At 63.8% G+C, this 115,343-nt stretch carries 91 protein-coding genes, 4 tRNA genes and 1 pseudogene (1 of these 96 running past the window's edge); 41 read left to right on the top strand and 55 right to left on the bottom strand.

Annotation, left to right across the window (positions count from 1 at the left end):
- From ACK59Z_RS08755 to ACK59Z_RS08745, 3 genes are all read left to right on the top strand, one after another.
- Nucleotides 1-283: the end of an HlyD family secretion protein gene (locus ACK59Z_RS08755; protein WP_108190886.1), read on the top strand. 863 nt of this gene lie to the left of the window's left edge; only the last 283 of its 1,146 coding nucleotides appear in the window; the start codon falls outside the window, past its left edge; the stop codon is at nt 281-283.
- Nucleotides 273-1,787, top strand: coding sequence for a DHA2 family efflux MFS transporter permease subunit (locus ACK59Z_RS08750; protein ID WP_108190887.1), 1,515 nt, complete (start codon nt 273-275; stop codon nt 1,785-1,787). Before ACK59Z_RS08755 ends, ACK59Z_RS08750 begins: the two co-directional genes overlap by 11 nt.
- 93 nt (nt 1,788-1,880) lie before the next feature.
- On the top strand, nt 1,881-2,618 hold the full coding sequence (locus ACK59Z_RS08745) for a GntR family transcriptional regulator (RefSeq protein WP_108190888.1): 738 nt from the start codon (nt 1,881-1,883) through the stop codon (nt 2,616-2,618).
- Nucleotides 2,619-2,678: 60 nt separating this feature from the next.
- Here the strand turns inward: ACK59Z_RS08745 and ACK59Z_RS08740 are convergent, their stop codons facing one another.
- Together ACK59Z_RS08740 and ACK59Z_RS08735 are read right to left on the bottom strand one after the other, a co-directional pair.
- The gene (locus tag ACK59Z_RS08740) at nt 2,679-5,762 is read right to left on the bottom strand and encodes a MexW/MexI family multidrug efflux RND transporter permease subunit (protein ID WP_108190889.1); all 3,084 of its coding nucleotides are present in this window, start codon (nt 5,760-5,762) and stop codon (nt 2,679-2,681) included.
- Entirely contained in the window at nt 5,759-6,856 is a 1,098-nt protein-coding gene (locus ACK59Z_RS08735) for an efflux RND transporter periplasmic adaptor subunit (RefSeq protein ID WP_003247277.1), read from the bottom strand. Before ACK59Z_RS08735 ends, ACK59Z_RS08740 begins: the two co-directional genes overlap by 4 nt.
- Nucleotides 6,857-6,940: 84 nt before the next feature.
- Here ACK59Z_RS08735 and soxR point away from each other — a divergent pair, with 84 nt between their 5' ends.
- Nucleotides 6,941-7,396, top strand: coding sequence for a redox-sensitive transcriptional activator SoxR (gene soxR, locus ACK59Z_RS08730; protein ID WP_004577443.1), 456 nt, complete (start codon nt 6,941-6,943; stop codon nt 7,394-7,396).
- A gap of 145 nt (nt 7,397-7,541) precedes the next feature.
- Nucleotides 7,542-7,790 carry a CsbD family protein gene (locus tag ACK59Z_RS08725; RefSeq protein ID WP_003247275.1) on the top strand — a complete coding sequence of 83 codons (249 nt, stop codon included), beginning with the start codon at nt 7,542-7,544 and terminating at the stop codon, nt 7,788-7,790.
- 52 nt (nt 7,791-7,842) lie between these two features.
- On the opposite strand, the gene ACK59Z_RS08720 is transcribed toward ACK59Z_RS08725, so the two are convergent.
- The 4 genes from ACK59Z_RS08720 to ACK59Z_RS08705 form a co-directional block, all read right to left on the bottom strand.
- A complete protein-coding gene (locus tag ACK59Z_RS08720) occupies nt 7,843-9,096 on the bottom strand; it encodes an OprD family porin (protein WP_108190891.1) in 1,254 nt (417 codons plus the stop codon).
- A 62-nt stretch (nt 9,097-9,158) separates the two neighbouring features.
- On the bottom strand, nt 9,159-10,463 hold the full coding sequence (locus tag ACK59Z_RS08715; protein ID WP_409292816.1) for a CitMHS family transporter: 1,305 nt from the start codon (nt 10,461-10,463) through the stop codon (nt 9,159-9,161).
- A gap of 114 nt (nt 10,464-10,577) precedes the next feature.
- The gene (locus tag ACK59Z_RS08710) at nt 10,578-11,885 is read right to left on the bottom strand and encodes a dicarboxylate/amino acid:cation symporter (protein WP_012053211.1); all 1,308 of its coding nucleotides are present in this window, start codon (nt 11,883-11,885) and stop codon (nt 10,578-10,580) included.
- Between the two features lie 71 nt (nt 11,886-11,956).
- A complete protein-coding gene (locus ACK59Z_RS08705; protein ID WP_108190893.1) occupies nt 11,957-13,036 on the bottom strand; it encodes a 4-oxalomesaconate tautomerase in 1,080 nt (359 codons plus the stop codon).
- Between the two features lie 147 nt (nt 13,037-13,183).
- On the opposite strand from ACK59Z_RS08705, the gene ACK59Z_RS08700 reads away from it, so the two are divergent.
- Both ACK59Z_RS08700 and ACK59Z_RS08695 read left to right on the top strand, forming a co-directional pair.
- On the top strand, nt 13,184-14,077 hold the full coding sequence (locus tag ACK59Z_RS08700) for a LysR family transcriptional regulator (protein ID WP_409292813.1): 894 nt from the start codon (nt 13,184-13,186) through the stop codon (nt 14,075-14,077).
- A gap of 153 nt (nt 14,078-14,230) precedes the next feature.
- Nucleotides 14,231-14,887, top strand: coding sequence for an RHS repeat-associated core domain-containing protein (locus tag ACK59Z_RS08695; protein ID WP_409292811.1), 657 nt, complete (start codon nt 14,231-14,233; stop codon nt 14,885-14,887).
- 139 nt (nt 14,888-15,026) lie between these two features.
- Here ACK59Z_RS08695 and ACK59Z_RS08690 read toward each other — a convergent pair whose 3' ends face one another.
- On the bottom strand, nt 15,027-15,323 hold the full coding sequence (locus ACK59Z_RS08690; protein ID WP_004577437.1) for a DUF3144 domain-containing protein: 297 nt from the start codon (nt 15,321-15,323) through the stop codon (nt 15,027-15,029).
- 396 nt (nt 15,324-15,719) lie between these two features.
- On the opposite strand from ACK59Z_RS08690, the gene mtlD reads away from it, so the two are divergent.
- Nucleotides 15,720-17,843 (top strand): bifunctional mannitol-1-phosphate dehydrogenase/phosphatase, encoded by a 2,124-nt coding sequence (gene mtlD, locus ACK59Z_RS08685; protein WP_409292809.1) that lies wholly within the window; start codon nt 15,720-15,722, stop codon nt 17,841-17,843.
- Between the two features lie 79 nt (nt 17,844-17,922).
- Here the strand turns inward: mtlD and ACK59Z_RS08680 are convergent, their stop codons facing one another.
- The 5 genes from ACK59Z_RS08680 to ACK59Z_RS08660 are packed head-to-tail and all read right to left on the bottom strand — an operon-like array spanning nt 17,923 to nt 23,763.
- Nucleotides 17,923-19,107, bottom strand: coding sequence for an acetyl-CoA C-acyltransferase (locus ACK59Z_RS08680; RefSeq protein WP_409292807.1), 1,185 nt, complete (start codon nt 19,105-19,107; stop codon nt 17,923-17,925).
- Nucleotides 19,104-19,556 carry a thioesterase family protein gene (locus tag ACK59Z_RS08675; protein ID WP_003247263.1) on the bottom strand — a complete coding sequence of 151 codons (453 nt, stop codon included), beginning with the start codon at nt 19,554-19,556 and terminating at the stop codon, nt 19,104-19,106. The genes ACK59Z_RS08680 and ACK59Z_RS08675 overlap by 4 nt, the downstream gene beginning before the upstream one ends.
- Complete coding sequence (locus tag ACK59Z_RS08670; protein ID WP_088513121.1) at nt 19,556-20,719, bottom strand: iron-containing alcohol dehydrogenase; 1,164 nt, start codon at nt 20,717-20,719, stop codon at nt 19,556-19,558. The genes ACK59Z_RS08675 and ACK59Z_RS08670 overlap by 1 nt, the downstream gene beginning before the upstream one ends.
- 33 nt (nt 20,720-20,752) lie before the next feature.
- Nucleotides 20,753-22,528 carry an acyl-CoA dehydrogenase C-terminal domain-containing protein gene (locus tag ACK59Z_RS08665; protein WP_108190898.1) on the bottom strand — a complete coding sequence of 592 codons (1,776 nt, stop codon included), beginning with the start codon at nt 22,526-22,528 and terminating at the stop codon, nt 20,753-20,755.
- Nucleotides 22,525-23,763, bottom strand: a complete 1,239-nt coding sequence (locus tag ACK59Z_RS08660) for a 3-hydroxyacyl-CoA dehydrogenase (protein WP_108190899.1) — start codon at nt 23,761-23,763, stop codon at nt 22,525-22,527. The genes ACK59Z_RS08665 and ACK59Z_RS08660 overlap by 4 nt, the downstream gene beginning before the upstream one ends.
- A gap of 85 nt (nt 23,764-23,848) precedes the next feature.
- Here ACK59Z_RS08660 and ACK59Z_RS08655 point away from each other — a divergent pair, with 85 nt between their 5' ends.
- Entirely contained in the window at nt 23,849-24,772 is a 924-nt protein-coding gene (locus ACK59Z_RS08655; protein ID WP_409292804.1) for a LysR family transcriptional regulator, read from the top strand.
- Nucleotides 24,773-24,873: 101 nt separating this feature from the next.
- The gene (locus ACK59Z_RS08650) at nt 24,874-26,835 is read left to right on the top strand and encodes an alkyl/aryl-sulfatase (protein WP_409292802.1); all 1,962 of its coding nucleotides are present in this window, start codon (nt 24,874-24,876) and stop codon (nt 26,833-26,835) included.
- A 28-nt stretch (nt 26,836-26,863) separates the two neighbouring features.
- Here ACK59Z_RS08650 and ACK59Z_RS08645 read toward each other — a convergent pair whose 3' ends face one another.
- The 4 genes from ACK59Z_RS08645 to ACK59Z_RS08630 are packed head-to-tail and all read right to left on the bottom strand — an operon-like array spanning nt 26,864 to nt 30,722.
- Entirely contained in the window at nt 26,864-27,157 is a 294-nt protein-coding gene (locus ACK59Z_RS08645; RefSeq protein ID WP_014754000.1) for a DUF202 domain-containing protein, read from the bottom strand.
- Complete coding sequence (locus ACK59Z_RS08640) at nt 27,150-27,536, bottom strand: YidH family protein (protein WP_409292799.1); 387 nt, start codon at nt 27,534-27,536, stop codon at nt 27,150-27,152. The genes ACK59Z_RS08645 and ACK59Z_RS08640 overlap by 8 nt, the downstream gene beginning before the upstream one ends.
- The gene (locus ACK59Z_RS08635; protein WP_108190902.1) at nt 27,536-28,846 is read right to left on the bottom strand and encodes a DUF1329 domain-containing protein; all 1,311 of its coding nucleotides are present in this window, start codon (nt 28,844-28,846) and stop codon (nt 27,536-27,538) included. The genes ACK59Z_RS08640 and ACK59Z_RS08635 overlap by 1 nt, the downstream gene beginning before the upstream one ends.
- Nucleotides 28,847-28,868: 22 nt before the next feature.
- On the bottom strand, nt 28,869-30,722 hold the full coding sequence (locus ACK59Z_RS08630; protein ID WP_409292797.1) for a DUF1302 domain-containing protein: 1,854 nt from the start codon (nt 30,720-30,722) through the stop codon (nt 28,869-28,871).
- A gap of 214 nt (nt 30,723-30,936) precedes the next feature.
- Between ACK59Z_RS08630 and ACK59Z_RS08625 the strand changes: the two genes are divergently transcribed.
- Nucleotides 30,937-31,881: a LysR family transcriptional regulator gene (locus ACK59Z_RS08625; protein WP_003247253.1), complete on the top strand. Its 945-nt coding sequence runs from the start codon at nt 30,937-30,939 to the stop codon at nt 31,879-31,881.
- Nucleotides 31,882-31,893: 12 nt separating this feature from the next.
- Here the strand turns inward: ACK59Z_RS08625 and ACK59Z_RS08620 are convergent, their stop codons facing one another.
- The 3 genes from ACK59Z_RS08620 to ACK59Z_RS08610 all read right to left on the bottom strand — a co-directional run bounded on the left by ACK59Z_RS08620 (nt 31,894) and on the right by ACK59Z_RS08610 (nt 35,980).
- Nucleotides 31,894-33,147: an MFS transporter gene (locus ACK59Z_RS08620; protein WP_014754005.1), complete on the bottom strand. Its 1,254-nt coding sequence runs from the start codon at nt 33,145-33,147 to the stop codon at nt 31,894-31,896.
- A gap of 104 nt (nt 33,148-33,251) precedes the next feature.
- Nucleotides 33,252-34,418 carry an acyl-CoA dehydrogenase family protein gene (locus tag ACK59Z_RS08615; RefSeq protein ID WP_020191767.1) on the bottom strand — a complete coding sequence of 389 codons (1,167 nt, stop codon included), beginning with the start codon at nt 34,416-34,418 and terminating at the stop codon, nt 33,252-33,254.
- Nucleotides 34,419-34,432: 14 nt separating this feature from the next.
- Nucleotides 34,433-35,980 (bottom strand): AMP-binding protein, encoded by a 1,548-nt coding sequence (locus ACK59Z_RS08610; protein WP_108190905.1) that lies wholly within the window; start codon nt 35,978-35,980, stop codon nt 34,433-34,435.
- 244 nt (nt 35,981-36,224) lie between these two features.
- Here ACK59Z_RS08610 and ACK59Z_RS08605 point away from each other — a divergent pair, with 244 nt between their 5' ends.
- From ACK59Z_RS08605 to ACK59Z_RS08590, 4 genes are all read left to right on the top strand, one after another.
- Nucleotides 36,225-37,007, top strand: coding sequence for an aldolase (locus tag ACK59Z_RS08605; protein WP_004577435.1), 783 nt, complete (start codon nt 36,225-36,227; stop codon nt 37,005-37,007).
- A 44-nt stretch (nt 37,008-37,051) separates the two neighbouring features.
- Nucleotides 37,052-37,939 carry a dihydrodipicolinate synthase family protein gene (locus ACK59Z_RS08600; RefSeq protein WP_409292795.1) on the top strand — a complete coding sequence of 296 codons (888 nt, stop codon included), beginning with the start codon at nt 37,052-37,054 and terminating at the stop codon, nt 37,937-37,939.
- 149 nt (nt 37,940-38,088) lie between these two features.
- Nucleotides 38,089-39,303: a benzoate/H(+) symporter BenE family transporter gene (locus tag ACK59Z_RS08595; RefSeq protein ID WP_019752170.1), complete on the top strand. Its 1,215-nt coding sequence runs from the start codon at nt 38,089-38,091 to the stop codon at nt 39,301-39,303.
- Between the two features lie 59 nt (nt 39,304-39,362).
- Complete coding sequence (locus ACK59Z_RS08590) at nt 39,363-40,580, top strand: MFS transporter (RefSeq protein ID WP_409292793.1); 1,218 nt, start codon at nt 39,363-39,365, stop codon at nt 40,578-40,580.
- Between the two features lie 35 nt (nt 40,581-40,615).
- Here ACK59Z_RS08590 and ACK59Z_RS08585 read toward each other — a convergent pair whose 3' ends face one another.
- Nucleotides 40,616-41,926, bottom strand: coding sequence for a DUF2235 domain-containing protein (locus tag ACK59Z_RS08585; RefSeq protein ID WP_108190908.1), 1,311 nt, complete (start codon nt 41,924-41,926; stop codon nt 40,616-40,618).
- A 227-nt stretch (nt 41,927-42,153) separates the two neighbouring features.
- Here ACK59Z_RS08585 and ACK59Z_RS08580 point away from each other — a divergent pair, with 227 nt between their 5' ends.
- From ACK59Z_RS08580 to ACK59Z_RS08540, 9 genes are all read left to right on the top strand, one after another.
- A complete protein-coding gene (locus tag ACK59Z_RS08580) occupies nt 42,154-43,113 on the top strand; it encodes a MoxR family ATPase (protein ID WP_003247242.1) in 960 nt (319 codons plus the stop codon).
- Between the two features lie 4 nt (nt 43,114-43,117).
- Nucleotides 43,118-44,062 (top strand): DUF58 domain-containing protein, encoded by a 945-nt coding sequence (locus ACK59Z_RS08575; protein WP_004577431.1) that lies wholly within the window; start codon nt 43,118-43,120, stop codon nt 44,060-44,062.
- Entirely contained in the window at nt 44,059-44,553 is a 495-nt protein-coding gene (locus ACK59Z_RS08570; RefSeq protein WP_012053231.1) for a DUF4381 domain-containing protein, read from the top strand. Before ACK59Z_RS08575 ends, ACK59Z_RS08570 begins: the two co-directional genes overlap by 4 nt.
- Complete coding sequence (locus tag ACK59Z_RS08565) at nt 44,546-45,622, top strand: VWA domain-containing protein (RefSeq protein ID WP_108190909.1); 1,077 nt, start codon at nt 44,546-44,548, stop codon at nt 45,620-45,622. Before ACK59Z_RS08570 ends, ACK59Z_RS08565 begins: the two co-directional genes overlap by 8 nt.
- Nucleotides 45,619-47,337 carry a tetratricopeptide repeat protein gene (locus tag ACK59Z_RS08560; protein ID WP_003247238.1) on the top strand — a complete coding sequence of 573 codons (1,719 nt, stop codon included), beginning with the start codon at nt 45,619-45,621 and terminating at the stop codon, nt 47,335-47,337. Before ACK59Z_RS08565 ends, ACK59Z_RS08560 begins: the two co-directional genes overlap by 4 nt.
- A complete protein-coding gene (locus ACK59Z_RS08555; RefSeq protein WP_409292790.1) occupies nt 47,334-48,965 on the top strand; it encodes a BatD family protein in 1,632 nt (543 codons plus the stop codon). The genes ACK59Z_RS08560 and ACK59Z_RS08555 overlap by 4 nt, the downstream gene beginning before the upstream one ends.
- Before the next feature lie 152 nt (nt 48,966-49,117).
- On the top strand, nt 49,118-50,356 hold the full coding sequence (locus ACK59Z_RS08550; RefSeq protein WP_108190911.1) for an exonuclease SbcCD subunit D C-terminal domain-containing protein: 1,239 nt from the start codon (nt 49,118-49,120) through the stop codon (nt 50,354-50,356).
- Complete coding sequence (locus ACK59Z_RS08545; RefSeq protein WP_108190912.1) at nt 50,353-53,997, top strand: AAA family ATPase; 3,645 nt, start codon at nt 50,353-50,355, stop codon at nt 53,995-53,997. The genes ACK59Z_RS08550 and ACK59Z_RS08545 overlap by 4 nt, the downstream gene beginning before the upstream one ends.
- Complete coding sequence (locus tag ACK59Z_RS08540) at nt 53,994-54,587, top strand: glutathione S-transferase (RefSeq protein ID WP_019752178.1); 594 nt, start codon at nt 53,994-53,996, stop codon at nt 54,585-54,587. Before ACK59Z_RS08545 ends, ACK59Z_RS08540 begins: the two co-directional genes overlap by 4 nt.
- Nucleotides 54,588-54,659: 72 nt before the next feature.
- On the opposite strand, the gene ACK59Z_RS08535 is transcribed toward ACK59Z_RS08540, so the two are convergent.
- From ACK59Z_RS08535 to ACK59Z_RS08485, 11 genes are all read right to left on the bottom strand, one after another.
- Nucleotides 54,660-54,836, bottom strand: coding sequence for a hypothetical protein (locus ACK59Z_RS08535; RefSeq protein WP_012053237.1), 177 nt, complete (start codon nt 54,834-54,836; stop codon nt 54,660-54,662).
- Between the two features lie 122 nt (nt 54,837-54,958).
- Nucleotides 54,959-56,089: a lactonase family protein gene (locus ACK59Z_RS08530; RefSeq protein ID WP_003247230.1), complete on the bottom strand. Its 1,131-nt coding sequence runs from the start codon at nt 56,087-56,089 to the stop codon at nt 54,959-54,961.
- Complete coding sequence (locus tag ACK59Z_RS08525) at nt 56,055-56,345, bottom strand: DUF5629 family protein (protein ID WP_004577427.1); 291 nt, start codon at nt 56,343-56,345, stop codon at nt 56,055-56,057. Before ACK59Z_RS08525 ends, ACK59Z_RS08530 begins: the two co-directional genes overlap by 35 nt.
- Before the next feature lie 151 nt (nt 56,346-56,496).
- Nucleotides 56,497-58,896 (bottom strand): RND family transporter, encoded by a 2,400-nt coding sequence (locus tag ACK59Z_RS08520; RefSeq protein WP_003247228.1) that lies wholly within the window; start codon nt 58,894-58,896, stop codon nt 56,497-56,499.
- A complete protein-coding gene (locus ACK59Z_RS08515; RefSeq protein WP_409292786.1) occupies nt 58,893-59,933 on the bottom strand; it encodes a WD40/YVTN/BNR-like repeat-containing protein in 1,041 nt (346 codons plus the stop codon). The genes ACK59Z_RS08520 and ACK59Z_RS08515 overlap by 4 nt, the downstream gene beginning before the upstream one ends.
- A gap of 271 nt (nt 59,934-60,204) precedes the next feature.
- On the bottom strand, nt 60,205-62,862 hold the full coding sequence (pepN, locus tag ACK59Z_RS08510) for an aminopeptidase N (RefSeq protein ID WP_409292784.1): 2,658 nt from the start codon (nt 62,860-62,862) through the stop codon (nt 60,205-60,207).
- A 13-nt stretch (nt 62,863-62,875) separates the two neighbouring features.
- A complete protein-coding gene (locus ACK59Z_RS08505) occupies nt 62,876-63,706 on the bottom strand; it encodes a DUF2797 domain-containing protein (protein ID WP_003247225.1) in 831 nt (276 codons plus the stop codon).
- On the bottom strand, nt 63,703-63,963 hold the full coding sequence (locus tag ACK59Z_RS08500; RefSeq protein WP_003247224.1) for a YeaC family protein: 261 nt from the start codon (nt 63,961-63,963) through the stop codon (nt 63,703-63,705). The genes ACK59Z_RS08505 and ACK59Z_RS08500 overlap by 4 nt, the downstream gene beginning before the upstream one ends.
- A 13-nt stretch (nt 63,964-63,976) precedes the next feature.
- The gene (locus ACK59Z_RS08495; RefSeq protein WP_003247223.1) at nt 63,977-64,864 is read right to left on the bottom strand and encodes a rhomboid family intramembrane serine protease; all 888 of its coding nucleotides are present in this window, start codon (nt 64,862-64,864) and stop codon (nt 63,977-63,979) included.
- On the bottom strand, nt 64,861-65,832 hold the full coding sequence (locus tag ACK59Z_RS08490) for a metallophosphoesterase (RefSeq protein WP_003247221.1): 972 nt from the start codon (nt 65,830-65,832) through the stop codon (nt 64,861-64,863). Before ACK59Z_RS08490 ends, ACK59Z_RS08495 begins: the two co-directional genes overlap by 4 nt.
- Nucleotides 65,832-66,722, bottom strand: coding sequence for an NAD(+) kinase (locus ACK59Z_RS08485; protein WP_003247220.1), 891 nt, complete (start codon nt 66,720-66,722; stop codon nt 65,832-65,834). The genes ACK59Z_RS08490 and ACK59Z_RS08485 overlap by 1 nt, the downstream gene beginning before the upstream one ends.
- 43 nt (nt 66,723-66,765) lie before the next feature.
- On the opposite strand from ACK59Z_RS08485, the gene ACK59Z_RS08480 reads away from it, so the two are divergent.
- Together ACK59Z_RS08480 and ACK59Z_RS08475 are read left to right on the top strand one after the other, a co-directional pair.
- A complete protein-coding gene (locus ACK59Z_RS08480; RefSeq protein ID WP_258229823.1) occupies nt 66,766-67,743 on the top strand; it encodes a DUF1853 family protein in 978 nt (325 codons plus the stop codon).
- A 223-nt stretch (nt 67,744-67,966) separates the two neighbouring features.
- Nucleotides 67,967-68,512: a cytochrome b gene (locus ACK59Z_RS08475; RefSeq protein WP_003247218.1), complete on the top strand. Its 546-nt coding sequence runs from the start codon at nt 67,967-67,969 to the stop codon at nt 68,510-68,512.
- On the opposite strand, the gene ACK59Z_RS08470 is transcribed toward ACK59Z_RS08475, so the two are convergent.
- A complete protein-coding gene (locus tag ACK59Z_RS08470) occupies nt 68,503-69,396 on the bottom strand; it encodes a 1-aminocyclopropane-1-carboxylate deaminase/D-cysteine desulfhydrase (protein ID WP_108190917.1) in 894 nt (297 codons plus the stop codon). The genes ACK59Z_RS08475 and ACK59Z_RS08470 overlap by 10 nt on opposite strands.
- A gap of 236 nt (nt 69,397-69,632) precedes the next feature.
- The gene (locus ACK59Z_RS08465) at nt 69,633-71,669 is read right to left on the bottom strand and encodes an NADPH-dependent 2,4-dienoyl-CoA reductase (RefSeq protein WP_108190918.1); all 2,037 of its coding nucleotides are present in this window, start codon (nt 71,667-71,669) and stop codon (nt 69,633-69,635) included.
- Nucleotides 71,670-72,133: 464 nt separating this feature from the next.
- Here ACK59Z_RS08465 and ACK59Z_RS08460 point away from each other — a divergent pair, with 464 nt between their 5' ends.
- The 12 genes from ACK59Z_RS08460 to ACK59Z_RS08405 all read left to right on the top strand — a co-directional run bounded on the left by ACK59Z_RS08460 (nt 72,134) and on the right by ACK59Z_RS08405 (nt 88,451).
- Entirely contained in the window at nt 72,134-72,838 is a 705-nt protein-coding gene (locus tag ACK59Z_RS08460) for a molecular chaperone (protein WP_108190919.1), read from the top strand.
- Between the two features lie 25 nt (nt 72,839-72,863).
- The gene (locus ACK59Z_RS08455; RefSeq protein WP_108190920.1) at nt 72,864-73,853 is read left to right on the top strand and encodes a fimbrial protein; all 990 of its coding nucleotides are present in this window, start codon (nt 72,864-72,866) and stop codon (nt 73,851-73,853) included.
- 70 nt (nt 73,854-73,923) lie between these two features.
- Nucleotides 73,924-76,731, top strand: coding sequence for an ATP-binding protein (locus tag ACK59Z_RS08450; RefSeq protein ID WP_108190933.1), 2,808 nt, complete (start codon nt 73,924-73,926; stop codon nt 76,729-76,731).
- Complete coding sequence (locus ACK59Z_RS08445) at nt 76,728-77,921, top strand: EAL domain-containing protein (RefSeq protein ID WP_019752197.1); 1,194 nt, start codon at nt 76,728-76,730, stop codon at nt 77,919-77,921. The genes ACK59Z_RS08450 and ACK59Z_RS08445 overlap by 4 nt, the downstream gene beginning before the upstream one ends.
- Before the next feature lie 84 nt (nt 77,922-78,005).
- Nucleotides 78,006-81,224, top strand: a complete 3,219-nt coding sequence (locus ACK59Z_RS08440; RefSeq protein WP_108190921.1) for a hybrid sensor histidine kinase/response regulator — start codon at nt 78,006-78,008, stop codon at nt 81,222-81,224.
- 69 nt (nt 81,225-81,293) lie between these two features.
- Nucleotides 81,294-81,941, top strand: a complete 648-nt coding sequence (locus ACK59Z_RS08435) for a response regulator (RefSeq protein ID WP_014859525.1) — start codon at nt 81,294-81,296, stop codon at nt 81,939-81,941.
- Between the two features lie 117 nt (nt 81,942-82,058).
- On the top strand, nt 82,059-82,658 hold the full coding sequence (locus ACK59Z_RS08430; protein ID WP_014859524.1) for a fimbrial protein: 600 nt from the start codon (nt 82,059-82,061) through the stop codon (nt 82,656-82,658).
- A gap of 71 nt (nt 82,659-82,729) precedes the next feature.
- Nucleotides 82,730-83,476 (top strand): molecular chaperone, encoded by a 747-nt coding sequence (locus ACK59Z_RS08425; RefSeq protein WP_108190922.1) that lies wholly within the window; start codon nt 82,730-82,732, stop codon nt 83,474-83,476.
- Between the two features lie 83 nt (nt 83,477-83,559).
- A complete protein-coding gene (locus ACK59Z_RS08420) occupies nt 83,560-86,115 on the top strand; it encodes a fimbria/pilus outer membrane usher protein (RefSeq protein ID WP_108190923.1) in 2,556 nt (851 codons plus the stop codon).
- 50 nt (nt 86,116-86,165) lie between these two features.
- Complete coding sequence (locus ACK59Z_RS08415) at nt 86,166-86,288, top strand: hypothetical protein (RefSeq protein WP_258229824.1); 123 nt, start codon at nt 86,166-86,168, stop codon at nt 86,286-86,288.
- Nucleotides 86,288-87,406, top strand: a complete 1,119-nt coding sequence (locus ACK59Z_RS08410; protein WP_108190924.1) for a nitrilase-related carbon-nitrogen hydrolase — start codon at nt 86,288-86,290, stop codon at nt 87,404-87,406. Before ACK59Z_RS08415 ends, ACK59Z_RS08410 begins: the two co-directional genes overlap by 1 nt.
- 4 nt (nt 87,407-87,410) lie before the next feature.
- A complete protein-coding gene (locus ACK59Z_RS08405; RefSeq protein WP_108190925.1) occupies nt 87,411-88,451 on the top strand; it encodes an AraC family transcriptional regulator in 1,041 nt (346 codons plus the stop codon).
- Nucleotides 88,452-88,741: 290 nt separating this feature from the next.
- Here ACK59Z_RS08405 and ACK59Z_RS08400 read toward each other — a convergent pair whose 3' ends face one another.
- The 16 genes from ACK59Z_RS08400 to ACK59Z_RS08325 form a co-directional block, all read right to left on the bottom strand.
- Nucleotides 88,742-89,566 carry a DUF2242 domain-containing protein gene (locus tag ACK59Z_RS08400; protein ID WP_108190926.1) on the bottom strand — a complete coding sequence of 275 codons (825 nt, stop codon included), beginning with the start codon at nt 89,564-89,566 and terminating at the stop codon, nt 88,742-88,744.
- Between the two features lie 200 nt (nt 89,567-89,766).
- A tRNA-Asp gene (locus ACK59Z_RS08395) sits at nt 89,767-89,843 on the bottom strand.
- A 141-nt stretch (nt 89,844-89,984) separates the two neighbouring features.
- Nucleotides 89,985-90,061 (bottom strand) — tRNA-Asp (locus ACK59Z_RS08390).
- Nucleotides 90,062-90,160: 99 nt separating this feature from the next.
- Nucleotides 90,161-90,237: transfer RNA gene (locus tag ACK59Z_RS08385), tRNA-Asp, on the bottom strand.
- Between the two features lie 65 nt (nt 90,238-90,302).
- Nucleotides 90,303-90,378: transfer RNA gene (locus tag ACK59Z_RS08380), tRNA-Val, on the bottom strand.
- A 219-nt stretch (nt 90,379-90,597) separates the two neighbouring features.
- Nucleotides 90,598-91,371, bottom strand: coding sequence for an SDR family oxidoreductase (locus ACK59Z_RS08375; RefSeq protein ID WP_108190927.1), 774 nt, complete (start codon nt 91,369-91,371; stop codon nt 90,598-90,600).
- Nucleotides 91,368-92,579: an O-succinylhomoserine sulfhydrylase gene (locus ACK59Z_RS08370; protein WP_004574899.1), complete on the bottom strand. Its 1,212-nt coding sequence runs from the start codon at nt 92,577-92,579 to the stop codon at nt 91,368-91,370. Before ACK59Z_RS08370 ends, ACK59Z_RS08375 begins: the two co-directional genes overlap by 4 nt.
- A gap of 16 nt (nt 92,580-92,595) precedes the next feature.
- On the bottom strand, nt 92,596-94,101 hold the full coding sequence (gene purF / locus ACK59Z_RS08365) for an amidophosphoribosyltransferase (RefSeq protein WP_003247207.1): 1,506 nt from the start codon (nt 94,099-94,101) through the stop codon (nt 92,596-92,598).
- A gap of 42 nt (nt 94,102-94,143) precedes the next feature.
- Nucleotides 94,144-94,701, bottom strand: a complete 558-nt coding sequence (locus ACK59Z_RS08360; RefSeq protein ID WP_003247206.1) for a CvpA family protein — start codon at nt 94,699-94,701, stop codon at nt 94,144-94,146.
- 197 nt (nt 94,702-94,898) lie between these two features.
- On the bottom strand, nt 94,899-95,543 hold the full coding sequence (locus ACK59Z_RS08355) for an SPOR domain-containing protein (protein WP_108190928.1): 645 nt from the start codon (nt 95,541-95,543) through the stop codon (nt 94,899-94,901).
- On the bottom strand, nt 95,527-96,834 hold the full coding sequence (folC, locus tag ACK59Z_RS08350; RefSeq protein WP_108190929.1) for a bifunctional tetrahydrofolate synthase/dihydrofolate synthase: 1,308 nt from the start codon (nt 96,832-96,834) through the stop codon (nt 95,527-95,529). Before folC ends, ACK59Z_RS08355 begins: the two co-directional genes overlap by 17 nt.
- The gene (gene accD / locus ACK59Z_RS08345; RefSeq protein WP_003247202.1) at nt 96,834-97,727 is read right to left on the bottom strand and encodes an acetyl-CoA carboxylase, carboxyltransferase subunit beta; all 894 of its coding nucleotides are present in this window, start codon (nt 97,725-97,727) and stop codon (nt 96,834-96,836) included. Before accD ends, folC begins: the two co-directional genes overlap by 1 nt.
- A gap of 222 nt (nt 97,728-97,949) precedes the next feature.
- Nucleotides 97,950-98,570: a phosphoribosylanthranilate isomerase gene (locus ACK59Z_RS08340; protein ID WP_108190930.1), complete on the bottom strand. Its 621-nt coding sequence runs from the start codon at nt 98,568-98,570 to the stop codon at nt 97,950-97,952.
- A gap of 61 nt (nt 98,571-98,631) precedes the next feature.
- The gene (gene truA, locus ACK59Z_RS08335) at nt 98,632-99,492 is read right to left on the bottom strand and encodes a tRNA pseudouridine(38-40) synthase TruA (protein ID WP_033726402.1); all 861 of its coding nucleotides are present in this window, start codon (nt 99,490-99,492) and stop codon (nt 98,632-98,634) included.
- A gap of 137 nt (nt 99,493-99,629) precedes the next feature.
- Nucleotides 99,630-102,365, bottom strand: coding sequence for a FimV/HubP family polar landmark protein (locus tag ACK59Z_RS08330; RefSeq protein ID WP_108190931.1), 2,736 nt, complete (start codon nt 102,363-102,365; stop codon nt 99,630-99,632).
- A 71-nt stretch (nt 102,366-102,436) separates the two neighbouring features.
- Nucleotides 102,437-103,441, bottom strand: a complete 1,005-nt coding sequence (locus ACK59Z_RS08325; protein WP_014754044.1) for an aspartate-semialdehyde dehydrogenase — start codon at nt 103,439-103,441, stop codon at nt 102,437-102,439.
- A gap of 456 nt (nt 103,442-103,897) precedes the next feature.
- Between ACK59Z_RS08325 and ACK59Z_RS08320 the strand changes: the two are divergent.
- Nucleotides 103,898-104,003: pseudogene (locus tag ACK59Z_RS08320) on the top strand (3-deoxy-7-phosphoheptulonate synthase); the annotation flags it as partial.
- Between the two features lie 857 nt (nt 104,004-104,860).
- Here the strand turns inward: ACK59Z_RS08320 and asd are convergent.
- From asd to leuC, 5 genes are all read right to left on the bottom strand, one after another.
- Entirely contained in the window at nt 104,861-105,973 is a 1,113-nt protein-coding gene (gene asd / locus ACK59Z_RS08315) for an aspartate-semialdehyde dehydrogenase (RefSeq protein WP_003247195.1), read from the bottom strand.
- A gap of 63 nt (nt 105,974-106,036) precedes the next feature.
- Nucleotides 106,037-107,119: a 3-isopropylmalate dehydrogenase gene (gene leuB / locus ACK59Z_RS08310; RefSeq protein WP_108190432.1), complete on the bottom strand. Its 1,083-nt coding sequence runs from the start codon at nt 107,117-107,119 to the stop codon at nt 106,037-106,039.
- Nucleotides 107,120-107,173: 54 nt separating this feature from the next.
- Entirely contained in the window at nt 107,174-107,938 is a 765-nt protein-coding gene (locus ACK59Z_RS08305; RefSeq protein ID WP_003247193.1) for a class I SAM-dependent methyltransferase, read from the bottom strand.
- Nucleotides 107,939-108,056: 118 nt separating this feature from the next.
- Complete coding sequence (gene leuD, locus ACK59Z_RS08300) at nt 108,057-108,701, bottom strand: 3-isopropylmalate dehydratase small subunit (protein WP_020192544.1); 645 nt, start codon at nt 108,699-108,701, stop codon at nt 108,057-108,059.
- A complete protein-coding gene (gene leuC / locus ACK59Z_RS08295; RefSeq protein WP_003247191.1) occupies nt 108,698-110,131 on the bottom strand; it encodes a 3-isopropylmalate dehydratase large subunit in 1,434 nt (477 codons plus the stop codon). Before leuC ends, leuD begins: the two co-directional genes overlap by 4 nt.
- 131 nt (nt 110,132-110,262) lie before the next feature.
- Between leuC and ACK59Z_RS08290 the strand changes: the two genes are divergently transcribed.
- Both ACK59Z_RS08290 and ACK59Z_RS08285 read left to right on the top strand, forming a co-directional pair.
- Entirely contained in the window at nt 110,263-111,141 is an 879-nt protein-coding gene (locus ACK59Z_RS08290; RefSeq protein ID WP_108190433.1) for a LysR family transcriptional regulator, read from the top strand.
- A gap of 57 nt (nt 111,142-111,198) precedes the next feature.
- Complete coding sequence (locus ACK59Z_RS08285; RefSeq protein WP_108190434.1) at nt 111,199-114,495, top strand: bifunctional diguanylate cyclase/phosphodiesterase; 3,297 nt, start codon at nt 111,199-111,201, stop codon at nt 114,493-114,495.
- Nucleotides 114,496-114,583: 88 nt separating this feature from the next.
- Here ACK59Z_RS08285 and ACK59Z_RS08280 read toward each other — a convergent pair whose 3' ends face one another.
- On the bottom strand, nt 114,584-115,027 hold the full coding sequence (locus tag ACK59Z_RS08280; RefSeq protein WP_003247188.1) for an Hsp20 family protein: 444 nt from the start codon (nt 115,025-115,027) through the stop codon (nt 114,584-114,586).
- Nucleotides 115,028-115,343: the final 316 nt, after the last annotated feature.

Raw genomic sequence — 115,343 nt, 5'->3', positions numbered from 1 at the left:
CCAACTGGCCCGCATGCGCCCTGGGCAACCGGTAGAAATACATGTAGACAGCTTCGCCAACCAGCCACTGCATGGCCATGTGGCCAGTTTTTCGCCAGCCTCGGGCAATGTCTTCGCCTTGCTGCCGTCGGACAATGCCACCGGCAACTTCACCAAGATCGTCCAGCGTTTCCCGGTGCGCATTTTGCTCGACAAACCGCTGGATGGCCCGCAGGTACTGCCCGGCATGTCGGTGGTCAGTACAGTCGACACACGCCCCGCAGAGGTTGCCGATGCGCACTGAGCAAACGGTCTCGCTGCGTGCCTGGGTAGCGGTGCTTGGCGGCCTGTTCGGCTGCTTCATGGCGGGTATGAACGTGCATGTCACCAGCGCCGCCCTGCCGGAAATCCGCGGCTCGCTGGGTGCAAGCTTCGAGGAAGGCTCATGGATTTCCACCGCCTACCTGGTGGCGGAAATCGTGATGATTCCACTGACGGCCTGGCTCGTGGAAGTGTTCTCGCTGCGACGGGTGATGTGGACCGGTTCGCTCATCTTTCTGATCGCCTCGGTGGCCTGCTCATGGGCGCCCAACCTGGAGGCGATGATCGTAATCCGGGTGATCCAGGGGGCTGCGGGCGCGGTGCTGATTCCCCTGTCGTTCCAGTTGATCATCACCGAACTGCCGGCCAGCAAGATGGCCATGGGCATGGCGCTGTTCAGCCTGGCCAACAGCGTGGCGCAGGCCGCCGGGCCGTCGATTGGCGGCTGGCTGACTGATGCCTATTCGTGGCGCTTGATCTTCTATCTGCAACTTTTCCCCGGCATTGCGCTGCTGCTGGCCATCGCCTGGTCGATCGAAGCCAAGCCGATGAAGCTCGAACTGTTACGCAAAGGTGATTGGCTGGGTATCGCGGCCATGGTGATCGGCCTGGGCGGCTTGCAGATCGTGCTGGAAGAAGGCGGTCGGCTGGACTGGTTCGGCTCGCCGCTCATTGTCGGCATGAGCGTGGTCGCTGCCATTGCGTTGGTGGTGTTCGTGGTGACCCAACTGTTCGGCCAGCGCGCGTTCATCAACCTGCGCTTGCTCGGGCACTACAACTTCGGCGTTGCCAGCGTGGCGATGTTCATCTTTGGCGCTGCCACGTTCGGCCTGGTGTTCCTGGTGCCCAACTACCTGTCGCAGTTGCAGGGGTTCAGCGCGCACGACGTGGGCGTGGCGCTGATCGCCTATGGCGTGGTGCAGCTGCTGCTGGCGCCGTTGATGCCCCGGCTGATGGGCTGGACCAGTGCCAAGTTCATGGTCGCCAGCGGCTTTTTGATCATGGCGCTGGGCTGCTGGCTGGGGGCTAGCCTGAGCGCCGACAGTGCCGACAACGTGATCATCCCGTCCACGGTGGTGCGCGGTATTGGCCAGCCTTTCATCATGGTTGCGTTATCGGTGCTGGCGGTGGCCGGGCTGGACAAGCGTGAAGCCGGCTCAGCCTCGGCGGTGTTCTCGATGTTGCGCAACCTGGGTGGCGCCATCGGTACGGCCGGGTTGACGCAACTGGTGGCGACCCGTGAACGCTTTCACAGTGAGCGCATTCACGAGCAGGTGACGCTGTTCGAGCCAAGCGTGCAGGCGCGTATCAACCAGACGGTGCAAAGCTGGCTGCCGCCTCAGCAGCAAATGCTGGAAGCGTTGGCGGCGACCATTCGACGAGAGGCTTACCTGATGGCCTACAGTGATGCGTTCTACCTGGCGTGCCTGGCATTGGTCGGGTGTGCCCTTGCAGCGTTGCTGCTGCGGGCCAGACAGCAGCATTGAAGACAGTATCGACCTCTGTGGGCGACCGAAGCGTTCGGTATTCGGCCGCTGTTACACTGTCAACCGATGAAATTGGCGAGCCCGAGCAAAGGTATGAACCCGACGCGCTACTCCACCGTGGCAAAAGACTTGATGCAAGCGATTGCCAGCGGCCGCTACCCAGTAGGCAGCCTGCTGCCGACCGAGTTCGAGCTGTGCGACCTTTACAATGTGAGCCGGCACACAGTGCGTGCCGCTATCGACCAGTTGCTCACCCAAGGGCTGGTGTCGCGCCGCAAGCGCGTGGGCACCCGGGTGGAGGCCAGCAGCCCGCGCGGCGGCTATTCGCAGTCGTTGGCCAGTGTGGCTGAGCTGGCGCACCTGGCAGACACCCAGCAGCGGGAAATCCAGGACGTGCGCCACTTTGTCGCCGACCTGAGCGAGGCGGCGAGGCTGGGGCTGGTGCCGGGGGAGCATTACTTCTGCGTGTCGAGCATCCGCGTCGACCGGCAGGACCCTGCCGCGCCGCTGTGCTGGACCGACGTTTATGCGCAGCGCGACTACACCGTGGTCATCGAACTGGCACGCGAGCACCCCGACCAACTCATTGTCGGGTTGATCGAACAGCATTATGGCCGAGCGATCGCAGCGATCGACCAGCAGGTGCGCGCGGTGTTGCTGACAGCGGAAATGGCCAGGGCGCTGAAGGCAGAGGCGGGCTCACCGGGGCTGAAGATCATCCGCCATTACCGCGAGGAAAATGGTGATTTGATGGCGGTTTCCGAGACCGTGCACCCGGATGACCGCTTTATCCTGGTGACCCAGATGCGCCGGGATCGCTCTCCCACCTGATCCATCCCGAAGGCGCGCGCGATCCCTGTAGGAGCGGCCTTTCGCGACACAAGGCCGCTCCTACAGCACCCCCAGTTGCCTTTCAGCTTCGACCAACTGCCTCGCCCGCGCCGTGCTCACCCGGTGATCGCGTGCCAGCCAGGCGTAGATCGTCGGTAGCACGAACAAGGTGAACAAGGTCCCTACCAGCATCCCGCACACAATCACCACCCCCAACCCGAAACGGCTGTTGGCGCCGGCACCGCTGGCGAACAGCAGTGGCAGCACGCCAAAAGTCATCGCCGCCGTGGTCATCAGCACTGGCCGCAAGCGTATTTGCGCCGCACGAACAATGGCGGCAGCACGATCGAGGTTGTCGCGCACCTGAATCTCGTTGGCGAACGCCACCATAAGGATTCCATGCTTGCTGATCAGGCCGATCAGCGTCACCAGGCCAATCTGCGTGTAGATGTTCAGCGTGGCCCAGCCCAGCGCCAGCGGCAGCAACGCACCGCAGATCGACAGCGGCACGGTCACCAGAATGATCAGGGGGTCGACCAGGCTTTCGTACTGCGCCGCCAGCACCAGGTAGATCACCACCAGGGCCGCGAGAAATGCCCACATCAAGGCAAAGCCCTCCTGCACATACTGGCGCGATTCCGATTGCCAGTCGTGGCTGAAGCCCGGTGGCAGCTCGGCGGTGAGCTGTTCCAGAAATGCCACGGCGTTGCCCATCGATACACCCGGGGCCGGGATTGCCTGCAGGGTACTGGCGTTCTGCTGATCGAACTGCAACAGGCGGTTGGGTGCCACTTCGATATCCAGGTGCACCATCGTGGCCAGCGGCACCAGGCTGCCATCTTCGGCGCGCACATACTGGCGGCTCAGCGCCGCAGGCGTCAGGCGTTGGTCCTGGATACTCTGCGGGATCACGTCATAAGAGCGCCCGAACAGGGCGAAGCGGTTGAGGTACTGCTCGCCCACCAGCACCCCCAGCGACTCACCAATGGCCTGCATGCTGATGCCCAGGCTCGCCGCCTTGGCCCGGTCCACGCGTACCTTGACCACCGGGTTATTGTAGTCGAGGTCGCTGTCCACCACGGCGAACAGGCCGCTGTCGCGGGCGCGTTGCTTGAGCACTTCCATGGTCTGGAACAGCTCGGGGTAATCCTGGGCGCTGCGCAGCACCATCTGCACCGGCAGGCCACCGCTGGAGCCCGGCAGCGACGCGACCTGGAAGGCGAAGATGCTGCTGCCCTCGATATCCGCAACGGCCTGCTGCAACTGCGCCTGCACCTGTGCCGCAGAACGCTCGCGCGCCTGCCAGGCGCTGAGGTTGATGCCACCGAAACTGGCGGCCGGGCCGTCGGTGCCGTTGATGATCCAGGTGTCGGTGGTTTCGGCAATGGACTTCATCACCTGGTCGAGCTTCAGCGCAAAGCGTTCTGCGTATTCGAGGCTGGCATGCTGCGGCGACTTGATGGCGGTCAGCACCGCCGCCTGGTCCTCGGGTGGCGCCAGCTCGCGCTGGGGCAGCAGGTACAGCCAGGGCAGGCTCAGGCACACCAGCAACGCCACGCCGCCACTGATCCAGCGGTGTGCCAGCGTGTAGGCCAGCACCCGTCCATAGGCCCCGCTCAGCGTGCCAAACAACCGATCGGCGAGAGTGGCCATGGCGCCATGCTGCTGACCGGGCTGCAGCAACAGCGAGCTCATCACCGGCGACAAGGTCAGCGCCACAATGCCGGACACGATCACCGCCCCCGCCAGGGTCAAGGCAAACTCACGGAACAGCGTGCCGGTCAGCCCGCCCATCAAGCCAATGGGCGCATACACCGCCGCCAGGGTCAGGGTCATGGCGATCACCGGCCCGGCGATTTCCCGCGCCCCGGCCAATGCTGCCGCGACCGGCGACTTGCCCTCCTCGATATGCCGATGCACGTTTTCCACCACCACAATGGCATCGTCCACCACCAGGCCGATGGCCAGCACCATCGCCAGCAAGGTCAGCAGGTTGAGGCTGAAACCGAACATCAACATCAGGCCCGCGGCCCCCAGCATCGACAGCGGAATAGCCACCACCGCGATCAGCACGCTGCGCAGCGAACCCAGGCACAGCCAGATCACCAACACCACGATCAGCATCGCCTCCACCAAGGTGCGCAGCACTTCATGGATCGACGCATCGATGAAGCGTGCGGTTTCATAGGCCAGCGCCACGTTCACGCCAGGCGGCAAGGTCTGCTGGATCTGTGGCAGCAGCTGGCGAATACCCTCGACGATCACCAGAGGGTTGCCGCTGGGCGTAGGGAACAGCCCCAGGTGCACGGCAGGTTTGCCGTCCATGGTGGCGCTGGTCTGCGTGGCCGCCGCACTCAGCTCGACGGTGCCGATATCGCGCAGGCGCACCAGGTCGGTGCCATCGTTACGGATGATCAGCTCACGGAAGTCTTCGACCCGGGTCAGGTCGGTGTCCACCTGGATATCGGCCAGCACGTACTGCCCGCGCACCTGGCCCGGCGTTGCCTGGTAGTTGTTGGCACGTACCGCCTGCGCCACGTCCGCCGCCGTCACCCCGCGCCCGGCCATCTGCTCACTGTCCAGCCACAGGCGCATGGCCAGGCGCTGCCCGCCGAACGACTGCACCTTGGCCACGCCGTCGATACCGGAGAACTGCGGTTCCACCACCCGCGACAGGTAATCGCTCAGTTCCGGTATCGACAGGCTGTCGCTGGCAAACCCCACATAGGCCACGGCAGTGGAGTCACCTGCCGACAGTTCCACCACTGGGTCGTAGGCTTTTTCCGGCAGGCGATAGCGCACCTGGTTGACCTTGGCCATGGTTTCGGCCAGCGCCTGGGTCGAATCGCGGTTGAGCACCATGCGCAAGGTGATCAGGCTGCGCCCCTGCTGCGACGACGAGGACAGGTAGTCGATGCCTTCGACCGACGACACTGCCTGGGTGATCGGCTGCGTCACGAAACCCTGCATCAACTCGGCGGAGGCACCGGGGTACTCGGTGCTGATGGTAATGGTCGAGCTTTCCAGCAACGGGTACTGGCGGATCGGCAACTTGCCCATGGCAAACAGCCCCATCAGGATGATCAGGCTGCTGACCACCAGCGCCAGCACCGGGCGGCGCACGAAGACGTCGGTAAACCTCACGACTGCCGCCCTCCCTGGCTGGCCTGCAGGCTGTCCTGCGCCACTGGCTCGACCGGCATGCCATCACTCAGTTTCAGCTGGCCGGAAACCACCACACGGTCACCGGGCGTCAGGCCGGAGGTGATTTCCACCCGCCCCTGCCAGCGCTCACCGGTGGTTACCTGCACCCGGCTCACCCGGGTGCCATGCTGCGGGTCCTGGGTCGCGACAAACACCGTCTGCCCATAGGCGGTGTAGGTGATCGCGGTTTCCGGCACGGCCAGCACGGTCGAAGGCTGCGCAGCATCCAGCCGCACGCCGGCATACATACCCGGCTGCAACTGCCCTTGCGGGTTCGACAAGGCCGCCTGTACCTGCACAAGGCGTGCTGTGCTGACCACCGGATCGACCGCCACCACCCGCGCCTGGAAGTCTTGCCCACGCACCGCGTCCACCGTCAGTGCCAGCACTTGCCCGGCGTGCACTTCGGGGGCGGCCTGCTCGCCCAAGGCGAAGTTCACATGCAACTGGCTGATGTCGGCCAGGCTGACGATGGTCTCGCCAGCGCCCAGGTACTGGCCCTGATGCACACGGCGGATGCCGAGCTTGCCGGCGAACGGAGCACGAATGGCCTTCTGCGCGATCAGCGCCTCGACATGCTGCAGCTCACCACGGGCCACGTCCACGGCAGTGGCAGCGTTGTCCAGCAGCTCTTGCGACACGGCATTCATCGCGCGCAGTTTGCGGCTGCGCTGCAGCACCACGTCAGCGTTACGCAACCTGGCCTGCAACTGCACGCGCAGGGCCTGCTCGGGCGCGTCGTTGAGCTGCACCAGCAACTGCCCGGCCGCGACTGTCTGCCCCGACTCGAAGGCGATGCGGGTAATACGCCCTGGCATCTCGGCCGCCACCTGCACCTGGTTGACCGCCTCCAACTCCCCCGAAGCAAAGCGCTGCCGCGCCAGTTGCACCTGCTCGGCCGTGGCCAGCGCCACCTTGGTCGCCGGCCACACCGCCGCAGCGGGTGGCGCCGAGCCGCTTCCCACCAGCGCATAGGCAGCGGCCAGCGCGCCGGCAACAGCGCCGGCCCAGGCCAGTAACGTCCGTTTATTCATGCACAGCTCCGATCACAGGGAAAGCGGTTGCAGGGAAGATCGGGCAGGACTATAAAAGCTCAACTTTACTTGAGGTCAACAGGCATGGCAGCGGACAACACACGGATGCTCACAGTGGGTGAAGTGGCCAAGCGCAGCGGCGTGGCGGTATCTGCGCTGCACTTCTACGAAACCAAGGGGCTGATCGCCAGCGTCCGTACGGCAGGCAACCAGCGCCGCTATCCCTCGCTGGTGCTGCGTACCCTGGCGATCATCAAAGTGGCCCAGCGCACGGGTATTGCGCTGGAGGAAATCAAACAGGCCTTCAGCCGTTATGCCCCCAACAGCAAGCTCACGGCCGCGCAATGGGGCGAGATGTCCACGGCCTGGCGCGAAGACCTGAATGCCCGCATTCGCACACTGGAAGCACTGCGCGACAGCCTCGACAACTGCATTGGTTGCGGTTGCCTGTCGCTGGAAGACTGCCCGCTGCGCAACCCCGAGGATGTGCTGGGCAAGGAAGGGACCGGGGCGCGAATCCTCGAAAAGAAGGCCCGCTAGCCTCGCACGCTCATGTCAGGTGCGCCGCTTTGCCGGCGCGCATGACCTGCAGGTGACAAACAGTCGCTTTGAACCATTGCGGCGATTCACCGCCCTAACCCTGTGCTGTTAACCCAAAGCCGCTCACAGGAAGGACTAAGCCATCATGAAACGCGAACAGATCGAAGGTGTAGCAGAGGACCTGGCTGGCAAGGCGCAAAGCGCCGTAGGTCGCCTGGTCGAAGACCCGGCACTGGAAGCCGAAGGCGATGCGCGTCAGGCCGCAGGCCAGGTGACCAAGACCTACGGCGACACCCTGGACACGGTGTCCTCGTTCGTCAAGGAAAAGCCCTTCGCCGCACTGGCCATCACCGCCGCCGTCACACTGGTGGTCTCTCGCCTGCTGCGCCGCTGAACCAGGGCGCCTCAGGCGGTTCAGGGCCGGATATCTTGTCCGGCCTGCGCCATCACCAGATGGCGATATCGTAGGTCAGGTAAAGGCGATTGCTGTCTCGGCCGCGGGCGAAATCTGATCGATACACATAGTTTCGCAGCTTTACGCCCAGCCCTTTCAGCGGCCCACCCTGCACCACGTAGGCAATCTCGGCGTCACGCTCCCATTCCTTGATGCCCTCGCCACCTGAGCGGCCATTGTCGCCACTCAGGTAGCGCGTCATGAAGGTCAGCCCCGGCACCCCGGCGGCAGCGAAGTTGTAGGCGTAGCTGGCCATCCAGGTCTTCTCTTCCTCTTCGATGAACTTGCCGATGCCGACGTTGCTGAACGAATAGACCGTTGCCCCACTGATATACGGCAGCCCCGCTTCACCATCGAGCACCTGGTAACCTGCGCCGACGGTATGCCCGGAGTGGGCGTACGACAGTTGGCCGCTGAACATGTCGTTGTCGATGCCACCGCCATACGCCGTACCGCTGTCGCGGCTTTTGAAGTAACGCAGGTCGGTGGTCAGCACGCCGCCGCCCAGCGGCAGGTCGTGCACCAGCCCGGCGAAGTCCTGGCGGTAGAAATGCTCGAGCTCGCCATGGAAATAACTCAGGCGCAGTTGCTTGCTGACGGCATAGTCAGCACCGGCGAAGCTGAAGTCGCCAGACGCTGGGCCGCCATACCCGTCCAGGTACAACCCGGTACTATTGGATGAGTCGCGTTGTTTGAAGCGGTCCAGGTGGCCAGCGGTAAGGGTGAGGTTGTCGATGTCGGTGCTGGTCAGCTGGGTTCCCTGGTAAGTCTGCGGCAGCAGGCGTGCATCGTTGTACACCAGTACCGGTGTCTTGGGCAGCAAGGTGCCATGCTTGACCACGGTGCTGCCCAGGCGGGCTTTGGCCGTGATACCGGCGCTGGCGAATTCGTCGGCCGCGCGGCCATCGTCATGCACCGGCAACAACCCTGTACCGCTGCGCCCACGGCCGGAATCAAGGCGTACGCCCAGCAGGCCCATGGCGTCGACGCCCAAGCCCAGGGTGCCTTGGGTAAAACCCGACTGGTAGTCGAGCAGAAAGCCTTGAGCCCACTCCACCCGTTCGCTTTTGGCAGTGGCGGCGGCGCGCGCGCTCATGCCCTGCTCGTCGCGGAAGTTCTCGTTGAAATACACGTTGCGTAGCTGCAGCTTGAGCTTGCTGTCTTCGATGAAACCGGCGGCACCGGCCACAGGCAGCCAGCCGCACAGCAGGCCACAAGTGGCCCCACGGAGAGGAAATCGGGACATAGTGGTTACTCTGTTGTTGTTCTTGGGTGAGTCAGGGGGCGCCGAGCGGCGCCCTGGGTGCTTCAAACCATGAAGGACAAGGCGCCCGTCAGCAGTGCCAGCGCCGTGATCACCAGCGAGGTGAGCACCGCCCATTTCACGGTGGCTTTCTGGAAGTCGCCGATGTCGCGGTCGACCATGCCCACCAGCAGCAGGGTCGAGGCTACCAATGGGCTCATCAGGTGCACCGGCTGCCCCAGCACCGAAGCGCGGGCGATCTCTACAGGGTCGATGCCGTACGCGGCCGCGGCATTGGCCAGGATCGGCACAACGCCGAAGTAGTACGCGTCGTTGGACAGCACGAAGGTCAGCGGCATGCTGGTCAGCGCCACCACCAGCGGGAACCAGTGGCTCCACGCATCCGGAATCCAGTCCACCAGCGTCTGGGCCAATGCATCGACCATCTTGGTACCCGAGAAAATACCGGCAAAGATGCCTGCGGCGAACACCAGCAGCACCACGGTCATGGCGTTGCCCGAATGGGCGAGGATGCGCTCTTTCTGCAGGTCCAGCTGCGGGTAGTTGATCATCAGTGCGGCGACGAAACCGATCATGAACAGGATGGCCGCGTGCATCAGCCCCAGCACCAGCGCGGTCATCACGGCGATCACCAGCACCAGGTTCACATAGGCAAGGCGCGGGCGCTTGTGCGGGTTGTCGCCAAGGATTTCCTTGATGTAGCAATTGCCGCCACCGGACTCCAGGGCAATATTGCCGATACGCCGGCGCTCGGCACGGCCCAGCAGGTAGGCGGTGAACACGACCCACGCCGCCCCACCGATGACGGTGGGCAACATCGGAATGAAGTACTCGGTCGCATCCAGACCGAGCGCTGCAATGGCACGGGTGGCGGGACCACCCCAAGGGCTCATGCCGCTCATGATGCTCAATGACAGCATCGATACGGTCGCCAGGATCATCGGGTTCATGCCGATGCGCTTGTACAGCGGCAGCATGGCCGCGCAGGTAATCATGTAAGTCGTGGTGCCATCACCGTCCAGCGCCACCAGCAGCGACAGCAGAGCGGTGCCGATAGCGATCTTGATCGGGTCGCCATTCACCCGCTTGAGAATCTTGCGGATCAGCGGGTCGAACAGGCCGGCGTCGATCATCAGGCCGAAGAACAGGATGGCGAACAGCAGCAGCGCGGCAGACGGTGCGACCATTTTCAGCCCATCGAGCATCATCTTGCCCAGGTCTGGCGCGAAACCGCCAACAAGGGCGAAAGCAATCGGCACGATGGTCAGCGCGACGATCGGGGACAGGCGTTTACTCATGATCAGGTAGGTGAAGGTCACCACCATGATCAGGCCCAGAAGTGCGAGCATGGTTTGTTCTCTTGTTTTTATTGTCTATGTGGCCCCCTGCAGAGCAGACGGCCCCCTGACCCCCACCCGGCAACGCCTGGTGGGGGCCTGTGAAAAGCTTGAGGGTGTCGAGGCTCAGCCGTGGCGGTGTGGTTCGGCGACCCAGTCGGCCGATTCAGCGACGGGGGTGACCACCGGCTCGCCATTCAGCCGGCTGTGCAGCGTCTGGCGGTCACAGGCGTTTTCCGACAACGAAACCACCACCGTCGCCACTGCGTTGCTGGCAAGACTCGTCAGCGCACGGGCTTCCGACATGAAGCGGTCGACCCCGATCAACAGGGCCAGGCCGGCCAGGGGTATGTCGTGGATCACGGTAAGGGTCGAGGCCAAGGCCACGAAACCGCTGCCGGTGACACCTGCCGCGCCCTTGGAGGACAGCAGCATGATCGCCAGCATGGTGACCACCTGGCCCAGGCTCAGGTCGATGTTGCAGGCCTGCGCGATGAACACGGCTGCCAACGACAGATAGATGGCAGTACCGTCCAGGTTGAACGAGTAGCCAGTGGGCAGCACCAGGCCAACCACGCCTTTCTTGCACCCAAGCTTCTCGAGTTTCTCGAGCATTCGCGGCAGCACAGGCTCGGTTGAAGAAGTACCCAGCACAACCAGGAACTCTTCGCGGAAATAGCGCAGCAGTTTCCACAGGCTGAAGCCATGGGCCCGGCAGATGCCACCGAGCACCACCAGCACGAAGAACGCGCAGGCGATGTACAACGTCCCCACCAGCTTGGCCAGCGCGCCAAGGGACGTAATGCCGTATTGGCCCACGGTGAATGCCAGTGCGCCGAAAGCGCCGACTGGGGCAAAGCGCATCAGGTAGCCGAAGATGCGGAACACCATGGTCGAGGCCGACTCCAGCACGTCCAGTACCGGCTTGCCCTTTTCGCCCATCGACGAGAGGGCGAAACCGCTGAGTACGGCGATGAACAGCACCGGCAAGACCTCACCCTTGTTGAAGGCACCGATGAAGGTGTCCGGGATGATGTGCATGAAGAAGTCCACCACGCTCAGCTTGGCGGCCGACGCGGTGTACTGGCTCAGGCCCGCTGTGCTCAAGGTGGCAGGATCGATGTTCATGCCGGCACCTGGCTTGAACAGATAGACCGCCGCCAGTCCGATCACCAGGCTGACCACCGTCAGCCCCAGGAACAGCAGCAGGGTCTTGCTCATCAAGCGTCCCAGAGAACGCTTGTCGGTCATGCCGGCGATGCCGGTGACGATGGTGCAGAACACCACCGGCGCGATCATCATCTTGATCAGCTTGATGAACGCATCACCCAGCGGCTTGAGGGCCACGGCCTGTTGCGCCCAGAAGTGTCCGACCACCACGCCCAGCAGGACGGCGCAGAGAATCTGGAAATACAGCGATTTGGCGAGTCTCATGGCATCACCCATTGTTGAAATTGTGCGGATGCGCTTGTTACGAATGTGCAGGTCTGGATTGGTGCCTGGAGCTACCCGGCCAACCTGCGGAATGTAGGGGCGTAGACGAACCCTGAGAAGAGCCGCCGGGCGGTTCGCACCACCGAAGCCTGGATCGTCTGGCCCTCAGTACCGCTGCGCGTCAGCGCAACATCGATGCCGCCACTTGGGTGCTCCAGGCGGACCTCGGCCAGTTGCTGCGCGCCTTCGCCCAACAGGTCGGCAATCACGGTGCCAGGGCTGACGCAGGCAGTCGCCAGCCCCACCGCTCCAGTGATCGCCAAGGCACGATGGCAGTTGTGCGGCATGAAATAGCGAACCTGCAGCGTGCCGTCGTAGCGCGGCTTGGACACCAGCACTGGCTTGGGGATGACCATGCCACTGACATCGCCCAGGCCCATGGCCTTTCCGGCCTTCAGCCGCAACGCTTCCAGGCGTTCGAGCAGCGCGCTGTCGGCGTCCAGCTGAGCCGGGGTTTCCGAGCCGCTGACACCCAACTGGCTGGCCTCCACCACCATCATCGGCATGGCCATGTCGATGCAGGTCACCGGCACGCCATCAATCACGTCCTGGGCCTTGCCCGTGGGGAACAGCTTGCCGGTCTTGCTGCCGACCGCGTCGAGGAAGGTCAGGTGCACCGGGGCGGCAGTGCCCGGTACCCCATCGATCGCCGTGCGGCCTTCGTAGCGCACGATACCGCCGGGCGTTTCGACCAACGAATTGACGAAGGTGCCAGTGTTGAGGTTACGGATGCGCACCAAGGTCTTGCCTTCCTGGCCTTTTACCAACCCCTGTTCGATGGCGAATGGCCCAACCGCACACAGCATGTTGCCGCAGTTGGGGGCCGTATCGACCCGGCGCTGTGCGACCATCACCTGCACGAACAGGTAGTCGACGTCGGCGTCGGCGTGCAATGACGGGCTGATGATCGCCACCTTGCTGGTCTGCGGGCTGCCGCCACCGATGCCGTCGATTTCCAGCTCATGGCCAGAGCCCATGAGGTTGATCAGCAACTCGTCGCGCTCGACCACATTGGCAGGCAGGTCCCAGGCGTGGAAGAACGGCCCTTTGGAGGTACCGCCGCGCATGAGTACGCAAGGAATTCGTTGCATGATTTCGCACTCTTGTTGATCAATGGACATCATTGATGCTGTGAGCAAAAGAGTGACAGGGATGGATAAATCAATCCAATGCAAATATCGTAGCTATTATTGCGATTCAAACATAAATAAAGCGCCAGGCCAGTCGAAGGTTTTCTTATGGAATATGAGCTGCAAGACATCAGATCTTTCGTGAAAATCGCCGAACTTGGCAGTTTTCATGAGGCCGCCGAAGCGCTTCACCTGTCCCAGCCGGCCCTCAGCCGGCGGATCAAGAAGCTGGAGGAAGGCCTGGGCACCTCCCTACTGGAACGCACCACTCGCCGGGTCAGCCTGACCAGCGTGGGCCGCGACTTCCTGCCCAAGGCCAGGCGCCTGCTGGATGATTTTGAAGACTCGATCCTCAGCATCCGCGAGCTGGCCGAGCGCCAGACCGGTCAGGTTACCCTCGCCTGCATTCCTACCGCGGCGTTTTACTTCCTGCCGTCGGTGATCCGCGATTACAACGAGCAATACCCGAAAATCCGCATTCGCCTGCTGGACCTTAGCGCCAACGACGGGCTCGAAGCCGTGCTGCGCGGCGAAGCCGACTTCGGCATCAACATGATGAGCGGCCAGCATCCGGACATCGAGTTTGTCTCGCTGGTGCAGGAGCACTTTGTACTGGCCTGCCGGCGTGACCACCCAGTGGCGAACCGCGCCTCCGTTACCTGGACAGAGCTGGCTGATTACCGCCTGATCGGCGTCGGCCGCCTGAGTGGCAACCGCATGCTGCTGGACCATGCGTTGTCCGGGCTCAACCTGCGGCCCAAGTGGTTCTACGAAGTGCAACACCTGTCCACGTCGCTGGGCATGGTCGAGGCCGGGCTGGGCGTGTCCGCCATGCCCAGCCTGGCCATGCCCAATGCCGACCACCCCACGCTGGTGAGCGTGCCGTTGATCGAGCCGCAAGTCACCCGCACGCTAGGGCTGGTGTACCGGCGCGGCGCATCGCTGTCGCCGGCTGCGGAGAAATTCGTTTCGATCCTGCTGCAGAAATGGCCAAATCGCTGAGGGAAGCGGCGCGCACAAAGCCTAGTAAAACTGCCAGTTGCTAATAAAGGCTGTCTGCAGCAGGTTTTGTGCAGGCGCACTGTTAGGAAGCATGCTGACGTGAAACACACAGGTGAACACTTTAATTACCGAATATTTGTCGACGAGAGGCGAATGAAGAAACAGCCGCTGTCCTATACAGCTTACGGGGAACTGTGGGCCAGGCCAGACGCGTGCTTAGGGTACAATGGCGAGTGGAAGGACGAGATTTTACAATCGTATAGTCTTGGCCAGGGTCATCGCTACTATAGCCCTGCCTTGATGCGATTTCTCAGTCCAGACGCGTTGAGCCCGTTTGGGCAGGGTGGGGTAAATACATACTGTTATTGCCTGGGCGATCCGGTAAACAGGCTTGACCCATCAGGCCGGATAAGCATCATTAAGCTAATGATGCCTTGGCGTAAAACAGGTCTTACTCAATTTCTGAAACAACATGGGATACCTAAGGAACCACTCAAACCATTTTTAAAAACCTGGGGAAAAAACTTGTCAGTGTACAAGAAGCAGGAAGATGGGACCTACAATCACTTCTTGATAAAGGAAAAAGGCAAAAACGGGACATATGACGCTCTTCCCCACCCTGTCCTGCGCGATGATCTTGCGGGCAAGACTGTTTTCAAGAAAGGTGATTTAAGAATCGACCTATGGCTGGATGACGGTCGCAACAGAAACCATGACCGTACTGATGCCCACTTTAAAAAGTATGGTTTTGAAAGGGTTACCTACCGTCGTAAATGGTTCATAAGCGCCGCCCCTGCGCAGCCACAATAGAGCGAATCCGCTGAATCATTGGTTCCCGCTCTACGTGGAGCTCCATAAGGCACAAAGCAAAGTAACACATCAAATTGCCATCATGCGGCGATAATTCACGCGTTTCATTGGATGAAACTTTCGAGATCTCGCACAGAAACTAGTCGTTCTTACCCAGCATGTACCGGTCAAAATGCTCGATATGCTCATCGAGGTTGTCCTCGAGCATCATCCGGTACTGATCGCAGAAGTACTTCAGAATCTCTTCCCGTGCCGCACCCAGCTCCGCGCCGCTTTTGAAGCTGCGGGCGCTCATCCAGGCGCTGAAGCGCGCGGCACCGAAGGTCAGCGAGGCGCTTACCTTGCCCAGGTCTTCGAACTTTTCGATCTGCTGGTTCGCCAGTTCGATGTGCGCATCGGCGCGATCGTAAAAGGCCTGGTCGGTAGCTTGGGTCATTGGGGTTCACCTTGTTGCGCAATGCGAGCGGGAGGCCAAGCCTTGCATGTCGCGGCGCATACGTGCAAGGCTGAAAAAGGATCACCCATGACGAAAAGGAAGCAAAGCACCTCATGCTTGGAATCACACGTATCCATCGCTATTTGCGCCCACTGCCTGCAAAACCGACTGCAGCCAGTGGGCGTGACCTCAAGGCCAAACGCGCTACCCACCTCGCCTCAACGGTTGCCAACCTCCTCTGCACGCCCCGCTCCGCCCCGCCTTACCTCTGCGTCACTCCTGAGCGTCCCCCCGTCGAACGTGTGCCCCCGACCTGACTGCCTCCACTGCAGCTCACACATCGTTCTCGCCTGTTGCAGGCGGGATGCCTGACGCAACGACAAGGGGCAACAGCCAATGCTTTTCTTTCACGGTAAACACATCTTCAGCGCCATCTTCGATATGGATGGCACCCTCTTCGACACCGAGCGCCTGCGCTTCAAGACACTCAAACAAGCGTCTCTGGAAATCTTCGGCAAAGCGCTGAGCGAGCACACCCTGATTGGCTCGCTGGGCCTGAGCGCAAAAAAGGCCGAAGCCCTTGCCAAGGCGCATAACGGCGACGACTTCCCGTACGCCGAAATCCGCCAACGCGCCGATGAACTTGAGCTGGCGTACGTGCGCAATCACGGCGTACCGATCAAGGCCGGCCTGCTGGAGGTGCTGGAGCGCCTGCGCAAGTCGGGCCTGACCATGGCAGTGGCCACCTCCAGCCGCCGTGCCATCGCCGAGGAATACCTGATCAACGCCAACGTGCTGAAGTACTTCGACATCACCGTTTGTGGCGATGAAGTCAGCCAAGGCAAACCCCACCCCGAGATTTTCCTGAAAGCCGCCCGCGCGCTCAATTGCGAGCCAGGCCAGTGCTTCATGGTCGAGGACTCGGAAAACGGCATGCTGTCGGCGATGCGCGCCGAAGGGCAGGCGATCCTGATCGAGGACATCAAGCCGCCTGCGCCGGAAATCAAGGCGGGCGCGCTCAAAGCCTACCGCAGCATGCATGAATTTCTCGCCGACCTGAGCGAGTGCGTACCCGACCTAGGCATGCCTGCATTGAGTGAACCGTTCCCGGCCTCGATGAACCAGTTCAGCGTGGGCATTCATGGTTTCGGCGCCATCGGCGGCGGTTACCTGACGCAGGTATTTTCCCATTGGGACGGCTACACCCGACCGCGTGAAATCATTGCCGCAACCCGCTCGCGCATGCTGCGCGAAAGCGTCAGCGCCTTCGGCCGCTACAGCGTGCGCTACGGTGCCACATCGTTCGACCAGACCATCGACAACGTGCGCATGATCGACATGGACGATGACGACGCGGTCATCAGCATGTACACCACTGCCGAAATCATCGGCCTGAGCCTGCCCGAGCAGGCCATCAGAAGCCAGGCCAGGGTGATCGCCCAAGGCCTGCTGCAACGCTTCGAGCGCCGAGGCCGGGAGCTGACCCTGCTGATCGTGCTGAACAAGGTTGGCGGTGCGGCGTTCGTGCGGCGTCATGTGCAAGCCGAGTTGTCGCTACTGTGCCCGCCTGCGATCAGCGAGCAGGTTTTGCAGAAGACCCATTTCGCCGAAACGGTGGTCAGCCGCATCGTGTCCAAACTGGGCAATGACGCGCTGGTACGGCAACTGCGCATCAAGTCACAGATGTTCCAGAACAGCCTGGAAGACGAGCCCGCAAGCACCCGCAAACCTTCAGCGCCGCTACCAGAGTACGAACGGCTGATCGGCCACTTCAGGCCCTTTGCACAGCCCAGCAGCGCCATGAGCCAGCTGCATCTGGTGCTGTTCAACAGCGAAGCCGACATGCCGCTTTACGCCGAGCGCGGCAGCGATCTGCTCGAACGCCTGCGCCAAGTGAAGACAGTGCCAGACATCGCCCAGATCCAGATCATCAAGAACCGCCTGTGGAACGGCCCGCACGCCATCGTGGCCTGGTACGCCAGCCTGCTGGGCCATGCCTGGGTCGGCCAGGGCATGGGCGATGCGCGGGTGAGTGAACTGGCCGAGCGCCTGATTCGCCAGGAGGTCGCGCCCGCACTGGTGGCCGAATACCCACAGATGGCCGAGGTGGTCAGCCGCTTTGCCGAGGCATTCCTCGAGCGTTGCAAAACCTCGTTCAAAGACCCCTGCGCCCGGGTAGGCCGCGACCCTTTGCGCAAGCTGCAACGCAACGAACGCATCCTCAGCAGCATCGACCTTGCCCGCAAGCACGGTATTGCAACCCCGGCCCTGGCGTTTGGCGCCGGTCTCGCCATTCACCACGCCCTGAACTGCAGCAACAGCAAGGACCTGGAAAGCGAGGCAATCAGGCAGGTTTACCTGGATAACCAGGAAAGCGTCGAAGCCGTGCTCACCCATGCCAACAAACCGTTCCCCGGGTTGTGCCCCGTCAAGGACGCGGAACTGATCGCTGCCATCCGTGAAGGCTTCCGCCAATTGCCAAAGCCAGCTTCGCGCCACGCGGTTGCTGTAGGCTCATAACCAGCCCTGGCCGGGACACCGTGGGCGCAGGTTGCGCCTGCGTCCCGGTCAGCGCCATGGGCCGGCCTTGGATACCGGCCTAAAGCACTTCGAACAGGCCTGCTGCGCCCATACCGCCGCCCACGCACATCGTCACGACCACGTACTTCACCTGACGTCGCTTGCCCTCCAGCAAGGCATGGCCGACCATCCGCGCGCCGCTCATGCCGTAGGGGTGGCCGATAGCAATGGCGCCGCCATTGACGTTCAGTTTCGCCGGGTCGATCTGCAATTGCTGGGCGCAATACAGCACCTGGCAGGCAAACGCCTCGTTCAGCTCCCATAGCCCGATATCGTCTACTGTCAGGCCCTGCTGGCGCAGTAGCTTGGGCACCGCCAATACCGGGCCGATGCCCATTTCCTCGGGGGCAAGGCCAGCCACGGCGATACCGCGGTAAAGCCCCAGGGCTGCGATGCCCGAGCGCGCCGCCAGCGCGCCCTCCATCAGCACGCAGGCACTGGCGCCATCGGACAACTGACTGGCATTGCCGGCCGTGATACAACCGCCTTCGACCACGGGCTTGAGCCCCTGCAGATCGGCCAGGGTCGTCGCCGGTCGGTTCCCTTCGTCCTGGGTCAGGCGCACCTCTTCATGGCTGACAACACCTGTCAGCTTGTCCACCACCTTCTTGCGTGCGGTGACCGGCACGATTTCAGCGGCGAACAACCCTGCCGCCTGCGCCGCCGCCGTGCGCTGCTGAGACTGCAGGGCGTAGACATCCTGTGCTTCGCGGCTTATGCCATAACGCCGGGCCACCCGTTCGGCCGTTTGCAGCATCGGCATGTAGGCGTGCTCGCTCATGCGCAACACTGCGGGGTCATAAGCCTCACTGGCCAGCTGGTGGTGCACCTGCTGCACCAGGCTGATCTGCTCCTGACCTGCGCCAATGGTCACCTGCATGCCATCAACCATGATCTGCTTCGCCGCCGTGGCAATGGCCATCAGGCCTGAAGCGCACTGGCGGTCGACGGTTTGTCCGCTGACCGTTTGGGGCAGGCCGGCGGCCAGCGCCGACAGCCGACCCGGGTTGATCGCGGCAGTGCCGCTCTGCATGGCAGTCCCCAGCACCAGGTCATCGACCTGCGCCGGTTCGATACCGGCACGTTCTACCGCGGCGCGGATGGCGACAGCCGTCATGCTGGGGGTTTTCAGGTCGTTGAAGGCGCCACGCATGGCTTTGCCGATAGGGGTGCGAGCAGTGGCGACGATCACGGCGTCTTTCATGATGGCTGTTCCTCAGGGGATAGGGGCTGCAGTTCGCTCAACACGCGCCGCAGGCAGTCAGGTACCGGCACCGGGCGCCGCCCTTCGCGGTCGACGAATACATGGACGAAGCGACCGGTGGCGCAGGCCAATGGCTGACCGGCAAGGAACACAGCCAACTGATAGTGCACCGAGGTGTTGCCCAACCGGCCCACCACTAGGCCCACTTCGATGTCATGCGGGAAGGCCACCGGCGCCTGGTAGTCGCAGGCGGAGCTGACCACCAGCGCGATCACCCTCCCCTGGTCGATATCCAACCCGCCCTCCCGCACCAGCAGGCGGTTTACGGCGCTGTCGAAAAAGCTGTAATAGACCACATTGTTCACGTGGCCATAGACATCGTTATCGTGCCACCGGGTGGTTATAGGCGTGAAGTGCCGATAGTGTTCACGTTGCCGGAGGTCGCTCATCAGTAGGCTGCCTCATAGATGGCCAGCGCATCGGCCTGGGTGACTTCACGCGGGTTATTGACCAAAAGGCGCTGCTGTTGCATCGCGTCTTCGGCCAGCTGGCCAAGCCGATGACGCGGTACATCGGCGTCGCGCAGGCGGTCCGGTAACCCGCAGCGGCTACCTAGCGCGGCCAGCTCGGCCACGAATTGTTCTGCCTGCTGGCGCTGATCACCGGGCTGTAAACGGGCCCCCAGCAGCGGCACGGCCAGTTCGGCGTAGTCCACTGCCGCCACCGGCAGGTTGAAGCGCAGCACATGCGGCAACACCAGCGCGTTGGCCAGGCCATGGGGAACATGAAAGTGCCCACCCAGCGGATAGGCCAGGGCATGCACCGCCGCCACCGGTGCATTGGCAAAGGCCTGGCCGGCCAGGCAAGCCCCCAGCAGCATGGCCTGGCGGGCCTGCAGGTTGCCGCCATTGTGCACAGCCTGGTCAAGGTTATCCGCCAGCAACCGCAGCGCCTCACGGGCCAGCAGGCTGGACAGCGGGTTACGTTTGAGGCGGCTGGTATAGGCTTCGATGGCATGCACCATGGCGTCGATACCGGTAGCAGCCGTCACCGCCGATGGCAGGCCGAGGGTACAGACAGCGTCGAGCACTGCCAGGTCTGGCAACAGCAGCGGCGAAACAATGCCCATCTTGGTGGTGGCACCGGTGGTGACGATGGCGATCGGCGTCACCTCCGAACCGGTACCTGCCGTGGTGGGCACCTGGATCAACGGCAGCCGGCGGCCTTTGGCCCTGTCGATGCCGTACAGCTCGGCGATGGGCTGCGAACAGTCGCGGTGGGCCAGCAGCGCAACCAGCTTTGCCACATCCATCGAGCTGCCGCCGCCGAACCCCACCACCAGGTCGGCGCCGATATGCCGGGCGCGCTGGGCGGCCGCCAGCACGCATGCCTCGCTAGGGTCGGCCGTAACCTCACTGAAGATCGCCACACCGACCTTGGCTGCCGTGAACCCTGGCAGCAGGTCATCGAGCATGCCAAGGCGGGCGATACCCGGGTCACTGACAATCAAAACACGCTTGGCACCGCGCTCACGGCACAGACCTGCAAGGCGCTGCACCGCGCCAGGTTCGCAGAGGATCTGCGCAGTGGTGGCAAAGCTGAAAGGCTGCATCGCACTCTCCTTGTTCGTGTGGTTTGCCGTGCGCTAGAACGCGAAATCGGTCGCCGGTAGCGCCATCAGGCAATCTGCGCCACCCAGCAGGGCCTCGCGGTGAGCAGTGGCGCGGGGCAGGAGCCGCCGCCAGTAGAACGTCGCGGCGTCAAGCTTGGCCCTGTAGAAGGCTGTTTCCGCGCTGCCGGCGGCAAGCGTCGCTTGAGCGCACACCGCCGCTTGCAACCACATCGCCGCCAACAGCACGTAGGCCGAGTAGGCAAGAAAATCAACCGACACTGCCCCTGACTCCTGGGGGTCGCGTTGACAGGCCTCGACCACATGGGCGGCCAAGACGCGCCATTCCTCCAAACGTTGCCCCACGGCCGTCGCCATGGCCTGCAGGCCGTCGCGCGCATTGGCAGCCCTGACGTGCAGCGCCATTTCGTCGATCAGCAGATTGAGCTCGGCCCCGCCGTCCCCCAGGACCTTGCGGCGTATCAGGTCGAGGGCCTGTATGCCGTTGGTGCCTTCATAAAGCTGGGTGATGCGGCTATCGCGCATCAACTGCTCCATCCCCCACTCGCGGATGTAGCCGTGACCGCCGTACACCTGCACCCCAAGACTGGCGACTTCCTGACCGACGTCGGTGAAGAACGCCTTGACGATAGGGATCAGCAACGCCGCCCGCCGAGTTGCGGCCTGGCGCGCCGGTGCACTTTTCGCAGCATGCTCCAGGTCCAGTTGCCGAGCGGTGTAGATGCCCAGCATGCGACAGCCCTCGGTAAGGGTCTTCTGGGTCAGCAGCATGCGCCGCACGTCTGGATGGACGATGATCGGATCGGCAGGCTTTTCCGCTGCCACCGGCCCGGCAAGCGAGCGCGACTGCAGACGCTCCCGGGCATAGGCCAGCCCTCCCTGAAAAGCGGCCTCGGCAATACCAAGCCCCTGCAGGCCGACCTGGAAGCGGGCATCGTTCATCATGGTGAACATGCAGGCCAGGCCCTGGTTGGCCTCCCCCACCAGCCAGCCCTGGGCACCGTCGAAGTTCATCACGCAGGTCGATGCCCCCTTGATGCCCATCTTGTGCTCCAGCGCCCCGCAGCCCAGCGCATTGCGCTCGCCACCGGGCAACAGCTTGGGCACCAGGAACAGGCTGATGCCCCTGACACCGGCCGGCGCATCAGGCAGGCGCGCGAGTACAAGATGAACGATGTTGTCGGTCAGGTCCTGCTCGCCCCCACTGATGAATATCTTGCTGCCGGTAATGCGATAGCTGCCGTCCGCTTCCGGCTGGGCGCGGGTACGCAGCAACGCCAGGTCGGTGCCGGCCTGCGGCTCGGTCAGGCACATGGTGCCGGCCCACTCGCCACTGACCATCCGGCTCAGGTAGGCCTGCTTGAGTGGCTCGCTGCCATGGCGATGCAACGCCAGGACCGCGCCCTCGGTCAGGCCGGAGTAGATGCGGAACGACAACGACGCTGCCATCAGCATTTCATGGAAGCTGGCCGATGCCATCTGCGGCAAACCCTGGCCACCGTAGGCCTGCGGCCCGGTCATACTGGCCCAGCCATGTTCGACGTATTGCCGATAGGCGTCCCGCATGCCGTCCGGGGTGGTGACCTCGCCGCCCACCCACTGGCAGCCCTGTTCGTCACTGTTGCGATTGAGTGGTGCGATGATTTGGCCAGTGAAGCGTGCGGCCTCCTCAAGGATGCCGTCGAGGGTGTCGCGATCCAGTTCGATACCGAGTTGCTGGCAATGTCCGCTCAGGTCGAACAGTTCATGCAGCACGAAGCGCATGTCGCGAAGGGGCGCCTGGTAGTTCATGCCTGAACCTCCCCGCGCGGTTCGAAACGCTTGCCACCGGCCACGAGTGAGTAGAGCAGCCCTGCCGGGCGCCAATGCTCGCCAAGCACGCCCTGCAGGTATTCCAGCCGGGCCAGGATAAACGGCGCCCCTTGCTCGTCAGCCCAGCGCATGGGCCCGCCAGTGGCAGCCGGGAAGCCATAGCCGTGGAGCCAGACCCGGTCGATGTCGCTGCTGCTGGCGGCGATACCTTCCTGGAGAACCTTCGCCCCTTCGTTGACCAGTGCCAGCAGGCAACGTTCGAGGATTTCCTCGGCACTGATGCCCCGACGTCGGTAGCCAAGGTTCTGGGACACCTGCAGCACCAACGCGTCGACCTGCGGGTCATGCTCGGCCTGCCGGCTGCCGGGGGCATAGCGGTAATAGCCCTGCCCGGTCTTCTGCCCAAGGCGACCGAGCTCGCACAGCGCATTATCGACCTGCACCAGCGGGTCGTGCATGCCTTGCCCGGCCAACTGCCGGGCGCGCCACTCCAGGTCGATGCCCACCACGTCGTACATGCGGAACGGCCCCATGGCGAAGCCGAACTGCTGCAGTACCGCATCCACCTGATGTGGCAACGCCCCTTCAAGCAGCAACTTGCGCGCTTCGCCCACATAGCTGCGCAACATGCGATTGCCAATGAAACCAGGGCAGTTGCCTGCCACTATCGCCACCTTGCCCATGCGCTCGCCCAGCGATTTGGCGGCATCGAGCACCTTCTGATCGGTGTGCGTCCCACGCACGATTTCGAGCAGCTTCATGACATGCGCAGGGCTGAAGAAATGCAGCCCCAGGACCTGGGACGGCCGCTGGGTGACGGCGGCAATCGCGTCGATGTCCAGCGCCGAGGTGTTGCTGGCCAGGATCGCACGTGGCTTGAGGTGTGCATCCAGTGCACGGAAGATTTCCTGCTTGAGCGCCAGGTTTTCATACACCGCTTCAATCACCAGGTCGGCCTCCGCCAACGCCGGATAGCCGTCCACTGCCTGCACACGCGCCAGGCAAGCGTCGGCCTGGGCCGGGGTGATGCGCTGCTTGTCCACCTGCTGGGCCCAGGCCTGGCTAACCATGCCCAGCCCGGCTTCGAGCGCTGCCGCGTTGCAGTCCAGCCACAGCACCGACAGCCCGGCGTTGGCCAGGCTGATGACGATGCCGCGGCCCATGGTGCCTGCACCTATCACAGCCACCTGATTGATCGGGAAGGGAGTATTCACGCGCAACGCTCCTGCTTTTCTTGTAGGTATGAGGACTGTGATCACCCTAAGCAGGCTGAAGGTATTTTTGAAATTTCCATTTCGTATGCCATATATTTTCAGCATGAATATTTCGAACTTCGACCTGAACCTGCTGCGCGTCTTCGACATGTTGCTGCGTGAACAGAACGTATCGCGGGCAGCCGAGCGTCTGGCCCTCACCCAGCCGACCGTGAGCAATGCCCTGGCGCGCCTGCGTGACCAGCTGGGCGACCCGCTGCTGGTCCGCGTGGGCCGGCGCATGCGCCCGACGCCACGGGCCTTGACACTGGAGGGGCCAATACGTGCGGCGTTACAGCAGATCGAGCAGACGTTGGGCACCGGCGATGGCTTCGAGCCTCAGCGCAGCCATCGCCAGTTGCGCATCGCCCTCACCGATTTCGTCGAACAGCTGTGCATGCCGCCACTCCTGGCGCGGCTGGAGCTACTGGCACCCAACGTGCGCATCGACGTGGTGCACCTGGCCCCCAACCTGCCGGCCGAGGCGCTGGACCGGGGCGACCTCGACCTGGTACTGGGCCGTTTCGACGAGGTGCCGGCGCGCTTCACCCGCCACCCCTGGCGCCGTGAAACCCTGCAGATCGCGCTGCGCCAACAGCACCCGCACCTGGTGCCGGGCCAGGCACTGGACCTCGACGCGTTCCTGGGTTTGCGGCACATCTGGGTGCACGGCGGCCAGACCCGGGGCATGGTCGACCAGTGGCTGGCCGAGCAAGGCCTGACCCGGCAAATCGCCTATACCACGCCCAACTACCTGCAGGCCGCCCATCTGGCCGCAGCCACCGACATGTGTGTGGTGCTGCCGCGGCAACTGGCCCAGCAGTTCGCGCATCTGCTGCCCTTGGCGGTGCACGAACTGCCTTTTGCCCTGGAGCCTTTCGAACTGGAACTGGTACACCTGAGCCACCGTCAGCACGACCCCGCCCTGGCCTGGCTGGTCGAACAGATCCTCACGCTCCCCCCCGCCTGAAGCCATCAGGAAACGCGATAGCGGCCATGCCGCTCTGGTATTGGCTGGTGCGCAAGCCCCTCCCCTAGAGTGTTCTGCCCCAATAACAACAAGGACATCCCATGCGCTTTTCACTGTCGATGCTGGCGCTTGCCCTGCTGGCCCCCCTTCCGAGCCTGGCCGCAACAGCGGCCAAGGATGCCACCGCGGCCACCCTGGCCAGCAACCAGCAGTGGCTGCAACGGTTGCCTTTCGAGGATCGCGTCGATTACGAAACAGCCCGGCGTGGGCTGGTCGAGCGGTTTGACGGGCCAGTCGCGACAGCCGATGGCAAGACCGTGTGGAACCTGGCCCAGTATGCTTTTCTGGAATCGGCGCAATCCCCTGCCACGGTAAACCCGAGCTTGTGGCGCATCGCTCAGTTGAACAACATCGCCGGTTTGTTCAAGGTCACCGAGGGCATCTACCAGCTTCGCGGTCTGGACCTGGCCAACATGACCATCGTCGAAGGGAAGGACGGGCTGATTGTGCTTGACCCGCTGCTTGCCGTGGAGACCGCCAAGGCGGGCCTCGAACTGTACTTCAAGCACCGTCCACGCAAGCCGGTGACCACGGTGATCTACACCCACCCGCACGTCGACCATTTCGGCGGCGTGCGCGGGGTAATCAATGAGGCGGACGTCAAGGCTGGCAAAGTCCAGGTCATCGCGCCCGAGGGGTTCTTCGAACATGCCATCGGCGAAAACGTGCTGGCCGGACCGGCCATGAAACGCCGCGCCCAGTACATGTACGGCGCCCCCCTACCCCGTGGGCCGCGAGGCCAGGTGGATGCCGGACTGGGCAAGGGCGTGCCGGCCAATGCCACTGTCAGCCTCATCGCGCCGACGCTCGAAATCAGCCAACCGCTGCACCGCATGACCCTGAGCGGCGTGGAGGTGGAGTTCCAGCTGACCCCGGGCACCGAGGCGCCGGCGGAAATGAACATTTATTTCCCGGCGCTCAGGGCACTGTGCATGGCCGAGAACGCCACCCATGTGCAGCACAACGTACTGACGCTGCGCGGGGCACTGGTGCGCGATCCGAAAGTGTGGGCCCATTACCTGGACCAATCGCTGGTGCGCTACGGTGAGCAGGCCGAGGTGGTGTTCGCCCAGCATCACTGGCCCACTTGGGGTGGTGCGGCCATCCGCGACTACCTGGCCGACCAGCGCGATATGTATGCCTTCATCGACAGCCAGACCTTGCGCCTGATCAATCAGGGCCAGACGCCCATGGAAATTGCCCAGACGTTGGCCAGCCTGCCGCCGCGCCTGGCAAGCAAATGGTACAGCCGCGACTACTACGGCTCGCTCAGCCATAACGTCAGGGCCGTCTATCAACGCTACATGGGGTTCTACGACGGCAACCCGGCCAACCTCGACCCATTGCCACCGCAAGCGGCCGGCAAGCGTTACGTGGCGGCGATGGGAGGTGCCGATCAGGTGCTGACCCAGGCCCGCCAGGCCTTCGCCGAGGGCGACTATCGCTGGGTGGCGCAATTGGTCAACCACCTGGTATTCGCCGAGCCAGACAACACCGAGGCCCGCGAACTGCAGGCCGACGCGCTGGAGCAACTGGGTTACCAGAGTGAGAACGCCACCTGGCGCAATGCCTACCTCAGTGGCGCGCAGGAATTGCGCTCAGGCGTTGCCACCGGTGCGGGTAGCGGCGGCAACGCCGATGACATGGTGCGGGCCCTGACACCCAGCCTGTTTTTCGACTACCTGGGCGTGCGGGTGAATGCCTACAAGGCTGCCGATAGCGACCTGACCATCAACTGGCGGTTTTCCGACCTGGACGAAGACTACGCGCTCACCCTGCGTAACGGCGTCCTCACCCACCGCGACCTGGCGCGCCACGCCAAGGCCGATGTAGAGGTGACCATGCGCAAGCAGACGCTGGACAGCATTGCCTTGAAGCAGACAGGCTTTCTCAAGGAAGCCACAGCAGGGGCAATCGACATCAAAGGCGAGCGGGTAAAGTTCCTGCAATTCATGGGCGGGCTGGAAGAGGCTGATTCACGCTTCAATCTCGTCACGCCCTGAGCGGCAGCGGGCGGCGCCGGCACTGCGCTCAGCCGCCCTTCGCCAACCGGCACAAGCCTGCCAATGCCATGAGCCACACCACGCTACCCAGTGCCAGCACTCCCCACGGCGCAGGCTGGCCGCGTTCGGCCTGCAACATCGCCAGGCCCCGTTCGTAACGCCGCCCCTGGCGGGTCAGCAGCGCCAGCGCGGCCACGCCCGCCAATGCCAGCACGTACACATCGCCCTGACGACAGGCCAACCCGGCCACCGCCATCAGCGCCAGCACAGTGCGCCGCCAGGCCAACTCGGTGCGTTCTGCCTGCAGGCCCGGATCACCCATGCCAGCGTGGCCACAGGACGAGACCTGCCAGCAGTACAGCGACCAGGCAGCCCAGCGCCAACAAGGGCACCAGTGCCGGCAACGGCAATGGACGTCGATGACGCAATGCCCGCTCTACCCGCAGCCAGCGCAGGCAGGCGCCCGCGCTCAGCAATGCGCTCAGCAGCATCAGGCCAGCGACCAGCCACAGCCGCAGGGGTGTCTCGAGAACGTGGCCGGCGAAGGTTTCAATGGCGATAGCGCCACCCAGCAGCGCCAGCGCGGTGCGAATCCAGGCCAGGAAAGTACGTTCGTTGGCCAGGGTGAAGCGCGGATCAGGCGCTTCACCCTGGCCCAACAGCCGCCGCGACCAGTCAGGCTGTGGTTCAGGCACGCCCATCAGCGCACACCAAAGCTGCGCAGGGCGCCGGGCGAGAAGTACGAAAGGCTGGTGCGCACATTGAAGGCAAAGGGCCGACGCTGCTCGTTGATCAAGCCCGATGCATGGTAGCGGCCACTCTTGAGGTCGTAGGTAACCTCCATGGCGTTGACTGCCACCTGGCCGCCGGGGTGAAAGAAACCATGGGCCTGTGAGGTGCGCCACAGCTCGCCACGCGCGTCGTAGCTGTCTGTTTCGAGAATGGCCCAGGTGTCTTCATCCAGGTAGAACCGGCGCTTGGCGTAGATATGCTGCGCCCCGGGCTTCAACGTCGCCTCCACGGCCCATACCCGGTGCAGTTCGTAGCGGGTCGGTGCCGGGTCGATGTGGCCTGGCTTGATCAGGTCCGCATAGCGCAGCTCAGGCGATGCCAAGCGGTAGCTGTTGTAGGGCACGTGCAGTGTCTGCTTGCCCAGCAGCTTCCAGTCGTACCGGTCTGGCGCGCCATTGAACATGTCGCGGCTGTCGGCGGTCCGCAGGCCGGCGGTGCCCGGGCCGGTGGTGTCATAGGCGATATTCGGCGCCCGCCGTACCCGGCGCTGGCTGGCACTGTACACCCAGGACAAGCGCGGCTCGGCGACCTGGTCCAGTGTCTCATGCACCACCATCGCATCGCCGGCAAGCCGCGAGGGCGCCGTCATGCGGTAGGTGAAGTAATAAAGTACATTGCCCGCCCCCAGGTTGGCCAAGCCTTCAGGCCGGGCCACTTCCTGACGCGCGCTCATCAGCACGAAGCGGCCATTCTTCAGCGGCGTGACGCTGTCGGAGCTCAGGCTGTAGCTCTCGTTGCGATGCCGGGTCAGGTGGTTCCAGATCACCTCCAGGCCGTTGGTTGGCCGTGGAAAGGCGATGACGCCAGTGAAACCTCGCACACCGTTGCCCTGGTCATCCAGCTGCGCCTGCTCGGCGTTGCGGGTGGCCGATGCCGCGACCGCGTCGGGTACCGCAACACTGCGGTGGGTGGGATACACCGGCAAGCTGAGGCTGGCTGGGAAGCGTTTGAGCAAGGCCACCTGGCCGTCGGTAAGCTGACCTCGGTACTGCCGGTAGTTGGCGGCCGTGATCCGGTACAGAGCCTGCTCATCGGCAAACGGATCCAGCGGCGTGCCGTTGTCGCCCAGGCGTTGCTGGGCCGTACTCAACCCACCTTGCCAGGCCGGGATGCGCCCGTCGGGGCTGGCAGCACGCTCGGCTCCCACCGGGGTCAGGTTGTCGGGCAGGCCGGCGGCCGCCAGCGTGCCGCTCGCCCAGAACAGGCCGATCATCACCATGCGCATTTTCATTGTCATGCCCTCAGAAAGTGACGCCCAGGCTCAGCGAGATGAAGTCCCGGTCGCCGCGGGTGCCATAGTCGCCGTCGATAAAGTCGGTGTACGACACACTCAGGCTGTAGGTGCTGGCGAGCGTCGCATCCAACCCGACACTGATGGCCCTGGAGCCTTCGCTGAACGCCGACCCCTCCACCGGGCCGGTGCCGTGCACGTCGTGTGCCCAGGACAGGTTCGGCCGCAGGTCGAAACCGGCAATCACGTTGGGGTAGGCCCAGGTGGCACGCAGCCGGTAGCCCCAGGAAAACGGGGTCATGAAGCCTTCGTCGTTGCAGTGCTCAGGGGTTTTGGAAATGGCCACGCACACGCTGTTGTCCGCCAGTTCGCCGCTGTTGAACGTGCCCGAGCGCCCGTAACGGGGGCCATAGGCGCCCTCCAGACCGCCCACGTAGGTGGCGCCAGCCTCGCCTATCAACAGCAACTGGTTGGCCCCCATCACCTGGCTGAAAGCGTGAACAGCGGTTATCTGCAACTGGGTCATCTCTTTACGGCGGTAGCCGTCGAACAGCGTACTGGCGCTGTCTGGCCGCAGGCCGTCACCCAGCAAGGGCGAGCGGCCATCGACGTTCAACAACGACTGGATGATATCGGTACCGTTGAGCTGCATGGGCATGTTCGGCCGGTAGCTCAGCTCCCCCTGCAGCGCCGTGCCGGTGCGCAGGGTAGTGGAGAACGAAAGGCCGTAGAGGCGAATGTCCTCGGGGTATTGCACCCGGTACTGCGAGGTGCCCAGGCGTAGCGCGCCGACCAGCGACTGGCCTGCGCTGGAACCCAGAAAAGCGGCAAAGTCTGCAAGCCCGATAGCGAGGTTGGCGCACAACTGCGGGGCGAAACGGCGGTTGTCGAAATACGGGCTGCTGACCGTACCCAGGTAAGGCGTGCGGCTGTGGTAGTTCGCCGCGTAAGCACCAAACTCGGTGTCCAGCGCCGCCACGTACCAGCGCAGCGAAACGCCCCACTGCCCGCTGTTGCGGGCATCCTGGTCGCTGCCGCGAGGTATGCGCACGCCTTCGCGGGTGAGGTTCACACCGAACGGCGCAAGCCCGGTCACGGCTGTGGGGCTGCCGAGCAATTTGGCGCCCACGTCCAGGCCATCACACCCATCGGGCAAAAAGTCGTTGTTCGAAAAGAACGTGCCGCAGTTGTCGAGCTGGGTCTGTTCCCAGTCCAGCTGATAGAAACCGTCGACCGACAGCGCTTCGGTAAGGTTCTGGGTGAAGTAGAAGAGATTCACCGGCACCAGCGCGTCCTTCACTTCCGAGCCGGGGCGGCGCAAGGCCGCCAGGTTGAAGGGGTTGATGACGTTCAGTCCGCCCTGGATGAAGGTGCTCTCACCCCAGTTGACCACCTGCTTGCCCAACCTGAGCGAGCCCGGCTGGCCGTCGATGTCATACAGGTAGTAACCGAAGGCATCGAGCAGCTGGCTACCTGCGGTCTTGGCCGAACGCTTGCGGTTGTTGTCCTCGACCTGCTTGAAGCGCTGGTCGTGATCACGCAGGGCCGTGTCGTACCAGTAGGTACCGCGAAGGAACACCCCCAGGTTATCGTGCTTGAGCTCCAGGTCATGGGTGCCTTTGAACACCGCTGAAAACACATCGCCAGAGGCAAAGTTCAGGCGGCCGTCATCGCTGTTGGCGCTGTTGTGCAGGGCCGGGTCAGGGTTGGCAGTCGCAATGCTGGTACCAAAGGAAAGCGCCGAGTCGAATTGCCCCTCAAGTTCACCCCAGTGAAACTGAGCGGCACAGGCAGACGCAGAAAAAAGTACTGATGAGGCAAGTACCGACAACGGTCCCGAGCGACCGAAAATACGAGATGCCATCACTCTTAACCTCTTATTGTGTTTATTAGAGAGTGAATTGCGAGTTAATGCTTAAGTACGGCGCAAAGGCCTGCAGGCAAGGGCTTGGGTAATTATTCGAACGTTTCTGTTATCCTCGTTTTGCTGCTTACCGATACTAAGTAGGCCACCGGGGCTGAACAAATAGCGTCTCCCGATGGTTGCCATATCACTTCGGCATAGCCTGAGAACCACAATGACTTTGAAACAGCTGCGTTATTTGATCGCCATTGTCGAAGCCGGCAGTTTTTCCAATGCCGCACGCCAGGCGTTCATCGCCCAACCGGCCTTGAGCCGACAGATAGGCCTGCTGGAGAGCGAACTGGAAATGCAACTGCTGGCGCGCCAGCATGACGGTATCGAACTGACCGATGCCGGGCGGCAGTTGTACGAAGTGGCCCGATCGGTCGTGCAGCAACTCGATTCGGTGAAGGATGAGCTGAAGTCCAGCCGCGGCAACCCCAAGGGGCACGTGGCCATCTCGATTCCCGCCACGGCCTCGGCACTGTTGTTGCCGGCCATCATTACCCAGGCCCAGGCACGCTTCCCGGGGATCAAGCTCACCGTATGGGATGGCCTGAGCCGCGAAGGTGGCCAGGCGATCGAGCTGGGCAAGGTGGATTTCGGCGTGGTGCCCAACGCCGAAGAACTTGTCCATGTGGTCGCCGAGCCCGTGTTTTCCGAAGACCTGTACTGGGTCGGCCTGCCTGGGCACGGCCCTGACGAGTCGCCCATCACCTTGGCTGAAGCCGCAGCGAGCCGCCTGGTAATGCCACCCCGTAGCCTGCACTTGCGCAGGCGCATCGAGCAGGCTGCCATGGAGACCGGTGTGACACTGGACTCCAGCTACGAACAGCAGTCGGCCCCAGGTATCACCAGCCTGGTCCGTGCTGGCCTGGCGGCCACCATCAGCAACTGGCCACCGCTGCTGGATTTGGCCGCGCCTGCCAGCGCGCGGCTGATAGTGGAACCGCGCATCACCCGCACCATCGCCTTGGCCCACTCGCAGCACAAGCCGCTGTCGTTCGCCGCCGCCTGCATGCGCGACCTGGTGCGCGCACTGCTGGTGGATGCGGTGCGCAGCGAGCGCTGGAAAGGTACCTTGATCGAGCGCGAGGCCCTGGCGGAGCAGAGCCTCTGAGCGCTGTGCACATCACGCTTGGGCAGGCGCAGCCGTGCCCACCTGCACCAGACGTTGCCGGGTTTTCTGCGGGTCCATCCAGGCCAGCCCGATCAGCCCGGCAATCACCAGCACCGCGCCGCACACCAGAAAACCCTGGCCAAACCCTGCCGTGTGCCCGGCACCGGCGCCCTGCACCAGCAAACCGGTGACCACCGGTGCCGACAGCCCGGCCAACGAGGCAATACCGTTGCCGATCGCCAGAATGCCGCCGCGCTGCCCGCTGGGCGTGAACTCCGCCAGCATGGCAGGCCCCACGGAGTACATCACCAGCGCCAGCCCGCCGCTGAAGGTGAGGCTGACGATCCGCTCGACGTTGCTCAGACCGGGCAGAAACAACGCCGCTGACAGCAGCCCGCTGGCGATCAGGCACACTGAAACGAACGCACCGCGCGACCAGCGCGTGGCAACCCCGGCACGCATCATTCGCTGTGACAGCCAGGCCATGAACAGGCTCAGCGGCGTGGTAACCACCACGAACAGAACGAACACCTGGCCGGTCATGATCGGGTCGATCCCCAGCCCGGTTTCCAGGTAGCTCGGTACCCAGGTCAGGGTCAACGCCAGGGACCAGTTGGCGGCGAAGTGGCACAAGTAGTTGCCCAGTACCGTGCGGTCACCGAGTAGCCGACGATAGGGAACAGGGGCCTGCCCTTCTTCACGCTGGCCCGGGCGAATGCGGTCGAGGTTGCCCTCGCTGCCCAGCCACCACCACAGCACACACCACACCGCCCCGATCACCGCCAGCACGATGAAGTTCATGCGCCAGCCGTAGTGCACACTGATCCATGGGATCATGGCACCCGCTACCAACAGCCCCAGCGCACTGCCGGTATGCAACAGCGCCACGGGAAGGTTGCGACGGTCGTTGGGGAACCACTTGTACAAGGCATGTGTAGCCACCGGTGAGGCCGGTCCCTCGCCAATACCCAGCAGCACCCGGCAGGCGACGATCGCCCACAGCGAGCTGACGAACAACATGGGCAACTGGATAAGCGCCCAGAACGCGCCCATCCCCAGCAGCAGGGTGCGGGTTGGCCGGCGATTGGCCATGAAGCCGCCTATCACCGCCGAGATGGCGAAGAACCAGTGCAGTGCGCCCCCTACCAGGCCGAACTCGGCAGGGGACAAGCCCAGTTCCCTGGACATCGGCACCGCCACCAGGCCAATGACCACCTTGTCCAGGAAGTTCACCAGCATCAACAGCGCCAGCAGTACCGCAATCATCCAGGCCGTGCCTGCACGCGCGGGGGTGTCAGTATGAGTCATGATGATCTCTCGTTATTGTTCTTGTCTGGAGAGCCCGGCCGCCACGGGCCGGGCATACCGCGTCATTGCTCAGGCATGAGCACGCCCTTGGCGATGGTGTTGCGCTGGATCTCGCTGGTTCCCGTGAGAATGCGCATCATACGTGTGGCACGGAATATCCACTCCACCGGGTTGCCACGCAGGAGCCCGGCACCGCCGTGTATCTGCACGGCGCGATCGGCGATGCGGAAGGCCGTCTCCGAAACGAACAGCTTGCACATCGGGGCCTGGGTGCGGATATTGCCACCGGCGTCATTCACCGCTGCCGTGGCGTAGACCATGCTGCGTGCAGCATGCAGCTCGGTGGCCATGTCGGCGATCATGTGGTTGATCGACTGGAACATGGCGATAGGCTGGCCGAACTGCTTGCGCGTGCGGGCATAGTCGATCGAGAGGTTCAGTGCCAGGCCGGCCAGCCCCAGCAAGGTGGGGCAATGCAGCAGGCGGTTGAGGGTGATGCGCCCCATCGCCAACTTGAAGCCCTGCCCTTGCTCACCGATGCGGTTGGCCGCCGGCACCCGTACGTCCTCAAGGATGATGTCGCCATGCGCACCACCGCCGGACATGACCGAATAATCGCTTTCAACCCTTACCCCCGGTGCGCTCAGGTCGACGAAGAATGCCGAAATTCCTTGGGCACCGCGCCCAGGATCCGTCACTGCAAGCAGCACCGCAATGTCGGCATAGGGCGCACCCGAAATGTAACGCTTGGCGCCGTTCAGCACATAGTGTTCACCTTCCCGCCGTGCGGAGGTCTTGATCGCCGTTGCATCAGAGCCGGCTTCGCTTTCAGTCAGGGCGAAGCACACGGCCTTTTCGGCACGGCACACCGGCTGCAGGAACGCCTCGATCTGGGTCGGGCTCGCCACCTTGAACAGATGGCCGATACGGGGCGGTCCGGAAAGCTCACCGAGAATGTGCGGCGCCAGCATCGAGCCGGTGAGCACCGTGGCTTCCTTGACCGCACACAGGTCTGACACGCTCAACCCGGCGCCACCTATCGCCTCGGGCAGCATGATGTTGTAGAAGCCCTGCTCGCACGAGCGCTGCCATACCTGCTGCAGCACCGCCCGCGGGTGCGGCTCTGCCCAACTGAGACCGGCTTGCTGTTCCAGGGGCAGGATTTCGTTGCGAACGAAGCCACTGATGGCCTCGATGATCTGCTGGGCCTTTTCGCTTGGCTGATACATGGTCGTTCCTCGTGTCAGATACGGCGTTCGCTGTTTTGCCAGTAGGCGTCACGGATCAACCGGCGCACCACCTTGCCGTTGGGGTTTTTCGGCAGCTCGCTGACGAAGTCCACGGCACGTGGTTTCTTGAAACCGGCCAGGGCCTGGGCGCAATGTTCGATGACGTCCTGCTCCTGCAGCGCCATGCCCGGCTTGAGCACGATCACCGCCCGCACCGCTTCGCCCCACTGCTCGTCAGGCACCCCCACCACCGCCGCCTCGAACACCTGCGGCATGCTGTAGAGCACCTGCTCGACCTCACTGGGGTAAATGTTGAAGCCACCGGAAATGATCATTTCTTTCTTGCGGTCGACGATGAACACATACCCCTGCTCATCCACCGTGGCCAGGTCGCCAGTCAGGTAGTAGCCGTCGCGCATCACCTCGGCGGTGAGGTGGGGGGCGCGCCAGTACCCCTGCATGATGTCCGGGCCCTTGACTACGATTTCGCCCACCTCTCCCGGCTGGACGTCCTGGAAATGGTCGTTCACCACGCGCAGGTCGGTTTCGAAGTAGCAACGCCCGCACGAGGCCAGGCGCCGGTAGTCGCCGCCCTCGCACAGATGGTCCTGTTCGGTCAGGACGGTTACCAGCGAGCAGGTCTCGCCAGCACCGTAACCCTGGGCCAGGATCGGCCCGAATACCTCGATGGCCCGTTTCACCAGCGCTGGTGCCATCGGCGCGGCACCGTACATGACCAGGCGCAAGCTGCTCAGGTCGTAGCGCTCGACATCGGGGAAGTTGACCAGGCGATTGATCATGGCAGGCACCAGGAACAAGCGGGTCACGCCTTCGCGCTGGATGGTCTCGAGCAACAGCTGGTCATCGTAGCGCTCCAGCAGCAGGTTGCAGGCACCGACCGCCAGCAGCGGCATCAGCTGCATGCCGCTGGCATGGGTGATAGGGCCGACGTGAGCCATGACGTCGCCCGGGGCGGCGCGACGGGTCGGGCTGGCGAGGCTCTTGCGGATTAGCGCCTTGCGGTTGCCCACGCTGAGCATCGCAGCCTTGAGCACACCAGAGCTGCCAGAGGTGTAATGCAAAACGGCAAGGGCATCGTCAGGCAGGTCGCAGCTGATTGGCTGGCTACTGCCTTGTGCCAGCAGCGCGGCATAGGTGATGTCACCGCCCCGCTCACCCAAGGTCACGATCAAGCGTAACGAAGGTATCTCGTGCCTGCGGGCCAGCAACGCCTGGGCGAGTTGCGCATCGGCGATCAGCGCGACACTGCAGGCGTCGTTGAGCACCTGAATGACTTCATCCGGTGCCAGACGCGCATTGACCGGTACCTTGACCAGGCCGGCCTTGTAGAAAGCCACCTCTGCTTCCACCAGTTCGGCGCGGTTTGGCGCCAGGATGGCGACATGCTCGCCCGTGGCGATGCCCTGTGCCAGCAAGGCCGAGGCCAGCTGGTTGGCCCGCTGTTCGAGCTGAGCGAAGGTCAGCCGGGTGTGGCGGTCGATTACCGCCAGACGTTCAGGCCAATATCTGGCACTTCGACTGGATAGGGTTCCAAGGTTCACGTTGTTGTTCTCGTCGACGGTTAAGACCCGCTCGATGCTAAACAGCGTGAAGCCGGGGCAAGTAATACCAGTTGCGTATGCACGCCATAACAGATTGCGCTGGCACTGATGTGTTGAGGCCCTGAGGCAAGGATGACACATCGCTTGCATATGACACCTTGTGTCATTATGATCAACGCCGTGTCCTGGCGTCGCCTCCGCGCCGATCAGCCATCCCTAGTCTCCACCCCTGCAGGTACCGCCCATGACGACCACCATGCACACCCCCAAGGACCAGCTTGTCAAACTCGCCCAGCAACAGATGCTGACGGCGCTGACCGACAACACCTACACCGTACGACAAAAGCTCGCCCTCACCTGCCGCATCCTGTTCGACGGCGGCCACGACTCTGGCCTGGCCGGGCAGATCACTGCGCGTGCGCAGGAACCTGGCACCTACTACACCCAACAACTGGGGCTTGGCTTCGACGAAATCGCTGCCTCCAACCTGCTGGTGGTGGACGAAGACCTGACGGTGCTGCAAGGGCGTGGCATGGCCAACCCGGCCAACCGCTTCCACAGCTGGCTGTACCGCGCCCGCCCCGACGTCAACTGCATCATCCACACCCACCCGTTGCACAGCGCCGCCTTGTCGATGCTGGAAGTTCCGCTGGCCATCTCGCACATGGACCTGTGCCCCCTGTTCGACGACTGTGCATTCCTCAAGGAATGGCCCGGTGTGCCGGTGGGCAACGAAGAAGGCGAAATCATCGCGAACGCGATTGGCGACAAGCGCGCAATCCTGCTTTCCCATCATGGCCTGCTGATCGCTGGGCGTTCGATCGAGGAAGCCTGCGTGCTCGCCCTGCTGTTCGAGCGCGCAGCAAAGATGCAACTGCTGGCCATGGGCGCCGGTGACATCCGCCCCATCCCCGAAGCACTGGGCAAAGAGGCCCACGACTGGATTTCCACCCCCAAACGTCACGGTGCCGCCTTCAGCTACTACGCGCGCCGAGCCTTGCGTGCCCATGGCGACTGCCTGGGCTGATCAAAGCTGTACTCTTTCCTCAACAACGGCAAAGGTGCCTGGTCATGTCTACACCTGTAATTCGCGGCGTTATCGGCTACACCATCACTCCCTTCACGGCAGACGGCACACTCGACCTGGACGCCTTGGGCACGTCCATCGATAGCCTGATCGCAGACGGCGTGCACGCCATCGCGCCGCTGGGCAGCACCGGCGAAGGGGCTTACCTGTCCGACAGCGAATGGGAAACCGTGGTGCGCTTCAGCCTGGTACGTATTGCCGGGCGTGTGCCCAGCGTGGTCAGCGTCTCCGACCTGACCACCGCCCGCACCGTGCAGCGTGCCCGCCTGGCACAGGCCTGCGGTGCTACGGCGGTGATGGTGCTGCCCATCTCTTACTGGAAGCTCACCGAAGCCGAAGTGGTCGCCCACTACAAGGCGGTCGGCGCCGCCATCGACATTCCGATCATGCTCTACAACAACCCGGGCACCAGCGGCACCGACCTGTCGGTAGAGCTGATCCTGCGTATCCTCGGCGAAGTGCCCACTGTGACCATGGTCAAGGAAAGCACCGGTGACATCCAGCGCATGCACCGCCTGTTCACGGCTACAGATGGGCAGGTGGCGTTCTACAACGGTTGCAACCCGCTGACCCTGGAAGCCTTGGTGGCCGGCGCCACGGGCTGGTGTACCGCCGCGCCCAACCTGATCCCGGCACTCAACCTGGCGCTGTGGGACGCCGTACAACAAGGCGATCTGGCTGAAGCCCGTGCGCTGTTCTACCGCCAGTACGAGCTGCTGGAGTACATCACCCGCCGTGGCCTGCCGACCACCATCAAGGCCGGCCTGAAAATGCTCGGCCAGGAGGTCGGCGCCCCACGCCTGCCCCTGCAGCCGCTGGATGCGCAAGGCAGCAACCACCTGAAAAACCTGCTGGTGGCGCTGGCCAACTGACGCCCAAACCTGCCCGGCAGTCTGTCGCCGTCGGGCAGTCTTTTTCTTCAGGAGCAGCCTTGGGCTGCGAAAGGGCCAATGACGCTGCAGTCGGATTACCCCTTCGCCGCACAAAACTGCTCCTCATCTGACCATTACCAGAGGCAACCATGGACGCGCCTGCTCAAAGCTCTACCACCCCGCTCAGGCTGACAGACATCCTTCACCCGGTGATTGCCGGAATCGTTTCGGTGATCGTCAACTACGGCGGCACGTTCATCCTGGTGTTCCAGGCGGCCAAAGTGGCCGGGCTGAGCCCGGAGCTGACGTCGTCGTGGGTCTGGGCGGTGTCGATCGGCGTCGGCCTCAGCGGCCTGGCACTGTCCTGGTACAGCCGCGAGCCGGTCATCACAGCCTGGTCCACGCCAGCCGCCGCGTTCCTGGTCACCGCCCTGGCCAGCGTGCCCTACAGCGAGGCCATAGGTGCCTATCTGCTGTCGGCCGCCGGCTTCGTGGTGCTGGGGCTGAGCGGGTGCTTCGAGCGCCTGGTGCGCGTCGTGCCCGGCGGCATTGCCGCCGGCCTGCTGGCCGGCATCCTTCTGCAGTTTGGCATCGGTGCCTTTGCCAGCCTGTCGGTCGACCCCACCCTCGCCGGGCTGCTGATTGCAGCCTATGTGGCCTTCAAACGCTTCACCGCCCGTTACGCCGTGGTCGCCATATTGCTGCTGGGCCTGGGCTACCTGTTGCTGCAGGGGCAAGTGGGCCTGACGACGTTGCGGCTGGAATTCGCCTCACCGGTTTTCACCGCGCCCACCTTCTCCCTCAATGCGGCCCTTAGCGTGGCCCTGCCATTGTTCCTGATCACCCTCACCGGCCAGTACATGCCCGGCATGCTGGTGCTGCGCAACGATGGTTTCAAGACCAGCGCCAACCCGATTGTCGCCGTCACCGGCATCGGCTCGTTGCTGATGGCGCCCTTCGGTTCACACGCGTTCAACATCGCTGCCATCACCGCGGCCATCTGCACCGGCAAGGAAGCCCACGAAAACCCGGACAAGCGCTGGGTGGCGGGCATCGCTGCCGGTGTCTGCTACATCCTCGTCGGGGTGTTCGGGGTCACGCTGGCGAGTGTCTTCATGGCCCTGCCGGGCACCTTTATCACCACCCTGGCGGGCCTTGCCCTGCTGGGCACCATCGGCGCCAGCCTGGCCAGCGCCCTGGCCGATGCCCGTTCACGCGAGTCTGCACTGATCACCTTCCTGGCGGCGGCGGCCAACATCAGCCTGCTGGGTATTGGCGGGGCCTTCTGGGGCCTGGTCATTGGTCTGCTGGCCCATGTTGTCCTGAACGGTCGCCTGCCCGGTTTGCGGGGCGCCTCCCGCTAAGCGGGCTTTCCACCACCTTGCCGTGCGCCAGGGGCGCACGCTGTTCAACAGGTATCGACATGCCCCACGCTGGCCCCAAGCTGCTGACCCAAATTGCTGCCGTGCACTTCGTCAGCCACGTGCACATCATGCTGATCCCGGCGCTACTGCCCGTGCTGCCCGGCCTGCTGGGCGTGGGCTTCGTAGAGCTGGGCGTAGCCCTGGCGGTGTTCAACATCGTCTCCGCGCTGGTACAGGCCCCGCTGGGTTACGCCGTCGACCACTATGGCGCACGTAAAGTGCTCAAGGCTGGGCTGTTGCTGGGCAGCCTCAGTTTCGTGCTACTGGCGGCCAGCCCCGGGTATGCGGTATTGCTGGTGGCGATGGCCATGGCGGGCCTGGCCAATGGTGTGTACCACCCGGCCGACTATGCGCTGCTGGCCAACGGCATCGAGCCCGCACGCCTGGGGCGGTCGTTCTCTATTCATACCTTTGCCGGCTTCCTCGGTTCAGCCGTTACCCCAGCCGTATTTCTCGGCATCGCCGCGGCGCTCGGCACGCGGGCAGCCCTGGCGGCGGGCGCGGTATTCGGGGTAGCCGCGCTACTGCTGATATCGATACCAGGCAGTGGCGTTTACCGGGTCGCCAGGCCTGCCAACAAACAAGACACAGGCCCGGCCGCAGCAACAGGCCGCGTACGTTTGTTCACCCCCATGATCGGCGTGCTGACGGTGCTGTTCATCCTGCTCAACCTGAGCACCAGTGCCATCGAGAAGTTCTCCGTGGCCGCCCTGGTCCAGGGCCAAGGCCTGACACTGGCCTGGGCCAACGCCGCGCTCACCGCTTTCCTGCTGAGCAGCGCAGCCGGCGTGCTGTGCGGGGGCGCTTTGGCCGACCGTACCCGGCGCCATGGCCTGGTGGCGGCACTGGCCTTCGCGCTGGCGGCTGCGTTGACTGCACTGGTGGCGCTGGGGCTGCTGCAGGGCTGGGCATTGGTGGTCGTACTGGGTGCCATCGGCTTGCTCACCGGGGTCATCGCCCCATCACGGGACATGCTGGTCAAGGCGGCGGCGCCACCCGGGGCCGAGGGCAAAACCTTCGGCCTGGTGTCGACCGGGTTCAACATCAGCGGGGCCATCGGGCCGGTAGCGTTCGGCTGGATGCTCGATCAGCGCCTGCCCAACGGGATTTTCATCGCATCGGTGGTGTTCATGTTGCTGACGGTGCTGCTGACCCTGGCACAGGAGATGTATTCAGCCAGAAGGCGCGCGACTGAACAGCTGGCGCGCGCCCTGTAGGCCCGGTGCAGCATTGCCAGGCCACGATCAATCATTCATTGCGCCGGGTTGGCATGCATCACTCGCCCGCCTGCCCCCGGCCGATTGACGAACAGCACATCCAGCACACTGTTGCGCAAGCCCTTCACTGCATTCCAGTTCGCTGACGCATGCACGTATCTGTCGCGCAACAGCCGCTGTTCTTCCTCGCTCAACCCCACCTGGCCAGTTTCCCCCAAGGCAAAGGCATGCAGTTTTCGGCTGATGCTCGACAACTCATCCGGCAGCCGATGCTCAGCCTGCGCCCCCAACGGCGCAAACGGCACACCCGCGCGCACCGCCAACGCCCGCATCACGCTCAAGTACACACGGGACAGGTGCCCCGCCACTTGCCGCTCCCGGTACACCGCCGCATAGACCTGCTTTTGCGCCTCGTCCCGACGCCCACCGGCAATCGGCTCCTCCCAAGTCATCACGCGCGGCCTGGGTTCGCCCATGTCGGCAAACGTCGAAGCCAGCAAGGCACTCACCTTGGCATGGACGCGGCACTGCTCGACACGCGTGCCTGCAGGCACACACTGGGACTGCGGCTTGCACAGCAGCACCTGCTCCAGGAAGGTTTCCGGGTAACCACCCCCAATATTCGAGTGCACGCCCGGCAGCACGATGTCGTGGCCACTGCGCACCAGCGGGAAGTTATGCCGCCGCTCGTCCTTGGCCACCAGTTGCACCACGTGCCGGGCAATACCCGCACTTAGGCCCAGGCGCAGGCGACCGTGGCGGCCGTCTGCAGGGTCGAAGTCACCCTGTAAGGGCGCGATGATCGCCGCCACGGTGTCGAACAGGCCGATAAAGTTGATCGAGGTTTCGCACGCCACCGACAACAGCCCGCCCGCGCCCTCGTGCAGCAGGTTGGCCAGATGCCGCACCGCCGCCGCACCGCGGCTGAAACCGAAAAGATCGAACTCGACCCCTTCCAGCGTTGCCTGCGGATGCGCCCGGCGCCACGCCTGCAGTTGCTCGGCCATCGCCTGCAACGCCTCGGCAACCCGCGCCTCGGCCCCCGTGCGCCCATGCCCGGTGGCCGAGGCGTAGACATGGTCGGTTTCACCCGCCAGCGTGCCCACGCCTTCCACATAGTGCTTCAAGAACGCCTGCGGCCCCTCGGCATTGGCCGCCTCAGCCGGATACAACGCATGCAACAGGGCCACATTGCTCAAGGCGTTGCCATAGCTGCCGCCCTTGTCGCCCTGCTCACCCATCGTCATGGCATTGTGCTGGTTATTACCGGTGCCATCGAAGAAAACGCCAAACCGCAAGGTGATCGGCGTAAGGTTTGCCGTGCTGGCGCTGCTCATTTTCATCATCGTGCCTCCTGCTTGTCCGAAAAGCACAAGCAGGCGCCAGCACGCCGTCACGGAACATCAGGCAATGGCCAGCCATACGTGGGACATTTCTTTGCCCGCATGCCCGGCTGCAACGATAAATTTACCCGCCGCCATTGGTGGTCGCCCCCCCGGATAGATTAAAGTATCCCCCCTTGCCAAGGCTGCTGCCTCACGCCGCCTCAGGCCCCTACCAGGAACCGTCGCCGATGGAACACCGTGAAGCGCTGATCGCGCTGCGCACTTTTCTTTCTACCCAGATCCTAGGCCAGGAGAAACTGGTCGAACGGCTGTTGATCGTGCTGCTGGCCGACGGCCACATGCTGGTCGAAGGGGCACCGGGCCTGGCCAAGACCAAAGCCATCAAAGAACTCGCAGAAGGCATCGAAGCGCAGTTCCATCGCATCCAGTTCACCCCCGACCTGCTCCCGGCCGACATCACCGGCACAGAGATTTACCGCCCGGAAACCGGCAGCTTCGTGTTCCAGCAAGGGCCTATCTTCCATAACCTGGTGCTGGCCGACGAAATCAACCGCGCACCGGCCAAGGTGCAGTCGGCGCTGCTCGAAGCCATGGCCGAGCGCCAGGTCAGCGTGGGCCGCAGCACCTATGACCTGTCGCCGCTGTTTCTGGTCATGGCCACGCAGAACCCGATCGAGCAGGAAGGCACCTACCCGCTGCCCGAAGCCCAGCTCGACCGCTTCCTGATGCATGTAAAAATCGGCTTCCCCGACGCCGCCGTAGAGCGGCGTATCCTGGCGCAGGCCCGGGGTGAAGCCCTGGGCGGCGAGACCAAGCCTGAGCGCCGGGTCAGCCAGCAGGCCATCTTCGCTGCGCGCAAGGAAATCCTTGGCCTGTACATGGCCGACGCAGTGGAGGAATACCTGGTGCAGCTGGTCATGGCCACCCGCACCCCGGCCAAGTTCGACACCGAGCTGGCCGACTGGATCGCCTACGGCGCCAGCCCGCGCGGCTCCATCTCGCTGGACCGCTGCGCGCGTGCCCATGCCTGGCTGGCCGGGCGCGACTTCGTCAGCCCCGAAGACATCCAGGCCGTGCTGTTCGACGTCCTGCGCCACCGCATCATCCTCTCGTTCGAGGCCGAGGCGGCAGGGATCGACCAGGACCGCGTGGTCCAGCGCATCCTCGACGTCGTCGCCGTTGCCTGACCCCATGCCCACTGCGCAGCTGGCCGAACACGGCATCCGCATTGGCCTTGCCGAGCTGATCGACATGCGCCACCGCGTGCGCGAAATCCAGCTGTTTTCCAAGCCCGGCCAGCGCAGCCCGCTGGTCGGCCTGCACCATTCCAGGCTGCGCGGGCGCGGCGTGGACTTCGACCAGGTGCGCGTTTACCAGGCCGGCGACGATGTGCGCAACATCGACTGGCGTGTCACTGCGCGTACCCAGGAGCCGCATACCAAGCTGTTCCACGAAGAACGCGAGCGGCCGATCTTCATCCTCGTCGAACAAAGCCAACGGCTTTTCTTCGGTTCAGGGCTGATGTTCAAGTCCGTGCTGGCGGCCCAGGCGGCGGCACTGTTCGGCTGGGCAGCGCTTGGCCACAATGACCGCATCGGCGGCCTGGTGTTCGGCGACAACGAACACCACGAGATCAAGCCCCGACGCAGCAAACAGAGCCTGCTGCAACTGCTCAACCGCTTGGCAAAGGTCAACCAGTCACTGCACACCGAAGCCATACCCGGGGCCGACAGCCTCGGCCTGGCCCTGCGCCGCGCCCGCGAAGTGCTGCGCCCCGGCAGCCTGGCCATCGTGATCTGCGATGAGCGCTCGCTCAGCGCCCAGGTGGAACAGCACCTGGCCATGCTCTCACGGCATTGCGACCTGCTGTTGCTGCCGGTATCCGACCCACTCGACCACGCGTTGCCCGCCGCCGGCCTGCTGCGCTTCGCCCAGCGCAGCGCCCAGCTGGAGCTCGACACCCTCGACGCCAACCTGCGCCAGGCCTACCGCCAGCAGGCCGAGGCCCGCATCGAGCGCTGGGAGCTGATGGCGCAAAAGCTGAGGGTGGTCCTGATGCCACTGAGCACGCAAAGCGAAATGATCGAGCAACTGCGCGAGTACCTGAACGCCCAGCGGCCACGGAGCGCGTCATGAACCCGCTCGACCAGTTGCACCCACTGATCGCCCCGGCACCGGTCAGCCTGTGGCCACCCGCACCAGGCTGGTGGCTGCTGCTGGCCGCCCTGCCACTCCTGGGCTGGGGCCTGTGGCGGCTGCGCCGCTGGCGCCCGGGCAAACGCCGCATCGTGCGCGCCGAACAACCCCTGGACCCGGTACGCCTGGAGGCCTTGGCCGAGCTGGCCCGCCTGCCACGCCCGTATGACGGCGCCCCGGCCGGCGCCTGGCTGCAACAGATCAACGCCTTGCTCAAACGCCTGTGCCGCAACCACTACCCAGGCGCCAACAGCCACACCCTCAACGGCCGACAGTGGTTGGCCTTTCTCGACAACCGCTGCCCGGCCGCCGGCCTGACCCGCTGGATGGTACTGGTCGAAGGCGCCTATAAACCCGAGTGCAAGCTCGATGACAAGGCCATCGCAGGGCTCAGCCAAGCCGTCGAAACCTGGATCCGCAAGCATGTTTGAACTGGCCTGGCCGTGGGTCTTCGCCCTGTTGCCGTTGCCATGGCTGGCGCGCCTGCTGCTGCCCGCCGCCGACAGCGGTGAACCGGTGCTCAAGGTGGGCTTCCTCAGCGAGCTGGAAGGCCTGGCCGGGCGCCGCGCACGGCTCAACCTGCCCACCTGGCGCCAGCAGGCACCGTTCGTCATCATCTGGCTGTTGCTGCTGTGCGCCGCCGCTCGCCCGCAATGGCTGGGCGAACCGGTGCCGATCGCCGCCAGTGGCCGCGACCTGCTGGTGGCGGTGGACGTGTCCGGGTCGATGGACTTCCCCGACATGCAGTGGAAGAACGAGGACATCAGCCGCCTCGACCTGGTCAAGGTGCTGATGGGCGACTTCCTGCAAGACCGTGAAGGCGACCGTGTGGGCCTGATCCTGTTCGGCAGCCAGGCCTACCTGCAGGCGCCGCTCACCTTCGATCGGCGCACCGTGCGCACCTTCCTCATCGAGGCGCAGATCGGCATCGCAGGCAAGAACACCGCCATCGGCGACGCCATTGGCCTGGCGGTCAAGCGCCTGCGCGAACGCCCGGCACAAAGCCGGGTGCTGGTGCTGATCACGGACGGTGCCAACAACGGCGGGCAGATTCACCCGCTGACAGCCGCTCGCCTGGCGGCCCAGGAAGGCGTGCGCATCTACACCATCGGTATCGGCGCCAACCCCGAAGCCAGTGGCACCCCAGGCCTGCTCGGCCTCAACCCGAGCCTGGACCTGGACGAAGCCGCGCTCAAGGAAATTGCCGACATCACCCACGGCGCCTACTTCCGTGCCCATGACGGCGCCGAACTGGACGCTATCGGCGATACCCTCGACCAACTGGAGCCCGTGGCCCAGCAACCGACCCAGGCGCGCACAGCCCAGGCCCTGTACGCCTGGCCCCTGGCGCTGGCGCTGCTGCTCAGCGTGTTGCTGGTGGTAGCCGTGCAGTGGCCCGACAACCTGTTGCAGCGCCTGCTGCGCAAGCCACGCTTCCTGCAGCCGCACCCGGAATGGCGCCAGCGCTTGAAGCGCCTGCGTTTAAGGAGGCGGCGATGATCGACTTGTGGCCCCAATGGCTGCGCCCGCTCTGGCTGCTGGCGGTTCCCGTGCTCGGCTGGCTGCTGTACAAGCTGTGGCACCGGCGCAAGCGTGCCGGGCGCTGGCAGATGATTCTGCCGCCCGCCTTCCATGGTGTACTGCTGGGTGGCGGCAGCGGCAGCACCAGCAAACTGCCGTGGGTGGCGCTGGGCCTTGCCTGGTTACTGGTGATCCTGGCGCTGCTCGGGCCCAGCTGGCAGCGGCTGGAAGAAAGCCGTCAGCGCCCGGCCGACCCCCTGGTGATCCTGCTCGAACTGACCCCGCAAATGCTCGCCGAGGACAGCCCGCCCAACCGCCTGGAACAGGCCCGGCGCAAGATCCTCGACCTGCTTGAACACCGCCGCGACAGCCAGACGGCGCTGGTGGTGTATGCCGGCTCCGCGCACACCCTGGTGCCGCTGTCTGACGACCTGGCCACCACCCGCAATTTGCTTGAGGCCATTGACCCGTCGATCATGCCAAAACCCGGCCAGCGTGCCGACCTGGCCGTGCAAAAAGGCCTGGCGCTGCTGGCCCAGAGCGGCCTCGGCCAAGGCCGCCTGCTGCTGGTAGGCTCGGCGCTCAGCGCCGCCGAGCGCCAGGGCATCACCCAGGCCCTCGGCCGCCAAGGCCCAAGCCTGCTGATGCTGGGCATCGGCAGCCGCGAAGGCGCCCCGGTGCGCCAGGCCAATGGCGAATACCTTAAAGACGACCAGGGCGGCATCCTCTTGCCTCGCCTGGACAGCGCCAGCCTGAAGGGTTTTATCAGCGGCACGGGCGGGCGCTACCGGCACGCCCGCATCGACGACCTCGACCTACGTGGCCTGGGCCTGTTCGACAACCCGCGGAGCGGGCGCAATGACGGCCAGACCCTGCAACTGGACAGCTGGGCCGACCAAGGTTACTGGCTGCTGATTCCGTTGTTGCTGCTGGCCGCCTGCGCTGGCCGGCGCGGCTGGCTGTTCTGCCTGCCGCTGCTGCTGGCCTTGCCGCAGCCTAGCCAGGCTTTCGAGTTCAACGACCTGTGGCTGCGCCCCGACCAGCAAGGCCAGAAGCTGCTGGAGCAAAACCGCCCGGCCAGCGCTGCGCGTCACTTCCAGAACCCGCAATGGCGCGGCATGGCCCTGTACCAGGCCGGCGACTATGCCGGTGCCGCCGAGGCATTTTCCCAAGGCGACACTGCAGCAGCCCACTACAATCGAGGCAATGCCCTGGCCCACAGTGGCGAGCTGGACGCCGCCCTGGATGCCTACGAGCAAGCCCTGGAGCGTCAGCCCGACCTGCAGGCCGCGCTGGACAACCAGGCGCTGGTGCAGCAACTGCTGCAGCAACGTGAAGCCAAGGCCGAGGAACAACCGCCCGGCAGCGATGCCCAAGACACGCCCGGCAGCGAAACCGAAGGCAACAGCAGCTCGGCCAGCAGCCCGGCCCAAGGCACACCCGGCGACGACCAACAGGCCAGCCCCGAACAACCCGGCGAAAGCAGCAGCAACAGCCAGGCCGCCCCAGGCAACCAGGCCGGGGGTGACGACAGCGTCATCCAGCCGCCACAGCGCCCGGTGTCGACCAGCCTCGACGGCGAACAGCGCCAAGCCCTGGAGCAATGGCTGCGGGAAATTCCCGACAACCCGGCAGAGCTGCTGCGACGCAAATTCTGGTATGAACAGCAATTGCATCAGGAAAAATCACGATGAGTCGCTTCGGCGTCTTTCTCCTCACCCTGCTATGGGCCGTACTGGCCCACGCCGAACCGCTGCTGCAGGCCAGCGTCGACCGCACCCGCCTGGAAGCGGGCGAAAGCCTGGAACTGACCCTGGAAAGCCAGGACGTCACCCAGTTCGGCAAGCCTGACCTGCGCGCCCTGGAAGGTGACTTCGAAGTGCGCGGCACGCGCCAGTTGAACAGCCTGCACACCCTGGACGGCGAAACCCGCGCCAGCACCCGCTGGATCATCACCCTGCTGCCACGGCGCAGCGGTAGCCTGCGCATCCCCGAGCTGCAGCTGGGCCAGTCACACAGCCAGGCCATCGAATTGCAAGTGCTGCAGGCCGATGCCAGCCGCCAGGACAACGCTCAGGTCTTCATCGAAGCGACCCTCGACAGCCATGACGTCTATGTCCAGGCCCAAGCCGTGCTGACCCTGCGCATCTACCACTCGGTAGCGCTGTACGACGACAGCAGCCTCAGCCCACTGCAACTGGATAACGCCAAGGTCGAGCCGTTGGGCGAATCGCGCACGTATGAAAAGGAAATCAATGGTGTGCGTCATGGCGTGATCGAAACCCGCTATGCGGTGTATGCCCAGCAAAGTGGCACCCTCGACATCCCGCCACTGACGTTCACCGCCACGGCAGCCGCCAGCAGCGACGAAGCAGCACAGGCCAATGGCACGGCCCGCGCCGGCCACCAGGTGCAGGTCAGCTCGCTGCCCTTGCGCCTCACGGTACGGCCGATTCCGGCAGCCTGGCCGGCTGGCTTGCCGTGGTTGCCTGCCAGCAGCCTGACCCTGGAAGAGCACTGGAGCCCCGACCCGGGCAGCCAGCAGGTACAGATTGGCGACTCGCTGACGCGCAACATCACCTTGCGTGCCGAAGGCTTGTCCAGCACCCAACTGCCGCCGCTGCCGGCCACAGAAATCATCGGCCTGCGCCGCTACCCTGACCAGCCGCTGCTGCGCAACGAAATCAGCGAACGGGGCATGACCGCCAACCGCGAAGAGCGCGAGGCCCTGGTGCCGACCCACAGCGGCACGCTGGCCTTGCCGGCGCTGGAAGTGGCCTGGTGGAACACCCGCGAAGACCACCTGGAGCACAGCAGCCTGCCGGCGCGCACGCTGAACGTGCTGGACAACCCGGCACTGAGCGCCGACACCCCGGTGGGCGACAACAGCAGCGCCAGCACCCTGCTATGGCCCTGGCAGCTGTCCACACTGGTGTTCGCCCTGACCACCGTGCTGGGTCTTGCCCTGTGGTGGCGCGCCCGTTCGCGGCCAGCGGTACTGCGCACCGCGCAGAACGGGCCAAGCCCGCGTACCTTGCTGGACGACCTCAAGCGCGCGTGCCAGGCAAACGACCCCCAGGCTACGCGCCAGGCGCTGGATGCCTGGGCCCGGCAGCAACCGGAAACCCTGGCCGAGATGGCGGCGCGCTTCGTGCCGTTGTCGGATGCGCTGGATGGGTTGAACGGTGCGTTGTACAGCGAGAGTGGCCAGTATTGGCAGGGGGAGGATTTGTGGCGGGCGATTGGTACCATTCCTCCGGCTGAGCAGGTGCTGCTGCCGGCGGGTGAGAATGGCAGCTTGCCACCGCTCTATCCCAAGTAGGCCAGCAGGAGGTCAGCAGGTGTTCGCCATAAGGTTTTCAGTGCCTGTGACGAACACCTGCCCCCCAATCCCTCGCCCTGCACCCCGAACCCTGCTTGGGTTACCATACCGCCCTTTCTCCGCTTGCCCGACTCGACACCAACAGGTCATCCATGCGTCTGTTTCATACCTCCGACTGGCACCTGGGCCAAAGCCTGCACGGCCAGGAACGCGACTTCGAACACGCCTGCTTCCTCGACTGGCTGCTCGGCCAGCTGCGCCTGCGCCAGCCGGATGCGCTGCTGATTGCGGGCGACATCTTCGACACCGTCAACCCACCCGTCAAAGCCCAGGAACGCCTCTACGACTTCATCGTCCAGGCCCATGAGCAACAGCCCAAGCTGGACATTGTGATGATCGCCGGCAACCACGACTCCGGTTCGCGCATCGAGCTGCCCGCCGCACTCATGCGCCGCCTGCGCACCCATGCGTTGGGCCGTGTGCACTGGCTGGACGAGGGTCAGCTGGATGCCGAGCGCCTGTTGATTCCGTTGACCAACGGCCGGGGCAAGGTCGCTGCCTGGTGCCTGGCCCTGCCCTTCCTGCGGCCGGCCGAAGTCACCGGCCCGCAGCTGGGTGACGATTACCTGCAAGGCATCACCCAGGTGCACCAGCAACTGATCGCCGCCGCCCTGAAGAAACGCAAGAAAGACCAGGCGCTGATCGCCATCAGCCACGCGCACATGGCCGGTGGCGCGGTGTCGGAGGACTCCGAACGCAACCTGATCATCGGCAACGCCGAGGCGCTACCGGCCAAGCTGTTCGACAAGGCTATCAGCTACGTCGCCCTGGGCCATCTGCACAAGCCGCAGAAGGTCAACCGCGAAGAACGCATCCGCTACAGCGGCTCGCCAATCCCGCTGTCGTTTGCCGAAATCAACTACCCGCACCAGGTCCTGGAAGTGGAGCTGGACGGCAACGGCCTGGTCAGCGTCGAGCCACGCCCCGTACCACGCGCCGTGGCCCTGCAACGGGTGGGCCCGGCACCCCTGGGCGAGCTGTTGCAGCAACTGGCCGACCTGCCCGTGGTCGACCTGCTTGAAGACCCCAACCGCCAGCCCTGGCTGGAGGTGCGGGTGATGCTCGACGAGCCGCAACCCGACCTGCGCCAGCAGATCGAAACCGCGCTTGAAGGCAAGGCGGTACGGCTGATCCGCATCAGCGCCGAGTACGCCGGCCGCAACAACGCCGAGGACGATGACCTGGCCTTTGTCGAGCTGGCCCAGATGACCCCGCAAGACCTGTTCAGCCGCGCCTGGGAGCAAGCCTACGGCAACCCCGCCGACGAGCAGGCGCTGGCCGACTTCGCCCTGCTGTTGCAGGACGTGCAGCAGGAAGAGGAACAGCCATGAAGATTCTCGCCATCCGCCTGAAGAACCTGGCATCGCTGGCCGGCCCGATCGACATCGATTTCACCGCAGAACCGTTGGCCAGCGCTGGCCTGTTCGCCATCACCGGGCCTACCGGTGCTGGCAAGAGCACCTTGCTTGACGCCCTGTGCCTGGCGCTGTTCGGCACCGTGCCGCGCCTCAATGCCATTGGCCGTGAGGCCAAGGTGCCGGACGCCGACGGCGACATCCCCACCTCCGACCCGCGCAACCTGCTGCGCCGTGGCACCGGCAGCGGGTTTGCCGAGGTCGATTTCGTCGGCATCGACGGCCGCCGCTACCGCGCCCGCTGGGAAGCCAACCGCGCCCGCGACAAGGCCAACGGCAAACTGCAGCACAGCCGTCAAAGCTTCTACGACCTCGACAGCGAGCAAGTGCTCGGCAGTGGCAAGAACGAATACAAGCAACTGGTCGAAGCCCGTCTGGGCCTGAACTTCGAACAGTTCACCCGTGCGGTGATGCTGGCCCAGAGCGAGTTCGGCGCGTTCCTCAAGGCCGACGACAAAGACCGTAGTGAGTTGCTGGAAAAGCTCACCAACACTGCGATCTACACCCGCCTGGGCCAGCGTGCCTTCAGCAAGGCGCGCGAAGCCGGCGAGGCGCACAACGCCCTGAAAGAGCGCGCCAGCCACCTGCTGCCGATGGCTGCCGAAGCCCGTGCCGAGCTCGACCAGCGCCTGGAGCAGGCGCAGCAGCAGTTCAAGGCCGACCAGGCCGGCGAGCGCCAGCTGGAGCAGCAACGCAACTGGCTGAATGAGCAATGCCAGCTACAGGCCCAACACACCGAAGCCAGCACCACGCTGCAGGCCGCCGAACTGGACTGGCAACAGCTGGCCGAACCACGCCTGGACCTGGCACGCCTGGAGCGCCTGGCCCCACAGCGTCACCAGTTCCACCGCCGACAGGCCCTGAGCGCACAGCTGGCGCCAGTGGCCGCGAAAATGGCCGAACAGCAACAGCAGCAAGCCGAACTGCAGGTGCGCACCCGCGAGCTCGAACAGGCGCTGGACACTGCGCGCCAAGCGCTTGCCGACCGCCAGGCCGAGCACAGCGAGAACGCGCCGCGCCTGCGCCAGGCCTTTGCCGCCCAGGACAGTCTGGCACGCCTGGACCAGGAGCTGGCCGCCCAGCGCAGCATCGGCCAACAGGCGCAACAACAGGTCGCTGACGGCCAGCAGCAACTGCAGCAGCTGGAAGACAACCAGCAGCGCAGCGTGCAGCAACTGGCGCAGATCGACACCGCGCTTGCCGACAGCCAGCACCTGGCGGGCCTGGCCAATGCCTGGCACGCCTACCTGCCGCAACTGAAACAGGTGATGCTGATCGGTGGCCGCCTGACCAAGGGCCGAGAAGAGCTACCCGGCTTGCAGGCCCAGGCCAGCCAGGCCAATGCGCACCTGCAGGCCGAGCGCGACGCCTACGACCTGTTGTTCCGTGAAGCCAAGGCCGAACCCCAGGCCCTGGCCGAACAGATCGACCTGCTCGGCGGCATGCTGCAGGACAACCGCAAACAGCAGCGCGCCGTAGAAGAAATGTCACGCCTGCACGGCCGTGAACAGGAGCTGCGCCAGCAGCTGGATGCCCTGCGCGAACGGCAGCAGCAGGCCATGCTGCAACGCCAGCAACTGATTACCGAAGGCACCGCCGCCAAGGCCGAGCTGGAGGCCGCCGAGCAGGCGTTGATCCTCACCCGTCAACTGCTGGAACGGCAACGCCTGGCACGCAACACCAGCGTCGAAGAGCTGCGTGACCAACTGCGTGACGGCGAACCCTGCCCGGTCTGTGGCAGCGCCGAACACCCCTTCCATCAGCCAGAAGCGCTGCTGCAGAGCCTGGGTCGCCATGACCAGGCCGAAGAGCACGCCGCCCAGAAGCAGGTCGAAACGCTCAACAACAAGCTGGTGGAGCTGCGTACCCAGCTGGGTGTGGTCAATGCCCAGCTCAAGGACTTCCAGCAGCAACAGCAGCAACTGGGCGAACAGTTGCAACCGCTGGTGGCTCAGGTACAGGCACACAGCCTATGGCCAGCCCTCGCCCCGCAGGACGACAAGGCCCGTAGCACCTGGCTCGACAGCCAGCTGCGTCGCCTGGATGAAGAAATCAGCCAGGACGAGAAACGCCAGAGCGCCCTGCTGGCCCTGCAAAAAGACGCCGCCCGCCTGAACCAGCAGTTGCAGGCGGCCCACGACGCCCAGCAACAGGCCCAGCGCCATCTGGAGCAACAGCACCAGGCCCTGGCCAACGATGAGCAACTGTTGCAGCAAGGCCTGAACGACCTGGCCGGCGTACTGCCAGAGGAAGCGCTCAAGGCCCTCAACGACGACCCGGCCAATGCCTTCCTCGCCCTCGACCAGCAGATTGCCCAGCGCCTGCAGCAACTGGAACAGCGCAAGGACGAACAGGAAGAACAGCAAGCCCGGCAAGCTCAGCTGGACAAACTGCGCGATCAGCAACAGGCGCGCGTGCAAGGCCTGCAGCAGTTGCAACACACGCTCGCGGCCCTCGACGAACAGCGCCAGCAGGCCCAGGCGTCACTCGGCGAGCTGCTAGGCGAACATGCCAGTGCCGAAGCCTGGCAGCAGCATATGGAAGCCACGCTGGAGCAAGCCCGCGCCCTCGATGCCGACACCGCCCAGCGCCTGCAAGATCTGCGCACCCAAGGCGTGCAACTGGCCAGCGAGCTCAAGGCCAATACCCAGCAACAACAGGCACTGGATGCCGAATGCCAACAGTTGCAGGCCCAGATCGCCCAGTGGCGCAGCGAGCATCCGGAACTGGACGATGCCGGCCTCGATCGCCTGCTGGGCATGGATGACGCGCAAGTCAATGAATTGCGCCAGCGTTTGCAAGGCGCGGAAAAAGCCATCGAGCAGGGCCGCGTGCTGCTGCAGGAACGTGAGCAGCGCCTGCAACACCACGCCGCACAAATGACCGTGGACACCTCGGCCGAAGCCTTGGAACACGCCCTGACCGAGGTGCGCGGGCGGCTGGTCAACCATGAGCAGCAGTGCGCCGAATTGCGTGCACAACAGGCCGACGATCAGCGTCGCCAGCAGGCCCACCAGGCGCTGGCGGCAGAAATCGAACAGGCCCACCAGCAGTGGCAACGCTGGGCCCGCCTCAATGCCCTGATCGGTTCGGCCTCCGGTGATGTGTTCCGCAAGATCGCCCAAGGCTACAACCTTGATCTGCTGCTGCACCACGCCAACGCCCAGCTACGTCAGCTGGCCCGTCGCTACCGCCTCAAGCGCGGCGGCAGCGCCCTTGGCCTGCTGGTGCTGGACACCGAGATGGGCGACGAACTGCGTTCGGTGCACTCGTTGTCGGGCGGGGAAACCTTCCTGGTGTCGCTGGCCCTGGCGCTGGGCCTGGCGTCGATGGCGTCCAGCACCTTGCGTATCGAGTCGCTGTTCATCGACGAAGGCTTCGGCAGCCTCGACCCCGAGTCGCTGCAACTGGCAATGGACGCCCTCGACGGCTTGCAAGCCCAGGGCCGCAAAGTGGCGGTGATTTCCCACGTACAGGAAATGCACGAGCGCATCCCGGTCCAGATCCAGGTGCGGCGCCAGGGTAATGGCCTCAGTGACGTGGAGGTGTGCGGGTGATCCTCTACTCGTTCCGCCGCTGCCCGTGGGCCATGCGTGCGCGCCTGGCCCTGCGCTATGCCGGCTGCGAGGTGGAAATCTGTGAGGTGGCGATGAAGAACAAGCCGGCAGAGCTGCTGGCCTTGTCGCCCAAGGGCACGGTACCGGTGCTGGATACCGGTGCCGAGGTACTGGAAGAGAGCCTGGACATCATGCGCTGGGCGCTGACGCAAAACGACCCGCAGGATTGGCGGCTACAGGCCAACCCTGCGGCTGCGCAGCAGGCTGAAACACTGATTGCACGCAATGACACCACGTTCAAGGCGCACGTGAACCTGTACAAGTATGCCGAACGTTACCCGGAGCATTCCCGCGAGCATTACCGCCAGCAGGCCGAGGCCTGGCTGGCGGAGCTCGAAGGCTTGCTGGTGGGGCGGGCTTACCTGCTGGCCGACCACCCGAGCCTGGCCGATGCCGCGTTGCTGCCCCTGATGCGCCAGTTTGCCGGGGTCGAACCGCAGTGGTTCGCCGAGGCGGCTTATCCGCGTGTGCGGAGCTGGCTGGAGGGGTGGCTGGCTTCGGAGCTGTTCAGGTCAGTGATGGCCAAATAAGTTCACGCGATACCTTGTAGGAGCGGCCTTGTGTCACGACGCAGGCCGCTCCTACAGGACACCGCACAAGGCTCAGTGGTGGTGCTTGCCACTCAGGGCCGCATGGAAATGGGCGCTCTGGCGCAGGTACTGCTCGGTGTAGCTGTGGGTGGCAGAAGCCTTGCTGCTGTCGGCATGGGCATGCGCTGGCAGGACGACCGATGCGGAAATGGCGGATGCGGCAATAACCGGGAAGAGATTGAAGTTCATCTGGGCTGACCTCGACGGCGGTGGTTTGACGGTGGCCCTTTTGGGCCTTGGGTCAAACTTACGCCGCCGAGGCCGCACGCAAAAATTCATTGCGGCAGTACCGATTATCACGCTGATCGATATCACTCGATGAACTTGAGGTCCGAGGGTGCATCCTGCTTCAGCGTCTGCACCGTCTCCAGCAGCTTGCCACTGCGCGGATCGCGACGTATCACCACGATCTGGTTGCTCTTCTGGTTGGCCACCAGCAGGAAGTTGTCACTCGGGTCCAGGGCAAACTCCCGAGGGTGATCACCTTCTGCCGGGCGACGCTGCAGGAACGTCAACTGGCCGTCCTGCTTGCCCACGCTGAACGCCACAATTTCATTGGCCGTGCCACGGTTGCTCACGTACAGGAAGCGCCCGTCCGCCGACAGGTGCAAGCCACCTGCTGCCTTCGCTGCGGCCTCCTGGCGCTCGGTCAGGGGTAAGCGCTGGCGTTCAACCAGGTTGCCGTCCTGCACATCGAACATCACCACCTCGGCGTTCATTTCCAGGGTGAGGTAGGCGTGCCGGCCCTTGGCGTCGAACAGCAAGTGACGCGGACCGCTGCCCGGCGGCAAGGCCACGGACGCAGGTATCGCCGCTGTCAGCGGGTGGTCCGCACTGGCACCGTCGTAGCGGTAGATGAACACCTTGTCGGCACCCAGGTCGCTGGCATACAGGTGCTGGCCATCCGGCGACAGCACCAGCGAATGCACGTGGGCACCGGCCTGGCGCTCAGGGTTGACCCCGCTCGCCTTATGCCGGGCCTGTTGCACCACGGGCTTGAGCGTGCCGTCCTTGGCCACCGGGATCACCACCAGGCTGCCACCGGGGTCGGGGTTGACCGCGTAGTTGGCCACAAACAGGTAGCGCTGGTCACGGCTGAGGCTGGCGTGGGTGGGCTCGTCGCCCTGGGTGACCACTTGGTTGAGCGGCTTGATTTCGCCGTTGCTGCTGATGCTGAAACTGCTGGCATGGCCCTGCGGGGTCTCATTCACCGCGAACAGCTGACGCTGGTCGGCCGACAGCACCAGCCACGAAGGGCTGACGCTTTTCACCACCTGCAAGGGCGTGGGGCCGATTTGGCCGGCCTTGTCGTCGAAATGGTAGCGGTAGATACCCTGGCTGGCGCCATCGGTGTAGCTGCCGACCAGCAAGGTGGCGGCGTGGGCAGAGATTGTCAGGCTCATCAGGCTAGCGGTCAGCAGGCTCGTCCAGGTCCGGTTCATCTTGGTCATCATCCGGGGCACGAAAGGCACTCATACAGACTAGCCGATGCTCGCCGTTGGCATCGTTGAGTTGCCATTCATCGCCGGTGGCGATAGCGGCGGCGACTTGTTCGGGGGTGAAGGACCAGCGGCGAAGCTGGCGGCCGTCCATGCATTCGACGGTGAGACCGGATGCGTCGGCGGTGAAATCGAAGGCGTGCAGGCCGTCAATCAAGAGCATGTCGCAGGACTGCAGGGCGGTGGCGAGGGGGGACATGGGGGTACCTGTGGAAGATGTGGCGGCATTATAACCCTGGTGCTGCTTTGCAGCCCAATCGCGACACAAGGCTGCTTCTACAAGGGCACGCGAACCTAGTGGAGGAGCGGCCTTGTGTCGCGATTGGGCCGCAATGCGGCCCCCTTCCGATTCAATGGGCGAAAATCGACCCCCCCTCCTTGCCCACCATCTTCTCCGGCTTGATCAGGAACCGTGCCAGCGCCGGCAGCAGCCACAGCGCGCCAAACATGTTCCATAGCAGCATGAAGGTCAGCATCAGCCCCATATCAGCCTGGAACTTGATTGCCGAGAAGATCCAGGTGCACACGCCGATGGCCAGGCACAAGCCAGTGAACAACACGGCTTTACCCGTCGAGCGCAGGGTCTGGTAATAGGCCTCCTGCAACGGCAGCCCCGCACGCAGGAAGCTCTCCAGCCGGCTGTAGATGTAGATGCCGTAATCCACGCCAATCCCCACCCCCAGCGCCACCACCGGCAAGGTCGCCACCTTCACCCCGATGCCCATGTAGGCCATCAGCGCGTTGCCCAGCACCGAGGTCAGCACCAAGGGCAGCACGATGCACAGCGTGGCGGCGAACGAGCGGAAGGTGATCAGGCACATCACTGCCACGCAGATGTACACCAGGATCAGGATGGTCAGCTCGGCCGACTTGATCACTTCGTTGGTCGCTGCCTCGATACCGGCGTTGCCCGCCGCCAGCAGGAACTGCAGGCCTTCCTTGTCATGGCTGTCGGCAAACGCCTTGGCCACGGCGGTGACGCGCTCCAGCGTTTCAGCCTTGTGGTCATTGAGGAACACCAGCACGGGTGCCAATGAGCAGTCGCCGTTGTAAAGGCCGTCAGCCCGGGCGATGGAGTTGTTGAGGATGTCCGGGTTACGCGACAGGGTTTCCCATTTCAGGCTGCCCTCGTTCATGCCCTTGATCACCTGCTTGGAAACGGTGACCAAGGAAATCGCCGACTGCACGCCAGGGGTGTTTTCCATGGTCCACATCAGCTCGTCGATCGGCGCCATGGTCGAGTGGACCGAGCACTTCTCCGACGGCGTCTTGACCATGATCACCAGCACATCGGAACTGGTCGAGTAGTTGCTGATGATGAAGTTGTTGTCCTGGTTGTAGCGTGAGTCGGGGCGCAGCTCCGGTGCGCCCTGGTCGAGGTCGCCGATCTTCAGGTTCTGGCTGTACCACAAGCCCCCGGCGAAGGCGAGCAGCGCCAGCACCACCGACACCGGCGCCACCTTGGCACTGGCGAAGTTCGACAACAGGCGCCAGAACGGGTGCTCGCGGGTCGCGTCTTTCTTGCTGCGCTCGATGGCCTTCTTGCTGATGCCCACGTAGGAGATGGCCACCGGCAGCAGGATCAGGTTGGTGAACACGATCACCGCCACGCCGATGGAGGCGCCGATGGCCAATTCGCGAATCACCCCGATGTCGATGATCAGCAGGGTAATGAAGCCCACCGCGTCGGCAAGGATGGCGATCATTCCCGGCAGGAACAACTGACGGAATGTGCGCCGGGCAGCGGTAAGGGCGTTGTCGGCGTCACTCGACTGCAGGGCGATGCCGTTGATCTTCTGCACCCCGTGGGAAATGCCGATGGCGAAGATCAGGAACGGCACCAGCATCGAGTACGGGTCCAGGCCAAAGCCCACCGCATGCATCAGCCCCAGCTGCCAGACCACCGCCACCAGCGTGGTGATGAGCACGGCGACAGTGCTGCGGATGCACCAGGTAAACCAGTACAACAGCACCCAGGTGATCACCAGGGCGACGCCGAAGAACATCGCCACCATCACCAGGCCATCGATCAGGTCACCGACCTTCTTGGCAAAGCCGACGATGTGGATTTTTACATTGGGGTTCTGCGCCTGGAACTTGTCACGGATCTTCTCTTCCAGCAGGTGAGAGAACTGCTGGTAGTCCAGCTTCACCTGTTTGCCCGGGTCCTGCGGGTCGGGGTAGCTCTCCAGCAGCGGCACGTCGACGATGCTGGACTTGAAGTTGTTGCCTACCAGGCGCCCCACCTGGCCTGACTTGAGCACGTTGTCGCGCAGGGTATCGAGGCTGTCCTGCGACCCGTTGTAGGTGTTAGGGATGACCTCACCACCGGAAAACCCCTCTTCGGTGACCTCGCTCCAGCGCACGCTGGGGCTCCACAGTGACTTCAGCCCGGCCCGATCGACACCCGGGATGTAGAACACTTCGTCATGGATCTGACGCAGGGTCTCCATGTAGTCCTTGTCGAAGATGTCACCGTTCACCGCCTCCACCGAGATGCGCACGGTGTTGCCGAGGTTGGCCAGGTCGTTGCGGTGCTCCATCATCTGCTCGATGAACGGATGCTGCAGTGGGATCATCTTCTCGAAGCTGGTGGAGGGGCGAATCTGCGTGGCCTGCCAGAACAGGAAAATGCTGACCAGCACGCACAGGGCGATGACCACTGGGCGGTTGTTGAAGATCAGACGTTCGAGCAGCGTGGCCTTGTCCTGGTGATGCGGGTGCATGGCAATGCTCTCCCTGCTGGTCATGGGCGCACCTCCCGGGCAGCCTGATCAGCCCCTTCGGCGCTGGCCAGGTGTACCCCCCCCTGCCCCACCAGCAGCAGGCCGCCGTTGGCCAGGCCACTGACGCCGGCCAGGGCCAGGCGGTCGGCACGGTTGTACACGCTGAAGGTCTGGCCGTCGTCCGTGCTGCGCAGCACGCTGCCACCATTGCCGACCAGCACCAGGCTGCCATCATCGACAAGCGTAGCGCCTGCCAGGCCGAACTCCAGGGTACCGCGCGCGGCCTTGAGTTCGATCGGCTGCCAGCTGTCACCGAAGTCGCTGGAGCGGAACAGGTTGCCGCGAAGGCCGTAGGCCAGCAGGGTCTGCGGCTTGGCGGTGCCGATCACGCCGAACAACGAGCCCTCGTAGGGGCCCTGGACCTTGGCCCAGGTCTGGCCGTTGTCGGTGGAGCGGAACATGCCGCCCTGCTCACCCACGATGAACAGGCCGGCATCGCGCACGTGGGCGATACCGTTCAGGTGCAGCTGGTCCGGGTTGTCCAGCCGCTCGGCCACATCCTGCCAGTGCTGACCACCATCGGTGGTTTCCAGCAAGGCACCATAGGCCCCCACGGCAAAGCCGTGCTGGGCGTCAAGGAAGGTGACATCGAGCAAGGGCGCTTCACGGGCGAGGTCTTCGAACTGCTTGCTCCAGGTGGCGCCGCCGTCGCTGCTGGCGAGGATCTGCGCGTCATGGCCGACGGCCCAGCCACGCTTGTCGTCGAGGAAAAACACAGCAGTGAGCAATTGCCGGGTGGGTACCCGGGCCTGGGTCCAGGTACTGCCTTGGTCGTCGGAGAACAGAATGTGGCCGCGATCACCCACCACCACCAGGCGCTTGCCGGCATGGGTGGCGTCGATCAACAGGCTTTGGCTGGCCTTGGCCGATTCGGTGGAGTATTCGTCGGCGGCCGCGGCCTGGGCGCTGTCTGCCCACACCCCCAATGCCAATGCCAGCATCGCGCTGGCTGCCCATGGCCAGGCACCACGCCTGGCTGGCGTACGCAACGGTTCCCTCATGACTGCCCCCTTGTTGTGTTCTTTTTGGTGGGTCAATGCATTGCAGGCTTTGCAAAAAGCCTGATCTAGAGGCCTGCAATCGCTTGAGGGGATCGTAGCGGGGATGTTTGCGGGAAGACAACGGGCGGGGTGTTATGTTTTGTTGTCGGCCGGGGAAAGCCGGGGCCGCTGGGCGGCCCTTCGCGGGTAAACCCGCTCCTACAAGGTTACGCCCCCCTGTAGGAGCGGGTTCACCCGCGAAGGGCTGCAAAGCAGCCCCAATTCACAACAATTACGCCAGACTCTTGCTCACAACCTCATACACATCACTGGACAACTCACCCGAAGCCAGAATCCGCTCCAGCTCACCCTTCATCAGCGCCTGACGCGCATCGTCATACTTGCGCCAGCGGGTCAGCGGTGCCAGTTGCCGCGAGGCAATCTGCGGATTCAGCGCATTCAGCTCGATCACCAGGTCCGCCAGGAAGCGATACCCGGAGCCATCGGCAGCATGGAAGTTGACCAGGTTCTGCCCGGCAAAGGCACCGATCAGCGCACGCACCTTGTTCGGGTTCTTCAGGGTGAAGGCCGGGTGTTGCATCAATGCCTTGACCCGCGCCAGCCCACCCGGCAGCGTGCTGGCCGCCTGCACGCTGAACCATTGGTCCATGACCAGCGGGTTGTCCTTGAAGTGCTCGGCAAAGGCCTCCAGCGCTTTGGCGCGCTCGGCCTCGAACGGCGAGTTGACCAGTACCGCCAGCGCGGTAAGGCGCTCGGTCATGTTGTCGCAGTGCTCGAACTGCTCCAGGGTCGCGTCCAGCACCTGTTGCTTGCCACTCTGCATCAGGTACGACAGGGCAATGTTCTGCAGGCTGCGGCGGGCAAAGTGCTCGGCCGAGGCCACATAGGCAGTGCTGCGCGACACTGCACGGTTGGCCTGGTAACGCGCCCACAGGGCGTCGAACAAGTGTTCGGCGATCTGCTGGCGTGCGAACTCGCGGGCGGCGTGGATGGCGTCGACGTCGGCCACCTGGCTGATCTCGGTAAGGTACGCCTCACCTGGCAGCGAGAGCATTTCGGCCACCATGGCAGGGTCCAGCGATTCGTTGCCCAGCACAGTGCCCAGGGCGGTGATCAGGCGCTGGTCGAGCTTCAGGGCTTCACCGCGCTGATGCTGGCCGATCAGTTCCTGCAGTACCTGCACCGACAGCTGCTGGCCCGCTTCCCAGCGGTTGAAGCCGTCGCTGTCGTGCTGCATCAGGAACATCAGCTGGTCGCGGTCATACGGGAAGCTCAGCTTCACCGGGGCGCTGAAGCCACGCAGCAGCGACGGCAGCGGCTTGGCCTGAATGCCCTGGAAGGTGAAGGTTTGCTCGGCCTCGGTCACCGACAACACGCGGCTGGTCCCTTGAGCGGCGTCTTCGCCCGCCAACTGCAGCGGCAGGTCATTGCCGGCGGCATCCAGCAGGCCGAGTTCCACCGGGATCACGAACGGCAGTTTCTCGGCCTTGTCCGGGGTCTGCGGGCAGCTCTGGCGGAACGTCAGGCTGTAGGTCTGCGCGGCGGCGTCATACGCCTCGCTGACCTCCAGACGCGGGGTACCCGCCTGGCTGTACCAGCGCTTGAACTGGGTAAAGTCGACGCCGTTGGCGTCTTCCATGGCCTTGATGAAGTCGTCGGTGGTTACCGCCTGGCCATCGTGACGTTCAAAGTACAGGTCACTGCCTTTACGGAAGCCTTCGGTACCCAGCAGGGTACGGACCATGCGCACCACTTCGGCGCCCTTCTCGTAGACGGTCAGGGTGTAGAAGTTGGAGATTTCGATGAAGCTGTCCGGGCGCACCGGGTGGGCCATGGGGCCGGTGTCTTCGGCGAACTGGTGGGTGCGCAGGTAGGCGACGTCTTCGATGCGCTTGACCGTGCGCGAGTTCATGTCGGCACTGAACTCGGCATCGCGGAACACCGTGAAGCCTTCCTTCAGCGACAGCTGGAACCAGTCACGGCAGGTGACACGGTTGCCCGACCAGTTGTGGAAGTACTCGTGAGCGACCACCCCTTCGACGCGCTGGTGCGCAGCATCGGTGGCGGTTTCGGCGCGGGCCAGCACACAGCTGGAGTTGAAGATGTTCAGGCCCTTGTTTTCCATGGCGCCCATGTTGAAGTCATTGACCGCAACAATCATGAAGATGTCCAGGTCGTACTCGCGGCCATAGACTTCTTCGTCCCAGCGCATGGACTTTTTCAGGCTGACCATGGCGTGGTCACACTTGTCGATGTTCTCGGGCTCGACGTAGATGCGCAGGGTCACCTCACGGCCGGACTGGCGGGTGAAGCTGTCTTCAACGCACCACAGGTCACCGGCCACCAGGGCGAACAGGTAGGCCGGCTTCATGAACGGGTCTTCCCAGGTCGCCCAGTGGCGGCCGTCTTCGGCCGGCCCGCTGCCGATCGGGTTGCCGTTCGACAGCAAGACCGGGTAGCGATGCTGCTCGGCGATGACCGTGGTGGTGAAGGTGCTCATCACGTCCGGGCGGTCGAGGTAGTAAGTGATCTTGCGGAAGCCCTCGGCCTCGCACTGGGTGCAGAACATCTTGCCCGACTTGTACAGGCCTTCCAGGGCGGTGTTGCTTTCCGGGTGGATCTTCACGCTGGTATCGAGGGTGAAGCGCTCGGCCTTGGGCTGCACGGTCAGGCTGTCGGCGTCGAGCCGGTAGTCGCCTGGCTGCAGTTCCTGGTCATCCAGGGAGGCGCGCAGCAGTTCCAGCTGCTGGCCATCGAGTTCCAGTGGCGGCAGGCCGGCACCGCGTGCCGGGTTGCGGCGCATGACCAGTTGCGCGTGAACCAGCGTGTGGTCCTCGAACAGCTCGAAGGTCAGGTGCGTCTCGTCGATCAGGTACTCCGGCGCCTGGTAATCCTTGAGGTAGATCACTTGCGGTTGTTCGGTACGCATGTGCAGGTCCTTTTTACTGGAGCACGGCCAACTGGTAGGCCGTGTACTTGCGAATATTGATCACACCGGTGTCGAAGATCAGGTACTGGCCCTTGATGCCCAGCAGCGTGCCCTCGGCCACCGGGTCCTTGTCGAGGTTGAAGCTGACAATCTTCTTCGGGTACGCCTCGACCGGGTAGTTCATCTGCACCACTTCGGCGTCCGGCAGCGGCTGGATCGCCTGCAGGCCAAAGCGCCCCTGCAGTTCGCGCAGGCCGTCGGCGCAGGCTTCGAAGACCTGCTCCCGGATGGCCGGCAGGTCGAGCACCTCGGCATCGCCCTTGAGCAGCGCGCGCCAGTTGGTACGGTCCGGCACCTGGCTGCGCAACACGTCTTCAACCAGGCCCGATTGCTGCCGGGTGGCCACGCGCATGATCGGCAACGCCTGGCTGGCGCCCTGGTCGAGCCAGCGGGTGGGCAGCTGGGTGGCACGGGTGATGCCGACCTTGATCCCCGACGAATTGGCCAGGTAGACGACGTGGTCGGTCATGCAGAACTGTTCGCCCCACGACGGCTCCCGGCAGGTGCCGGCGTCGTAGTGGCATTTTTCCGGGGCCATGATGCACACATCGCACTGGGCCAGCTTGGTCATGCACGGGTAGCAGTAACCCTGGCTGAAGCTGGTCTTGGTGCGCTTGCCGCAATGGCTGCAATGAATGGCGCCGAGGTATTCCAGGCGCAGGCGCTGGCCGATCATGGGGTTGACCGGCACCTGCGTGTCATCCAGGCGGAAGCTGTACTGCACCACCGGTGCCTGCAGGCTTACCGCCATCTTGCTCAACGAGCCACGTGCGAGTTCGATCAATGTACCGAGTCCGACTTGAACAGAATGTTGGCGATGGGCGCGGACTTCGACGCGCATTCCTGAGGGCCCATGTAGCCGGTGCGCTGGTCTTCAGGCAGGTTCTTCATCTCCCAGGCGATGACCGCCTGCAGCGACAGCTCTTTCTGCTCGGCGGTGAGCTTGCGGCCATCGGACCATTTGCCGATTTCCACGGCCAGTTTCAGGCTCTGGTAGATTTCCGGGGTAATGTTTTCAATCATTTGCGCGAAAGTGGACATAGTGTCTCCTGATTCAAGCCGACAGTTTACGCCGGGCCAGCGCCCCACCCAAGAGCCCGGTCAGGCATCCGATGAGCAGCCCGCCGACGTGGGCGGCATTGGCGATCTGGCCAAGGCCGAGCGTGCCGACCACGCCGGTCAGGCATACCACCAGCCAGATCAGCATCATCACCAGCACGCCCTTGGGCAGGTTGAAGTAACGGTCAGGCGCCAGCCACTGGTACAGCCAGATATGCCCGAGCAGGCCGTACAGCACGCCGGACAGACCGCCAAACAAGCTCGGCCCACTGGTGTAGTGCTGGGCCAGGTTGGACACGAGGCTGAACAGCAGGGTCAGGCCCAGCAACGCCCACGGGCCCTGGCGCAGTTCGATGCGTTTGCCCAGTTCCCAGTACCACAGGCTGTTCATGGCCAGGTGCAGCACGCCGAAATGCAGCAGCATGGGCGATACCAGGCGCCACCACTGGCCGTCATCCAGGGTTTGCGCCAGCGAGGTGAAGTACAGGTAGTCGCCCTGGACACGGAAGTCGAGGAAGGTGAACCAGCTGATGGTGGTGAAGTTGTCACCAAGCCCCGTAAGGCCGGCGACGATGAAGCACAGCAGCAGGATGAGGGTGGTGATTTTGCAGGCCTTGGCCTGGGCTGCCAGAGAAGGCTGTGTGGGGGCATTCGCGGGTGAACCCGCCCCTACAGGGTCGGCGCTGGCCGGCAGGTCGGCGTTGCCGTCGGGGTAGCGCTGGTAAAGCTGCAGCACATCTTCGGCCAGGGTGTCGGGAGCCCAGAGAACCTGGGCATCACCCTCCTCGCTGACCCGGTGCGGCACCTGCAGGCGTTGCAACAGGTGGACGAAGCCGCTGAGGTCGACCGACAGCGGCAGGCGCATCACTTCGATAATGTTCATTGGTTGGCCTGTGGGCGGTCGACGTCGACCCAGACGAACTTGTGTGGGTCGATACGGGTTTCATCATCCAGCCGGTAGGCGACCAGCTTGCCGTAGAGCACGGCGCTGTAGTCCAGGCAGGCCAGGTTGGCGCGGATCGGTGCCGGGCGGCCGCTGCGCCAGTAATGCCCGACGAACAGCATCGGCTGGTCTTCGTCATAGCGCAGCAAGGCGTTCTTCTGGCTGTGGCTGAGCGGGGTGCTGGCCACTTCCTCGGGCAGGGCATCGGGCTGGAACACGATGTCACCGTAGGTTTTCGGGTCTTCTTCCCAGAACTTGGTGCGGAAGAACGCGCGCGTCAGGCCGTCGCCGCCGGTCAGCGTCAGCCCGTCCGGCAGGCGCATGTCGGTACCGCGCAACAGGCGGTTGCACACCGTGTCGGCAAAACTGCCACTGACCGCCGAGGCCTGGATGAAGTGCTCATCGATGCGTCCGTCGGGGTATTGCCGGCGCAGCGGCTCGATCAGCCGCGGGTCCCAGCAGGCGTGCACCAGACGGAAGCGCCCTGCGTCGATGAACAACGGCAGCTGGTAGAACCAGTTGACGAAATCGTGCCAATCGCCGGGGTGTTGGGCAAACTGGGTCAGGGTTTCGTCGATCAGCCGGGCATGCCGCGGCGTGTGTTCGCGGACATAGGCCTTGCCGCTGCCAGGCAGCGCCGGGGTGACCCAGCCCAGGGCATTGTATTCGTGGTTGCCCATGATGCAGAACGCCTGGCCGGCTTCGACCATGTCGTGGACGATGTGCAGCGCCTCACGAATGCGTGGCCCGCGGTCGACGATGTCGCCAAGGAACAGCGCCTGACGTCGCGGGTGGCGCCACACGCCAGCCACGCGCTTGTATCCGAGGGCGTCGAGCAGGCGTTCAAGGGTCAGTGCACAGCCGTGCACGTCGCCGATGATGTCAAAACTTCGCGCCGGATCGAGCATCAGTCGTCACTGCTCCCCAGGCGGCTGCCCCAACCCAGTTTGGTGCGGCAGACCTCGTAGTAATTGTGGTCCAGCGGGTGGATCAGGCGCAGCTTTTGCGGCTTTTTGCTGACCGTGATGGTGTCGCCTGGGGCGCACGTGAAGTGGTTCTGGCCGTCACAGGACACCTGCGGGTAGATCTGCAGGTCCTTGGACACCACGATCTTCAGCTCGCTGTTGCCGTCAACCACGATCGGCCGACCCGACAAGGTGTGCGGGTACATCGGCACGATGACGATGGCATCGAGCTTGGGGTGCATGATCGGGCCACCGGCCGACAGCGCATAGGCGGTGGAGCCGGTGGGGGTGGCGACAATCAGGCCGTCGGCCTTCTGGCTGCAGACGAACTGGCCGTCGATGTAGATTTCGAACTCGATCATGCGCGTGGACTTGCCTGGGTGCAGCACCACGTCGTTCAGCGCATCGCCCTGGCCGATGGCCTCATGGTGGCGACGCACCTCGGCCTGCAGCAGGAAACGGTTTTCTACCAGGTAGTGGCCGTCGAGCACTTCGGCGACCTTCTGTTCCAGCTCGTCGGGGCGGATGTCGGTGAGAAAACCCAGGTTGCCACGGTTGATACCCAGCACCGGAATGTTGTGCCGGGCCAGCGCGCGGGCAGCGCCCAGCAGGCTGCCGTCGCCGCCGACCACGATAACCAAGTCGCAGACCTCGCCCAGCAGCTTGCGGGTGGACGTCTGCAAGCCATGACCGGGCAGCACTTCGGCAATGGTGTCCTCGAGGATCACGTGCAGGTGGCGATCGAGGAGGAATTTTTTCAGTCGGCGAATGGTGTCGAGCACCTGCGAGCTGCCAAGGCGACCGATGATACCGATATTGCGAAATTGCTCCATGGGGCTCCTGCGAGGCTCTGCGGCGGGTCACGATGCGCCGATTATGGGCGAAACCACCGGGCAGCGGCAAACCGGCTATGCTCGCAGGATGACGCCATTCGCCCAGCTTCACGACCTGCCCCGACAACTGCAGCACTCCACCGTGCGTGACTTGGCATGGGCCCTGTTGTCGCCGCCCCTGCTCAGCGCCCCGCCCTGCCCCCAGCGACACCCGCTGGCGGGCAGCCTGTGGGCGCAGCAGCCGCAACGCCTTGAACAATGGTTGCGGGCCCTGGATGCCGATGAGCGACCGTTGCGCGAGTGGCTGGCGCAATTGGGCAGCCGGCGCCTGGGGCATTACTACGAACGCCTGTGGCAATTTGCCCTGGGCCAGGCGCCAGGCATCGAACTGCTGGCCGCCAACCTGGCGATTCGCGACGGCGGGCGCACCTTGGGCGAGCTCGACGTGGTGTTGCGTGACTGCGACGGCGTGCACCACCTGGAACTGGCGATCAAGCTGTACCTGGGCCCGGAAGGCGCCGGGCACGATCCCCATGCCTGGCTGGGGCCGGGTTGCCATGACCGACTGGGGACCAAGCTTGCGCACCTGGCGGGGCACCAATTGCCCATGTCCAAGGGGGCGCACAGCCGTCAGGCGCTGGCCCAGCTAGGGGTGGAGCAGGTGCAGGCGCAAATGTGGCTGGGTGGTTACCTGTTCTATCCACGGCCTGGGCATGCCGAGGCGCCGGAGGGCGCCAACCCGCAACATTTGCGCGGGCGCTGGCTTCGTCGGCGGGACTGGGTGATGGCCGAGGGCGAGCGTTGGCAGCCGCTGCAGCGGCATGCCTGGCTGGCGCCGGCTAGGGTGGCGTCAGGTGAGTGCTGGCAGGCGGAGCAGTTTGCGGCGTGGCTGCATGTGCTGGAGCAGCAGGCACCGGCGCAGTTGCTGGTACGACTGGTGCCTGATGCCGAGGGTGCCTGGCAGGAGGCAGAGCGGGTGTTTCTGGTGGCTGATGACTGGCCGTATCTGCCCGGTAACTGATGTCGCCTGTTCGGGCCCCTTCGCGGCCCCGCCCGCTCCCACAGGTACTGCACGGCTTCAAAGACTGTGCAGTACCTGTGGGAGCGGGCGGGCCCGCGAAGAGGCCGGTGGCTGGCAACACAATTTTCACAGACCCAGCGCAAAGATTCGTTTCTGGTAACCATTACAATGGTACCTGAGCGCCAGCAAGAGCGCCTTTCCGACCTGATGACGAGGACCGATCATGGTTTCATCCAACCCCGCGACCCATTACGCGCGCCTGTCCATCGCCCTGCATTGGCTGATGCTGGTGCTGCTGGCCGCTGTCTATGCACTCATCGAACTGCGTGGCCTGTTCCCCAAGGACAGCGTCGAACGCAACCTGATGAAGGACCTGCACTTCATGCTCGGGCTCAGCGTGTTCGTGCTGGTCTGGCTGCGCCTGGCCATGCGCCTGAGCCGCCCGACTCCGCCCATCGTGCCAAAACCACCGGCCTGGCAGACTGGCCTGGCGCACCTGATGCACCTGGCACTGTACCTGATGATGATCGGCCTGCCGCTGGCCGGCTGGCTGATCCTCAGCGCCGCCGACAAACCGGTGCCGTTCTTTGGCCTGGAGCTGCCCCATCTGATCGGCCCGAACCCGGACCAGGCCAAGTTCATCAAAGGCTGGCATGAGCGTATTGGCAGCTGGGGCTACTGGCTGATCGGCCTGCATGCACTGGCCGGGCTTTACCATCACTATGTGCAGCGCGACAACACGCTGTTGCGCATGCTGCCTTACAAGTAACCGCGTCGCCCCTGCAGGCCGCCTGTGTGCACGAAGATCAGGCGGCTGCCGGGCTTGAACAGCCCGGCAGCGACCTGATCACGCAAGGCCAGCAGAGCCTTGCCGGTATAGAGGGCTTCGAGCGGCACGTCAGTGTGCTGCTCGCAGTCGGCGATGAACGTCAGTAGCGCATCGTCGAATTTTCCGAAACCGCCCCGGCAGGCGTCGTGTAGCTGGTAGCCGTGCGTGCCAGCCAATGCTGCCACCGTCTCCGGCACCCCATGACCCCTGGGTACGGCCAAGGCGCCGTGCACGGCATGCGCCCCTGCCTCCGCCATTACCAGCCCGGCCAAGGTAGTCCCCGTTCCGGCAGCCAACCACCAGGCGTCGTAGTCTGACCACCCCAAGGCCGAGATTTGCGCGCGCGCCTGCTGCATGATCAGCGCGCAGCCCTGCGCACCGGCCAGCCCGCCGCCCCCTTCGGGGATACAGTGCCAGCCTGGGTAGCGCGCCTGCCAGGAAACCCAAAAGCCTGGCTCATTACGCGCACGGTAGCCGCCGTAGCCTAGCCAATGCAGTTCCATGCCCAGCGCCTGCAGGTCACGCACGGTTGGCGTGTCCTGGGCATGGCCGCGTAACAGGCCGACGGTGGCGAAGCCGAAACGCTTGCCGGCAGCGGCCAAGGCGTGCAGATGGTTGGAGTGGTTGCCGCCAAGGCTGATCAGGCCTGGAGCATGGCTGGCGCCGGCCTGTTGCAGGTGGTGGCGTAGCTTGAACCACTTGTTGCCGCTGATCAGCGGGTCAATCAGGTCCAGGCGCAGAGTGGCGGCCTGGACCTGGGCTTGCCGCAGCCAGGGCAAGTCCAGAAACTGCAGGGGGGCTGGGGGGAGGTCGAATACATGCATGGATCGCAGTGTACAGGGTAATCCCGCAAGCGCTTGTAATCGATGAGTCACCCCCGCCGAGGCATCACAGTGCCAGGGTGGCTCGACACAGGCATCGATGCCCCGGCACAGGCCGTCGTAGGAGCGGGTTCACCCGCGAACACCGGCAAAGCCGGTGCCATCCACCGCGTCACCTGTTTCGCGGGCATGCCCGCTCCCACACGTACAGGTGTCGGGTTCACGCAGCCCCAACGGCCTCAGAGCTCAGCCGCCAACCGCGAGCCTTGGTTGATCGCCCGCTTGGCATCCAGCTCGGCCGCCACATCCGCGCCACCAATCAGGTGCACCGACTGCCCCGCCGCCACCAGCCCTTCCTGCAGCTCGCGCAGCGGATCTTGCCCGGCACAGATCACCACGTTATCCACCGCCAGCACCTGCGGCTCGCCGCCGTCCACACGAATGTGCAGGCCGGCATCGTCGATAGCCAGATACTCGACACTGTTGAGCATCTGCACCCCCTTGTTCTTCAACCCGGTGCGGTGAATCCAGCCGGTCGTCTTGCCGAGCCCGTCACCCACCTTGGATTTCTTGCGCTGCAACAGGTACACCTGCCGCGCCGGGGCATGCGGCTCGGCCTTGATCCCGGCCACACCACCTCGCGCCTGAAGGTGGGTATCGATGCCCCACTCTTTCCAGAATGCCGCTCGGTCCTGGCTGGTGGCCACGCCCTCATGTACCAGGTACTCGGACACATCGAAGCCGATACCTCCCGCGCCAATCACGGCCACCGACTTGCCCACAGGCTTGCGCTCGAGCAGCACGTCCAGGTAGCTGAGCACCTTGGCGTGCTCCACGCCCGCAATGGCCGGGGTACGCGGGGCGATGCCGGTAGCCAGGATGATTTCATCAAAGCCGCCGCTCACCAGTGCCTGCACATCCACGCGGGTATTCAGGCGCAGGTCGACGCCCGTGCTTTTGACCTTGTTGCGGAAGTAACGCAGCGTTTCGAAGAATTCTTCCTTGCCCGGCACCCGCTTGGCCACGTTGAACTGGCCACCGATTTCGCTGGCGGCGTCAAACAGGGTCACCGCGTGGCCCCGCTCGGCCGCCACGGTGGCCGCCGCCAGCCCAGCCGGGCCGGCGCCTACCACGGCAATGCGCTTCACCGTACGTACAGGCAGGTAGTTGAGTTCGGTCTCGTGGCAGGCACGCGGGTTGACCAGGCAGCTGGTCAGTTTGCCGCCGAAGGTGTGGTCCAGGCAGGCCTGGTTGCAGCCGATGCAGGTGTTGATTTCATCCGCGCGACCGGCAGCGGCCTTGTTGACGAAGTCCGGGTCGGCGAGAAACGGTCGGGCCATCGAGACCATGTCCGCATCGCCCTCGGCCAGCACCGCCTCGGCCACCTCCGGGGTGTTGATGCGGTTGGTGGTAATCAGCGGAATGCTCACCACGCCCCGCAACTTGGCGGTGACTTTGCTGAAGGCCGCACGCGGCACTTTGGTGGCGATGGTCGGAATACGCGCCTCGTGCCAACCGATTCCGGTGTTGATCAAGGTAGCGCCGGCCTGCTCGATGGCCTTGGCCAGCAGCTCGATCTCGTCCCAGGTGCTGCCACCCTCGACCAGGTCGAGCATCGACAGGCGGAAGATGATGATGAAGTTCGGCCCGACCGCGCCACGCACCCGGCTGACGATTTCCACTGCCAGGCGCATGCGGTTTTCATAACTGCCGCCCCAGCGGTCGGTGCGGTGGTTGGTGTGGGCGGCGAGGAACTGGTTGATGAAGTAACCTTCCGAACCCATGATTTCGACACCGTCGTAACCGGCACGCTGGGCCAGCACGGCACAATTGACGAAGTCGGCAATCTGCTTCTCGATTCCCTCCTCGTCCAGCGCCTTGGGCTTGAACGGGTTGATCGGCGCCTGAATCGCGCTAGGTGCCACCTGGCGTGGGCTGTAGGCGTAGCGCCCGGCATGCAGGATCTGCAGGCAGATCTTGCCACCGGCAGCGTGCACCGCCTCGGTGACGATGCGGTGCTTGTCGGCCTCTTCCTCGGTGCTGAGCTTTGCCGCACCGGAATACACCCCGCCTTCATCATTGGGCGCAATGCCGCCAGTGACCATCAGGCCAACGCCACCGCGGGCGCGCTCGGCAAAGTATGCAGCCATGCGCTCGAAGCCGCCGGGGCGCTCTTCGAGGCCAGTGTGCATCGAGCCCATCAGGGTGCGATTGCGCAAGGTGGTAAAGCCCAGGTCCAGCGGGGCAAGCAGGTGCGGGTAGCGGTCGGCGGCCATGGAAAGGTCCCCTGATGGCGTGATCACGGATTGCGGGCACCTCACTGGGTGGCGGGCCCCGTCGTTTGTCTGTCAGCGACATTAAACAGCCGTTTGAAAGGGCTCAATGATCGAAACTGACAAGTTAATGATCGTGATGTACATCGCGACTGCCTGAGGACTGGCGAATCGCCCCGCCGGTATCAGCTGGACCTGTGCTTTCACTTCAATCTGAATGGGTCACGGGTGCGGTGTTCGCTGACCGGTCTGTCCACCACCTTTGCCGGATACATTCTTGAAATGGCCTTGGGTCATCGGATGAGCAGTGGCCAGGTGGCCGGACCGTCTACGCGCGTGAGGCAGTTCACAAAGCAGGCATTTAAACCACGCGGCAATTTAAGAAACGTCTCAAAGCCGGGGGCGGCCCAGCTGTCTAGGATGCTCAGGCCCTGCCCAGTCAACCTCACCGGAGCCTTGCCCTGACCATGTCGCGCTTGCTTCATACCCTCTCGCGCCCAGCCATGGCGGCGCTGGTCCTGATGGGCCTGGCGTCCGGTGCCTGGGGCCAGCTCAAAGTCGAGGGCACACGCCTCATTTATCCAGGCTCGAACAAGGAAGCAAGCATCAGCGTGGTCAATCGCAGCGACCTCGACACGGTCATGCAAAGCTGGGTCAGCAGTACCGACAAACGCGACGATGCGCCCTTCGCCATCGTCCAACCGTTGGCATTGATACCGCCCAATGGCCGGCACATGCTGCGGGTGCTGTACGCCGGCAAGGGCCTGCCCGAGGACAGGGAGTCACTGTTCTGGCTGAACATCCTCGAGATCCCGCGCAAACCCGAACAGGCCAATACCCTGCAATTCGCCGTTCGCCAGCGCCTGAAGCTGTTCTACCGCCCCGCCGGCCTGCCAGGCTCGGCCAGCGAGGCGGTCGAGGGCCTGGCATGGCGCGCACGTCAGCCTGGCCTGATCGAAGTCAGCAACCCGAGTGCCTTTCATGTTTCGCTGGTCAACCTCCAGCTCGAAAGCCCCGGGCAGTCGCGCCAGCTTGCGGACTACGTCCTCCTGCGCCCGGGGGCATCGCTCACCCTCGAGGCGCCCTCGCCCCTGCCCGCGCAAAGTCGCGTGGCGTTCAGCGAACTCACCGATATCGGCCTGCAGAAGCGCCACCACATCGCGCTGCCGTGAACACACCGCCACAGGATACCCACTCATGAACCTGATCCGGAAACACATGCTTGGCCTGCTTTTCGTCGCCGCCAGTTGCCCCGCCACCAGCTACGCACTGTCCTGCAAGCTGGACCCGTCCATGGCGGCGGTATTCAAGGAGGCACTGGGCACCGCACTGGCGGTACCGGCCGACGCGCCCGACGGCACGATCATCTGGGAATCGGCACCACACTCGGTTCCGGTCATCTGCGCCGATGACTATGAAACCGGCATCAAGGAAGATGTCTATTTCTATGTCAACCCGGCCAAAGCCAGTATAGGCAAGGGCATACGGGTCGGGATTCGCTACGGCTCGCAGAACATCACCCAGACGTCGGGCGCCGTCACCACTGGCTACAACTCGCTTTATGGTTGCAACTGGGCGAACTGTGCGGGCTGGGACAAGGCCCGCTTCACCCTGAACTTCACGGTGTTCATCGAAAAGAACGGCGCAACGCCAACCGACGGACAAGCCAGCACGCTCAGCGAGTACCGGGTATTCCAGTTGGACGGCAAGGGCGGCCTTAACCCAAAACCCGACAGCAACCTCAACTATGTCGTCACCGGCATGAACAACATCCGCTTCGTGCCTTGCTCTCCCGAGTTGACCATCTTGCCTTCGGTGGTCAATTTCCGCCGTGCCCTGGCCAGCTCGGCACAGGTCGGCCAGGTCGCCAGCTCGGCCAGCTTCAGCCTCGACCTGACCAGATCCTGCAACACGCCCTACACCGTCAGCGCCCGCTTCACCCCGGTCGCTGGCAGCGCCAGCATCATCGACAAGCTGCTGGTGCCCGCCAACAACACCTCCGTCGGCATCGCCCTGACCCAGCAGGACAGCAACCAGCCGGTGCCTTTCGCCACCTGGTTCAAGCTGGCCGACCTGGCTGCGCCGGGCGTGATCCACAACCCGTTCCGCGCCGACCTGATCTGGCGCTCGGCGCCCATTTCCGGTCCGTTCGAAGCCACGGCGCTGGTCGACCTGTACTACCAGTAAAACCTTCGGCCAGGCGGCCTTTAAGGATCGTCTGATGTCCAGTTGCCAGTGGCCTGCCTACATTTGCGGGATGCGACTCAAAGCCTACCTGCAACAGATCAACCCCCTTCTCTCCAACCCCGAGGCAGCACGCCGCCTGCTTCGGCTGCTGGCAATCGTGCTATCGGCCGGCATTCTCGGCGCGGCCTACAATTTCCTGTCCTTTACTTTCAACACCGATATCGCTCGGCGCCATGGTGCCATGAGCAGCGCGATCGCCGAGGCCCATACCTTCTTCACCAACCGCGAGGCGCTGCTGGAGAGCCTGAGCCTGGCAGCCGTGCGTCAAACGGCGCCGGGTGTCGACTGGCTGCCCCTGGCACCGGGCGAGGAAGTGCACCTGCAACTGGGCAGCCAGCCAGGCAAGCGCTGGAGCCTGTGGCTGACCCAGCGTATGTGTGCCTACCTCAAGGCCCGGCAGGTCAACCTGCTGTATGTCGACACAGCGGCGCAGGCCCCCATGCGCTGGCTGTACAACGCTGACGCCCAGGCCTCGCTGCCTTCATCTGCCCTGCTGGAGCAGCTGCTGGCTGCTGGGCAGCGGGGCACGGCCCCTCGGGAACTGTGGCTGGCCGACCAGGGTGCCCAAGGTTCGCGCCTGTTCATCTTCCTGCGCCTGGACGCACGCGACCCGAGCTCTGGCTGGCTGGGCCTGGAGATCGACAGCCATGCAGTGTCGCCGTCGCTCGAGGATGCCAGCGCGGGTAAGTTCATGATGTTCAATGCCGACGGCATGCTGGTGTTCACCAACACCCCAGACCCGGCGCTGGACCGTTCGCTGCACCATCCCGTGGGTAACAACTTCTTCGGCTTCGCCGGCCAGGGGCTCCTGCCAGAGTACCTGGTCATCAGCAAGCCGTTGATGTCTTCGGACTGGCAACTGGTTTACGCGATCGACCTGTCCGCGATCCTCGCCGGTCTGTGGCAGCAGCTGCTGGGTGCCTTGCTGTTCTGCGTGCTCAGCATCACCTTGATTCGGGTGTTGATCCAGCGGTTCGACCAGCGCTTGTTCACCCCCACGGTTGAACGCATCCGCGCGCTGGTGGAAAGCGAGATGTTCAGCCGCGACGTCATCGAAACCGCACCTGTCGCCCTGTGCGTGTTGCGCCGCAGCGATGGCCAGGTGGTGCTGGAGAACCACCTGGCCCAGCAGTGGCTGGGCCAGGACCCGGCACGCGGTGCGCGTAGCGCGCAATGGATCGAGCAGGCTTTCGAGCGACACGAAGGCCAGTGCAGCGACTATTTCGAGAGCGCCGAAGGGCGCCACCTGTACCTGAGCTGCTCGCCAACCCGCTACAAGGGCGAGCCGGTGCTGCTTTGCGCGTTCAGCGACATCAGCGCACGCAAGCAGATCGAGGCCGCGCTGGACGACGCCCGGCGCGCGGCCGACACCGCCAACGAAGCAAAAACCCAGTTCCTGGCGACCATGAGCCACGAAATCCGCACACCGCTGTACGGTGTGTTGGGGACCCTGGAGCTGCTGTCGCGCACCGTGCTCGACGCCCAGCAGCGCGATTACCTGCGGGCAATCGAAGGCTCCTCGTCAACCTTGCTGCAGTTGATATGCGACGTGCTGGACGTGTCCAAGATCGAGGCCGGTCAGCTGGCCCTCGAACTCAGCGAGTTCAGTGCCCCGGACCTGGTCCGCGAGGTGGTTCAGGGCTACAGCGCGGCAGCCAGGAGCAAGGGGCTGCAGCTCTACAGCTGCCTGGACCCACGCCTGCCGGAACACCTGATCGGCGACGTCAACCGGATCCGCCAGATCCTTAACAACCTGCTGAGCAATGCGGTCAAGTTCACCGATTGCGGCCGCGTGGTGCTGCGGGCCAGGCTGCTCAACCGCGACGGCGAACGCTCCTGCCTGTTGTGGCAGGTCTCGGACACGGGCAAGGGCATCGCCGAACAGGACCAGCCGTTCATCTTCGACCCTTTCTACCAGACCGAAGGCCATAGCCAGGTCATCCCCGGCACCGGGCTCGGCCTGCCGATCTGCCAGCGCCTGACGCAATTGATGAACGGCCAGCTGCGCCTGGTCAGCGAGCTGGGCCTGGGCAGCAGCTTCAGCCTGACCCTCCCCCTGGAAGTGGCGTCAGGCCGCACCAGCACCCCGTTCAACCTGCTGGGCGAACGCATTCACGTGGTATCGCCCGTACACGAACTGGCTGAAGCCATCAGTGGTTGGCTCTGCCGCTGGGGAGCGCGTGCGCAGGTCGGCGCGCCGGCGCCAGGCAGCGCCCTGCCCGGCGAACTGCTGGTCGAGCTGCATCCCGGCACTGTCGAACGCTGGCTGGTCGCCGAATGGCCCGGCCCGCGAATCCTGGCCAGCGCCCAGGACTGCTGGGAGGCGCGGCACGAGGCCGGTCACTGGCAGGTCAACCTCAACGACCTGGGCGCCTTGCACCATGCTGTCGGCCAGGCCCAGGGCCTGCGCCGTCCCAGGGACCCCGCCGCGCCGGCCCCCTTGACCGAGCCGCTCGGGCTGCACGTGCTGGTTGCCGAGGACAACGTCATCAACCAGTTGATCCTGCGCGACCAGCTCGAGGAGCTCGGCTGCAGCGTGACCTTGGTCAGCGATGGCGAGCAGGCCTTGCAAACCTGGCAGCGCGAGCATTTCGACCTGCTGCTGACCGACGTCAACATGCCCGGCACGAACGGCTACGAACTGACCCGGGCCCTGCGCCGGTTGGGCTGCACCCGCCCCATCGTCGGCGCCACTGCCAATGCCCTGCGCGGCGAGGAAGAACTGTGCCTGGCCGCCGGCATGGATCGCTGCCTGATCAAGCCCTTCAACCTGCAAGTCCTGTTCAACTGCCTGGCCCCGTATCGAGGTAGCCCTTGAAGACCTTTAACATCCTGATCGTCGAAGACCACCCCTTCCAGCATATGTACCTGCAACACTTGTTCAGCGAGCTTGGCAGCTTCAACCTGGAAGCAGCCCGGGATGGCCAGGAAGCGCTGGAGCGCCTGCGCCAGCGTGACTTCGACCTGGTGCTGACCGACCTGCTGATGCCCGGCATGGACGGTGTGCAGTTCATCCAGCACCTTGCCGGCCTGCGCCACAAGCCAGGCCTGGCGATCATGAGCGTGGCCTCGCGGCGCATGCTCATGGCGGCGAGCCTGGTGGCCAAGAACCTCGGCGTGGACGTGCTCGGGCTGATCTCCAAGCCGGTCGAACCCGCCGCGCTGCGCAGCCTGATCGACCAATTGCAGTTGCACCATCAGGCACCGGCCCAGGCGGTACCGGCCACGCCCGAGTTCGATCGCCAGACCTTGGTCGATGCCTTGAACAACCGAGCTTTTCAGGCCTGGTTCCAACCCAAGAAGTCCTTGCACAATGGTCGCATCGTCGCGGCAGAGGCCTTGGTGCGCTGGATGCACCCGGAGCAAGGGGTGTTGCTGCCAGGCACCTTCCTGCCAACGATCAATGCCTTTGGCCTGGAGGAAAGGCTGCTGTGGGTGATGCTCAAGCAAGCCATGGATGCCCAGGCGCGCTGGCGCGAACGGGGCTATGACATCCCGGTCTCGATCAACCTGCCGACCCACCTGCTGAACAGCCATGACCTGGCCGACCGGCTGCTGGAATTCGTCCTGCACCACCAAGGCGTGCCCGGCAAGCTGTGCTTCGAGCTGATGGAATGCTCCATTCCCGAAGAGCTGAGCAACTTCTATGCAGGCGCCTGCCGCTTGCGCATGAAAGGTTTCGGCCTGTCCCAGGACGACTTCGGCAAAGGCTACAGCTCCTACATGAGCCTGGTCTCGACGCCCTTCACCGAACTGAAGATAGACCGGGCGCTGGTGCAGCGTTGCGATGAAAGCGAGAGCCTGGCCTCGGCCTTGGCCAGCATCGTTGCCCTGGGTCGCAAGCTCGGGCTCACCGTGGTCGCCGAAGGGGTCGAGACGCCTCAGGAGCTCGAAATGCTGCGCAAGGTCGACTGCAACCAGGTGCAGGGCTTTTTGATCTCCCATGCCGTGTCGGCGGAACAGTTCCAGCGCCTGTTGCACAACGACGGTCCCCCGTCAGCCTACTGACCGGCTGTAACTCACAGCGCCGGCCGGGCATCAAAGGTAATATTCGTTGGGTATCGATGCCCCCACGCCCTTGCGGACCCTTGCATGAAACAGTACAACGCCCTGCTGGAAAACCTGGCCCGCAGCTCTCTGCGCCTGAACAAAGGCATGACCGTCCTGCTGGGCCTGGCGCTGCTGCTGGCCGGCTTCAGTCTCTGGTCGCTCGAGCGCCTGATCGACGAACACAGCGACACGGTCAGCATCCATTTCGCCCGGCTGATGGAGAATGTCCAAGAGCAGGAAACCTTCCTCGAGGCCCTCGTGCAACGCAGCGCCAAGGGGGAGCTGCTCGACTACCCACGTGCGCTCGAGCCGGCGCTGGCACCCATGCCCGAGGAAGGGCCGGACATCTACAAGGGCCAGATCTTTCCATTTTCCATGCCGTTCAGCCTCAAATTCGACCCACGCAACCTGGCTGACCGCGAAGTATCGGACATCTTCACCCTGGGGGCGAACCTGGCCAGCTTCTACAGCATGTTCTGGTCGGCCTCTCCGTACCGTTCACCACAGGTGTTCCTGTTCTCGCCGGATGCCCGTTACGACATCACGGTTCCCGCCGCAGGACGCGGGCGGGGCAAGCTGGAGAATGAACCGTTCATCGATGTGATCAGGCAGGTCATTGTGCGCCAGCCTCAGGACAAGGACTGGGGCCCAGGCAGCAGGATCGTCTGGCGCAGCTATGTCGAGCAGCCGGACCAGGCCTCCCCGCCGCGCGTGCTGGCCTACGCCAACGTCCCCCTGCGCTCGGGCAAGGCAGAGGGCCAAGCCACGCAAGTGGCGTCGCTGGTGGACCTGGCCCAGATCGATGATTTCGAACGCATCATGGACTGGACCGTGTATGACCACTTTAACCTCATCACCCCGGCCGGCGAGGTGCTGATTGGCGCGCCCACGCCCCTGAAGGGGGTGCATGAAGGCCTCAACATCAAGCCCGAAGGCCTGGTGTTCCGACTCCACGAACAGGCCAACGGTGGCTGGAGTGCGATCTACACCGTGACCTACCGGCACTTCTTCCGTTATGCGTTCTGGTCGCTGGCCGGCATCGCCGCCACGTTCCTGGTCCTCATCGGGCTGGGCCGGGTGGCCATCCGCTGGTACCAGCGCCAGGTCATCCTGCCTGCGCGCGCGGCCCACGAGGTCATCACCGAGAGCGAGGCCTTCAGCCGGGTGGTCATCGACACCGCCCCGACCGGCCTGTGCGTAATCCGCAGCGCCGACAACGAGGTGCTGCTGGAGAACCAGCGGGCGCAGCAATGGCAGGGCACCCGCGAGCTGGTCAGTACCCTCGCCTCGGCAGTGGGCAACACCCGCAGTGGCGAGCACTACCTGCAGGTCGAAGGCCGCCACCTGCAGGTCGGTTTCGTGTCGACCCGCTACCACGGCGAAGACGTGCGCCTTTACGCATTCAACGACGTCACCCGCCATGTCGAGGACGCCCAGGCGCTCGACGAAGCCCGGCGCGCCGCCGACGCCGCTAACACCGCCAAGACCCTGTTCCTGGCCACCATGAGCCACGAGATCCGTACCCCGTTGTACGGCGTGCTGGGCACCCTCGAGCTGCTTGGCCTGACGCACCTGGATGCACGCCAGCAAGGCTACCTGCACACTATCCAGCGCTCCTCGGCAACCCTGTTCCAGCTGATCAGTGACGTGCTCGACGTGACCAAGATCGAATCCGGGCAGATGGCGCTCGAACCCGTGCCGTTCTGCCCGCTGGACATGCTCGAGGACACCGTGCGCACCTATCGCGCCTTCGCCGAGCGCAAGGGCCTGTTGCTCTATGCCTGTCATGACGCCCGCCTGCCGGCGCAGGTGGTGGGCGATCCGATACGCATCCGCCAGATCCTCAACAACCTGCTGAGCAACGCCATCAAGTTCACCGACACCGGCCGGGTGGTGCTGCGCACCCGCGTGCTGGCGCTCGACGACACCCACGTGCGCCTGCAATGGCAGGTTGCCGATAGCGGCATTGGCATTTCCCAGGCACAGCAGGCCAGGCTCTTCGAGCTGTTCTACCAGGTCGCCGACGCCTCCAGCGAGGGCGGTGCGGGCCTGGGCCTGCCGATCTGCGGCTGGCTGGCTGACATGATGGGTGGCCAGATCAAGGTGGTCAGTGAGCCGGGGCTGGGCAGCAGCTTTTCCCTCAACATCAGCCTGCCACTGGCCCAGGGGGCGCTGAGCGACAGCCCAAGCGCAGTGCCCGATCCGACCCCGGTGTATGTGCGCGCGCCGATACCGGAGCTTGCCCAGCATGGCGTCGACTGGCTGCAGCGCCTGGGTATCGCCGCGACCCTGACGATTCCACCCCTAGAGAAGGACAACCACCAGGCCCTGCTGGTAGACCTGCTCGACTGCCCGGACGCCGCCACCTGGCATGGCCAGCGGATCTGCGCCAGCAGCGACGGCCCTACCCCCGGCGCGTTCGTCGACGGCTGCTGGCGGGTAGACCTGCATGACGTGCGGGCCATCGCCCAGCTCATCGCGGTCGTGCGCCAGGGCGGGTCGCCCGATGACCAGAACACCGCGCAACAGCAACGCGCCGCTCTGCGCCTGCATATCCTGGTGGCCGAGGACAATCCGATCAACCAGGCGATCCTGCAGGAGCAACTCGAGGCGCTGGGCTGCACCACGGTGGTCGCGGCCAACGGCGAACAGGCCATGCAACGCTGGCAGCCAGGCCAGTTCGACCTGGTCCTGACCGACGTAAACATGCCGTTGATGAATGGCTACGAACTGGCCAGGACCCTGCGCCAGCACGACGCCCGGTTGCCGATCATCGGCGTCACCGCCAATGCACTGCGAGAAGAAGGCCAGCGCTGCCTCGAGGTGGGCATGAATGCCTGGATGGTCAAACCGTTGAGCCTGCAGGCGTTGCGCAGCCATCTGGTCCGTCTGTGTCGGCCAGCACTGGCCGAAGCGCCCAGCCGTGCGCAAGCGGACAGCCTCAGCGCCTCCCCCTCCCGCTCCCCTGCAGCCACCGATACCGTGCAAGTGTCCGACGCCATGCGCGCGCTGTTCATCAGCACCCTGCGCGAGGATATGCAGCAGTTGCGCCTGGCCCTTGAGCAAGGCGACCAGCGGCGTCTTGGCGAGCGCCTGCACAGCATCGCCGGCGCCCTGGGTGCGGTCCAGTCCCGGCCCCTGGCCGAGCAGTGCTGTGCGCTGGAAACCGCGCTGGCCGAGTCGCCGCTCGACGCAGCCCTGGCCGATAAGCTGGGGGGGGTGCTGGACAGGCTGTCAGCAATACTCGATGCCCTCGCATAGAATCAACTTCAGCGCTGATAGCGCATGGAAACAACCCTCCCATCCGCACCGGCTAACGGGTCGTCTTTTATGGAAAAACTCAAGGTCATCATCGCCGACGATCACCCCATCGTGCTGCTCGGCGTCCGGGAACTGGTCGAACGCGACCCACGCTTTAGCGTGGTCGGCGAAGCCGTCTGTTCGCAAGGGCTGATCGAACTGCTCGAACGCCAACCCGTGGACATGGTCATCTCCGACTACAACATGCCGGCAGACTCACCCTACGGTGACGGCCTGAAACTGATCGACTACCTCAAACGTCACTATCCCGCTGTCCGCATCCTCGTGCTGACGATGATTTCCAACCCGCTGATCCTGACACGGCTGCAGGAACTGGGCGTGGACGGCGTGATCCAGAAGAGCCAGTTGCATGGCGAAATCGAAAAGGCCCTCAATGCCGTCGCCCGCAACAGCACCTACCGGGCGCCGGCACCGGCAAGGCAGTCGGTGGTCGCCTGTAACACCGCCATCGATCAACGGGTGGAAAACCTGTCACCCAAGGAATTCGAAATACTGCGCCTGTTTGTTGCCGGACAAAGTGTCAGTGAGATCGCCCGCAGCCAACATCGAAGTACCAAGACCATTAGTGCGCAGAAAGTTTCCGCGATGCGCAAACTTGAAGTGAACAGCGATCAGGAATTGTTGGCCTATTGCCTGGCGAGTCATATCTTTAATTAACTAGCGCGCGTCATTGCCCCACCATTAAGATTCGTCTGATGGGCCAGAGAAACCACCTGACTTATTGTGAGCGTGCATTAAGTTGCAGCACTTACTCACTCTCATGTGGACATCAATATGAATAAATTTTCCCTGGCCGCCCTGACCCTCTCGCTCCTGACCGCTTCGGCCGGTGCACTGGCCGTCGAGGCCACCGGGCCAGTCACCGGTGGCAGCGGCAAGATTTCCTTCACCGGCGTAATCAACAATGACGCCTGCTCGGTCGATGGCGCCAACGCCGACCGCGTGATCGCCGTGGACATGGGCAGCGTCGCGATCAAAGACATGGGCACCGCCGAAAACCCGACAGCTGGCCGCGTGACCGGCAAGGACTTCAACCTCAACGTCAACTGCAACCTCGGCACCAAGGTGGCGATGATCTTCGATGCCAACAGCGGCGGCTCGGGCCTGGTGACCGGCAAGAAAGTCCTGGCGCTGACCAAAGGCACCGGCACTGCCGCCAACGTTGGCATTGCCCTGCTCGACCCTAATGGCAACCTGATCGACCTGAGCTCGGCTGCCACTGCCAAGATCCAGAGCGACGTACACGGCACTGGCGCCGAGGGCGGCGACGCCACCCTGAGCTTCTCTGCGGCGTACGTCACCACGGGCGCCGCCGGCACTGCCACCGCCGGTCGCGGTGACGCCACCCTGCCGTTCATCCTGCAGTACGAGTAATCACTTCGCCGCTGCTCCCTGCGCGAGGCTGACCAGCCTCGCCACTTCTTCGCCCCGCAAGGTACCCAACCATGTTGCGTCGTTCTCTGTATCCCGTTCTCGGGTTGCTGGGCATGCTCGTCGCCGCCCAGGCAACTGCCAGCATCTCCCTGAGCGCTACGCGCGTCGTGTTCGACGGTGCGCACAAAGAAGCCAATGTCATCGTGCGCAATGGCAACCAGGAAGTCCTGGTGCAATCCTGGGTAGATGCCGGCGACCGTGCACAGGCACCGTTCGCCATTACTCCACCGTTGGCCAGAGTATTGCCCAAGCAGGAACAACTGCTGCGTATTCTCTATGAAGGCCAAGGCCTGCCGACCGATCGCGAGTCGGTGGTCTGGCTCAATGTCCAGGAAATTCCGCAAGCCAGTACCCAGGCCAATACCTTGCAGTTGGCGGTGCGCCAACGTATCAAGATTTTCTTCCGCCCGGCCAACTTGCCCGGCAATGCCCTGCTGGCCCCCGAACAACTGGTCTGGCAATGGACCCAGCGCGCCGGGAAGCCACAACTGACCGTGAACAACCCCAGCCTGTATCATGTGTCGATGGCCGATATCGAACTTAAAAGCGGGAAACAAACCGTGCTCAGCGCCGATTCGACCATGATCGCCCCTGGCGAACAAAAGACATTCACCTCGGTATTTTCCCAGGTGGACGGCCCGTTGACGCTGACGTTCAAGAGCATCAACGACTATGGCGCCCAACATGGATATTCCTTGCGTTTGAACACTGCCCAGCCGGGTAGCGCCAAGCCTGCCGAACCCGCCATCACCTTGTGAAATCGTAGCCCCCACCTCGTGCCCTGGTCGCGTGCGGCCTCCCCGTGCCCAGCCCGTGCCGGGATATGAAATAGGTTTCTGGTATGTCTCTGTCCATCGCCCCCCACCCCGTCGAGGGAGCCGATGCAGGCGCGCACGCGTTCAGTGGCGGCACGCTTCGTCCGGCCTGGAAGCTCAACGCCCTGTCATTGGTCATCTGCACCGCGCTGCCCAGCCTTGCATCGGCGCAGGACGCCGCCCACCTGCAGGGCTTCAACACCACCTTTCTGCAGGGCGCGCAATCGGCGGTCGACCTGCAAATGCTGCTGTCGGCCAACAGCGTGCTGCCGGGCAACTACCGGGTAGACCTGTACAGCAACGAAGTGCTGGTAGGCCGGCGTGACATCGAATTCAACCGTCACCCACAGACTGGGCGGGTGGAACCCTGCCTGACCCTGGAACTGCTCGAGCAGCTGGGTATCGACATGGACAAGCTCAAGGCACAGGGGCGCCTGGATACCGCCTCGGCCTGCCACGACCTGGCCACACTGATCGACCAGGCCAGCCTGAGCTACGACTCGGGTCACCTGCGCCTGTCCGCCAGCATCCCGCAGGTTGCCATGAAACGCGGCCTGCGCGGCTACGTCGACCCGCAACTGTGGGACGCAGGGGTGTCTGCGGCGTTCGTGAACTATCAGTTCAACACCAGCCGCAGCGCCGGCGATGCCGAGACCCGCATCGCCAACAACCTGAGCCTGCGCAACGGCATCAACCTGGGCAGCTGGCGCTTGCGCAACGAGTCGAACTTCAGCAGCGGCACCGGGCAGCCGGACACCTTCAAGAGCAACCGCAGCTATGTGCAGCACGACGTGACCGCGCTCAAAGGCCAGTTCAGCGCCGGTGACATTTTCAGCGACACCGACCTGTTCGACAGCGTGCGCTACCGGGGCCTGAAGCTGGCTTCGGACGAAGGCATGCGCGCCGACAGCGAGCGCGGCTACGCACCTGTGGTGCGTGGCGTGGCGCAGACCAGCGCCAGGGTCGAGATTCGCCAGAACAACTACGTGCTCTACACCGCCAACGTACCGCCCGGCCCGTTCGAGATCAGCGACATCTACCCCAGTGGCTCCAATGGCGACCTGGAAGTCACCATCATCGAGGCCGACGGCCGTCGGCGGGTCACCGTGCAGGCCTTCTCCAGTCTGCCGCTCATGGTCCGTGGCGGTCAGGTCAAGTACAGCCTGTCCGCTGGACGCTACAACAGCAACACGGAGGGCCTGGCCACGCCGCAGATGCTCAGTACGACGCTGGCTTACGGCCTGACCAACACCGTGACGGGCGTCGTTGGCCTGCAAGCCACCCAAGACTATAAGGCAATGGCCGTGGGCAGCGGCCTGAACACACTGCTGGGCGCCTTTTCGCTCGATGTCACCCACTCCTCGAGCAAGGCCCAGGGCCAGACCACCCAGGGCAACAGCTTGCGGGCGCTTTACGCCAAGACGTTCACCGGCACCGACACCAACTTTACCCTCGCGGCCTACCGCTACTCCACCGAGGGCTTCCGTACCCTCACCCAGCATGTCGAGGACCTGAGCGCCAACGCGATCAAGCGCAGTGGCAACTCCAAGACCCGCACCGACCTGACCATCAACCAGAGCCTGGGCCGCAACCGCGCGTTCGGCAGCCTGTACCTGACGGCCACCGACCAGCGCTACTGGAACCGCGGCGGTTCGCAGAGCCTGACCGCCGGATACAGCAACAACTGGGGCGAGATCTCCTACAACCTGGACGTCAGCCGCACCAAGGAGCTGGGGAACTCAGGCCCTTCGGGGCAAGATACCCAGCTCAACCTGTCGGTATCGTTCCCACTCGGCAGCCGCGCCCGCGCACCGCGGGCGTTCGTCACCACCAGCACACAGAAGGGCAACGACACCACCCAGGCCGGCATCAACGGCTACCTGTCGGAGACCAGCGACACCTTCTACTCGATCCAGGGCGGCCACAGCCGCACCAGCGGCAGCTCGGCATCGGCCAACCTGAACACTCGCACTTCGGTCGCCGACATCAGCCTGGGCTATAGCCAAGGGCGCGGCTACGACTCGCAGAACCTGAACATTGCCGGCGCCGTGGTTGCCCACCAGGGCGGCATCAACCTCGGCCAGTCGCTCAGTGAGACCTTCGCCCTGGCCGAAGTGCCGGGTGTGAAGGGCGCAAAGATCAGCAGCTATAGCGGTGTAGAGACCGGGCGCAATGGCTATGCGGTGATCCCCAGCGCCCAGCCCTATCGCGTCAACTGGATCAGCCTGGACACCAGTGACCTGGGGGGCGACATCGAAATCGACAATGCCACCCAGCAGTTGGTGCCTCGCCGCGGTGCCGTGGTGCTTGCCCGCTATACCGGCAAGAGCGGGCGTCGGGTGCAGTTCGAGCTGTTCGACGAGCGCGGTCAACTGATACCGTTCGGGGCCTCGGTCGAGGACGCTGCGGGCCAGCAACTGGCAATTTCCGACCCGAGCGGCAAGGCATTGTTACTCCTGGAACAGGACCAGGGCAGCCTGACCATCAAGTGGGGTGAGCGCCAGTGTTCGGCACCTTACAACCTTCCGGAACGGGACAAGGCAGTTAACTATGAACGTCAGCGCCTGGCTTGCCGGCCGTGACACCCGCTCTTGTCTGCAGAGAATGCTCATAAGCGCCCGGTAGCTTTGGTATGATCAAACGCGACTCTGCAAGAAGGCAGCGCAACAAGGATTCCGATGCTGATGAAAAAGGCCGCACCATGTCCTTGATTTCCCGCATGGCCACTCCACTTTTAGCGAATACCCACGCTTGATGCGAAAACTCCTGGCAAGCGCCTTGGCGCTGGTGATGATCGCCGCCCTCTGCGGCTACGGTTTCTGGACCCAACAGCGCCCGGAAGGCCACTACCTGTCCGACCTGCGCATTGAACTGGCGCTTAACCATGGCGTCCCGGGCGAGCACGGCAACCTGCTCGGTGTCGAACCACTGCTGTACCCGGGCGACTATCAGAACTTGCAACGCCTGCACCGCAAGCTCGCAGCCTATCTGGAGCAAGCCCGCGCCCAAGGCCTGGTGAACACGCGCACGGTGGTGGTGCTGCCGGAACACATCGGTACCTGGCTGTGGGCGCGCGGAGAGAAGAACGAGCTGTATCAAGTCACCCAGAGCCACGAAGCCCAACAATGGCTGGAACTGAGCAACCCGCTGCGCTATGGCCTCGCGGTTCTTGGCGCTGACGGCGACGACTGGCGCGCCGATGCGCACTTGCGCATGAAGGCCGAGCAGATGGCCGCAGACTACCAGCAGCTGTTCGGCGGCCTGGCCAAGGAATTTGGCGTCACCTTGGTGGCCGGTTCGATCGTGCTGCCCGAACCTTATGTGAAACAAGGCGTACTGCATACCGGCCGTGGCCCGCTGTTCAACAGCAGTGTGGTGTTTGCCGGTGACGGCTCGCTACTGGGGCAGCCCCAGCGCCAGCAATATCCCGACAGTGAAATGCGCCGCTACGTCCACGACGGCCGCCAGCACCCGCTGCAGGTCGTGCAGACCCCGGCCGGGCGCCTGGGGATACTGGTGGGCAGTGACAGCTGGTACCCGGAAAACCACCAGCAACTGACCGAACAAGCCGTACAACTGATCGCCAACCCAGCGTTTCTCAGTGGCAAGGGCAGCTGGCAAGCACCCTGGCGGGGAAATCGCCACCAGGATGCCAGCGCCGGGCTGGCCTTGCAGCGCGGCGAAGTCAGCGAACAGGCGGCTTGGCAACGCCTGACCGAAGTGGCCGGAACCGACATCAGCAGTATGAGCGTGTTCATGCGCGGGCAGTTCTGGGAACAGGGCAGCGATGGCCAGGGCTTTGCCCGCCAGTCGGGAGCGTTGCTTGCCGCCCCTCCCAGCCCAGGTGCCCGCCTGCTGAATGTGTGGCTGTAAGCCCATGGCCCGCCCCCGCGTGCGCCTGGGCGAACTGTCGGTGGGTTTTGTCCAGCCTTTGAGCGAAGCCCTGCGCGAGCTGGGCCACGACCCTGAACCATTGCTGCGCCGCTACGGCCTGGACGCGACACGCCTGAGCGAAGCCGGCGCACGCCTGTCCATACCCCGCTACATGCACCTGGGCCACGCGGCAATCGAAATGAGCGGCGAGGCTGCTCTAGGCCTGCGTATGGGGCGCCTGAGCCGTCTGGCGCATGCTGGCCTGGCCGGGGTCACCGCGGCCCAGGCCCCCACCTTGGGTGAGGCGGCGCGCACCCTGCTGCGCTTCGAGCCGCTTTACGCGGCCAACTACCGTGGGCATTCCCGCTTTGTGGAAGATGCCCAGGGCGCCTGGCTGCGCTTCTACTCCATCAGCCCGTATAACGACTACAACCGCTTTGTGGTCGACTCACTGCTGGCCGGCTGGCTGGCCCAGTTGACCGACCTTGCCGGCACCCCAGTGCAGGCCGAACGCCTGGACATCGAGTTTGCCGCGCCCTCCTATGCCGCGCGCTATCAACCGCTCTGCAGCACGCCTGTGCAGTTCGCTGCCGACGGCAATCAGCTACGTCTGACCCGCGCCACCTTGCAACTGGCCAACCCAGCGCATTGCCCAAGTACCTGGCAGCACCTGTTGCAGTTGTGCGAAGCAGAGCTGCTGCAGCGCACGCGGGTGCGTAGCCTGGGTGAGCGCATTACTCACCTGCTGGGCCCGCTGCTCAATGGCGGCCGTGAACCTGACCTGGAAGAAGTGGCGTTGCACTTGCAACTGCCAACCTGGACCTTGCGCCGCAAGCTCGCCGAGGAAGGCACGCGCTTTCGCGACCTGCTCAACGAAACCCGGCGCGACCTGGCCGAGACCTACATCCGTGACACGGCGCTGGCCTTTGGCGAGATTGCCTATCTGTTGGGGTTTGCTTCGGCCGAGGCCTTCCAGCGCGCATTCAAGCGCTGGACGGGCCTCACGCCGGGGGAGTTCCGCCGCAGCCAGCGGCAGCCGGGCTAGAGTTCGGTGGCGTCGTCGGCCGGTTCCGGGGTGTCCAGTTCGTAAGCCTGGGTTTCGAGTAGTTCTTCCTGGTATTCATCCATTGCCCTGCGTCCTCTTTGCTCATTTTGCCTTTGTAGGTATCGCCTTCAGCCTAAGCAGGTGGGATGAAGGGATGATGACAAGCTTATGAGTGGTAAACGTAGCAGGTGTTCAGGAAGTTATCGCGGGGCGTCTGTAACAGGGGATGTTTACAGCCTGAACCGTCCCTTTCGCGGGCTGCCGGCAAAAAGGCCGGTTCAGGCGACCCATCAAAGGGAGGGGGCGGCGGCTTCGACCGGCTGGGCATCCTGCTGCACCTGAATGGGTGCAGCTTCCGCCGGCGGGGCCACAGGCTGCGAACCCTGGCTGTCATCCACCACCGGCGCCGCTGCCGCCTCGCTGGCCGGGGCTACCCCCGCAGGTGCAGGCGTCGCCTCAACCAACGGTGCAGCTGCCGGGGCCGGCGCCACCGGGTTTGCCGCCGCTTGCTCCGGAAGCCCAAGGTCAGCCGCCGGTTTTTCAATCTTCGGCGCTGGCTCTTCGACCTTGGCCTTGCTCACTTTTTTCGGCTTGGGCAGGTAGCTCTCCACCAAGGCGAAATAGCGGTCATAGAACTGCGCCGCGGTCACCGTCTCACTGGCCACCTTGACCATCGAGTCGTCACTGGAGCCGATCGGCATCGACACAGAACCCAGCACCCCCACGCCCAGGCTGGCGGAGGTGTTGGACTTTTTCAGCGCATAGCGGTCCTGGAGGGCGTTGGCGAACATGGTCGAGCGCTGATCGTCGCTCACGTCCGGCGCACAGGTGACATTGAAGCTGATCTGCAGGTGGTTCTCGCTGTTTTGCTGAAAGCTCTTGTTACCCACCACCTGGTTGGCGCCACTGCTGGTGATGATGTATCCCTGGCTAAGCAAAGCACGCCGGGCGGCCTCGCAAGAGCCGGCATCGCTCACCGGAAAGCTGCGCGAGAAGGTGCCCGAGTCATCGAAGTTCTCGTGCTCGTAGACGGCCGCTTTTTTCGAGGAACAACCGGTCACGCCCGCCAGCACCAGGGCCAGCCCGAGCGCACCAAAGACGGAAGATCTGGTCATTGCGAATTCCGGGTATGTCGGGAAAGTGCCTATTGTGCAACACAGCAGGCAGGCACAGGAACCGCTGGTCGGTGAAGAATCTGTCAGGCGGGTGTAAATCTGGGTAAAGGCAGGCACTTGCCAGGCGCACCAACGAAAAAAGCGACCCGAAGGTCGCTTTAACGTAGCTTCAAGGCGTTCATGGGGCCTTGAAGCGAATATGGCGCAGCGGACGGGACTCGAACCCGCGACCCCCGGCGTGACAGGCCGGTATTCTAACCGACTGAACTACCGCTGCGTATCATTCAGGCTTGCGCCCGATTGAAACCTGGGTCTACCCTTCCGGCGCGATGGCCTCAGGGCAGGCACAAAAAAAGCGATAACACGATCGCTTCTCTTGTGTTTGCTTCAAGGTGTTCTAGGGACCTTAAAGCGAAGATGGCGCAGCGGACGGGACTCGAACCCGCGACCCCCGGCGTGACAGGCCGGTATTCTAACCGACTGAACTACCGCTGCGTATCGTTCAGGCTTGCGCCCGATTGAAACTGGGATCAGCCCAAGGCGTGTGCCTTGTGGCTTCAGACCGGTGCCAGGCACCCATCTGTTACTAAAAAATGGCGCAGCGGACGGGACTCGAACCCGCGACCCCCGGCGTGACAGGCCGGTATTCTAACCGACTGAACTACCGCTGCGCAGTGCGTTCCTCTCTGGCTATCGGCTTCTTGCGAATCCGATGCTCCAGGAACATCTCAGGAAGTGGTGGGTGATGACGGGATCGAACCGCCGACCCTCTGCTTGTAAGGCAGATGCTCTCCCGGCTGAGCTAATCACCCTCGCGATGTTGCTTGTTGCGTTTGCTTCGCTGAGGCCGCGAAATTTACGCAGGTGGCGAAGCTAAGTCAATAGCCCCATTGAATTTTTTTCAAAAAGGCAACGTGAGGTTATTGCCTGTGCCGGCCTCTTCGCGGGTAAACCCGCTCCTACAGTCGGACATTAACCGTTGTAGGAGCGGGTTTACCCGCGAAGAGGCAGGCGCAGTTTAAAAAAGGTGCTCAGGTATAGATCATCTTCCGGGTCATGCCGCCATCGACCACAAACTCCTGGCCGGTGACAAATGCCGCCTGGCGTGACAGCAACCAGGCAACCATGGCCGCTACATCTTCCACAGTCCCTACCCTGCCCGCTGGGTGCTGGGCATGGTCAGCTTCGCTTAACGGCTCGGCACGGCGCTGCGACGGATCACGGGCATCGATCCAGCCCGGGCTCACCGCATTGACGCGAATCTCCGGGCCCAGGCTCATGGCCAGGGCATGGGTCAAAGCCACCAGGCCGCCCTTGCTTGCCGCGTAAGCCTCGGTGTCGGGTTCGGACTGCCGAGCACGGGTAGAGGTCAGGTTGACGATCGCCCCATTGTGCGCACGCAGGTACGGCGCACAATGCTTGGCCAGCAGCATGGGCCCGCTGAGGTTGACCGCCAGCACCCGGTTCCATTGGGTCAGGCTCAGGCTTTCCAGCGTCTGGTTGTGCGGGTTGGCAATGGCCGCATTGCACACCAGCGCGTCCAGCCGGCCGAACTGCCCGAGCACTTCGGACACGCCGGCACTGACCTGGGCCTCGTCGGCAACGTCCATGGTGATGAACCAGGCGTTGTCGCCCAACGCCTTGGCCACTTTGGTACCACGCTGGCGGTCCAGATCACTCAGCACCACTTGCCAGCCTTCGCAGATCAGCCATGCGGCAATGCCAAGACCGATGCCGCGGGCGGCGCCCGTGACCAAGGCTACCCGGCCATTGTGGCCCGGGGTGCTGCCGCTGATTTCGATCACAATGCCGCCAGCCCGCGCGCCAGGTCAGCCTGCAGGTCGGCAACGTCTTCCAGGCCCACGGCAACGCGGATCAGGCTGTCGCGGATACCCGCCGCTTCACGCTCCTGCGGCGACAGGCGACCGTGTGAGGTGGTCGCCGGATGAGCGATGGTGGTTTTGCTGTCACCCAGGTTGGTAGTGATGGAAATCACACGGGTAGCGTCGATGAAACGCCACGCGCCCTCTTTGCCACCCTTGACCTCGAAGCTGACCACTGCACCAAAACCGCTCATCTGGCGCTTGGCCAGTTCGTGCTGCGGGTGGCTGGGCAAGCCGGCGTAATGCACCTTTTCCACGCCGTCCTGCTGCTCCAGCCATTCGGCCAGGGCCTGAGCGCTCTCGCAGTGTGCACGCATACGCAGGCGCAGCGTTTCCAGGCCCTTGGTGAAGATCCAGGCGTTGAACGGGCTGAGGGTTGGACCTGCGGTTCGCAGGAAACCCACCACTTCTTTCATTTGCTCGGCACGGCCGGCAACCACACCGCCCATGCAGCGGCCCTGGCCATCGATGAACTTGGTGGCCGAGTGGAACACAATGTCGGCACCCAGCTTCAGCGGCTGCTGCAACGCCGGGGTACTGAAACAGTTGTCCACCACCAGCATGGCACCCTGAGCATGGGCGATTTCGCTGAGCGCAGTGATATCGACCAACTCGGCCAGCGGGTTGGAGGGCGATTCGACGATCAGCAGCTTGGTGTTGGCCTTGATGGCCTTTTCCCAGCCGGTGAGGTCGACCAGTGGCACGTAGTCCACCTGTAGGCCAAAGCGCTTGAAGTACTTCTCGAACAGGCTGATGGTGGAGCCGAATACGCTCTGCGACACCAGCACATGGTCACCGGCACTGCACAGCGACATGACCACGGCCAGGATCGCCGCCATGCCGGTGGACGTACCCACGGCCTGTTCGGCACCTTCCATGGCCGCCAGGCGCTCCTCGAAGGCACGCACCGATGGGTTGGTGTAGCGCGAATAGACGTTGCCCGGCGTTTCACCGGCAAAGCGCGCAGCAGCATCGGCTGCCGTGCGGAACACATAGCTGGAGGTCAGGAACAGCGCTTCGCTGTGCTCGCCTTCCGGGGTACGGTTTTGACCAGCGCGAACCGCCAGGGTGTCGAAACCGACACCCTCGAGGTCACTGTCCAGTCGCCCGGCATCCCATTGATCCGTCATGCCGTCGCTCCCAAAATCAGTTGTTGTAAAGGTCGATGATCGCGCTGACGGCCTGGTTCTTGACCTTGGCCAGGTCATTACGGGCCTGCTCGATGCGGTCGAGGTAGGCTTCGTCGATATCGCCAGTGACGTATTCGCCGTTGAACACCGCGCAATCGAACTGCTCGATCTTGATCTTGCCGCCGCCGACCGAATCGATCAGGTCTGGCAGGTCCTGATAGACCAGCCAATCGGCGCCAATCAACTCACCCACCTGCTCGGTGGTGCGGTTGTGGGCGATCAGTTCGTGAACACTCGGCATGTCGATGCCGTAGACGTTGGGGTAGCGTACTGCAGGAGCCGCGGAGCAGAAGTAGACATTCTTGGCGCCGGCTTCGCGGGCCATCTGGATGATCTGCTTGCACGTGGTGCCGCGCACGATCGAGTCGTCCACCAGCATCACATTCTTGCCGCGGAACTCCAGCTCGATGGCGTTGAGCTTCTGACGCACCGACTTCTTGCGCGCGGCCTGGCCGGGCATGATGAAGGTACGGCCGATGTAACGGTTCTTGACGAAACCTTCGCGGAACTTGACGCCCAGCCGGTTGGCCAGTTCCAGCGCGGCAGTGCGACTGGTATCCGGGATCGGGATGACCACGTCGATATCATGATCGGGGCGCTCGCGCATGATCTTGTCGGCCAGCTTTTCACCCATGCGCAGACGCGCCTTGTACACCGAGACCCCATCGATGATCGAGTCCGGGCGCGCCAGGTAGACGTGCTCGAAGATGCACGGCTGCAACTTTGGCGATTCGGCGCACTGCTTGGTGAACAACTGGCCTTCTTCGGTGATGTACACCGCTTCGCCCGGTGCCAGGTCGCGGATCAGGGTGAAGCCGAGCACGTCCAGGGCGACGCTTTCCGAGGCGATCATGTATTCCACGCCCTCGTCAGTGTGACGCTGACCGAACACCACCGGGCGAATGCCATGGGGGTCGCGGAAACCGACGATGCCGTAGCCGGTGATCATGGCCACCACGGCGTAACCGCCAACGCAGCGGCTGTGCACATGGGAGACCGCAGCGAACACGTCTTCTTCGGTCGGCTGCAGCTTGCCGCGCACCGCCAGCTCATGGGCGAACACGTTCAGCAGCACTTCCGAGTCGGAGTTGGTGTTGACGTGGCGCAGGTCGGACTCGTAGATCTCCTTGGCCAACTGCTCGACGTTGGTCAGGTTGCCGTTGTGAGCCAGAGTGATGCCGTAAGGCGAGTTGACGTAGAACGGCTGGGCCTCGGCCGAGGTCGAGCTGCCCGCAGTCGGGTAGCGCACGTGGCCGATGCCGATGTTGCCTACCAGGCGCTGCATGTGGCGCTGCTGGAACACGTCGCGCACCAGGCCATTATCCTTGCGCAGGAACAACCGGCCGTCATGGCTGGTCACGATACCGGCAGCGTCCTGGCCGCGGTGCTGGAGGACCGTAAGCGCGTCATACAGCGCCTGATTGACGTTCGACTTACCGACGATACCGACGATGCCACACATGCGACGCAACCCCTACTTTGATGAAACTTGAGTGAATAGCGCTCAGGGCTTGGACGGCCCGAGCAACTGTTCCTTGAACGGAAGATCAGCCGGAGTGCTGATCAGCCCACTGGGCGTCCATTGGCCGGTGAAACCCAGAATCAGGTTTTTCGACCAGTCGGCGACCAAGAGAAATTGTGGTATCAGGCGTGATTCCTGCCACCAGGTGTCTTGTTGAACCGGCCCCAGGCTGATCAGGCCTATGGCCACCACTACCAGCAAGGCCCCGCGCGCGGCACCGAAGGCCATGCCCAGGAAACGATCGGTGCCGGACAACCCGGTCACGCGGATCAGCTCACCGACAAGGAAGTTGACCATGGCCCCCACCAGCAAGGTGGCGACGAAAAGAATGGCGCAGCCAGCGATGACGCGCATCGATGGCGTCTGGATATAGCTCTCAAGATACACCGAGAGCGAACCGCCGAACATCCAGGCAACCGCACCGGCAATGATCCAGATGAGCAAGGACAAGGCCTCCTTGACGAAGCCGCGCTTGAGACTGATCAGTGTGGAGACGGCGATGATCGCAATGATCGCCCAATCAACCAAGGTAAATGCCACGGTGCTGCCTGCAGACGTTTGAGGCGGCGCATTTTACCAGAGCGGCGGGCCGGGAGTAAGCGGAATGTCAGCTGGATTGGTGTTGGGCCATTGGCAGGCAAACCCGCCCCCAACTGGTTCTGGCTGAGCCTTGCAGCGGCGCAGTACCTGCAGGAACGGGCTCACCCGCGAATGGGCGGCATGGCCGCCCCGGGGAATCAGCTGCGCTCAGGCTGGAAGCGCACCACAAAGCCTTTGAGGCTGTTCTGACGGTTTATGGCGTCACGCACGCGCTCGGCTTCGGCGCGCTCGATCAACGGCCCCACGTACACGCGGTTCATGCCACCCGCCGTACGGATATAGGCGTTGTAACCCTGGCTACGCAGGGCTTGCTGCAGCTTTTCGGCACCGGCGCGGTTGGACAGGCTGGCCAGCTGGATCGACCAACTGACGGGCAGGCCATTGGCGTCGATCTTCGATGGCGCGGCAGGCGCTGGTGTTGCAGCGGCCTTGGCCTCCACCTTGGGCGCGGGCGCCTGCGGCTTGGGCGGCTGAACCTGCGCCTGGGTCTGCGGCGATGGGGTGATTGGCTGGCTGGGCGTACTCGCCGGCGCAGTGGCCTCGTCGATCACCACCGGCGCCGGCTGCGCCTCCTGCGCAATAACCTGTGGCTCCGGCACGGCAACCGGCTCCACCTTCACTTCCGGTAGGCTGGGCATGGCCGGTGCCTGCGGGGCTTCGACGTGCACCTGGCGCATCTCGTCCTCGCGGGTAAACAGCATCGGCAGGAAGATAACCGCCAGCGCCACCAGCACCAGCGCACCCACCATGCGCTGTTTCATCCCTTTATCCAGCACAGCCATCTATTCCACCCTCCTGGGCGTGCCGCTCCAGCCATTCCAGCGCCTGGGCGACACAGAAAAACGAACCGAACAGCAGGATCTGATCATCCGCCGTCGCCTGCGCACATTGCCCTTCAAGGGCGGCGTCGACGCTGGCATAAGACTTCACCGTGGCACCGAGGTTCGCCAAGGACGAGGCCAGTTCTGCGGCCGGGCGACTGCGCGGGGTATCCAGCGGCGCCACCGCCCAGTCGTCGATGAGGCCCTGCAGCGGCGCGATAACGCCCTCCAGATCCTTGTCGGCGAGCAGGCCAAACACCGCGAGGCGGCGCCCCTTGAGCGGCCGGGCCGCCAGCCGCCTGGCCAGATACTGCGCCGCATGCGGGTTGTGCCCGACATCCAGCAGCAACGCTACCGATTTGCCCTGCCAGTTCACATTACGGAGGTCGAGACGCCCAGTGATACGGGTATCCAGCAGCGCCCGGCGAACTTGCTCCGCGTCCCACGGCAGCCCCATCAGCAGGTAAGCCTGCAAGGCCAGCGTGGCGTTTTCCATGGGCAAGTCAAGCAAAGGCAGGTCACGCAGCTCGACCTGCGCGCCATCGGCGGCAGTACCACGCCAGCTCCAGCAGCCATCGGCGCTGGCCAGGTCGAATTCCCGACCGCGCAGGAACAGTGGCGCGGCCAGTTCGGCGGCCTTGTCCAGCAATGGCCCTGGCGGATCCAGATCACCGCACAGGGCCGGTTTGCCCGGGCGGAAGATGCCAGCCTTCTCGAAGGCCACCAGCTCGCGGGTATCACCCAGGTAATCAACATGGTCGACACCGATGCTGGTCACCAGGGCGAAGTCAGCATCCACCACGTTGACGGTATCCAGGCGGCCACCCAGGCCCACCTCCAGCACCACCGCATCGAGCTGCGACTGGTAGAACAACCAGAACGCGGCCAACGTCCCCATCTCGAAGTAGGTCAGGGAAATATCGCCCCGCGCCGCCTCGACGGCGGCGAAGGCTTCGCACAGGTGCTCATCGCTGGCCTCTTGGCCATCGATCACCACCCGCTCGTTGTAACGTAGCAGGTGCGGCGAACTGTACACACCGACCTTGAGCCCCTGGGCACGCAGCAACGACGCCACAAAGGCGCAGGTCGAACCCTTGCCGTTGGTGCCGGTTACTGTCACCACGCGCGGCGCAAGCTTGCCCAGCGCCAAGCGGGCAAGCACCTTCTGCGACCGCTCCAGGCCCATGTCGATGGCCGAGGGGTGCAACTGCTCGAGGTAGGCGAGCCATTCGCCCAGGGATCGTTGTCTCATCACGCGACGGCAGCCGCCTCACGCGCTTCTTCCGGCGTTTGCTGACCGGTCATCTGCGCCAGCAGGCGGGCCAGACGCGGACGCAATTCGCCACGGGAGATGATCAGGTCGATGGCACCGTGCTCCAGCAGGAACTCGCTGCGCTGGAAGCCTTCAGGCAGCTTCTCACGTACGGTCTGCTCGATCACGCGTGGGCCGGCGAAACCGATCAGGGCCTTCGGCTCACCGACGATGACATCGCCGAGCATCGCCAGGCTGGCGGAAACACCGCCATACACCGGGTCGGTCAGGACCGAGATGAACGGGATGCCTTCTTCGCGCAGGCGCGCCAGCACGGCAGAGGTCTTGGCCATCTGCATCAGCGAGATCAGCGCTTCCTGCATGCGCGCACCGCCCGAAGCGGAGAAGCAGACCATTGGGCAGCGGTTTTCCAGGGCATAGTTGGCCGCGCGAACGAAGCGCTCGCCGACGATGGCACCCATGGAGCCGCCCATGAACGAGAACTCGAAGGCGCTAACCACGATCGGCATGCCCATCAGGGTGCCGCTCATGGAGATCAGCGCGTCCTTTTCGCCAGTCTGCTTCTGCGCGCCGGTCAGGCGGTCCTTGTACTTCTTGCCATCACGGAACTTCAGGCGGTCGACCGGTTCCAGGTCAGCGCCCAGTTCCGCCCGGCCTTCGGCGTCAAGGAAGATGTCGATGCGCGCACGTGCGCCGATGCGCATGTGGTGATTGCACTTGGGGCAGACATCCAGGGTCTTTTCCAGCTCCGGACGATACAGCACGGCCTCGCAGGACGGGCACTTGTGCCACAGGCCCTCAGGCACCGAGCTCTTTTTCACCTCGGAACGCATGATCGAAGGGATCAGTTTGTCGACTAACCAGTTGCTCATGCTTTCTTTCTCCAGTATTGGCAGGCGGGGGACGGCGTCACCGGCCCTGCCCTGCCCTTGAGCTCAAAATCTTTTATGAAACGATGGTGGACCGGCCGCCGGGGCTTCCAGCGCGCCACTCCACCGCTAATGTGTTTTTTTGCCGCCACAGGTGCTGGCATGCGGCCCGCAGGGCTGCGAAAGCTATGGACGATGGCGCGCAGCCAGCCGTCACATCTGCCATCAAGCCTGTTTCACCGCACGCATGAAGGCCTCGATCTTCGCCGCATCCTTGATGCCCTTGGCCTGTTCGACGCCACCGCTGACATCCACCGCATAAGGCTTTACCTGGGCAATGGCCTGGCCCACGTTATCGGCCGACAGCCCGCCCGCGAGGATGATCGGCTTGCCAAGACGCGCCGGTACCAATGACCAGTCGAACGCCTCGCCGGTTCCCCCTGGCACGCCCGGCACATAGGTGTCGAGCAAAATGCCGCGGGCACCCGCGTAAAGCCGACAGGCCGCCTCCAGGTCATCGCCAGGGCGCACACGCAGGGCCTTGATCCAGGGGCGGTGGTAGCCTTCACAGTCCTGCGGGGTTTCATCGCCGTGAAACTGTAGCAGGTCCAGCGGAACCACTTCGAGGATCTCGTTCAGCTCACAGCGCGAGGCATTGACGAACAGCCCGACCGTGGTCACGAACGGCGGCAGCTCGGCAATGATCGCCCGCGCCTGGCGCACGTCCACCGCCCGCGGGCTCTTGGCATAGAAGACGAAGCCGATGGCATCGGCCCCCGCTTCGGCAGCGGCCAGTGCGTCTTCGATGCGGGTAACCCCGCAGATCTTGCTGCGAACATTGCTCATGGAACAAGAACCCTGATTGTTGCGGCGAAAGGGCGGATGTTAGCAAATGGCTTTTCGCTCGTCAGTCTGCCAACGCCTCGTAACCACTCAAAAAGTGTGGACCGATGTAACGCTTGGGCAACGCAAACGCTTCGGGGTACTCCACCTGCACCAGGTATAGCCCGTATGGGTGGGCCGTTACCCCACCTTCACGGCGGTTGCGCCCTTCCAGCACCTCGCGTGCCCAGGCAACCGGACGCTCGCCGGCGCCGATGGCCATCAGCACACCGGCAATGTTACGCACCATGTGGTGCAGGAAGGCGGTGGCACGCACGTCCAGCACGATCATCTGGCCATGGCGGGTAACACGCAGGTGGTAGATGTGCTTGATCGGTGATTTGGCCTGACACTGGCTGGCACGGAAGGCGCTGAAGTCGTGGGTACCCAGCAGGAACTGCGCCGCCTCGGCCATCCGATCGACGTCCAGCGGACGGTGGTTCCAGGTCACCTCTTCGGCCAGGTGCGCTGGGCGAATCGGGTCGTTGTAGATGACGTAGCGGTAGCGCCGGGCGCAGGCCTTGAAGCGGGCATGAAAGTCGGCCGGCATTGGCCGCGACCAGACCACACTGATGTCGTGCGGCAGGTTGAAGTTGGTACCCATGGTCCAGGCGCGCTCGTCACGCACGGCACGGGTATCGAAGTGCACGACCTGCCCGCAGCCGTGAACGCCGGCGTCGGTACGCCCGGCGCAGACCACCGAAATCGGCTCGTTGGCGACCTTGGACAGCGCTTGCTCCAGGGCTTGCTGGACACTCGGCACGCCGCTGGCCTGACGTTGCCAGCCGCGGTAGCGCGCGCCTTTGTATTCCACGCCCAGGGCGATGCGGGAGTAGCCTTCGGCCGCAGATTCGGCGGTAGCGGTGTCGATGATGTCCAAGAGCATGAAACCTGTGGGGTGTACGGAATGGCGGGGATTATAACGACAACGGCAGCCTCGTAGGGCTGCCGGTGGTTGCGCACTGCATGTGCGGGCCTCTTCGCGGGCGCGGTCAGCCCGCCAAGAGGCCTGACCTGCTTGCATCAGACCAGCCGGGAGAGCATGTCCTCGGCTTCCTGACGCTGGCTGTCGTCGCCATCCTTGACCACTTCGTCGAGGATGTCACGCGCGCCCTGGCTGTCACCCATGTCGATATAGGCACGGGCCAGGTCGAGCTTGGTGGCGACTTCGTCACTGCCGGAGAAGAAGTCGAAGTCCAGGTCATCCAGAGGCTCGGGCTCTGGCTGCGCCACCGCGTCTTCGCTGGTGAAGTGCGGCTCCAGCGATGGCGTTTCGAGGCTCTGCGACAGCTTGTCCAACTCGGCGTTGACGTCATTGAGCTCCGAGGCAAAGCTCTTGGCGGCCGGCGAATCGTCTTCCAGCGACAGGGACAAGTCGAAGTCCGATGGCAGGTCGAACTCGGAGACCGGGTCAAACTCCGGCTCGCTGTCGAAGGCAGCCAGTTCGGACGCGACATCCAGCGGATCTTGCTCCAGCGTCTCCGGGGCAGCCGGGGCAACCGGCTCGCTGACGTCGAGGTCGAAATCAGACAGGTCCACGGCAGGCTGAGGCTCGGCCTGAGCCAGCATGGCCTCGAAATCAGCGTCGGCGTCGGCTTGCAGCTCGGCATCCACGGCAAAGGGCTGTTCTTCTGGCTGAGCTTCTTCCTGTACGGGCTCATCCAGCACAGGTTCAGCGATTACCAGCTCGTCGGGTACGCCCCCCTGTGCGATCGACTCTTCCAGCACGGACGCGGCCAGCGGGTCTTGATCGGCCAGGTCTTCACCCAGGCTCAGGTCGAAGGCGCTGTCCAGATCCTGCTCGGCCAGGTCCGTTGCATCGAGCGTTGGCACTTCATCGAAGGCGTCCAGCTCAGCGTCAGGCTCTGCTTGCGCGACAGCCTCTGGCTCAGCCTCCACCTGCGGCTCGAACCCAGACAACTCGTCAGGCACCACATCGGCAACCACCGGCGCTTCGGGCTCATCGTGCAGCAGCTCTTGCACGTACTGCTCATCCATTTCGGCAGCCAGCGCCGCCGCACCCAGGCCGGCAGCAGCCAGGCCGAGCATGGCGGGGTAACGCTCTTTCAGACTGGCGACTTCAGCAACGTTCTGCTCGCTGGCCGGCAACTGACGCTCCTGTTCAGCGAACGCGCTCTGGTCACCCTGACGGGCGTACACGTCCATCAGCTTCAGGCGCAGGTCGTCACGCTCCGGCGCGGCGGCCACGGCGGGCTCCAGCAGCTCGGTAGCACGATTAAGGCGGCCTTCGGCCAGGCATTGGTCAACTTGCGCCAGCAGCGCGGCGTGCGGGTCTGCTTGCGGCTCAGGCTCGGGTTCTGCCTCAGCGACCGGTTCTGCCACTTTTTCCGCAGCGACGGCAGCTGCAGCCGAAGCGGCAACCACAGCCGGCGACAGGGTTACGCCAGGCTCCCGGGCTTCGACGCCGTCGAAGCTCTCGGTATCGCTGTCGAAACCTGCGCCCTGCTCTTCTTCCAGCGCCCGCGCCATGCGCAGGTGCTTCTCGGCTTCTTGCTGGGCTTTGCGCTTGCGCGCCAGCAGCCACAGCAACAGTGCCAGCACCAGAATGCTGGAACCGGCAATCACCCCCAAAAGCCACGGGTTGCCCAGGACCGAATCGAGCGTACCCTTCGGCTGGCTGACGGATGCTGGCTGGGCGTCCGGCACAGGCTTGGGTGCGGTATCGGCAGCAGCAGGTGCCGGATTGACCACGGGCTGCTCCGGAGTAGCGGCAGCCGCTGCCGACGCGTCTGCGCCCTGGCCTTCCAGGCGTGCCAACTGGTTGTTCTTCAGCTCGATCAGGCGCTGCAGCTTGTCCAGCTGGCTCTGCAGGTCGGCCATGCGGCTTTTCAGTTCTTCGTTGTCGCGACGGCTGGTGTCCAGGCTTTCCTGGGCCATGGCCAGCTCGTCATTCAACGCCTTGGCCTGGCCTGCACCGGCCTGCTTGCCCGGGCTGACCAGGCGCAGGTTGTCGCCCTGGGCGATACGCGACGGCGCAGCTTCGGCGGCGCCACGGCGGGTGGCATCCAGCTGGCGGGCACGCGGCCCCAGGCGACGGCCTTCACGCCAGGCCGCATACTGCTCGGCCACCTCGCGGTTCGCTTCGCCCTGGGCGATGCTCTGGATCTGCTGCTGGTCGGGCAGGCGCAGTACCTGGCCAACCTTCAGCTGGTTGATGTTGTTGCCGATGAAGGCGTCCGGGTTCAATGCCTGGATCGCGATCATGGTCTGCTGGATCGACCCTCCCTGGGCGTTACGCGCGGCAATCTGCCACAAGGTGTCGCGACGCTGGGTGGTGTAGTTGCTGGCACCGGTCATGGCCGGTGTGACATTGCCTGCCGCCGGCTTGTCGCCCTGCGCCTTGGCCTGGTCGAGCAGCACACTATAGTCACGCAGCAGACGGCCCTGCGGCCACATCACCTGCACCAGGAACTTGACCACCGGACCTGGCAGCGGCTGACTGGACGTCACGCGCAGCACACTTTTGCCGTTGGGGTTGATTACCGGTGTGAAGGTCAGGTCTTCGAGGTAGGTCGGAAACGCCACCCCGGCCTTGCTGAACTCTTCCGGTGGCGCCAGGCTCGGCGCCACCTCGGCGGCTTTGAGGTCGCGCACGTCGAGCAATTCGATCTCGGCGTCCAGCGGCTGATTCTGTGCCGACTTCAGGGTCAGCTCCCCCAGGCCCAGCGCATTCGCCATGCCAGACGACAGCGCGGATGCTGCAGCCATGGCCAGAACCAGTTTGCGAATTCGAAGCATGACCTCTTCCCTTGTATGAATCGTCCCGAAACCTGCATGCGGAGCAGGACAAAAGTGCTCGCCAGTATCTTTTACGGCATGTGTTTAATCAACAATTGCGCCACTTGCACGGCATTGAGCGCGGCGCCTTTTCGCACGTTGTCAGTGGTTAGCCAGAGGTTGAGTTGCTGGTCTTCATCGACACCGTGACGTACACGTCCAACATAGACCACGTCTTGGCCCACTGCGTCACCTACCGGGGTCGGATAATCATCGTTTTCCACCCGTTCGATGCTGTCGGCTGCCTCCAGGGCCTGATTGACCGCTGCCAGGTCTACCGGGCGACGGCTTTGCACGGCCACACTGAAGCTATCGCCGAAAAACACCGGGACTTGAACACAGCTCACGGAAATCTTCAGGTCAGGCAGGCCCAACAGTACGCGCAGTTCGCTGACCAGGCGGCGCTCCAGCGCGGTATGGCCCTGCTCGTCGGCAGCACCGACCTGGGCCAGCAGGTTGAATGCCACCTGGCGGTCGAAGAAGCGCGGCTCCAGCGGGCGGGCATTGAGCAGTTCGGCGGTTTGCCGGGCCAGCTCGCTGACCGCTTCACGACCTTGCGCCGACACCGCCAACGCGGCCATCACTTGTACCCGCTCGATGTCCAGCAGGCCTTTGAGCGGCGCCAGCGCGACGGCCAGGGCTACTGCGGCCGAGCATGGGCTGACAATGCGCGCTGGCAACGACAGGCTGGCCAGGCGTTCGGCGTTGGCTTCCGGCACCAGGGCCAGGGCGTCGTCCAGGCCGCCGGACAGGTCGATGACCGTGCAGCCCGCCTGCAGCGCCTTGCCGGCAAAGCTGCGGCTGACGGCGGCGCCGGTGGCGAAGAAGGCCAGCTTGACCTGGGCGAAGTCGAAGCTGTCGACTTCGCGCACCTTCAGTTTCTTGCCAGCGAACATCACGCTGCTGCCCGCCGATTCCATGCTGGCCAGCAGGTGCAGGGTGGCAACCGGGAATGCCAGTTCCTCGAGGATCTGCACCAAGGCTTCACCGACGCTGCCGGTGGCGCCGACGACGGCGATATCCAAAGGGTGTGTCATGGAAGGGATCCTTTTGCTGTAAACGGCGGGGGCGGCACTTTACTCGGATTGCAAGGTTTTGTCTGTGCCCACCCGGCGCTGCTGTTGCTGTTGCTCGATTGCGTCTTGCTTCTTGGATGTGCGCACTCACACCGAGTAGGTATTCATTCGCGCAGGTGGCGCATCGTCACCTTTCCGCCCTTCCGGCGGGTTACTTTGGTCGTGGCCAAAGTAACCAAAGCCGTCGGCTCCCATCATTCGGCCCCTACGCTACGCTCCGGGGTTCCCTCGCTCCGGGCTTGCTCCCGGGAGGACCGCGCTGCAGGCCCCATCCTGGGGCCCAGCGCTTGACGGGCATCCATGCCCGTCACCTCCCTCCGCAAGCCCTGCGCTCGGCCTCCTGAAGTCGCAATCTGCGTCGCCTGAACTACCGCGCGCTTAGAAGCAAAAGCCAAAGCAAGAGCAAGAGCAACGGCGTTCTTCCAGGTACACCAGGCCGAGGGCAGCCATGCCGACGTATCCTTATCCAGATGACTGGGCAGAACCTCACCGAATGCATCGGCGGTGCCGGCCAATCACCGAATTCGCTTCTCGCTTTTGATCTTGCTTCTAAGCGCGCGGTAGTCCAGGCGACGCAGATTGCGACTTCAGGAGGCCGAGTGGAGGCATTGCGGAGGGAGATGACGGGCATGGATGCCCGTCAAGCGCTGGGCCCCAGGATGGGGCCTGCAGCGCGTGCTCCCGGGAGCAAGGCCGGAGCGAGGGGACCCCGGAGCGCAGCGTAGGGGCCGGATGATGGGAGCCGACGGTTTTTGGTCCCTTTTTGCCACGACAAAAAGGGACCCGCCGTAAGGGCGGAAAGGTGAGTCGGCGTCGCCATCGCAAACGGACTGTACGCCCGATCAAAACCGGCGCTTAAGCTTTTGAGCTTTTGGGTTGTACGCTTACACATCAAGCAGACATTCATTCACGATGTTGGCGCCTATTCACCTTTCCGCCCTTCCGGCGGGTTACTTTGGTCGTGGCCAAAGTAACCAAAGCCGTCGGCTCCCATCATCCGGCCCCTGCGCTGCGCTCCGGGGTCCCCTCGCTCCGGGCTTGCTCCCGGGAGGACCGCGCTGCAGGCCCCATCCTGGGGCCCAGCGCTTGACGGGCATCCATGCCCGTCACCTCCCTCCGCAAGCCCTGCGCTCGGCCTCCTGAAGTCGCAATCTGCGTCGCCTGAACTACCGCGCACTTAGAAGCAAAAGCAACGGCAACGGCAACGGCAACGGCAACGGCAACGGCAAGAGCAAGGGGTCTGTCAGAGCAGACATTTCGCCATCAAACAGCGGCATGAATTATCCGGCGATTAGGCCCGCGAGCCAAAAGCATACTTTCAGGCATAAAAAAATACCGCACTGTCACCAGTGCGGTATTTTTCAGGTAAAGCCTGAACGATCAACGCTCCAGCAGAATCCGCAACATGCGGCGCAGCGGTTCGGCGGCGCCCCACAACAGCTGGTCACCTACAGTGAACGCGCCCAGGTACTGCGAACCCATGTTCAGCTTGCGCAGGCGACCAACCGGGATGTTCAGGGTGCCGGTGACCTTGGTCGGGGTCAGTTCCTGCATGCTGATTTCACGCTGGTTCGGCACCAGCTTCACCCAAGGGTTGTGCTGGCTGATCATGCCTTCGATGTCGGCGATCGGCACGTCCTTGTTCAGCTTGATGGTCAGCGCCTGGCTGTGGCAACGCATGGCGCCGATGCGCACGCAGATGCCGTCGACCGGGATCGGGCTCTTGAAGCGACCGAGGATCTTGTTGGTTTCGGCCTGGGCCTTCCACTCTTCGCGGCTCTGACCGTTCGGCAGTTCCTTGTCGATCCACGGGATCAGGCTGCCCGCCAGCGGCACGCCGAAGTTCTCGGTCGGGAACGCCTCGCTGCGCATGGTCTCGGCAACCTTGCGGTCGATATCGAGGATGGCGCTGGCCGGATTGGCCAGGTCATCGGCCACTGCCGCGTGGGTAGCGCCCATCTGCTTGATCAGCTCGCGCATGTTCTGCGCACCGGCACCCGAAGCCGCCTGGTAGGTCATGGCGCTCATCCACTCGACCAGACCGGCCTCGAACAGGCCACCCAAGCCCATCAGCATCAGGCTGACAGTGCAGTTGCCACCGATGTAGTTCTTGGTACCGGCGTCCAGCTGCTGGTCGATGACCTTGCGGTTGACCGGGTCAAGGATGATCACCGCGTCATCCTGCATGCGCAGGGACGAAGCGGCGTCGATCCAGTAACCCTGCCAGCCGGCTTCACGCAGCTTGGGGAAGACCTCGTTGGTGTAGTCGCCGCCCTGGCAGGTCAGGATCACGTCGAGGGTCTTGAGTTCTTCAATCGAATAAGCGTCCTTGAGGGGCGCTGTATCCTTGCCCACGTTCGGACCCTGGCCACCAACATTGGAGGTAGTGAAGAACACCGGCTCGATAAGGTCGAAATCCTGCTCCTCCAGCATCCGCTGCATGAGCACGGAACCGACCATACCGCGCCAACCGATCAGACCTACACGTTTCATCGCAACTACACCTTTGCTAAAAGTGGGCCGCCACCGGGAATTTTGGGGGGCGGGCCAGAGAGATTACAGATTCCGCAGCGCTGCGACTACTGCGTCGCCCATTTCCTGCGTACCAACTTTGCGGCAGCCTTCCGAGAAGATGTCGCCGGTACGCAGCCCCTGGTCCAGAACCAGGCTCACGGCCTTCTCGATCGCCTCGGCGGCAGCCGACTGATTGAAGCTGTAACGCAACATCATCGACACCGACAGAATGGTCGCCAGTGGGTTGGCGATACCAAGGCCCGCGATGTCCGGTGCCGAGCCGTGGCAAGGCTCGTACATGCCTTTGTTGTCGGCATCCAGAGACGCCGAAGGCAGCATGCCGATGGAACCGGTCAACATGGAAGCTTCATCCGACAGAATGTCACCGAACATGTTGTCGGTCACCATCACGTCGAACTGTTTGGGTGCACGCACCAGCTGCATGGCAGCGTTGTCGACGTACATGTGGCTCAGTTCCACGTCCGGGTAGTCCTTGGCCACGTCTTCGACCACTTCACGCCACAGCTGGCTGGAGGCCAGAACGTTGGCCTTGTCCACCGAGCACAGCTTCTTGCCGCGCACACGGGCCATGTCGAAACCGACACGGGCAATGCGGCGCACTTCGCTTTCGCTGTACGGCAGGGTGTCGTAGGCCTGGCGTTCGCCACCTTCCAGCTCGCGCTGGCCACGCGGGGCACCAAAGTAGATGCCGCCGGTCAGCTCACGGACGATGAGGATGTCCAGGCCCGACACGATTTCCGGCTTCAGCGACGAAGCATCGGCCAGTTGCGGGTAAAGGATGGCTGGGCGCAGGTTGGCGAACAGGCCCAGTTGCGAACGGATCTTCAGCAGGCCGCGCTCCGGGCGAATGTCTCGCTCGATCTTGTCCCACTTCGGCCCGCCCACAGCCCCCAGCAGCACCGCATCGGCCTTGCGCGCACGCTCCAGGGTTTCGTCGGCCAGCGGCACACCGTGCTTGTCGATGGCGGCACCGCCAATCACGTCGTGCGCCAGGCTTAAGCCGAGCTGGAACTTGTCGTTGGCCAGCTCCAGTACCTTGACTGCCTCGGCCATGATTTCCGGGCCGATACCGTCACCTGGGAGAATCAGAATCTGCTTGCTCATGCTTTCCTCTATCCATTCACGCGGCGTGGCCAAGCGGGCCCCACCGAAAAGTGCTTAACGCTCGGCCCACAACACCAGCACATCGGTGCTGAACGAGCCGTCGGCCTCGATCTGGTAATACTGCCGTACTTCTTCGCCCATGGCTTGCTGCAATTGGCGGATGGCCACGCGCATCGGCTCGGGGGTGCGCATGCGCTCAACCCAGGTGCTCCACTCCAGGCGCAACGGTTGGCGGGTGTGGCTGCGCACGTGCAGGCCGGCTTCGCTGACCTGGCGTTGCCACTCGGCGGCGGAGTAGTCGCGCACATGGCTGGTGTCGCGCAGCACTTCGACCGTTTGCAGGTAAGTGTCGAGCAGCGGGCTGCCCGGCGACATCACGTCGATGAACGCCGCCACACCACCGGGCTTGAGCACCCGGCGCACCTCGCGCAGGGCCAGGCCCAGGTCGCTCCAGTGGTGGGCCGAATAACGGCTGAAGACGAACTCGAACGACGCATCGGCGAACGGCAGGCGTTCGGCAGCGCCGCGTTCGGTCGTGATATTGGCCAGGCCACGCTCGGCGGCGGCGCTGGCGACCACGTCGAGCATGGACTGCGAGAGGTCGTAGGCGACCACTTCGGCAACCAGCGGGGCGACGTGGAAGCTGACATGACCGGCACCGCAGCCCAGGTCCAGCACGCGGGCATGGGCCTGCCCTGCCAGCTCAGCCTGCAGCAGGGCGAATTCACTGCCTTGGGCGTGCACGGCGCTGCTGAGGTAGGCGCTGGCCTGCTCGCCGAACTGGCGTTGGACCACATCGATGTGCTGGGTGCTGGTCATGTCTCGTTCCTTTAGATTTTTGTTGCCTGTGCCGGCCTCTTCGCGGGTAAACCCGCTCCTACAGCGACCGCGTAACTTTCTGTAGGAGCGAAGAGGCCCGCACTTTCACCTACGAACTTCAGGCATCACGGAACAGCCAGGGCTGGCTGGCACGGTGCTTGGCTTCGAAGGCCTTGATCGCATCGCTGTCCTGCAGGGTCAGGCCGATATCGTCCAGACCGTTGAGCAGGCAGTGCTTGCGGAATGCATCGATTTCGAAGTGCAGCACCTTGCCATCCGGGCGGGTCACCGCCTGCGCCTGCAGGTCGATGGTCAGCTGGTAGCCCGGGTTGGCTTCGACCTGCTTGAACAGCTCGTCGACTTCCTCATCGCTCAGAATGATCGGCAGCAAGCCGTTCTTGAAGCTGTTGTTGAAGAAAATGTCGGCAAAGCTTGGCGCAATGATGCTGCGGAAGCCGTACTCGTCCAGCGCCCAAGGGGCATGCTCACGGCTGGAGCCGCAACCAAAGTTTTCCCGCGCCAGCAACACGCTGGCGCCCTGGTAGCGCGCGTGGTTGAGCACGAACTCTTCGTTGAGCGGGCGCTTGCTGTTGTCCTGGTAGGGCTGACCCACGTCCAGATAACGCCACTCGTCAAACAGGTTCGGGCCAAAGCCGGTGCGCTTGATCGACTTCAAGAACTGCTTTGGGATGATCTGGTCGGTGTCGACGTTGGCACGGTCCAACGGTGCGACGAGGCCAGTGTGCTGGGTAAAGGCTTTCATGCTGCGCTCCCTTGGATCAACTCGCGAACATCGATGAAGTGGCCCGCTACAGCAGCAGCGGCGGCCATGGCTGGACTGACCAGGTGGGTACGGCCACCGGCGCCCTGACGGCCTTCGAAGTTGCGGTTGGAGGTGGACGCACAGTGCTCGCCGCTTTCAAGGCGGTCCGGATTCATCGCCAGGCACATCGAGCAGCCTGGTTCACGCCATTCGAAACCGGCTTCGAGGAAGATCTTGTCCAGGCCTTCACGCTCGGCCTGGGCCTTGACCAGGCCCGAACCTGGCACGACGATAGCTTGCTTGACGCTGGCGGCCACCTTGCGACCCTTGGCGATTTCCGCCGCAGCGCGCAGGTCCTCGATTCGCGAGTTGGTGCACGAGCCGATGAACACACGGTCCAACTTGATGTCGGTGATCGCCTGGTTGGCGGTCAGCCCCATGTACTTCAAGGCACGCTCGATCGAACCACGCTTGACCAGGTCGGCTTCGGCCGCCGGATCCGGTACGCGCTGGTCGACGGCCAGAACCATCTCGGGCGAAGTGCCCCAGCTGACCTGTGGCTTGATCTGGCTGGCATCCAGCTCGACCACGGTGTCGAATACGGCATCGTCATCCGACACCAGGTCTTTCCACGATTCGACCGCTTGCTTCCACTGCTCGCCCTTCGGCGCGTACGGGCGCCCTTCGACGTAGGCAACGGTAGTGGCATCGGTCGCCACCAGGCCCACACGGGCACCGGCTTCGATGGACATGTTGCAGATGGTCATGCGGCCTTCCATCGACAATTCGCGAATGGCACTGCCAGCGAATTCCATGGCGTGACCGTTGCCACCGGCAGTGCCGATCTTGCCGATCACGGCCAGGACGATATCCTTGGCGGTGACGCCGGCCGGCAATTGGCCTTCCACGCGCACCAGCATGTTCTTCATCTTCTTGGCGACCAGGCACTGGGTGGCGAGCACGTGCTCGACCTCGGAGGTGCCGATGCCGTGGGCCAGGGCACCGAAAGCGCCGTGGGTGGAGGTGTGCGAGTCACCGCAGACCACGGTCATGCCCGGCAAGGTGGCGCCCTGCTCCGGGCTGATGACGTGGACGATGCCCTGGCGCTCGTCATTCATCTTGAATTCGACGATGCCGTATTCGTCACAGTTCTCGTCGAGGGTCTGTACTTGCAGGCGCGAAACCTGGTCGACGATCGCCTCGATACCGCCCTTGCGCTCTGGCGTGGTCGGTACGTTGTGGTCCGGCGTGGCGATGTTGGCGTCGATACGCCACGGTTTGCGATTGGCCAGGCGCAGGCCTTCGAAGGCCTGGGGCGACGTCACTTCGTGGATGATGTGGCGGTCGATGTAGATCAAGGACGAGCCGTCATCACGGCGCTTGACCTCATGGGCTTCCCAGAGTTTGTCGTAGAGCGTTTTGCCAGCCATCAGACTGTTCCTCATCAGCGTCTTTCTATGCCAAAGACCCCTTGGCTTGTACGGACGATGCTAGGGGGTTAGATTGAATAACTCAAATTCATAATTTTTATGCTTTGGATAACCCAAAGGAATACGACACCATGGACCTGGCCAACCTCAGCGCCTTCATCGCCATTGCCGAAACCGGTAGCTTTTCCGGCGCAGCCGAACGCCTGTTCCTGACCCAGCCGGCCATCAGCAAACGCATCGCCGGCCTGGAGCAGCAACTGGACGTGCGCCTGTTCGACCGCCTGGGCCGCGAAGTAACCCTGACTGAAGCCGGGCGCGCACTGCTGCCGCGGGCCTACCAAATCCTCAACGTCCTGGATGATACCCGACGGGCGCTGACCAATCTGACCGGGGCCGTGAGCGGTCGCCTGACCCTGGCCACCAGCCACCACATCGGCCTGCACCGCCTGCCCCCGCTACTACGGGTTTTCACCCGCCAGTACCCGGCAGTGGCACTGGATATTCAGTTCATGGATTCGGAACAGGCCTACGACGAGATTCTGCATGGCCGCGCCGAAATCGCCGTGATCACCCTGGCGCCCGAGCCACACCACTTGGTCAAGGCCGTGCCGGTGTGGGATGACGCCCTGGACTTTGTCGCCGCCCCCGAGCACCCGCTGGCCAACAACCAGGCGGTCAGCCTGGCTGACGTCGCCCGCCACCCGGCGGTATTTCCCGGCGGCAATACCTTTACCCACCATATTGTCCAGCGTCTGTTCGAAAGCCAGGGCCTGACGCCGAACATCGCCATGAGCACCAACTACCTGGAAACCATCAAGATGATGGTGTCGATCGGCCTGGCCTGGAGCGTGCTGCCACGCACCATGCTCGACGAACAGGTTTCACCCATCGCTTTGCCCGGCATACAGCTGTCGCGCCAGCTAGGCTACATTCTGCACACGGAGCGTACGCTATCGAATGCGGCCAGGGCATTCATGGCCCTGCTCGACAGCCACTCAAGGCCCACCTGACTGGCTGTCAGCTATTCCGATTCCAAGGACACGTCATACGCCAAAGGTCTGGTACCGATGCCCAAATCAGCAAACCGCTTTTTGCGCCTGCCGCGAATACCTGCAGCTGATCCCCAGGAGTCCGAGCAGGCCTGGCAGAACGCCCCGCAACTGCTGGCAGCGCTCAACGGTGCGCGCCTGGGTGCCTGGCTATGGGATATCGAAAGCGGCAGGGTCAGTTGGTCGCGGGGCACCCAGGCCCTGTTCGGTTTCGATCCACAACGGCCACTGCCCGCCGATATCGATTACCTCGACCTGCTGCCCGAGGAGGACCGCGCCCGCACGCGTCAGGTGTTCCAGGCGGTGGTCAATGGCGAGCCGGTGGAGCAAGCCATGCGCCACCGTATCCGCTGGCCGGACGGCAGCCTGCACTGGCTGGAGATCAACGGCAGCCTGACCCACGACCCGCACGGCCGACCGCAGATGATCGGCGTGATCCGCGAGATCACCCGCCAGCGCGAACGGGAAACAGCACTGATCAATTCGGAAAAGCGCTTCGCCACGCTGTTCCACCTGAGCCCCAACGCCATTTTGCTGACCCGTCGCCACGATGGCATGATCTTCGAGGTCAACCAGCACTTCGAAAACATGTTCGGCTGGCCCGGCAGCCAGGTGATCGGCAAGACCAGCCTGGAACTGGGCCTGTGGGTCAACCCCGAACAGCGCCACCAGATCATGGAGTCGACCCGCGCCAACGGCGGCCCGCTGATCATGGAGGTGCAATTTCGCGCGACCAGCGGCAAGGTGCATGACGGCATCCTGTGCACCCAGGGCATCGAGCTGGAAGGCGTGACCTTCCTGATCAGTACATTCGTCGACACCACCGAACGCAAGCGCGCCGAACAGGCCCTGAAGGACAGCCAGGAGCGGCTGGACCTGGCCCTGGACTCGGCGCAACTGGGCACCTGGGACTGGCACATCCCAAGCGGCATGCTCTACGGCTCAGCCCGCGCGGCGCAGCTGCATGGCTTGCCGCCCATCCCTTTTCATGAATCGTTCGATGCGTTCTTCGAAGGTGTGCCGGAGCAAGAGCGCAACTCGATGCGACAGGCCTACCGCAGCCTGCGCGAAGGGCCTGCCGGCAACTATCAGATCACCTACCGGGTGCAGTTGGAAAACGGCACTTCACGCTACATCGAAAGCCGCGCGCGGCTGTACCGCGACGACCAGGGCATGCCCCTGCGCATGGCGGGCACCTTGCTCGACATCACCGATCAGGTGGAGCGCGAACAGCGCCTGAGCGCCTCGGAAGAGAAGTTTGCCAGCCTGTTCCAGGTCAGCCCCGACCCGATCTGCGTCACCCGCCAGGACACTGGCCAGTTCATCGAGATCAATCCGGCGTTCACCCAGACCTTCGGCTGGAGCAGCGAGCAGGTGCTTGGGCGTACCGCAGAGGAAATCGGCCTGTGGGCCGAGTCCGTCGAGCGCGCCAAACGTATCGAGCAGGTGATCCGCGAACAGGCCTTGAGCAACGTCGCCGTGGTACTCAACCACCGCAATGGCGCCCCGATGACCTGTGTGATTTCCAGCCGCCTGATCACCGTCGACGACCAGCCCTGCAGCGTGACCACCCTGCGCGACATCACCCAGCAACAACGCGCCGAAGCCGCGCTGAAGTCCAGCGAGGAGAAGTTCGCCAAGGCCTTCCACTCCAGCCCCGACGCCATCACCATCACCGAACGCCACAGCGGCCGCTACCTGGAAATCAACGACGGCTTCTGCCGCCTGACCGGCTACAGCACTGCCGACGTGATCGGCCACACGGTGTATGAGATCGGCATCTGGGCCGACGACAAGCAGCGCAGCGCGCTGCTGGCCGAATTGCACGAGCGCGGTCGGGTACACCACCGCGAGATGCTCGGACGCAACAAGCGTGGCGATATCCTCACGGTCGAGGTTTCGGTGGAACCGATCACCCTCAACGAAGTGGATTGCCTGCTGCTGACCGCCCGCGACGTCAGCCAGCTGAAGAACGCCCAGGCGCAGATACGCCACCTGGCCTATCACGACCCGTTGACCAACCTGCCCAACCGCGCCTTGCTGATGGACCGCCTGAGCCAGCAGATCGCCCTGCTCAAGCGCCATAACCTGCGTGGCGCCCTGCTGTTCCTTGACCTCGACCACTTCAAGCACATCAACGACTCGCTGGGCCACCCGGTGGGCGACACTGTGCTGAAGATCATCACCGCCCGCCTTGAGGCCAGCGTGCGCCTGGAGGACACCGTGGCGCGCCTGGGGGGCGACGAATTCGTGGTGCTGCTCAGCGGCCTGGAAGGGAGCCGCGAACACGTGGAAGAGAAAGTGCGCGAGCTGGCCGACACCCTGCGCGAACTGCTGGCCGAGCCAATGTCACTGGATGGCCAGCGCCTGCAGGTAACGCCCAGCATCGGCGTGGCGCTGATCCCCGACCACGGCACCACACCGGCCGACCTGCTCAAGCGTGCCGATATCGCCCTGTACCGGGCCAAGGACTCCGGTCGCAACACCACACAGCTGTTCCACACCACCATGCAGAAGGCCGCCAGCGAGCGCCTGCGCATGGAAAACGACCTGCGCCTGGCCCTGGCCCGTGGCGAACTGGCGCTGCACTTCCAGCCGCAGGTGGATGCCCGCGACAACCGCATCGTCGGTGCTGAAGTACTGCTGCGCTGGCACCACCCGCTACTGGGCCAGCAACCGCCCTCGCAGTTCATTCAGGTACTGGAAGAAAGCGGCCTGATCCTGGAAGTTGGCAGCTGGATTCTCGACGAAGCCTGCGACGCCTGCGCCCGCATGCTCACCGACGGGTTGATCGACGCTGATGATTTCAGCCTGTGCGTGAACATAAGCCCGCGACAGTTCCGCCAGAACGACTTTGTCGGGCGGGTGCTGCGCAGCCTGGACGATTACCGCCTGCCGCGGCAGATGCTGACGCTGGAAATCACGGAGGGCATCGTCATCCAGAACCTGGAAGACACCATCAGCAAGATGCGCGAGCTGAAGCGCTACGGGGTAAGTTTTGCCATGGATGACTTCGGCACCGGCTATTCCTCGCTGACTTACCTGAAGCGCCTGCCGGTCGATGCGCTGAAAATCGACCAGAGCTTCGTGCGCGATGCACCGGTCGACCCCAACGACGCAGAAATTGTCCGCGCCATTGTCGCCATGGCGCGCAGTCTGGACCTGGCGGTGATTGCCGAAGGGGTAGAGCTGACCGAACAGCTGGCGTTTCTCGAGCGGCTGGGGTGCCATCTGTACCAGGGTTATCTGCACAGCCGGCCATTGCCGTTGCTGGAGTTTCGGCAGATGTTGCTGGAGGCGCCGGCAGATTACTGATCGCATGACGGCCGCGCACCTACCTGGGACCGCGTGAGAAGCACGAAAAAGGGCACCTCTGGAGGTGCCCTTTTTCATTGCTGCGCGGTCAGTTCAGCGCTGGTTTTTCGCTATTGATCGGAATGCGCTTGGCCTTGGCTTCTTCAGGCACGATGCGCAGCAGGTCGATGCTGAGCAGGCCATTGGCCAGGCCGGCAGCCTTCACTTCGATGTGATCTGCCAGGCGGAACGACAGCTTGAAGGCGCGTTGTGCGATACCCTGGTGCAGGTAGGTCACTTCAGCGGCGCTATTGTCGCGCTTGCCACCGGTCACGGTCAGGACACCTTTTTCGACCTGCAGGTCGAGGTCCTCTTCCTGGAAACCAGCTGCAGCAACCACGATGCGGTAGTGGTCATCGCCATGCTTTTCCACGTTATAGGGCGGGTAGCTGCTACCGGCCTCGTTACGTGCCGCGGATTCGAACAGGTCGTTGAAACGGTCGAAACCAACGGAATGACGGAACAGTGGAGCAAGAGAGAAAGCAGTAGTCATGGTCATAAACTCCTGAGATTCAGCAAGTAAGTCATTACGCGACCCGGCTTCGGCATCGCGTACTCAAAAGATATGGCCGAGGGAAACGCTTTCAAGGGGCAAACAGAAAAAATTTGATTTTTTTGCATGGGGTTTGATGGCCTCTTCGCGGGTGAACCCGCTCCTACGACGGCCTATGCCCAGCCACCAACATGTGTCCACCACCAATCCGGCGTAGGAGCGGGTTTACCCGCGAATACGGTAGCGGCGGCAACGGTGAACGGCGGGTGGAAATTGGCCAGCAGGCCCGGCCTCTTCGCGGGTGAACCCGCTCCTA

Origin of the sequence: Pseudomonas sp. KCJK9058 (assembly GCF_046230975.1) — a bacterium.
GTDB classification, from domain to species: Bacteria; Pseudomonadota; Gammaproteobacteria; order Pseudomonadales; family Pseudomonadaceae; genus Aquipseudomonas; species Aquipseudomonas alloputida.
The sequence above is the reverse complement of the archived record's forward strand: the minus strand, read 5'-3'. Positions and strand labels throughout refer to the sequence as shown.

Coding starts and splice junctions, on each gene's coding strand:
- ACK59Z_RS08750 (WP_108190887.1), top strand. CDS start 273: ATGCGCACTGAGCAAACGGTCTCGCTGCGTGCCTGGGTAGCGGTGCTT.
- ACK59Z_RS08745 (WP_108190888.1), top strand. CDS start 1,881: ATGAACCCGACGCGCTACTCCACCGTGGCAAAAGACTTGATGCAAGCG.
- ACK59Z_RS08735 (WP_003247277.1), bottom strand. CDS start 6,856: ATGAATAAACGGACGTTACTGGCCTGGGCCGGCGCTGTTGCCGGCGCG.
- soxR (WP_004577443.1), top strand. CDS start 6,941: ATGGCAGCGGACAACACACGGATGCTCACAGTGGGTGAAGTGGCCAAG.
- ACK59Z_RS08725 (WP_003247275.1), top strand. CDS start 7,542: ATGAAACGCGAACAGATCGAAGGTGTAGCAGAGGACCTGGCTGGCAAG.
- ACK59Z_RS08720 (WP_108190891.1), bottom strand. CDS start 9,096: ATGTCCCGATTTCCTCTCCGTGGGGCCACTTGTGGCCTGCTGTGCGGC.
- ACK59Z_RS08715 (WP_409292816.1), bottom strand. CDS start 10,463: ATGCTCGCACTTCTGGGCCTGATCATGGTGGTGACCTTCACCTACCTG.
- ACK59Z_RS08710 (WP_012053211.1), bottom strand. CDS start 11,885: ATGAGACTCGCCAAATCGCTGTATTTCCAGATTCTCTGCGCCGTCCTG.
- ACK59Z_RS08705 (WP_108190893.1), bottom strand. CDS start 13,036: ATGCAACGAATTCCTTGCGTACTCATGCGCGGCGGTACCTCCAAAGGG.
- ACK59Z_RS08700 (WP_409292813.1), top strand. CDS start 13,184: ATGGAATATGAGCTGCAAGACATCAGATCTTTCGTGAAAATCGCCGAA.
- ACK59Z_RS08695 (WP_409292811.1), top strand. CDS start 14,231: ATGAAGAAACAGCCGCTGTCCTATACAGCTTACGGGGAACTGTGGGCC.
- ACK59Z_RS08690 (WP_004577437.1), bottom strand. CDS start 15,323: ATGACCCAAGCTACCGACCAGGCCTTTTACGATCGCGCCGATGCGCAC.
- mtlD (WP_409292809.1), top strand. CDS start 15,720: ATGCTTTTCTTTCACGGTAAACACATCTTCAGCGCCATCTTCGATATG.
- ACK59Z_RS08680 (WP_409292807.1), bottom strand. CDS start 19,107: ATGAAAGACGCCGTGATCGTCGCCACTGCTCGCACCCCTATCGGCAAA.
- ACK59Z_RS08675 (WP_003247263.1), bottom strand. CDS start 19,556: ATGAGCGACCTCCGGCAACGTGAACACTATCGGCACTTCACGCCTATA.
- ACK59Z_RS08670 (WP_088513121.1), bottom strand. CDS start 20,719: ATGCAGCCTTTCAGCTTTGCCACCACTGCGCAGATCCTCTGCGAACCT.
- ACK59Z_RS08665 (WP_108190898.1), bottom strand. CDS start 22,528: ATGAACTACCAGGCGCCCCTTCGCGACATGCGCTTCGTGCTGCATGAA.
- ACK59Z_RS08655 (WP_409292804.1), top strand. CDS start 23,849: ATGCCATATATTTTCAGCATGAATATTTCGAACTTCGACCTGAACCTG.
- ACK59Z_RS08650 (WP_409292802.1), top strand. CDS start 24,874: ATGCGCTTTTCACTGTCGATGCTGGCGCTTGCCCTGCTGGCCCCCCTT.
- ACK59Z_RS08645 (WP_014754000.1), bottom strand. CDS start 27,157: ATGGGTGATCCGGGCCTGCAGGCAGAACGCACCGAGTTGGCCTGGCGG.
- ACK59Z_RS08640 (WP_409292799.1), bottom strand. CDS start 27,536: ATGGGCGTGCCTGAACCACAGCCTGACTGGTCGCGGCGGCTGTTGGGC.
- ACK59Z_RS08635 (WP_108190902.1), bottom strand. CDS start 28,846: ATGGTGATGATCGGCCTGTTCTGGGCGAGCGGCACGCTGGCGGCCGCC.
- ACK59Z_RS08630 (WP_409292797.1), bottom strand. CDS start 30,722: ATGGCATCTCGTATTTTCGGTCGCTCGGGACCGTTGTCGGTACTTGCC.
- ACK59Z_RS08625 (WP_003247253.1), top strand. CDS start 30,937: ATGACTTTGAAACAGCTGCGTTATTTGATCGCCATTGTCGAAGCCGGC.
- ACK59Z_RS08620 (WP_014754005.1), bottom strand. CDS start 33,147: ATGATTGCGGTACTGCTGGCGCTGTTGATGCTGGTGAACTTCCTGGAC.
- ACK59Z_RS08615 (WP_020191767.1), bottom strand. CDS start 34,418: ATGTATCAGCCAAGCGAAAAGGCCCAGCAGATCATCGAGGCCATCAGT.
- ACK59Z_RS08605 (WP_004577435.1), top strand. CDS start 36,225: ATGACGACCACCATGCACACCCCCAAGGACCAGCTTGTCAAACTCGCC.
- ACK59Z_RS08600 (WP_409292795.1), top strand. CDS start 37,052: ATGTCTACACCTGTAATTCGCGGCGTTATCGGCTACACCATCACTCCC.
- ACK59Z_RS08595 (WP_019752170.1), top strand. CDS start 38,089: ATGGACGCGCCTGCTCAAAGCTCTACCACCCCGCTCAGGCTGACAGAC.
- ACK59Z_RS08590 (WP_409292793.1), top strand. CDS start 39,363: ATGCCCCACGCTGGCCCCAAGCTGCTGACCCAAATTGCTGCCGTGCAC.
- ACK59Z_RS08585 (WP_108190908.1), bottom strand. CDS start 41,926: ATGATGAAAATGAGCAGCGCCAGCACGGCAAACCTTACGCCGATCACC.
- ACK59Z_RS08580 (WP_003247242.1), top strand. CDS start 42,154: ATGGAACACCGTGAAGCGCTGATCGCGCTGCGCACTTTTCTTTCTACC.
- ACK59Z_RS08575 (WP_004577431.1), top strand. CDS start 43,118: ATGCCCACTGCGCAGCTGGCCGAACACGGCATCCGCATTGGCCTTGCC.
- ACK59Z_RS08570 (WP_012053231.1), top strand. CDS start 44,059: ATGAACCCGCTCGACCAGTTGCACCCACTGATCGCCCCGGCACCGGTC.
- ACK59Z_RS08565 (WP_108190909.1), top strand. CDS start 44,546: ATGTTTGAACTGGCCTGGCCGTGGGTCTTCGCCCTGTTGCCGTTGCCA.
- ACK59Z_RS08560 (WP_003247238.1), top strand. CDS start 45,619: ATGATCGACTTGTGGCCCCAATGGCTGCGCCCGCTCTGGCTGCTGGCG.
- ACK59Z_RS08555 (WP_409292790.1), top strand. CDS start 47,334: ATGAGTCGCTTCGGCGTCTTTCTCCTCACCCTGCTATGGGCCGTACTG.
- ACK59Z_RS08550 (WP_108190911.1), top strand. CDS start 49,118: ATGCGTCTGTTTCATACCTCCGACTGGCACCTGGGCCAAAGCCTGCAC.
- ACK59Z_RS08545 (WP_108190912.1), top strand. CDS start 50,353: ATGAAGATTCTCGCCATCCGCCTGAAGAACCTGGCATCGCTGGCCGGC.
- ACK59Z_RS08535 (WP_012053237.1), bottom strand. CDS start 54,836: ATGAACTTCAATCTCTTCCCGGTTATTGCCGCATCCGCCATTTCCGCA.
- ACK59Z_RS08530 (WP_003247230.1), bottom strand. CDS start 56,089: ATGAACCGGACCTGGACGAGCCTGCTGACCGCTAGCCTGATGAGCCTG.
- ACK59Z_RS08525 (WP_004577427.1), bottom strand. CDS start 56,345: ATGTCCCCCCTCGCCACCGCCCTGCAGTCCTGCGACATGCTCTTGATT.
- ACK59Z_RS08520 (WP_003247228.1), bottom strand. CDS start 58,896: ATGACCAGCAGGGAGAGCATTGCCATGCACCCGCATCACCAGGACAAG.
- ACK59Z_RS08515 (WP_409292786.1), bottom strand. CDS start 59,933: ATGAGGGAACCGTTGCGTACGCCAGCCAGGCGTGGTGCCTGGCCATGG.
- pepN (WP_409292784.1), bottom strand. CDS start 62,862: ATGCGTACCGAACAACCGCAAGTGATCTACCTCAAGGATTACCAGGCG.
- ACK59Z_RS08500 (WP_003247224.1), bottom strand. CDS start 63,963: ATGTCCACTTTCGCGCAAATGATTGAAAACATTACCCCGGAAATCTAC.
- ACK59Z_RS08495 (WP_003247223.1), bottom strand. CDS start 64,864: ATGAACATTATCGAAGTGATGCGCCTGCCGCTGTCGGTCGACCTCAGC.
- ACK59Z_RS08490 (WP_003247221.1), bottom strand. CDS start 65,832: ATGCTCGATCCGGCGCGAAGTTTTGACATCATCGGCGACGTGCACGGC.
- ACK59Z_RS08485 (WP_003247220.1), bottom strand. CDS start 66,722: ATGGAGCAATTTCGCAATATCGGTATCATCGGTCGCCTTGGCAGCTCG.
- ACK59Z_RS08480 (WP_258229823.1), top strand. CDS start 66,766: ATGGGCGAAACCACCGGGCAGCGGCAAACCGGCTATGCTCGCAGGATG.
- ACK59Z_RS08475 (WP_003247218.1), top strand. CDS start 67,967: ATGGTTTCATCCAACCCCGCGACCCATTACGCGCGCCTGTCCATCGCC.
- ACK59Z_RS08470 (WP_108190917.1), bottom strand. CDS start 69,396: ATGCATGTATTCGACCTCCCCCCAGCCCCCCTGCAGTTTCTGGACTTG.
- ACK59Z_RS08465 (WP_108190918.1), bottom strand. CDS start 71,669: ATGGCCGCCGACCGCTACCCGCACCTGCTTGCCCCGCTGGACCTGGGC.
- ACK59Z_RS08460 (WP_108190919.1), top strand. CDS start 72,134: ATGTCGCGCTTGCTTCATACCCTCTCGCGCCCAGCCATGGCGGCGCTG.
- ACK59Z_RS08455 (WP_108190920.1), top strand. CDS start 72,864: ATGAACCTGATCCGGAAACACATGCTTGGCCTGCTTTTCGTCGCCGCC.
- ACK59Z_RS08450 (WP_108190933.1), top strand. CDS start 73,924: ATGCGACTCAAAGCCTACCTGCAACAGATCAACCCCCTTCTCTCCAAC.
- ACK59Z_RS08440 (WP_108190921.1), top strand. CDS start 78,006: ATGAAACAGTACAACGCCCTGCTGGAAAACCTGGCCCGCAGCTCTCTG.
- ACK59Z_RS08435 (WP_014859525.1), top strand. CDS start 81,294: ATGGAAAAACTCAAGGTCATCATCGCCGACGATCACCCCATCGTGCTG.
- ACK59Z_RS08430 (WP_014859524.1), top strand. CDS start 82,059: ATGAATAAATTTTCCCTGGCCGCCCTGACCCTCTCGCTCCTGACCGCT.
- ACK59Z_RS08425 (WP_108190922.1), top strand. CDS start 82,730: ATGTTGCGTCGTTCTCTGTATCCCGTTCTCGGGTTGCTGGGCATGCTC.
- ACK59Z_RS08420 (WP_108190923.1), top strand. CDS start 83,560: ATGTCTCTGTCCATCGCCCCCCACCCCGTCGAGGGAGCCGATGCAGGC.
- ACK59Z_RS08415 (WP_258229824.1), top strand. CDS start 86,166: ATGATCAAACGCGACTCTGCAAGAAGGCAGCGCAACAAGGATTCCGAT.
- ACK59Z_RS08410 (WP_108190924.1), top strand. CDS start 86,288: ATGCGAAAACTCCTGGCAAGCGCCTTGGCGCTGGTGATGATCGCCGCC.
- ACK59Z_RS08405 (WP_108190925.1), top strand. CDS start 87,411: ATGGCCCGCCCCCGCGTGCGCCTGGGCGAACTGTCGGTGGGTTTTGTC.
- ACK59Z_RS08400 (WP_108190926.1), bottom strand. CDS start 89,566: ATGACCAGATCTTCCGTCTTTGGTGCGCTCGGGCTGGCCCTGGTGCTG.
- ACK59Z_RS08370 (WP_004574899.1), bottom strand. CDS start 92,579: ATGACGGATCAATGGGATGCCGGGCGACTGGACAGTGACCTCGAGGGT.
- purF (WP_003247207.1), bottom strand. CDS start 94,101: ATGTGTGGCATCGTCGGTATCGTCGGTAAGTCGAACGTCAATCAGGCG.
- ACK59Z_RS08355 (WP_108190928.1), bottom strand. CDS start 95,543: ATGGCTGTGCTGGATAAAGGGATGAAACAGCGCATGGTGGGTGCGCTG.
- folC (WP_108190929.1), bottom strand. CDS start 96,834: ATGAGACAACGATCCCTGGGCGAATGGCTCGCCTACCTCGAGCAGTTG.
- accD (WP_003247202.1), bottom strand. CDS start 97,727: ATGAGCAACTGGTTAGTCGACAAACTGATCCCTTCGATCATGCGTTCC.
- ACK59Z_RS08340 (WP_108190930.1), bottom strand. CDS start 98,570: ATGAGCAATGTTCGCAGCAAGATCTGCGGGGTTACCCGCATCGAAGAC.
- truA (WP_033726402.1), bottom strand. CDS start 99,492: ATGCTCTTGGACATCATCGACACCGCTACCGCCGAATCTGCGGCCGAA.
- ACK59Z_RS08330 (WP_108190931.1), bottom strand. CDS start 102,365: ATGCTTCGAATTCGCAAACTGGTTCTGGCCATGGCTGCAGCATCCGCG.
- ACK59Z_RS08325 (WP_014754044.1), bottom strand. CDS start 103,441: ATGACACACCCTTTGGATATCGCCGTCGTCGGCGCCACCGGCAGCGTC.
- asd (WP_003247195.1), bottom strand. CDS start 105,973: ATGAAACGTGTAGGTCTGATCGGTTGGCGCGGTATGGTCGGTTCCGTG.
- leuB (WP_108190432.1), bottom strand. CDS start 107,119: ATGAGCAAGCAGATTCTGATTCTCCCAGGTGACGGTATCGGCCCGGAA.
- ACK59Z_RS08305 (WP_003247193.1), bottom strand. CDS start 107,938: ATGACCAGCACCCAGCACATCGATGTGGTCCAACGCCAGTTCGGCGAG.
- leuD (WP_020192544.1), bottom strand. CDS start 108,701: ATGAAAGCCTTTACCCAGCACACTGGCCTCGTCGCACCGTTGGACCGT.
- leuC (WP_003247191.1), bottom strand. CDS start 110,131: ATGGCTGGCAAAACGCTCTACGACAAACTCTGGGAAGCCCATGAGGTC.
- ACK59Z_RS08290 (WP_108190433.1), top strand. CDS start 110,263: ATGGACCTGGCCAACCTCAGCGCCTTCATCGCCATTGCCGAAACCGGT.
- ACK59Z_RS08285 (WP_108190434.1), top strand. CDS start 111,199: ATGCCCAAATCAGCAAACCGCTTTTTGCGCCTGCCGCGAATACCTGCA.
- ACK59Z_RS08280 (WP_003247188.1), bottom strand. CDS start 115,027: ATGACTACTGCTTTCTCTCTTGCTCCACTGTTCCGTCATTCCGTTGGT.